This is a genomic window from Croceimicrobium hydrocarbonivorans, assembly GCF_014524565.1.
In the GTDB taxonomy this organism is placed as follows: Bacteria; Bacteroidota; Bacteroidia; order Flavobacteriales; family Schleiferiaceae; genus Croceimicrobium; species Croceimicrobium hydrocarbonivorans.
Genome location: NZ_CP060139.1, coordinates 1339890 through 1455232, shown reverse-complemented (window position 1 = coordinate 1455232; position 115343 = coordinate 1339890). Strand labels below are relative to the sequence as shown.

Genomic DNA, 115343 nt, shown 5'->3' with positions numbered 1-115343 from the left:
CAATTTTTTCGGGGCTGTAGAGGGCCCATTTTTGAAACCAATCGAGGCTCATATCGCCGATCTTTTTTGGGTAAAATGTAAAATTAAGCCACTAAGGCTGGCAATAATAATAGCATAGCTGGCGGCTACAGCCGGATTGCGCACTTCCTCCTGCATATAGGGTCCAAGGCGCAAGTAATAAGTTCCAAAGTGAGTAACAATGGCAAGGATGGCAGCGGTAGTTGCCGGTACCTTCCCGAAATTGCGGATAAACAAGCCAAAGGCAATGGGAACAAAGGCCGCGGCAAAAAAGGCGTAAACCCCGTTCTGAGCCAGTAAGGCTACACTTAAATTGGGATTCACGATCTGCTGCCAAGACCATATCGCACTCACTACCGCCAAGAAAATGATGATGATGCGATTGAGTTTTAGCTTCTGACTTTCACTGAGGGCCTTCTTAGTCTCGGGGAAGAAATAGCTCTGTACAATCTCACGATTAATGGTGGTGGAAAGAGCCTGGATTAAGCCTTCCAAAGTGGAGAGTCCTGCTGAGATTAAGCCCAGGATCACGATTAAACCTAACCACACCGGGAATTCCTGGACCACATAAACAGAAACCATTTGGTCGGGGGAAAGGATACTTCCATTTACTTGCAGATCCGGGAATTCGAGGCGGGCGTAAAGTCCGGTTAATACCACCATAAAGAAGATGATCTCTACCACTACGGCGGTAATTAGGTATTTGGATAAAGCGCGGTCGTCTTTAAGCAATAAGGACTTCGTAATAATATGGGGTTGAAAAATGATGGCAATGCCAATTAGGATTTGGCAAATTATGATTTCAAAATAATCCCGAAACAGGGGGCTTTCTGGATAAGGGACCTGCGCCAATTTAGGGTCAATGTTCTCTAGCTTCTTTAAAAAGCCCGAAAGCCCTTCGCTAAAATGCTCATGACCGGAACCCAGCAAAAGAAAAGCCACAACCAGCATAAGCAGTGCCTGGATGGTATTGGTGTAAACCATGGAATTGGCGCCGCCAAACATCATGTAGCCAAAAACCACCGCAATAAGGATAAGCATAGCGGTTTGAGCTTCGATGTTTAAACTGCTGCTGATTACCTGACTTAAGCCCACTACAATCAATACGATGAAGGTGAGCATCAATAAAGAAAGAAAGGCAAAGAGCTTACCCAGGAAAGGGCTTTGGTATTGATTTTCCAGCCAATGGGATAAACTCAATGACTGTTGCTTTACGCCCATCTGCCGAAAGGCTTTGCTTACTAAAACAAGGGTGCCCAGTGCGGCGATAGGTAGCACAATGGCATAGGCTATAAATGCGCTAACACCATAATAGCCAATGATACCCGGGTTAATAATAAAGGTAGCGGCGGAGGTCATGGAGGCGGCTAAAGCCAAGCCCACCGACCAAGGTGAGAAGCCTTTGCTGCCCAAGGCATAATCGCTGAGGCTCTTTGTTTTTCGGGCCCCACGAATAGCCAGAATGATGCTAAGCAGAGCCAAGGCACCTAAGGCCAAGCCCGCGTAAACACTCATATTTGCTCCCCCACTTTCCATATTAGTAGCGCATTAATGCACCGGCAAAGGCTAAGCCGCCACCGGATCCAATTAGGAGGATGGGGTCGCCACGCTTAATTAGGTTTTGCTCTACCGCCATATTTAGGGCCATAGGGATGGCTGCTGATCCGGTATAACCGAATTTATGCATAATGGTAATCGCCCGATCATGCGGTAATTCCAGAATATCGAGCATGCCCCGAATGGAATTGATATTGATCTGGGTCATGAAAAACATGCGCACCTCCGATACGGAAATGCCCGCTCTTTTACATAATTCCTGGGCAATGCTACTCCACATTTGAGGGTTTAGCTCGCTGGGGAAGCGCTTCACGAATTTCAAGTATTGATCATTGTTGGCTACGATCTCCGCACTTACGGGTTCCTTGGTGGCGCCACTGTAAATTCCCATCCAATCGTAATACTGACCTTGGGTGGTTTGCAAGGCGGCGAGCATATCAGAATTGCCAGGTTCCTTGGCACTGAGGATTACCGCTCCCGCGCCATCGGCAAAGAGAGTAACGGTTTTCTTGTCCTGCAAATTGAGGTATTTACTCATGCCGTAGCAGCCAATTACCATGGCATTGCGGTATTGCTCATCCGACTTTAGGTATTTGCTGGCCGTATCTAGGGCACTTACAAATCCCGCGCAGGCGGTGTTTACATCAAAGGTGGCGCAGTTCTCCAAACCTAAACGGTGCTGAATAACACTGGCGGTAGAAGGCGAAATGAATTCGGGTGTATCGGTGGCGATAATCAGAAGCTGAACCTCAGTATTACTTAAACCAGCGCGATCCATCGCTTGTTGTGCGGCAGCCAAACAGAGGGAGGCCACTCCTTGATCCGCATCCAACCATCGCCTTTCGTAGATCTCTACATTTTCACGTAGCCAGGTATCTACATCCTCACCTAATATTTCATTGAAATAGGAATTGGGCACCACGCGCTCAGGTACAGCCATTCCCGTTGATTTTATCTGAACTGCTCTCATAAATTCTATAGGGTTACGCCACCATCAACACTAATGCAGGTGCCTGTAATGAAGGCTGCATCGTCGGAAGCCAAGAAGGCGTAGGTTTTCGCGATATCTTCGGGTTGACCCAATCTTTTTAATGGGGCCTTGTCTTTCATCATGTCCAATACTTTCTCGGGCATGGTTTTAACCATATCGGTAGCGATAAATCCCGGAGCTACAGCATTGGCGGTAACTCCATATTTGCCTAGTTCTTTAGCAAAGGTTTTAGTCATGCCAATTACGCCGGCTTTAGTAGCAACATAATTGCTCTGTCCGAAGTTACCGTAAAGTCCTACAACCGAGGAGGTGCTAATAATACGACCTGATTCCTGGGCTTTAAAATGCGGTGCAAATGCACGGGTGCAATTAAAAACCCCGGTTAGGTTTACCTGGAGAACGGCCTGCCATTGCTCATCGGTCATTTTCAGCAAGGTTGCATCGCGGGTAATGCCGGCATTATTGATGAGGATATCTACTTTGCCAAAATCCTGAATTACTTTTTCGGCGGCTTCGTTTACGGAAGCACTTTCAGCAGTGTTTACGGAATAAAAACGCAGTTGACTTTCTCCTTCACTTTTAAGGAGATATTGAACCTGATCTGAGTTAAGGTCCCAGATGGCCACTTTAGCGCCTTGGTTTAAAAATTCCTTTACGGCAGCTAAGCCAATACCACTGCCGCCTCCGGTGATTACGGCTACTTTATCTTGTAAACGCATTTTAATTTTTCTACTAAGTAAGGGAGAAGGCGGGCCTTGGCTAATTAAATGCCCCGGTTTAAGGGGGTTGACTTTAGTAGTGTCAGAGTGACATCATTATTTAAAGTGATTGAAAAAGAGATTTTTAGTGTAGATTTACTTCGATCGGACTTTGATGTTTGCTAGCTTTTTAATTTCGAGCCAGGTTCGGCAGACGATGGGCATTTCTTACTTTCGCTGCCTATGATTGATACCCATACCCATATCTATTTAAAACAGTTTAGCGAAGACCGCGAAGCCCTTTTGCAGCGTGCATTTGAGGCGGGTGTTCAAGAATTGTTTTTGCCCAATATTGATAAGGAAAGTGTTGCTGCTTTAAAGAGCCTGGCGGCAGATCATGATCATATCTACCCCATGATGGGTTTGCATCCCAGTCATGTAAAGGCAGATTATGAAGAAGAACTGGCCGTAGTTTGGGAAGAACTGGCTTCCGATACCCACTATTATGCGGTGGGCGAAATTGGTATCGATCTCTATTGGGATAAAACCTTTTTAAAAGAGCAGCAAATTGCTTTTGATCAGCAGATCAGCAAGGCTAAAGAAATGGCTTTGCCAATTGTGATTCATTGCAGAGATGCCTTTGATGAAACCTTCGAGGTTTTGGAATCGCACCGAGGGGATGATTTGTTTGGCATATTCCATTGCTTTACCGGAAATTTAGAACAGGCGCATCAGGCTTTAAGCCTAAACCTGAAACTAGGTATTGGGGGAGTAGTAACCTTTAAAAATGGCGGCCTGGATAAGGTGGTTGCCGAACTACAAACGGAGGACCTGGTGCTGGAAACCGATGCTCCTTTTTTAGCGCCCATGCCTTATCGCGGTAAGCGTAATGAGCCCGCCTATCTAAGTTATATCGCCCAAAAAATTGCCGATTTACATCAGCGTCCGCTAGAAGAAGTTGATGCCATAACCACGGCCAATGCCCGTAAGATTTTTCAGTTATGAGCACTAATCGTCGGCGCATATTAATACTCTATACCGGTGGTACCATCGGGATGATTCTGAAAAGTGATGGGGCCTACCATCCCTTTAGCTTTGAGAATTTGCAATCCTTTATTCCAGAATTACGCGATTTCCCTGCTCAATTAGAGGCGGATAGTTTTGATGAGGTTTTAGATTCCTCGAATATGACTCCGGCGCATTGGTTGCGCATTGCCCGCAGGATTGAGGCGGATTATTTGAATTACGATGCCTTCTTGATTTTGCATGGTTCCGATACCATGGCTTATACTTCGGCAGCATTGAGTTTTATGCTGCAAAATTTAGCCAAGCCGGTCATTTTAACCGGTAGTCAATTGCCGGTAGGGATTCCGCGTTCGGATGCTCGGGAGAATATTCTAAGCAGTTTGGAAATTGCCATTGCCACCAATGAAGAAGGCGGTCCAATGGTGCCGGAAGTAGCGGTGTATTTCGAATACAATTTATACCGGGGTAATCGCTTGCAAAAGGTGAGCTCTCAAGATTTTGAGGCCTTCCGTTCGCCTAATTATCCTTTGTTGGCAGAGGCCGGAGTGCAGATAAAGTACAATCGCAATTCGATTATGCCGGCTAGTATTGGTCGTTTCCAAATTTTGGAGGAGTTGGATCCACGCGTGGCAATTTTACATTGCTTTCCGGGCATGCAGGCTGAACTGGCGGTACCCTTAATTCAGAATCCAAATAATAAGGCCATCATATTACGCACCTTTGGCAGTGGTAATGCACCGGGGCATCCCTGGCTATTAGAGGCTTTGGCCGATGTGATCCAAAAAGCAGTTCCGGTGATTAATGTAAGCCAGTGCTCTGCCGGTGAGGTGGAGATGTCGAAATACGAGGCCGGTCGAAAATTTCAAGAAATAGGCCTGATCAGTGCCGGGGATATGGTGCTCGAAGCGGCCTTAACCAAAGCAATGGTGCTTTTAGCAAAGGGGCTGCAAGGCAAAGACTTTGAACAGGCCTATCTCGAAAATATCTGTGGAGAGCTTAGTGTTTAAGCTTCCTCGAATTCGAAAATACCCTCAATAGGCGTTTCGAAGAGTAGGGATAAACGGAAGGCCGTGGGTAAACTCGGATCGAATTTTCCCTTTTCAATAGCATTAATGGTTTGTCGGCTCACTCCAATTTCTTTTGCCAGATCCTCTTGGGTAAGGCCTTTGGCGCTTCGTAAATCGCGAATGCGGTTTTTCATTGGAAGCGTTTTTTGTTGATGGCCAAAGTCACTAAATAGGTGATACCCATAAACATAACCAGATAGGAGATTTCGGCATCAAAAGGCATGAGCTTGATGATATGAAGGGAAGAATAGGCTAATCCAATAACCAAGGTGAGGCCTAAGGTTATTCCCATAGATTCCAATTGTTGTTGGCGCTCTAGCTCATCCATGGTTTTAATCAGGTTTCGGTTTGCGCCAATCATCATCAGGCCCAGAATGATGTTTAGACCTATACTTAGCAGTTTTAGACTAGTAACTTCTGGCCAGGCCAGGCTGCCGCCAAATACTACTATGGCTTGACTGATAACCCAGGCAGCGGTCCACATACCCAATTTGCGCATGGCATTGTGACGTTGGGCTTGTCGTTTTTCGTGAAGTGCGTTCATTTTTATGTTTTAGTTTATGTAAAGTTCGCTTGACAAAAGTAAAGTTTTATTTACAAAAGTCAAGTGTAGTTGACATTTTTATTTTCTCATCCGCCGAAAGGCGATTATCTTAAAGGCCTAAAAGATCCCTATGAAAACAAAATCTGAAATCGTTGATAATTGGCTACCGCGCTATACGGGAGTGCCTTTAGAAGAATTTGGCTCCTATATTTTACTCACTAATTTCCAGCATTATTTGCAGCTTTTCGCGGATAGCACCGGAGCTGAAATTCGCGGCTTGGATAAGAGCATGCCTTCGGCTACCAGTGGGGAAATCACCCTGATTAATTTCGGAATGGGTTCGCCCAATGCCGCTACCGTTATGGATCTCCTATCGGCGATAAGCCCCAAAGCAGTGCTCTTTTTAGGGAAATGTGGTGGACTGAAAAAGCGCAATAAGATTGGGGATATGATTTTACCCATAGGTGCGATTCGGGGCGAAGGAACCTCCAATGATTATTTCCCGCCCGAGGTCCCGGCCATGCCCTCTTTTGCTCTGCAAAAAGCTATTAGTACTACGATTCGCGATCATGATATTAGCTACTGGACCGGCACGGTGTATACCACCAACCGTCGGGTTTGGGAATTTGATAAAAATTTTAAAAAGTACCTGCGCAAGATTAGAGCCTATGCCATTGATATGGAAACGGCCACTCTTTTTTCGGTGGGCTTTTTCAATAAGATTCCTACCGGGGCCTTGCTGCTGGTAACCGATCAGCCTATGGTTCCGGATGGAGTGAAAACCATGGAGAAGGATGCGGCAAATTCCAAGACCTACGATCAGAATCATGTGAAAATTGGCATTGAGTCGCTGCGACAATTGATTAATAATGGAGAAACCATTCGCCATTTGAAGTTTTAATAAAATATCCGCGGCCTTTCCTAACTTGCTCAGCCAATAGCCAAACATGTCTAAAACTTCCATTGCCGTACTTCCTTTTCGGAATTTAAGTAGGGATGCTGAAAATGAATACCTCAGTGAGGGTTTAAGTGAGGAAATTATCCATGCTTTAACCCGGGTGGAAGGATTGAAGGTGACTTCCCGCCGCTCCAGTTTTTATTTTAAAGATAAGGACCTGCCTCTTTCAGAGATTGCCCGCGAATTAAAAGTGGCGGTGATTTTAGAGGGCAGTATTCGTTTGGCGGGCGATACCTTGAGAGTGTCAGCTCAGCTGATCAAAGCAGATGAAGACTATCAATTTTGGTCGGAAAGCTGGGATCGCAAATTGGCCAATATATTTGAGGTTCAAGATGAGATAAGCCTGCTTATTGCGGATCGATTAAGGGAGCAATTTGGTCACCTGGAATTTGGTGATCAATTGGTTTTTCCGGCTACTACCAATTTATCGGCCTATGAGCATGATCTCAAAGCGCGCTTTCATTTTAATAAGTGGAATGCTCAAGATGCGCGCTTGGCTATTGAAAATTGGGAGGAAGCTTTAAAGCTGGATGCACAGCAGCCCAATACCCATATAGGTTTGGCTGATGCCTATGGTTTTTTGGCCACCACTCAGGCGATGGATTATCAAGAAGCTTGGGGCAAGGCGGTAGCGCATACTCAGGAGGCGCTCAAGCTTGATCCTAATGCCGCCGGAGCCCATTATCAATTGGCCAATATTTCTTTTTTCACTGAAGCAGATTATCAGGCGAGCTTTCAGCATGCCTTAAAAACGGTAGAATGCGATCCGAGCTATCCTGAGGGACTGCAGTTTTTAGCCTTTATGTACCTGCTGTATGGGGAATCCGAATTGGCCGATCGCTATTTAAAGCGAGCCTTGGATCGGGATCCCCTGAATCAGGAAACCCTGTTTTACCAGTCCTATTATTTTTATCGCATCGCGGATTATGCTCGTTCCGAATCGATACTAAACAGTCTCTTAGAGCGCAACCCTCAAAACTTACCGGCTCTTGTTACACGGGCCTATGTTTGGTTTAAACTGAAGAAGTATTCGGCCATCCAAAAGTTTCTGGAGCAGGAAAAGGAGCATATAACCCCGGGCGATTATTTGGGATTAAAGGCGCTTTGGCTCTTTGAAACTCAATCGGCAGAAGCTCCTGCGGTGCAAGCACAATTAGAAGCGGAAGCCCAAGAACCCCTGGCTTTTCAGCAACATAGTTACCTCTACCTTTTATACGTAGCTCAGGGGCAGGCTGATCAAGCTTTTGAATGGCTGGATAAATCCCTGGAGATTAAAAGTGCCATTTTGCTTTTGTCCTTTAGTGATCCTTTGGCCGAAGCTTTGCGGAGCGACAGCCGCTTTGGTCTATTCCATTCCAAAATCTATGGCAAGCTGCCCCGCGAAAAGCAGAAGAGCAGTAAGCAGGCTTTAATGGATGAAAGTACCGAGCAGCAGTTTCGGGATGAGCTTTTAAAGCTGATGGTGGAAGAGGAGCCCTATTTAAATCCTCAGCTAACCCTGCGGAGCTTAAGTAGTCAATTGCAATTGCATCCCAACCAATTGTCATGGCTCCTAAATGAAAGCTTTGGGAAGAACTTTAATGAGTTCGTAAATACCTATCGGATAAACACCTTTAAGCAATTGGCTTTAGATCCTTCCAATTCCCATATTTCCTTATTGGGATTAGCCTATGAGAGTGGATTTAATTCTAAAACCGTATTCAATACCAGCTTTAAAAAGGAAACGGGCTTAACGCCTAAAGCCTTTGTAAATCAGCATCAAGCTTAGTTCTGTATTTCTTTTTGTACCGATTTATAATTCCGAACCTGCCGCATGGAATGGCGAACGCCTGCCCTGAGCTTTCGCTGAATCTTTGCCTCGTCAAAATGGATAATCAATTCAAAACCATTGAAGATGATGACGAAGCAAAACATAAAAATGAAAGCCATCGTGGCCCAGGGCTACGGAAGTCCTAAAGTATTCCGTTTAGAAGAAATCGATCGCCCAGAAGTGGAAGCGGGTAAAGTGTTAATCAAGGTAGAAGTATCGGCTGCTACTCGTGCTGATGCTCAGATGCGCAGCGGTAAGCCTTATGTGGCGCGCTTGTTTACCGGTATTTCCAAACCTAAAAATCCTATTCCCGGAACCGGATATGCTGGAGTGGTGGAAGCCGTAGGTGAAGGCGTAAAGGACTTTAAAGCCGGGGATCGTGTTTTTGGTGAAACCACCCTGGGTTTTAGCGCCAATGCTGAGTACTTACTTACCTCGGCGGATGATGTACTTATGCATCTGCCAGAAATTATTTCCTTTAGCGATGCTGCCCCATTGGGAGATGGCGCGGTAACCTCAGTGAATTTCTTGCGTGAAGTTGGAATGGTTAAGCCCGGACAGAAGGTCTTAATTAATGGGGCCTCCGGTGCCTTGGGAACTTCGGCAGTGCAATTGGCGAAATACTATGGCGCCGAGGTGACCGGAGTATGCAGTACCCGCAATGTAGGTTTGGTAAAATCTCTGGGAGCAGATCATGTTATCGACTATAGCAAAGAGGATTTCACTACTCGCACCGAAGCCTATGATCTGATCTACGATACCATTGGCAAGTCTTCTTTTCCGGAGGCTAAAGGGGCCTTAAAGAAAGGCGGTAAATACTTGTCTCCGGTAATGAGCTTGCCCTTACTATGGCAGATGCTGCTGAGTCGTAAGGCCGATAAAAAAGCCCTCTTCGCTGCCACCGGATTGTTGAAACCAGCAGAATTGCGTGCACTCTTATCCCATCTTTTGGAAGTGATCGCGGAAGGCAAGCATAAAACGGTAATCGACCGACAGTTTCCTCTCGAAAAATTAGCGGAGGCGCATACCTATATCGATGCCGGTCATAAGAAAGGCAATATCATCATAACTCATTCCTAAAAACAATCAACTATGCAAAACTTAAAACGAATGGCCCATTGGACGGGGCTTGGATACTTATTGATTTTTATTACTGCCTTTTTTGCCACCGGCTTTGTAGTAGAGGCGATGGTAATACCTGGTGATCCGGCCGGTACCTGGGCTAATTTTAAGGCCGCCCCGGGGATGCTGAGTCTGGCCATCTTAAGCTTCGTGCTGATGGTTTTGATGGATGCCATTTTAGCGGTTCCCTTTTACCTCTTATTACGCTCTGTAAACCAAAGCTTGGCTATGATTTCCTCGGCCTTGCGCTTAGTAAATGCCGCGGTATTTGCGGTGGCTCTGATGGATTTGGTTTCTTTCCTGCGATTGCTGGGCAAGCCCTACAGTGGCGATGAGCTTTTCATTCTGCGACAGGTAGATCATTTAACCCAAAGCTTTGATGATACCTGGTTATTAGGCCTGATCTTCTTTGGGGTGCACTTAATGATTATGGGCTATTTGATCTTAAAATCGGCTCGCTTCCCTTCCTGGATTGGCTTAATGATTCAATTGGCCGGTTTGGTTTATGTGATTGATTCCGTGGCCAGCTTTAGCCTTACGAATTACAATGATTACAGCGGCTTCTTCGAAATAATGGTGGTGATCCCCAGTGTTATTGGTGAACTCTCCTTATGCCTTTGGTTGCTCATTCGCGGCATCCGCATTCAGAAATAAGAACCTTAAAAACATTCAAAATGCAAGTATTTAGCTTAAATCAGTCTCCGCGTAGGGCGGCAAAAATCACAGGAATCGCAATTGTATTAATGGCCCTAGCTGCCGGCTTTTCCTTTGGATATCTCCATCCTCAAATTTGGACGCAAGGTGATGCTCAAGCTACAGCTGCGAACCTGAAAAGCAAATTAGGTCTCTTTCAGATGGAAACCGCACTTTGGCTATTAATACTCTTTTTGGATGTAGTAGTAAGCTGGTCTATTTGGCAGTTTTTCCGCCCGAACCAAAAGCGCCTTGCCAATTGGACTTTTGCCCTGCGTTTAGCTTATTCAGTGGTTTTGGCAGGAGCCATAAGTCAATTAGTACAAGTGGGAATTTTTAATGAGGGCCTTTCGGCGGAAGCCATATACCATAAAATTCAATCCTTCGAAGCCATTTGGTCGGCCGGTTTAATTCTCTTCGGAGCCCACTTATTTGCACTAGGAGCCTTGGTCTACAGGCAATACGGAGTGCCGAAAGTATGGGGCTTTTTGCTTTATATCGCCGGTATCAGCTATAGCTTAATCCACTTCTTAAAGGCCTTTCCCTTAATCTCTCAGCATAGTTTGGATGCCCTGGAATTAGGTTTAAGTCTACCCATGACTGTGGCCGAATTAGGCTTTGGAATTTGGATGTGGTCGCGCGGGGCTAAATAGAGATTAACGGTTTGTGTATGGTGCGTTTGGCATTTTAAGCTTTCATTTTTAGCACTTTCGCCCGCATTACGTATAGCCAATGTTGTATGCCCGTGCTTTTTCATTTTCTTTTCTGTCAGCGTTGGGGCAGACATACTCTTTGGCAAGTTTTGGCTTGCGGGTCGGCTTTGAGCGACTTACCAATGTGTATGGATGCGTGCGGCTGATATCATTTATCTGTTTTTATAGTTTTCCCAAATTTCAGCCATTGGAGTTGCTGCTATTCCAGCTTTGATTTGCCCAATTGCTTTCTGTGAATATCTGTCATGATGTACATTACCAACTGAAATTCTTTTAAAACTTTCTGGGTCTGCTTTTTAATTCAAATGATGAATGACTGCACTTGTTTTTGGTCCTGTTAGTCCGACTTTTTTTGCTAGTTGGTCACGTCCAAGATTATAGTAGTCAAGCTCGTTAACTCTTTTGAGTGCGACAACATGCGCACCTGGTGTTCCTTCCGGCACAATTTGAACAGGGACACCTTCTTTTCTCGAAATCCTCAAATCCAATGATGGACCATATCCACTTGCTGTGAAGTTCAGTGTAGATACCCCAGGAAACAACTGACCAAAATTCCCTCCCTTCTCAAGTGTTTTCAGGATTTTCTTTAATTCCCCATCAGATGGTTGGGTGTCATTTCCTTGAACAGCATTTTCCATTATTGCCAATGCTCTAAGCTTTTCGATGGCCTCAATATTTTTCCTTTTGTTTGGGCCAAGAAGCTTCTTTATTTCCACAATCTCATTGGAAAAGAATGCCTGAATATCAGTCGGTGGAGTCGTGCTTAAAGGCAAAACACGAACAGGTAATCCTTCCTTTAAGTCAATATCAAATACTCGTTTTACAATATCACGGAATAGTGTCAAGCCTGATTGAGCCTGAAAGTATAGGTGCTGCTCTGAAATTTCTAGCGTGTAATGCTGCGCAGCATCCCTTAAACCGTTAAGTGATTGCAACGTCAATACTTCATCTTCGGTCAGAAATTTAATTTCACCATCACTAAAGGCTTTACGAACACAAGATTCAAATCCAATTGTTTGTGTGGCTCTTCTATCTTTGATTTTACCGCCCTTATGAAGAATGGAGGCTTTTAACAGCATTTCAAAAGAATGATCCATCATAATCAAGACACCATGAACACGAGCAGTATCATTCGGTCTATTAAACAGTTCAATGCTCAGTACCAAAGAATCTACAGCCTTGTTATAAAGATGCTTGACCTCTTTTTTCATTCCTCAACCTTTCCATTAATTGTTTCCATCACTTCTTTGAAACTCTCTAAACCTGCTTCTATATTCTCAATGATTTCATTGGCTAAAATGTCTGGATCAGGCAGATTGTCAAGGTCTGCTAGGCTTTTGTCTTTGAGCCAGAAAATATCAAGGTTGGTTTTATCGCGAGCGATTATTTCTTCGTAGGTGAATTTTCGCCAACGTCCTTCAGGATTTTCTTCAGACCATGTTTCTGTTCGGTCGTTTCGGTTGCTTGGATTGTAGCGGTCAATGAAGTCTTGAAGGTCTTCCAACTGCATGGGCTTTTTCTTCAGGGTATGGTGGACATTAGTTCGGTAGTCGTAGATCCATACCTCTTTTGTCCATGCTTCCTTTGCACCTGGGCGGTTATCAAAAAACAAGACATTGGCTTTTACACCCGGTTTGTAGAATATTCCCGTGGGTAATCTGAGTATTGTGTGCAACTCGGTTGATTGTAGCATTTGTTTCCGAACGGTTTCTCCAGCACCACCTTCAAACAACACGTTATCTGGCAAAACCACGGCAGCTTCTCCATTTTCCTTTAATAAGGTTCGGATGTGCTGCATAAAATTGAGCTGCTTGTTGGAAGTGGTTGCCCAAAAGTCTTGACGATTGTAAACCAAATCTTCTTTTTCCTGCTCACCTTCTTCGTTGGTGAAGGTCATGCTCGACTTCTTTCCAAATGGAGGATTTGCCAACACATAATCAAATCGTTTTCCTTCGTCTGCTACTAGTGCGTCTGCCGAAGAAATAAAGGTCTCTCCATCTATTTCGCCAATATTGTGCAAGAACATGTTCATCAAACACATTCTGCGTGTATTGGCTACAATCTCATTACCGTAAAAGGTTTTGTTTTTCAAAAACTCCTTTTGCTCACGATTTAACTCGTGACTGCTAACAATGTGGTCATAAGCAGCTAGGAAGAAACCGCCTGTTCCGCAAGCCGGGTCTGTGATGGTCTTCATGGGTTCTGGTTGTATGCAAGCCACCATTGCTCTAATCAATGCTCTTGGGGTGAAGTACTGTCCAGCTCCAGATTTGGTGTCTTCTGCATTCTTCTCCAAAAGGCCTTCATAGATTTTGCCTTTGAGGTCAGCACCCATCATGCTCCATTTCTCCTTATCGACCATGTCTATGATCTTGTAGAGTTTGGCAGGGTCTTGAATTTCATTTCTTGACTTAACAAAGATTTGCCCGAGCGTACCTTTGGCTTTTGCAAGTTCCCGCAGAATTTTGGTGTAATGGGTTTCTAGTTCTGCACCTCTTTTTCCCTTTAGACTTTCCCAGTCACATCCTTCTGGAACTGCAATTTCCCTATTATATGGGGGCTTGGCAAACTCATCTACCATTTTTAGGAAAAGTAGATAGGTGAGTTGCGTTAAATAGTCACCATAGCTAACGCCATCGTCCCGTAGTACGCTGGCAAAACTCCAAACTTTTGATACTATACCTGATTCGTTACTCATAATATTTTTCTTTTTCCGCAGGTTATGCCGCAAGTTAATCCGCAGATTAAGTTGAAATTTTAATCCGCAAGTTATCCCGCAGGTTAATCCGCAGGTTTTTTGTCAATTCTTTTCAATAGCTCCTTATTCGGTTCATAACCGCCACCTTTCTTGCTGCCTTTATAGTCAATGAACTTTTCTAATCTTTTCATATCAGATGTGACCGTACGTTCTGAGATTTTCAAACGCTCTTGTAAATCGATATTCTTGATGCCAGGCTCATTTAGCACTATGCTCACAATGTCTACCAATCGAGTTCGCACGGGGCGAGAAACACCCTCAATTGCTTCACCAATAACACCCTCAATAGCTCCGTCAGAAGCACCGTCAGAAGCACCGTCACTAGCTCCGCCAAGTTTTACATTAAGAGGAAAAGCAAGTTTTACGCTAGTATCTGTAGTAGTCCATTTAGGTGCTTTAAGACCAGCAGCTTTACAAGCATCCATAATCTTTATTGTACCTCTACCAATTTTCTCTATGTAGCCTCTCAGAAATACTATGTGGGCTATGTCAGGATTTACCGGAAGCGATAAGTGACTCTTTTTAAGCTCGGCTGCTTTCAATGGTGACTTGCCGGAATTGAAGACTTCAATTCTATCGCTGTAAATAATCACAGACATAGAAGCTGATGGCAAGCTGTAATCCCGATGCACCAAGGCGTTCATCACACCTTCCCGTAATGCCGACATGGGCACTACATATTCATCCTGCCGCTCCCATTCCTTTTCACTGAATTTTCTGGTAGTGCGTAAATGTTTCTCAAAGAAATCCTGAACTGCTAAGATGTTCTTGAACAAATTGCCATCCAGTAACTTATCATCCACAAACTCATCAGCTGTTTTTCCTTTTTCAAGAAATGCAACCCGAACACGTGTTTGGGGTATAAATCGAGCAGGGTTTTTTGCAAAGAGCACTACAGCAGCATGGGTGAAATGACCATTCTGGAAAAGTCCGAAATGGGTCAGGAAGTCAATCGGATTTCTTTTGCTTTCGTCCAGCTTGCTTTCGTTAATGGATCGATCAATGGTTTTTTGGATTTCGTGAATATCCAGATCCTCCAGTTCAACGCCCAATGCCAATTGACGTTCCCAATGCAATTCTGTTTTCTGGCGATTGTGAATCAAGTCTGAAATCTGCTGCGATGTGGCTTTGACTGTGCTTTGTCCCTTGCGGAAATAAATACTACCGTCAAAAATGTAGGGCTGTTTGGAGCCTGCCCATACTTTAACCAATAGAATTTGTTTGTTGCCCACACTCTCAACTGAAACCATGATCGGTGCTTCTGGAATGATAGTAGTGTTCAAGTAATCGGTCAATTCCTTTTCCCACTTTTCAGCATCAGCAATGCCGACTACTTTTTTGTCATCAGCAATGCCAATTAGCACCTGACCACCTTCATGGTTGAGAAAGGCACAAATGCTTTTGCCAATGGCATCTTTGCGAACAACCTGTTTAAACTCAAGCTGCTCGCCTTCTCCTTGTTTCAGGAGGCTTTTTATGAGTTGTTCGCTATTCATTATTGTTTAGTTTATTCAATTCGTCAATGCGTCTGCCCATATCGCTGAACTGGGTTTTGAGAAAGTCATAAGTCTCAGGTGTTTTAAAAAAAGGATGAGCCCAATGCGATCTTCTTTTGTCCGAGTCCAAGTGATTCTGAATAGCTTCATTGTACATGTCAATCACCTTGATACTATCCATCACGGATGTGCGCTGAATTTCAAAATCATTTCGATTTCCTGCGGCATCAAACATGAATTGCTTCATTAATTGTCGAGTGTACTCGATATAGTGGTGTGATATAAACCATCTTGGCTTATCAAGCTCTATGGCTTTTGAAAATTCCTTGTGGGTGATTCCTGAGCCATATCTGGGGAAAATGATACCCAGAAACAAATCACAATCTTCTACTGCTTGCAAGCAAGCTTCTTCATTCGAAACTCCGATTGGCACGTAGACAGTACCATTTTTTGACATAACTACATCATAGCCATAGCCTTTCAAAATGGCATGTATCTGGTCCAAATCACTTTCTGAACCATAAACCGTAGAGGACACCATTATTTTGAGCGGTGCATCAGGCATGGCTTACTTTTTTGGATTCTACTTTGTCTCCGTTCTTAATCCGCTCCAACAACTTCTCTGCTGGCTCCCAATCCGGCTCTTTTCTGCACGCTTCCAGTTCTTCTTCGCTTAGTAGCTTGCCTTCAAAGGCTTGTTTGAGAATACTCTGCCGCAGGGCTTCACTTTTTTCCAGCCCTTCTTCTATGTTGGCCAAAATGTTATCACAAACAGAAAGGCGGGATTCGATTTCTTGGACGATTTGGATTTGTTCATCAAGGTCAGGAGCTGGAATTTTGTACTTCTTTAGAACAGGAACATTAATATTATTTACTGTTGTGCCATCTTTAGCGCACTTCTCCCTAATATCACGGTCATTTGCTATGAGGAACCAGTACACGAATTCTGAAGTAAATGCATCAATTGGTTTGATTGTCTGTAGATCTTGATTCACCGTAAGATCTTGTCCTGCGATAGCAACAGGAAGCATTCTGCGAATTATACCACTTCTGACAACAATAAGTATTGCCCCTTTTTCAATCCATTTAGCTGAAGAATTTTCAATGCTCTCCTCTGTGATTCTATCTATTGTTGAGATGATCACTTCTGTTTTCATGTCTTTGGGAGAGACCCACAGCACAGTGCCATTCTCCCAATATTCAGGTTTACTCTTTGATGGTGTTCCTCCTCCTTTCCAATCACCAATATCTTTTAGCGGCATTATGTCCCAGACATGATTGATATCATACCTCTTTCTCCACTCCTTCGTCAACTCCCCCTCAAACGCTTTTTTCAGCACGGCCTGTCGGTAGATTTCCAGTTTGTCTTTGGCGGCTTTGAGGTTGGCTATGCCATTATCTAGCTCGCTAAAAAGCTGCTCTATTTTGGCGACTATGGCGCGTTGTTCTGGGAGGGGAGGCAGCTTTACGGAGTAAGAATAAATTTTAGAACCTGAAATTACGGGCTGAGCAGTAGAGTTTGATAATTTGTTTAAGTTCTCGAATTGAAGTTTTAGCTTCATGAATTTCAAGTAAAAACATGGAAGCTTGAATTCAACTACTAAAGCATTATCAGTCACCCATGACTTAGGTTTTGTTATGTGTGTAACTCCACATCGAACACCTACTCTACCGATAATTAGTTTTTCATCCTCATAGAGGTATTCTGAATGAAAGCCAGTGATGCCGTTACCTCCATACACGGGGTAGCCTTTACCACTCATTTTTTTGAACGTTAATCCAAGGCCACTTGATACCTTTAGAATCTTACCTAATTCTATTTCAATCCAATCTTCTCTCATCAGGCAGCCAGAACTTCATTTAGTTCGTTAATAATTTCGTCCATCTTGTCGCCAAAAAGCTGGTACATCTTTCCTCTCCCGCCTTGGGCATCAAATGGAGTGTAGTCCAAATCGTCCACTTCCACATGAAAGCTGTTGGCAATATGATCTTTGAGCATTCTGAGCCACCCCATTTGTTCTTCAGTAAATTTGAGTGCACCGGCTTGCTTGCCAAATACCCAATCCTGAAAATTCTTATCCACCGTTGTGTTGTAGGGTGTGAGTTGTTGGTCAATTCCCGTTACTCTACGGATTAAGGAAACCAAAGCCACTAAGTCGTTTTTCGGGCTGCCTGCCCGTCCGGCAGGCGGGTTGCCTTTTACTTTTTCCAGTTGTGCGTAAGCTTCCCAGACATAGTGTGGAGCAAGAAGTGGTTTTTCCAATTTCAATTTATCAAGCAGGTCTTTGATCATCTTAAAAGTGAGTTCACGCCTGCGGTAAGGTTGGTCGTAGAAAATGCTCAAAGCGGTGATTTCATCTTTATTGGCTTCAATGTATTCCTTGAAGTTTTTAACCACTTCTTCAGCTTTGTCCTTAGTAAAGCTATCCCATTCCGAACGCAGAATTTTGTCGGTGTTCACCGTGTCAATGATCTGGTCATGTATCCTGTGGACATTTACAATGTAATCATTGAGCTCTCCTGTAAAGGTCTTGGCCGCACAAAGCGCCAGTTCATTTTGAGCTTGCTTGCGGCATTCTTCCTCCTTAGCAGGAGTTCGGTCTTGCACCGGAATCTGACTGACCAAAGCTTGTGTTTTGCTTTGAATCAAATCAGGGTCAAAGGCATTGAGTAGGTCTTTGGTAGTTTGGTTCAGTGTTTTGCCTTCTGTTAGTTCTTCGTACTTGGCTTTTTCATCTTCAGTCAATTGTTTTTCCAATCGAATCAGGCGATTTGCCAATGAAGTAAACAAGTCTTCGTCTTGTACACCCATCGTTACTGCACCAAGCAAGTCTTTTAAAGGCGTAGTGGGTTTGCGTTCCAAAGGACGACTATCCGTTTTCTTGGATTTGGTGGCGCCCACGGCATCCACAATCACAAAATGAGTTTTGGTGTGTTTGGCCGTTCGAGTCACCCGTTTCAAATCATCAAAATTGATGGTTCGGGTTCCACGGCCTTTCATCTGTTCAAAGTAGTTGATGCTTTTCACGTCTCGCATAAAAAGCAGCACCTCTAATGGCTTTACATCTGTTCCCGTAGCTATCATGTCTACGGTAACTGCAATGCGTGGATTCCATGAGTTGCGGAAACGGTTCAAAACCGATTTAGGATCTTCCTCAATCTTATAGGTCACCTTTTTGCAAAAGTCATTTCCTTCGCCAAACTCTTCACGGATAATCTGAATGATGTCGTCTGCATGACTATCCGTTTTGGCAAAGGCCAGAGTTTTAGGTACTTCAAATTCTCCGTTTTCATCAAAACGGTCTGGGAAAATACTCGGCAATGCCTCTTTGTACGCTTTTATGATATGGCGAATCTGGCTTGGATTGACTACATCTTTGTCCAGTTTGTTGGAGGTGTATTCATAATCTTCGTCAAGTCGTTCCCAGCGTTTCTTTCGGGTCAGCTTTTCCCGTTTGTCCACATACTCCTTCGCTTTGATTTTTGCCCCCGCCTGTGTTATTTCCGTTTCTATGGTAAACACATCATAGGGCACATTTACACCATCAGCCACCGATTCTTCATAAGTGTATTCACTCACCACATTTTCATTGAAGAAACCGAATGTGCGCTTGTCAGGGGTAGCGGTTAAGCCAATGAGAAAAGCATCATAATAATCCAATACCTGTTTCCACAAATTGTAAATGGAGCGGTGGCATTCGTCAATGATGACGAAATCAAATTGTTCAATCGGGTTTTTGGCATTGTACTCCACTGGCATGGGTTCTTTCTTTTGCCATTGCCAACTTTTCTCGTTCGGATTTTCTTCTTCGGCAGATTCTTCCAATTCTTCCCCTTTCAAAATAGAGTAGAGGCGTTGAATGGTAGAAATACAAACCTGACTGTCCGAAGCGATGTAACTTGAGTTGAGCCGCTGTACGTTGTAGAGTTCCGTGAACTTCCGGTTATCGTCTGTTGGCTGGTATTTCAAAAATTCCTGCTCAGCTTGTTCGCCCAGGTTTTTGGTATCCACCACAAACAGAATGCGCTTGGCATCTGCATGCTTTAGCAAACGATACACAAAGGTGCAGGCGGTAAAGGTTTTCCCAGCTCCGGTCGCCATTTGAATCAAAGCCTTGGGTCGATTGTCTTTGAATGATGTTTCGAGATTTCGGATTGCCTTAATCTGTGCAGGTCTCAGCCCTGTCTCATCCAATTCAGGAATATCTTTCAGTCTAGCTCGGAGCGTTTTTACTTGTCCAAACCATTCCAACAGAGTTTCAGGTCGGTGGAAATGAAAAATCGGTCTCGATCTTGGTTTGGGGTCTCGGTAGTCAGTGAATCGCGTTAATACTCCCGTACTTTCATAGACAAATGGAAGTGGGTCGTTATTCAGGTATTTAAGTTTGCTTTCAGCATAATCTTTTGATTGATCTTCAGCAACTGTCAGTTTCTCACCTTGTTCCTCTCTTTTCGCTTCAATTACACCAACTGGCTTTCTGTCGACAAAAAGGACATAATCGGCAGGTCCAACGTCTGTTTGGTATTCACGTACAGCAACTCCTTTCGAAGCATACAAGTCCACTTTCTTTTTTGACTGGACAATCCAACCAGCCTCAACCAACATTTTGTCGATGTTGTCACGAGCTTTCTGCTCCGGATTTTGATTAATATTTTCAGTCATTCACTTTTATTTCAGTCGAGCGTAGGCTCTTTTTTCGCATGGCATACAACGTTTTGCATATGGCTTGTGGCGGTTTAGCTACGCTGATTTTCAATTTGATGCGCTTTCCTGTCCACCAGAAAACCAAATTGGTTAAAAGCTTTAACCTTGCTGGCAGCCGAAGCTATATGCTTTGTAGTGGTGTCGTTTTTTATTTTATTCTTTTTCCATTTCTGTCAATATAAAACCATTCCTCAGATTCAATTCTGGTATGGTAATCATATTTGTCTCTTATTTCTCTTGCGTCAAATGTTACTTTCGCTTTTCCCTTTTCGAACCACCAAACAAAATCATAGTCACAAGGGATAAGGATTTGACCGTATTTGTTAGCAAACCCCATTTTTTCATTTCTTTCTACTCGAACTAATCCTTCGTGAAAATAGTCAGGGCCATTATCGAAGAATACTAGATCATACAGGATATTTTGGTTTCTGTCGATTGCAATCCGTCTTCCACTTGAGGTGTCAGTTGGATATTCGAACACATTGGCATAGTGGGTCAAAGTATCAGTTCCTAAATAGCCATACTTGCCAAACGGAATGATTGTGTCTCCTTTTTTATTTAAGTAAGCTACTCGGGAGCCGTATTGCAGGTGTTCTTCGTCTGTAACTGCAATTAAAAACTCTTTTGCCGTGGAGTCTGAAGATGACTTGTTAAAGTAGGTATAGTTAGTCACTTCTTTTTCGGATTTCTGTTCGCAAGAGGAAGTACTTATGAAACTAAAAACTAATATGATTAATTGACTGAATTTCATTTTGTAAAATGCATCACAACTCTTATTTATCCCAAAACATATACTTGAGCACCCGCACTGCCGTGGCAATAAAATTAGAGCGGTCGTGAGCTTTGGCTTCAAATTCTGATAGGGATTTGGCCTCGAGCTTGCGACCCTTTTGCATCACCCAAATGGGTTTTTCCAGGCTGCTGATTTGCTCCAATGGATTTTGGCTGCTTAAAATGAAATTGGCTTTCATGCCGATGGCAATACTCCCGCAATCTTTAAATTGTGGATGCACCTTACTGGGGTTCCAGGTGGCGGTTCGTAAGGCTTCATAATTGGTCATCCCGCATTGGCGGTAGAATTCCAATTCATGGTGAATGGAATAACCGGCTGCCGTGCCTACAATGCCCGCATCGGTGCCGCAAATAATAAAAGCACCGGCTTCATGCAGTTTTTTGACAATCTTCAAATGGAATTGATGCTGTTTCCAAATGCGATCCCCGGCGCTGCTATCTGCCTCCAAATGGGCGATATGACGCTCATAGTCGCCGGCCGCAAATTCGATAAAGGGATTGATATAATGATTTTGCTCTCGTTTTAGGAAATCTTCTTGGAGCCGATATATTTCAGAGAGGTTGAAAAATACGGTGAGGGTAGGGCAATGCGCTTGTTGGGATTGGGCATAATCAGCGATCACCAGATCCAATTTTTCGCGATCGTATTGATAGTCCAAAGCTTGCTGAAAGATATCTTCAGTATGCTCAACACTGCTAATGCCTGGCTGCATATGATACTCATAATCTACCTTAAAACTGGGATGGGCGATTAAGGGGATTTTCAATTTCTCGCATTCGGCGATCGCTGCATCGAAGCAGTCTTTTTCGAGCAGATTATAGGTTTTTATGAAGTCGTAGCCCTGATTTTGATAATCTTGAATCAAGGCCCGCGTTTCCTCCGGGCTACTAACTGGCTTCTTAAGTGGATCGCCGTCTTCCGGGCCAGAAAGCTGGGGAGATGAAGTGTAGAAGTCGGGGCCTAGAATTTCAGCTGCTTCAATTTCATCCTTTACCTGCAAATGAAAGGGCATTCCCAAGAGACTGCGAACACTGGTTACGCCATTAGCCAGGTAAAGACCCAGCTCATGCCGATCCCAAAGATGCATGTGCATGTCTATTAAGCCCGGGCTAAGATAGGCGCCTCCGCCATCGATCACCTTTAGATTTTTGGCCTCCAAATTGGAACCGATAGCGGTGATAATGCCATCCTCAATGATGAGGTCTTGATCTAGCAAAACAGTATCCTGGTTCATGGGGATAATGTTTACATGGCGAATACACCAGGATTGATTTTCCCATTCGGGATGATCCTTAATTTTCAGATAGGACGTGCTTTTATTCTCCAGGAATAGCGCGAAAAGTGCAATAAAAAGAATGAGCAGGGGCAGGCCCAGCACTATTGCTAAGAGGCCTTTGAGCCATTTCATGGGCGCGAATTTGGTTTTAAAATTAGGGAACTGGCTCGAATAGCTCTGACTCGAATTGCAAATTCGAGCCAGTGCATAGAATCGAAGTAAAGGGGGTATTGTTAGATTTGCGGCATCAACCAACTTTACCACCTAATTATGAAGAAGTTTATCCTTCTTTTTTCTATCGTTCTTCTATCTTCTTGTAATTCAAATCCTGAGCCAACCAAGGCGGAGCCGAAAGGAGCAGAGAATGTAGCTTATAAATGGGGACAAGTGGCCCTTACTGCCACTGCGAATGATACCGAAAAGTTTAAGCCCCGCCCTACCATTACCTCTCGTTATTTGGGTTTGATTTTCACTTCCATCTTCGATGCCTGGTCACGCTATGATGCAGAGGCCATTCCGGTATACCTCGAAGGAGTGGAGCGTCGTCCGGAGGCGGAGCAAATCACCAAAAACAAGGAGATTGCCATTAGTTATGCGGCCTACCGCGCTATGTGTGAATATTACTATTCTGACTCGGCTCTTTTCGCCGACTTTATGGTAGAATTAGGTTTAGATCCAACTAATAATTCCCTGGATCCCAATACTCCGGAAGGGATTGGCAACCTGGCGGCAAAGGCAGTGATTGCCGCTCGCCATAATGATGGTTCCAACCAATACGCTGAGGAAGAAGGTTCCAATGGTAAGCCTTATTTCGATTATACCAATTACGCTCCAGTTAACCCTGTGGATACTAATTATGATCCTAATCGCTGGCAGCCCAAATACTTTTCAGATGGCGCCGGAGGGCAGTTTGCTCCAGGTTGTTTAACGCCTTTTTGGGATCGAGTACAGCCTATCAGCATGAGTTCGGGTGATCAGTTTCGTCCTGGTCCTCCTCCCATGATTGGTTCCGAGCAATTGGCCAAAGAGGTGGCTGAGGTGGTAGAAGTTCAAGCGAATTTAACCGATCCCCAAAAGGCCCTGGTCGAATTTATGCGCGATGGTCCCCAATCTGTGCAACAAGCCGGTCACTGGTTAAAGTTCGCTCAGGATGTTTCGATTCGCGATAATCACAATTTGGATGAGGATGTAAAAATGTACTTCCTTAATCAGGTAGTGGCCATGGATGCTTTTATCGCTTCCTGGGATTCTAAGATGCATTATGATTATGCCCGACCTTTTGCCCTGGTTCATAAATACTACGGTGGTAAAACCATTACGGCCTGGGGTGGCGAAGGAAAAGGAATGATGGAAATGGATGGTAATATGTGGCGTCCTTATTCTCCAGCTACTTTTTTATGTCCTCCTTTCCCAAGCTATACTTCCGGGCATAGCACGATTAGCGGGGCTTGCGCCGAAGCATTAAAATATTGGACCGGTAGCGATGAATTCGGTACGGAGGTAGAATGGGTAGCAGGATCCTTAACCGAATTAGATCGATTGGGCGATACCGTAACCTTAAAATTCCCCACCTTCACCAATGCGGCAGAGCAGGCTGGGATCTCCAGAGTTTATGGCGGTTACCATATTCAATCCGACAATATTGAAGGGCTTAATTTAGGTCGTAATGTGGCCCGTAATGCCTGGCAGTTTTATAAGAAGCATGTGCCCAGCGCGCATTCACCTTTCGAAAGCAAGTCTTAAACCTGCTTAGGGTAATTCCAATTGTTTTAAAGCAGCCTCTACATTTTGTACGGGCTGCTTACAAGTCCCAAATTGACAAACGTATATCCACTCCGAATCCGGATGGATGCGGTTCTCAAATAAACTTAAGGGACTTTCTTTTGCCCAGGCGATTAGAGCTTGTGGTAGATAATTTGCTTCCAGTTCTAGAGCCATTTCCTGGGCTTTGGGGCCGGTTACAGCAACTTCATAAAAGCTAAAGCTTTCTTTGAGCGCCAAGTTGAGCCAATGAGCATGAAGGTCGGGGTAATTTTCAATCCGACTTTGCATTTGTCGCAGCATAGACCAGGCTTGCTTTCGGTAATCTTGATTTTCCAAAAGCAGGGCCAGGCGCAAAAAGTTATGGGCTATCACAGCATTTGCTGAGGGTAAAACCTGATCCGCCGTCTCAACCCCATTTGCCACCAAAGTTGAGCTGTTTTTGGACTGCGTATAAAAGAGCGGGCTATCCTTCACCTTAAATTGTTGATTTATCTCCTGCATCCAGGATTCTGCTTGCTTTAAATAATCGGGATTCGCACTTAAAAGGAATAGGTCAATAAAAGCGGAACTGGCAAAGGCATAATCTTGCAGAAAGGCTTGGCTTCCGGCCTTTTGTAATCTTTGGGAATGCAATAAAGGCTCTTGACTTTCAAACCAGCTCGCTAAGGCTTTGGCTTTATCCAAATATTCTGCTGATCCACTAGCTCTGTACAGTTCCAAATAGGCTCCCAGCATGAGGGCATTCCAGGAGCTAAGTTTTTTATCGTCAATGCTGGGTTTGGTTCGGCTGTTCCGTTTTTCAGCTAAGATGCTTTTCCATTCTGTAACTTTTAACCCTAAGGCTTTGCTGCTAATCTCAAATTTCTCTTGAATCTGCAAAAAGGCCGAGGGCTTAGTTTGTAGTATATAGAGATCCTTCTCCCATTTGGCTATATCCTCCAAACCGTAGTATTCTGAAAACAAAGGCCAGTCCTCTTTTGCGATATGCTCTTGCAATTCAGCTAAGGTCCAGCTGTAATATTTTCCTTCTTCACCAGCAACATCCGCATCGGTAGAAGAGCTAAAGGCCTTATCCTTGCCCTGCCATTCTTTTTCGGCAAACTGCATCACTAATTTGGCCTTCTCCAAGTACTCAGGATTTTTAAAGGCTCTACTGGCTTGGGCATAGAGGCTAATCAGTTGGGCATTGTCGTAAAGCATTTTTTCGAAATGCGGAATGCGCCAGGCAGAGTCCGTGCTATAGCGGGCAAAGCCATCACCAATTTGATCATAAAGTCCACCGGCCGCCATCGCTTTGAGGCTAAGTTGAACAAAGTTTAAGCTGCTGCTGTCTTTTGCTAATATGCCGTAATCGAGGATTGTTTTCAAATTGTTGGGAAGCGGGAATTTAGGGCTGCCCTTAAAGCCACCATTGCGCCAATCCCAATCTTCTTTCCAGAGAGAAAAAACACTGTCCAATTTTTCCGGGCTAAAAGCACTTTCTCCTTTTTCTTCAAAAATCAATTGGCTTTGCTGAACGCCCTCGGTGATTTTAGTAGCGGCGGTGATGAGCTCATCCGGTTTCTCGAGATAATGCTCCTGAATTTTACTCAGTAAATTCAACCAACCTTCTTTATCCAAATAGGTGGTGCTGTAAAAAGGTTTGCCGTCGGGCAGGCAAATCACATTTAGGGGCCAACCGCCTTTGCCGGTAGTAAGCTCTGAAGCGCGCTGGTAGATTTCATCAATATCCGGACGTTCCTCCCGATCTACTTTTATGGAGATAAAATGGGCGTTCATGTACTCTGCCACTTCCTCATCTTCAAAACACTCTTCCTCCATTACATGGCACCAATGACAGGCAGCATAGCCAATGCTTAGAATGATGAGCTTGTTTTCAGCTTGGGCTTTTTCAAAGGCATCCTCTTCCCAGGGAAACCAGTCTACCGGATTTTGAGCATGCTGCAATAAATAAGGATTATTGGAGCGAGCAAGACGATTGCCGCTCTCCTGACAAGCGCTCAATACAAGCAGGATTACTAAAAATGGGAAAAGACTCCGCATGAAAAAATTGCATTTGCCACCAAAGATGCTAATTGGAGTTTGATGCTCCATTATAGCCCTGCATTTTATTTTAAATCTGGAATTTTTTTGAATTAAACTCAGGTAGAACGCAAGCTTCAGGCTTAAGTAGAAAAATTTAGAGTCTAAGTCAACAAGAATTAATTCGACTTAAAATCAGGAGCATTGAACACCAAAATAGGCGTTTATGGACTCTAGCTCTAAGATAGGGGTAATTTCTAATCTTTATTTTCCTTAGTTTAGCTACGCCTTAAAATGTCTTAATTAAATCCTTTAGAGGCTGAAAATAAGACATTTTAAAACCAACCAACTAAACAAACCAGGGACTATGAGAGTAAAGCTACCCCTACTTTCTTTCGTATGGCAATCTGCTATTGCTGTATTATCCATTACTCTATTTCTTAATCCACAAAGCCTTTTAGCGCAGTGTACCACCCCCGGACCTGGTGAGGTGGCCATGGAAATTATTTTCGATACGGGCAGCTTTGGAAATGAGGTAGGCTGGAACTTACGCGATAGTGTTTCTAATAGCAGCTATGCTGCTATTGGCTTCAGTACCTATGTAAGTGGCAATAATTACGGCCCAACGGCATTTCCACAACATCAGCTGTGTTTGCCTACCAATCAAACCTTAAAATTAGAGGCCTTCGATTCCTTTGGCGATGGTTGGAATGGTGGTGATTTTTACATGCGTTATGCCAAAACCCAGGATACCGTATTTTCTTATACCATGACGGTTTCTGGTGCTTCTACCAATGTATATTTCTCAGTTCCACCTTTAGCTTTAGGGTTTGCACTTTGTCAGGGCGATACTTCACCTGCCATTGTGATTAGCGATACTATTGCCGCCGATACCGGCCAGTATGTATATACCTGGGAAGAGTCTTATGATAATGTTACTTGGGGACCAGCGCCAAATTGGGGTGGCGATAATTATGTGTACCAACCTCAGGGTTCTCGTACCGATACGGTTTATTACCGTCGTATAGCCATCGATGCGGTGGCCATGGATACCCTTCGAGAAATTTATACCATTACGGTGCCCGATTCCTTATTAATTGATTCGGTTCAAGTAGACTCTTCGTATTGTGCAGGGGTTGATGATGGGGCCATTCAAGTATTCGTGAGCGGAGGGGCCCCCGGCTACTCCTACGCTTGGAGCGATGGTGGCAGCGGAGCAAACCGCACCGGTCTGGCTCCGGGAACTTACTCGGTTACCGTTACCGATCAAACAGGTTGTGCGGATTCAATTACGGTTGAAGTGTATGGAATTAGTCCATTAACCGCCAGCATAACGGTCGACCAGGATTTGGAATGTTATGGGGATACCCTCGGTACTCTTTCGGTCAATGCCAATAGTCTGGCACCTCCTTATACCTATTTATGGAGTAATGGAGATACAACCATGACTGCAGACAGCCTTGCTCCCGGTACTCATTGGGTGCGGGTTACCGATACCAATAATTGTTTGGCTACCGATACCTTCACTTTGGTTCAGCCCGATAGTTTATACATCGACTCGGTTAAAATCAATAATAATGTTTCTTGCTTCGGTGGAGCCGATGGTAGCGTAACTGTTTACCATAGTGGTGGCACCGGATCTGTAACTTATACTTTCACTTCTCAAAACAACTCTGCGGTTTTGAATGATCCAGATGCTCTTGTAGCAGATGATTATGTGCTTACCCTTACCGATGCTAATGGATGTGCATCTAAGAATTCGGTAAATGTGACCATTGTAAGCGACCGCGATCAGCTATCCGGAGGAACAATCGGCAATTAATTACCGAGAACTTCTGGTTATGCGGATTTGGGATACATATCATTTTTCGGCTTTAAGCCTGATGGCCTCGCTCATCCTGTTTACAGCATGTGATTCTGCAAAGGAAGATCATGCGCAGGAAAGTGTGCAGTCCAAGGCTCCGCTTTTTGCGGCTAAATCAGCGGCCGAAACAGGTATTCAATTCTATAACCACCTGGAAGAAAACATTTTCTCGCACGAAAATGTACTCACCTTCGAAAACTATTACAATGGCAGTGGAGTAGCCGCAGGAGATCTTAATAATGATGGGCTCCCGGATATCTACTTTGCCTCCAATACCGGTCCTAATATTCTCTATAAGAATCTAGGCAACTGGAAATTCGAGAAAATTGAGAACCCTTTAACTGAAGCTAGCGACCGCTGGACCAACGGTGTGAGCATGGCGGATGTTAATCAAGATGGTTTACTGGATATCTATATCGCTTGCGGTGGTCCCAGTATAAATCCTGAGGATCGACGAAACAAGCTTTTCATTAATCAAGGTGATTTCCAGTTTAAGGAAGCGGCCGCCGATTATGGAGTAGATGATTCCAATTGGTCTACCCATTCTTCCTTTATTGATTACGATCAGGATGGTGACTTAGACCTTTTCGTGATGAACCATACTACCTATTGGGGGGTACGGATTCCCGAAGTGGTAGAAATGATGAAGGACACGGCGAATATGTTGCCTGCCACTAATCATCTCTATCGCAATGATGGCGAAGCTGGCTTTACGGATGTTACGATTTCGGCCGGAATATTGGCTTATGGCTATGGTCTCGGTTTATCCACCACCGATATTAATGGCGATGGCTGGGTAGATATCTATGTAGCCAATGATTATTCGGTTCCAGACTTTATGTACATCAACCAGGGCGATGGTACTTTCGTAGATGAGCAAAAGCAACGTACCCGCCAGATTACCTATTTCGGGATGGGGGTAGATATTGCTGATTTGAATAATGATTTGAGTCCGGAAATAATGGTGGTGGACATGGCAATTGCCGATCACTACCGCAGTAAGACTCTAATGGCCAGTATGAATACTCAGTTATTCTACTACCTCACCGAATATCTGAAATTGCCTTATCAGTACATGTTCAATAGCCTGCAGGTGAATGATGGCACCGGGCATTTTGTGAATGTGGCTCAGCAAACGGGATTGTCTAAAAGCGATTGGAGTTGGACGGCCCTGCTGCAGGATTTCGATGGAGATTCCTATAAAGACATTTTTATCAGTAATGGTATTCGTCGCTATCCTCGGGATAATGATTTCCGCATGGCCATGAAGGAGGCCAAGGATGCCAATGGTGGATCGGTTCCTAAGGAGCTCAAAGAAGAGCTATTTGCGAAGATGCCTAGCATTCCACTTTCTAATGAGTACTATGCCAATCGCCAGGGTAAAATGCAATTCGATAAGCAAGAAGGTGTATTCGGAAATGATTCAGCCTTTACTTATGGTGTGGCTTATGCCGATTTCGATCAAGATGGCGATCTCGATTTGGTGATGAACAACCTGGAGGATACCGCTTTTGTATTCGAGAATAAGACGAAGAATAATTACCTCAAATTGGAATTAAAGAGCGGTGCTAAGTCAAGCCTGGCCTTCAATTCCAAGGTTTATATCAAAACCGCTGCCGGTTGGCAATATCAAGAACTATCACCTATTAGAGGTTATTTCTCATCGGTAGAACCCATTCTTTATTTCGGTTTAGCCGATCAAGCGAAGGTGGAAGAGCTTTGGGTGCAATGGCCAAATCGTTCCTGGTCGAAAATGCAAGACATTTCTGCCAATCAAACTTTAGCCATCAAAGCTTCCGAACAGCAATTAGTGGCACAGGGTCCCGCAGTTTTAAAGCGCGAGCCAGGCAAATTGATTCAGGAATTGACGGATAAGGCCAGTCCTATTGCTCATCGCCACTATGATGAGCCCTACAATGAGTTTACCAATGAGATTTTACTTCCGCATGCGCAAGGTCGTTTGGGTCCTTCCGCGGCAGTAGGTGATGCCAATGGCGATGGCTTGGATGATCTGTACTTAGGTGGAGGCAAACATCAGGCAGGAGCCTTGTACTTCCAAAATACAGATGGCAGCTTCGGCTTAGCCCCAGTACAACCCTGGACAGAAGATTTTCGCTCGGAAGATATGGGCGCCCTTTTCTTCGATTACGATGGAGATGGCGATCAAGACCTTTATGTATGCTCTGGCGGTGGCTCCGAAATGCTTCAATATGATGCAACGGTGCTGGCCGATCGACTCTATGAAAATACCGGCAAAGGTGAGTTCATTCGCAAGGAAGGCATTTTGCCAACTTGGAATAGCAGTACCAAGGTGGTGCAGGCCATAGACTTTGATCAGGATGGAGATTTAGACCTTTTTGTAGGCGGACGAACTACACCCGGAGCTTATCCTACCGTACCCGTATCTAAACTTTTGGTGAATGAGGACGGCGTTTTTAAGGACAAGACCGTAGCCTATTTTGGAACCTTTAAATTGGGTATGCTGAGTGCAGCTCAATGGGCCGATTTTAATGGTGATGATAAGCCAGATCTGCTGGTAGCTGGTGAATGGACACCCTTAACCTTGTACATTCAGGAGGATTCAAAATTCCGGGATGCGACAGCAGAATACCACTTGGATGGCACCGAAGGATGGTGGCATAGCTTGCTGGTAGAAGATATTAATGCTGATGGTAAGCCGGATATTATTGCGGGTAATCTGGGGCAGAATAATAAGTTCCATCCCAGTGCCGAGCATCCGCTCTACCTCTTTGCCAATAATTTCGATGGCGAGCGCAATTTGGACATTGTATTAGCTAAGGACTATAAGGATAAATTGGTGCCCGTTCGGGGTCGCGAATGTTCATCGCAGCAAATGCCTTTCCTCAAGGAAAAGTTCCCGCAGTATGCAGATTTCGCCTCAGCATCTTTGGAGGAAATTTATGGTAAGGAAATGCTTTCTGAGGCCATGCAGTTTAAGGCGGTTGATTTTTCTTCCAAGCTTATTCTGAGTTCTTCAGATGGTTATCAAATTCAAGAATTACCGTCGGAGGCTCAGCGGTCACCCATTAACAGCATGCTCTTGTTCGACTTAAACGGCGATGGCTTAAAAGATTTGATTGGGGTGGGGAATCACTTTATTACCGAACCTGAAACGCCACGCTATGATGCGGGATCGGGCTTCGTATATCTGGCTCAAGCCGATGGAAGTTGGAAATATACCTCCACCTCATTCTATTGTCCTAAAGACGCAAAAGACTTAAAACTTATCAATCGTAAAGGCGGACATCCCCTCTTGGTGGTGACCAATAATGCCGATACCACACAATTTTTTGAAATCCTAAACAGGCCACTATCCACAGACTCTTAAACTTGGTGATATGAAGAATAACTATTTGGAAAAATCCTTGAGAGGTAGAATTGCCACCTCTTTGCTGGCCGCATTGGCCCTCTTATTCAGTTTTGATGGGCAAGCACAATGCACCACCCCCGGACCAGGTGAAGTGTCGATAGAGATAGTTATGCAATCCGTAAGTTTTGCAGGCGAGATGTATTGGAACTTAAGTGATAGTACTACCGGTAATTTGATTGCCAGTACTACCGCCGGTACTTATCCGACCAATAATACATCTTATGATGGATCGTATCTGCCACAGCATCAATTGTGTGTTACGGCCAACGAAACTTTGAAGCTGGATGCTTTGGATAGTTTCGGGGATGGCTGGAACGGCGGTACCTTTATTGTTCGATACAATAGCATTAAGGATACCGTATTCCAGTATTCATTAAGTGGTGGTGGGTTTAATCCTAATTCGGGAGCAACTGTATACTTCCAGGTGCCTCCTCCTCCGGTAATTGTGTACACCTGTAAGGGCTCTACTGCACCGGCATTTAACAATAATGACTCTATTTCCGGTGGCTCAGGCAGCTTCGATATCATTTGGCAAGAGTCTGCTGATCAGGTAAGCTGGACTGCTGCTCCTGGAAAGAATGACAGCATCAGCTATCAGTCACCCGATACTCACTTCAGCACCAAGTATTTTAGAAGAAGAGTAATTGACTTGACTTGTGGCGATACGGCCTATAGTAATGTGCTGACCTTAATGGTACCGGATTCCTTATTAATTGATTCAGGTACGGTAACAAATGTTAGCTGCTACGGTCAGGCGGACGGTGAGATTGAAGCGCATATCAGCGGCGGTCGTCCTCCTTATATCTATGCCTGGAGTAATGGCGATAGCACTGCCACTACCGATTCTTTAAGTCCGGGAACTTATACTTTAACGGTAACCGATCAAACCGGATGTACCTATGTGGATTCCTTTACAGTTAGCCAACCTGATCCACTGGCGCTTAGTATCACTTTGCAAAAGTCGGTTGACTGTCCTGGTTTTAATGACGGTGAGTTAGTAGCAAATCCATTAGGTGGAATTCCTCCTTATACCTTCTTATGGTCTAATGGCGATACCACCGCTTTGGCGGATACTATTTCGGCTGGTACTTATACCGTGATTATGACCGATAGCAATGGATGTCAAGGTTTCGATACTATTGTGGTAAATGATATTGATACGGTACGTCCATCGGTTGTAGCTCAAAATGTAACAACCTACCTTTCCAATAATGGCACGACCTTAATCAACGCCATGATGGTAGAAAACGGATCCTCCGATTTATGCGGAATCCGTCGCTATTCCTTGAGCGATTCCATTTTTGCCTGTACTCATTTGGGTACTAACACACGCTACTTAATTGTTGAAGACTTAAACGGAAATATCGACAGCGCGGCCTTTACGGTTGATGTTTTAGATACCATTACACCGGTGGCGCGCACTAAGAATGCTACCATTTACTTAAATGCCAGTGGTTATGCTGTGCTAACACCTGCCATGGTAAATTCCGGTAGCTCAGACAACTGTACCATCAGCTTAAGCTTAAGTCAAGATACCTTTAGCTGTGCGGACAAAGGCTTACAGTTACGCGATTTAACGGCCACCGACCTTAGTGGAAATGCACATTCAGCTTCTTTCCTGGTTGATGTGAAAGATACCATCAGCCCTACGCTGGTAACGCGTACTATTACTGTTCAATTAGGGGCAACCGGACAAGCTTCTATTGCGGCCTCTCAATTAGATGGCGGTAGCAGCGATAACTGTTCTAACCAATTATTCTACTCCGCTTCAAAAACTATTTTCGATTGCACGGATCTTGGTTCCAATTCCGTGAGCATTACCATTACCGATCAGAATGCCAATTCTACTTCGGGTACGGCTACGGTAATTGTGGAGGATAATATTAATCCATCGGCCCAAGCCCAAAACTTAACCCTAAGCTTGGATGCCAACGGACAAGGTTCTATCACTCCTGCCCAGGCTAATAATGGAAGTACTGACAACTGTAGCATCGACTCGATGTGGGTTTCTCAGGATCAATTTAGCTGCGCTGATTTAGGAGCAAATAGCCTAAGCTTTACCGTTCGCGATACCGAAGGCAATGTGAATTCTACCAATTTCATTGTAACTGTTCAGGATAATATCGCTCCAACGGTAATGACCCAGGGACAAACGGTTTATCTGGATACCAATGGTCAGGCCAGCATTAGTACTGCCATGATTAACAATGGATCGGTAGACAATTGTGGAATTAGCACTTACAGCCTTAACAGAACCAGCTTTAGCTGTAATGATTTAGGTCCTAATACTGTAATGCTCACTGCTACCGACGCATCCGGCAACAGCCAAAGTGCACAAGCCACTGTTACGGTAGTAGATACCAATAAGCCAGAGGCCTTGGTTCGGAATATCACTGTGAGTTTAGATGCCAGTGGTAATGCTACTATTAGCACCAGCATGATTAATAATGGCTCTAGCGATAATTGCCAAATCAGCAATATGAGCTTAAGCCAAACCAGCTTTACCTGTGCGGATATCGGTGCCAATAACGTGGTTCTTACGGTTACGGATAACAGCGGAAATCAAAGCTCGGCCACTGCCGTGGTGATGGTTGAAGATAATATGGCCCCAACCGTATTAACGCAGGGACATACCTTGTATTTGGATGCCAATGGTATGGCCTCTATCACTGCTCAGGATATTGATAATAATAGCTTCGATAACTGTGGTGTAGCGAGCATTAGTGCCGATATCACGGTATTTGATTGTGCGGATTTAGGTCAGAACCTAGTGATCCTAACCGTTACTGACAATGAGGGTAATTCTGCCAGCGGAAGCACCTTCGTAACCGTATTCGATACCATTACCCCAACCATTGATAACCTTCCTGCGAATATCACGGCTTATGCCAATGCAGGTCAGTGTGGTACCAATGTTCAGTGGCCAACAATTACCGCTAGCGACAATTGTAATACTACCAGTGTATTGAGCAATCAATTAAATGGAAGTTATTTCCCCTTAGGAATTACAACTGTTGTGGTTACCGCCAGCGATCCTAGTGGAAACTCGGTAAGTCAATCCTTTACTATTAATGTTCAGGATACGGTGTCGCCAGTGATTTCCAATATCCCAAGCAGTTTCCAAATTATTCCAAATGCCGGATCTTGTGATGCAGTGGTAAACTGGATTAATCCTACTGCTACCGATAACTGTGGGGTACCAAGCATTGTGAGCAGCCATAGCTCTGGCGCTACCTTCCCATTAGGAAATACCACGGTAACTTATACCGCTACGGATGCCAATGGTAATAGCAGTACGGCCTCTTTCGTAGTAACGGTAAGCGATGTAGTGGCTCCTAGCATTTCTAATGTTCCTAATGATACCATTGTAAGCAATACGCCAACTGCCTGTGAGGGAGTGGTAACTTATCCCGCCGCTAGCGTTAGCGATAACTGTAGCGGGGCTAGCCTTAGCTACTCTCATCCTTCTGGTAGTGTATTCCCATTAGGTACTACTACTGTAACTATTACTGCTACCGATGGTGCTGGTAATATAAGTACTGCCACCTTCGATGTGACAATTGAGGATAATGTGAAGCCTCGCCCAACCTTCGTGCCTCAATCGGATACCGTAGGTATTTGTAGTGCTTCCTATGTTTATCCTCCTGTAACTGGGGCTGATAATTGCGGAACCATTAGCATTACTCAAACGGCGGGTCTGCCAAGCGGAAGTATCTTCCCAATAGGAACTACCCAAAACGTATTCCGTATTCGTGATGCGGCAGGTAATGACTCTATCGTAAGCTTTACCGTAACCATTGTACCACAAGGTCAGCCTTTGATTACCAACCTTCTGGAGATTTGTGCTAATGAAGACCCAGTAGAGATTTCCTTAGGTCAGGCCACTATGGTTTGGACCGGTCCTGGTATTATGGGCGGGAATTACTTCAGTCCTCGTATTGCCGGCCCTGGTCGTCATCAGTTGAACTATACCTTCACCGATGATTACAATTGCTCGGTGACTGGAGTTATTACGGTAACTGTATTGCCTGTTCCGCTTACTCCGGTAATTATTCAGGTTGGAACTACAACTCTAGGTGTTCAGGGTGCTTATACTACCTATCAGTGGTATCGCAATGGTCAGATTATTCCTGGCGCAGTAAACTCAACCCTGCCTTATACCGTAGGTGGTAACTATCAAGTGATGGTAGGAAACGCCTCAGGATGTTTGAACTACGGTGCCGGATTTGTAATTGGAACCAATGGTGGTGGAATCGGAATTGAGGAATTGGATCTTACCGCTCTGGAAGTGTATCCTAACCCAACTGATGGTTTGATCAATATTCAAATCAATGCCAGTCAGCGTACTGAATTGCAAGTTGAGCTGATGAGTCTGGAGGGTAAATTGATTTACCAGAAGAAGTCGCAAACCAGCGATGGTGGATTGTTAAGTCTGGACTTCGGCCACCTGCCAGCAGCGACTTATATTTTACGAATCTCCAACGATGAGGGTGTAGCTAATCACCGAATCATCATCAAATAATCGCATGACAATGAAAAAGTTAGTTGCCCTACTTTTAGTTACTGCCTCCTCGTTTAGCGCTCAAGCTCAAAGCGGTGGTACTGATTTAAATGCCAATCTAAAGCCTTGGACTTTCGGATTACGCGGAATGCATGTTTACGATTTGCCTTCCTATCGTTTTGATGGTCCTTTAGCTCAGGATATGTATGGCTTAAATGGTCCGAAAACCAATTTCGATATGGGTTTTGAGCTGTATTTGGAGTATATGTTCAATCCTCTGATTGGCGTTCAATTAAGTCACCGTCGTGCCAGTATTTCCGGCGCCAGCGATGTGGAGTACTATTCGGGCAAGTTTAACCTTACCGGTTTGGATGGAATTTTCATTTGGAATAACCTCAATCCAGGAATGGTAAACCGTCGATGGAATGTGTATACCAAAATCGGATTGGGCTATGGCTCTTACGATTCTGAGCAATTCCTTTTGGCGGATGATGCGCCTGATCAAGCGAATAATGATAATTTCTGGGGAGGCCGCGTAGGCATGGGCTTGCAGTATGAGATCAATAATGCCTGGCGCGTAGATTTGGAGGTACTGTACAATGTGGCTTATGATGATGGATTTGATGGCTTTAATGAAGCAGCAGGTAGCGATACCTATTTAACTACTGCTTTGGGCGTAGCTTATACTTTTGGATCGAAGGAAAAGAAACCTACTTATACCGTAGATTATTTCGGGATCGACTATCTGAATGTGAAAGGACAAAGTCAGGATAGCACCCCGATGGTGAACCAAAGTAAGATTGAAGATCTCAGCAATAGCCTTAATGAGCAGGAAGATGAGCTGGAAGCTAAGGAAAGTAAAATCAGCAGCTTAAAAGATGAGTTGGATGCCTTAAAAGAAGAGGCGGCTAAATCCAAATCTACCCTAGCCAATGTAGAGGAGGTTTATTTCGCTTTTGATAGCGATCGCCTCAGCGCTGAAGCTAAAAAGAGCTTAGCCCGAATTGCGCAACGCAAACCCGCCAAGGTGGTCTTAACTGCTTACGCGGATAAGGTGGGCTCGGATGACTACAACAATAACCTCAAGCAACGTCGTGCAACCGCTGTAAAAGACTTTTTAATGCAGTTTGGTATGACGGATGCTCAGATTAGCATTCAGATGGGAGAAACCATGCCATTTGATGAGAATGATCAGTTCTTAAACCGTAAGGTGAGCTTACAATTTTAATCTTGACAAATACAATTAGAAAAGGCGGTTCCGAAAGGGCCGCCTTTTTTTGTTTTGGCTCGAATAGCTCTGACTCGAATTGCAAATTCGAGCCAGTTGCAACTGGATCAAATTTGCAGAACTGGATCAAATTTGCAGTTTGATCCTTATACCCCATCAATCAGCAGCTGCCCTTCAACAATTCTACTTTCCACGGCAAAAACCTTTTTGATTAATTCTGGAACTAGAACCTCTTGAGTAGGTCCGCAAGCCAGCACCTTATTTTCATGCAATACTAAAACTTCATCTGCCAGTTGATAGGCCATGCTTAGGTCATGCAGTACTCCAATGCTAATCCATTGGTTTTTTTGGGTCTCTTCACGAATAGCCTGGAGGTATTTCCATTGATGATGGATGTCTAAAAAGGTGGTGGGTTCATCAATGAGCAGCAGGGGATTGCGAGCTCGATTTTCATTCTGCATTTGTACCCAAACCCGAGCGAAGTGAACCCGCTGTTGTTCGCCTCCGCTAAGGCTTTGAATATTGCGGGCCGCCAGTTCTTCCAGTTCAAATTGTTTAAGTGCAGCAGCTACAATTTCTTGGTCCTTTAGGCCGGGCTTTCTGCGGGCATGGGGATAACGACCTAGCGCTACTACGTCATCCACGCGCAAGGGGAAGTGCAAGGCATGCTGCTGACTTAATACGCCGCGGTAACAGGCGGCATCCTTAATTTGCTGTAAAGCATGTTGGTCCCAAAGGATTTCCCCCGATTGGGGAGGATAGTCTCCCGCCAGGAGATTGAGAAGGGTGCTTTTTCCGGCACCATTGGCTCCCAGGATTAAGCTTAGGGATCCAGCTTTGGCTTGCCAGGAAATGTTTGCAAAGATGGTTTTGGAGCCATGTGCGAAGCTGAGATTTTTGATTTCAATCATAGCTGAATACTTCGAATGGATTTACGGAGTAATAGTAGGAATAGCGGTGCTCCGATGAAGGAAGTTAGAATCCCCAAAGGGATTTCCGCAGGCATCAATAGGGTGCGGGCCATTAAATCTGTTAAAAGGACCATAGAAGGGCCTAGTAAGAGGCTGCCTCGCAAAAGATAGCGATGCTCCCCGCCGCCCAATAAACGCAGGATATGGGGTACAATGAGGCCCACAAATGGAATAATTCCGGCAATGCTCGTTACCATCGCTACCAGGGCAATTTGGGCACTGATGATCATCCAGCGAAAGCGTCGCACCTTAATTCCTAAATGTGCTGCTTCAGAAATTCCTAAGCTAAGAGCATTGAGGGCGCGATCGGTTCGCAGGCTTAAGATCAGGGTTGGGATAATGATTGCGGCAATAAAGCTTACATTGGTCCAGGTGGCTCCGCTGAGGGTGCCTAAATTCCAAAAGTTAATGGAGCGAGCTTGAGGATCACGGGCCAAATAACTCATAAAGCCAACGCCGCTCATAAATAGGGCATTAATGGCCACACCGGCTAAGAGAATTTGAATTTCGGCCCCACGTCCTTGTCGATCGAAAGCCAGTAAAATGGCCGTCGCCAATAAACTGCCGAGAATACTGATCACCGCAAGGCTTGCACTACCAAAGAGCGCTGGCAAGCTATTGCCCATCACAAAGTAAAGGGCGGCTCCAAAAGCGGCTCCTGAGCTCGTGCCAATAAGGCCGGGCTCTACAATAGGATTGCGAAAAAGGGCCTGCAATAGAACACCACCCACACTAAGTGCTGATCCACAGAGAATGCCCAGAAAGATGCGGGGTAAGCGCAAGTTTATGAAGATATTCTCATGCAAGCTGCTTTCCGAGCCGGGGTTGAGGGCATTGAATATTTCGCTCCAAGTAATGGCAACTGCCCCGTAGCGCAAGCTGAGCAGGGCTGACAGGGGCAGTAATAGGGTTAAAATGATTAAAATGAGCCTAGGCTTCATCGCGAATGAATTTGCGAATCAACTGGATGTTTTCCGGACTGCGCGGACCGAAGTATACCAGGTCATGTTCTTCAATTCGGTAGATGCGGCCTTCCTGAGCGGCTTTGGTATGGCGAACTCCGGGAAGATTTAGAATTTCCTCTAGTCCTCCCAAACGATCGTATCCGAAATTGGTCATTAGGATTATATCGGGATTCATTTCGGCAAATACTTCCGGGGAAAGCGGACGCATTCCACCTTTACCGTCAAAGGGAACGGTGCCACCTGCCAGCTCAATCATTTTCGCTCCGGTACTTTTGGAGGTCATCACCAAATACACATTGCTGGCTCGTCCAAAATGGATTACCAAAACCTTGGGTTTAGTTAAGCTGCTGTCTTGCTCCCTTTTAATTTGTTCCATGGCGCGGTGCATGCTTATAATCAGGGAATCGGCTTTGGAGCCAACCTTAAAATAGGAGCCCATTTCCCGAATTAAATCCAGGGTTCCCGCCCAATCTCTACTTTTCGTTTCAAAGGCTTTAATAGGCACCCCGCTGTTTTCCAATTGTTTTTGAACATGCTCTGGACCGATATTATTATCGTGCAGAATTAGGCTGGGTTCTACAGCTAAAACCGCTTCAGCGCTTAATGCGCGATGATAGCCAACTGTAGTTAGTTGAGCGGTTTCTGGAGGGTAGGTAGATGAGAGATCTACTGCCACTAAGTTGGAGTCGAGGTCTAGGGCATAGAGCAGTTCGGTATATTGCTTAGAGAGGCAAACCATGCGGTTTTGAGGGGCTTTGCTTTCGTTCTCAGCATTTTGAAAACGACCACAGCCCTGTGCACCCAGCAAAAGTACTAGGGCACTGATATATAGATTTTTCATGATGGAAATAAATAGGTTTAGACCTCCGCGGAGGTCTTTCGAAATTCAAATCAGATTCTGAAATAGCGCTCCTGAATAAGGAGGCTTTGAAATAGAGATCTAGGCTTCAGGCGGTGGGTCAAGCAGGTTTAGAAAAGCTTCTCCTAAGAAGGGTAGATAATAAAAGCTTTGAGCTTGAAATGACTGCTGCTGAATCGATAATTTAAAAACTATAGGCTGCTCAGAAAGGAAAATCTTAAAGAACCATTGCAGACAGCTTTTTAAAGGGCCAGGTTGCTGGTTGTTTCCGAAACCGGAAGCCCGAACCAAGTCATTTAAGCCATCAAAAAGACCTTTTTCTTTAAGATCGGCGAAGCAGTAAAATAGTAAGTCAGAATCTGAGCCCTCACTACGAATGATATCGAACATCTCCCCTCGATATCGAAATTCTTTTCCGGCTTTGGTCCACTGCGCTTGCTCCTTAATGCTGTTCCATCGAAAGGCGATTAATTCCTCTTCTGGTATACCGGCTTTAATACGGCTTTTTACCTCTTGGCGTATCTGCTGCTGCAAATAGCGAAAGGAGGGATAGATCCCAAAGCATTGCATAAGCAGAAGCCCTAAAAAGAGATAGCCGAAAAAGGACTGAAATAGCCGCATGCGGCAAAGGTAAGTTTCGGGAGGGAATAGGCTATCAGGAGAAAATATTTGGAGTTTTGCTGGGCTTCTTTTATCGGAATGTGAGACTAAGACTTAGGTGCTATTGAAGTGCTGTATTAGTTTCTATAATTTTGAATTATGAATAAGATTCTAATAATTATAGTGATTATTATTTCCTTTAATGGAATCAGTTGGTGTCAGGTAAGTGAGGATGTAGCGGAGGAAATATATGGTGCAATTGAAGTTAGGGCTACTATTGAATATTTTGAAGTGAATCCCCAAAATTATTTTTGGGTAAACAGTTTTAGACACTATGTACAACCATTTTTGAATAGGGAATATAGTGCCATCAGATTTAGTGCAAGGCCATTTGATTCTATTAAAGTGACTTGTCAAACTGGAGAAGATGAGTACATAAGGTTTTACAAGTACTGGATTTATCCTAAGAAAGACACAGTCACCGGAGGTAGGTGGATTATTCCGGGCTCACTAAGGCTTAAAGGTTTTGAGAAAGGGGTAATTGGACTTAAATGCGATGGACAAGTGGACTTGGTTTCAGGCTATTTTTTCGCTCCGGACTTGTACTATTTTAAATTTGACTATTGGGAGAAAAACCATGGCGGAGAGCTAGATGAATTGGTTCGAATTTATTTTTATCATTTACAGCCTTCAGGTATTGAGGTAAGTCGTGATAAAATAGAGTTTGACTCAGATCTCAATGGGGATCATTACACTTATGAAGTTTTGGATAATACGGTGATTAATTGAGGTAGAGGTTTTTTTAAGAAGGAAAGGGCATCAAGGAAAGCCAATGTGAGTTAGGGTATTAGCTGAATAAGGGTTAAAAGGTGCCAGTGTGTAGATAAGGCTGTTTGCAGAAAAGATAGAGAAACAATCATAAAGACTATTAATTATAATGCTAGCCATTCAGAGGAAAGACAAGTAAAATAATGATGAGACGAATCTTTTTTAGCCTTAGTGTATTGTTTGTTTTTTTAGTTCAATGTTCTGAAGGTCCTTCTGTTGAAATTTCCATATGCGATAAAATATTAGCAGATATTCAGGGAAAATGGAAGCTTGAGGATTCCTTTGTTGAAATAGAAATTAGCGGCGATTCAGTGGTGAACTCCTATGAAAACCCAAAGGATAGCTTGTACTTTCAGGATAGTTATAAAATATTAATTTCTAAAGAAATAGAGAAATATGGTAGACTTTATAAAGCAGATTCAAATGAGTTCTTTTTTAGTGAAATAACGGAATATGATACCACAAGCTATTATTTCTTTTATGAATGGAACTCTGATGAATTTTCCCTATTGTCTACTGCTAATGGTCAAAGCCTTGTTTTTACAAGAATTGAGGTGCTTCCATGAGGTATTAGGTCTATAATTGACAATGGAAGATTCGGTGATGCCTACTATAAATTAGAAGAAAAATTTAATGTTAAAATGAAGCGAGGAGAGCTTCTGGTTTTGATGAGCGCAGTGCAGCCAGCCCTGAATGGTTTTCTATAACTTCAATTAGTGCCAATTTAGTTTTGCTGGGCTATAATTGTCCTTTCATTTGATGGATCTACTTCAGCTACTTCAGTTCAATAGGATCAAGTTCTTATTCAATCCGAGGAGCAGAAAGATATTTCAATTCCAAGTGGGGCAGCCCTAACAGAAATTAATAATGAAAAAGAGAAGCTTTGTTAGATTAACTATAATGGTTATTCTTTTGGCCCTTACTTTATTAGGGACAGTGAGTGAGCTAAGACTACATTTATTTACTGGAGGTAGTACGCTTTCTACTAGCACTATCATAGGTCCTGATCTACTCACTTCTTTTGGTCTTTTGATAGCTGCCTTTATTGGACTTTGGTTTTTCAAAAAGAAAAGCTGGCTTAGCTGGCTTTTAGTCAGCTCTATAATTGCGCTTTGGTTTCTTTCTGGAAGAACGTTAGGAATAGGACATATTACTGGAAAGCTTACCTCTGGATGGTTTTTTATTCCTACCCACTCTTTTTACCTCTGTTCAGAAAGCACCTCTGAGGATTGTTTGGAAAATGTTAAGGTTAACAGTAACATCTTCTTTTCTGAAATCATAACTGAGGAAGGTGAAAAAACAGTTTTTACAGGGCCATTCTTAAAACGTGAGCTAGCGGATTGGCCCTCTGAGTCAAGTGTTTCGTATTGAATTAATTAAAGTCATTATTTTTATCAAACCTAAGGCCTGTGATTCAAATGGAATCATGGACCTTTAGAAGGTATGAACCAATTTTAGGAAGGCCTTTTAGTATCGAAAAATTAGCAGCCGATTATCCTCATAACTCTCCTTATTCTTGTGGTGAAAACAGGGTTATTGATGCAAATAATGGTATTCATGGGATGTATGGCAGGTTATGGGATATAATTGGAAAGTAAATTATAGTTCGCCCGCTCATTTTGAAGCAACTATGGATTATTTCTTTTATCAACCATTTAGGATGTTTCAAGCCTGCGTCAATAATAGAAGTGGATTAATAGCTGCATTTATAGGCTGTGACCTCTTCGAGTCGGATCCTCTCTACAATGAATCAGCTCAGATAGATGTTAACTAGTCAAGATTGAGACAAGCGTATGAAGAGAATTGCTGGCATTTTTTTAGTGTTTATGGTGTTTTTAAGTTGTGGTCATGTTAAAAACCCCCAAAATAAAAGTAGCACGGAGGTTCTTAGTAAAAACCAAAGCACTTTCAATTTTGATATAGAGTATCCGTTTATTGAGGATGACTCCGGGTTTAACATGGCTGTTACCTTCTTGGTAGACTCATTAAAAGGACAACTGAAAGGGCTTGCTAATCCTGATTCAGCACAGTTAAGTTTGACTTATAAAGTCATGAATGCATCTGACAAACTCATATCTATAGTTTTTACAACTTATTTATATCACGGTGAGGCTTATCCCTTGCCTCGTAGTGTGGTCTTTAACTATGATTTAAACAGAAAAAGAAAGGTGAAATTTTCGGTTGATGATGACTTAAATAAAAAGATATTGTCGGAAATAGCAAACGCGGTTAGCTTTTATGGTTGTCATACATTTACTGAGATAAAAGGTTTTAGAAAGTTAAGTGACTATATAGCTTTTTCAGCTGACTCCTTGTTTATTCCTTTAACTCCATTTGTACAGGATCGACTTTGTTCGGATAAAATTGTCAGAATAGCACGTACCAGTGATATTTAGGAATCTAGCAGGTTTTAGAAAGGTTTAGCCTTCATTCAAGATTGAAAAAAGCATAATCCACTTCAGGTATTAAAACTGTATATTCAAACTTGTTTATTTATGAAGGTTGCTACTTGGGATGGAAGTGCTAAGGTGTAAAGGTTTTGCAGGTAACATTGTGAGGTCGATAGTGTTTGTTTGCTTAATAATCCAGGTCTGGTTTTAAGAAAAACACAGTCGATTTGCGAGTGATTAAATGAAGGTTAAAGTACATTATTGTTTAGTGCTTATTATGACCTTGTTGCTTTCATGTGTCAATCAAGGTAAGCAAGGGAAAGGCGATATTGCTGGTGGTGAAAAATGTAAAGAGCCTTGCGATAGTTTAGGATTAATAGGTGCACCTCAATTCCAGGGCCTAATTTCAAACTTGAGTTTTTCAGAATGGCTATCAGTAGGATCTGAGTACTACTACCCTGTAAACTTATTTGAGAGAACGGATTCTTCAGACAACATCTATTTTTTGAAGCAAGAAGGTTCTTATTTATATTTAATAGAAGCCAATATTATATATCAGGAAAAATTTAATAAAATAAGACTCTTGCCTGTGGATTTTAGTGGAGGAACAAATTCTGAAAGCCTCAGTCATAATTTATATCCCCCTCCATCGGTTTTAAACACTTCTATTGAGGTAAGTTCTTCTTTGATTTCAACCGAGAAGGGGAGTTCCGCTACTAAGCTTGCTGAAGTCGAAATAAAGCTCACTTCGAAAGCCTTGAGGGAGCATAGATATTTAAATGCAAAAACTGATTATTCAAATAGTGATCGAAGGCTGAGAATATTTAGAATCCAAATTTCGGCAGAGCGTGGTATTCTTTAAATTACTCAAAGTCCTGAAGATGTGGATTATATCTGGTCTCCGTAGTGATGCCTGTTCTTTCAATGTTAAAAGCTAGCCTCTGTTGTGTTCTATTCGCTGAAAATCCAGCATATCCTTTTAGCTACTTGCTATCATCTAAACATCAATTATTTGTTATTCCGCGAGCCTTGGCTTTTAATGCTCTTTTATTTATTGGGAAGTAAAAACGAAAATTTTAAACGGCTGTTGAAAGGTGGCGATTTCCCCATCTTTTATAAGGACTAAAGCTGATAAGAACAGGTGGGTTTCCGAATGGCGATGAGAAGGATGTGTTCTTTTCCCATCTCAAAAAAAGGACAGTAGGTTAGAATACTTCATTTAAGTTTAAAGGGCTGCATAGGGGCGAGTCGATCTAGATGATCACTGTCATGGCAGTAGCCAGGTTGGAAATTTAATGTCTAATTTGTCAGATTAAATAGATAGGGGCTAATGAAGAAATACTTGATTTTTACGCTTTTCACTCTAATATGCTCTGAGTCAAATGGCCAAAACTTTCCAAATTGGGTTAAAGATGAAGTGATCAATAATTTTTTATGTTACATAGGAACGACCATAAGTCAACCTGTGCAATATGAGAAAATTAGAGTCCCAAAAATGGTCTTGCCACCTGGTTACATTCATACTTGCCAAATTCAAAGCTTGGATGATTCTTTACAGGTTTTGCGAGATGATGGTATTGAGTTATATGGGGTTAGTGATTTAGGTTTTGCTATAAAATACACTAAGAGTGATTCAACTGAGAAAGTATATCCGGAGTGGTTGTTTAAAGGTTTAGGTGAGTCAAAACCATTACCAACTGCCCTCATAGGCTTTGATCATCGTAGAAATACGGTTATTTACATTTCTGGGCCTTTCATTAAGCATGACGTTTCATATTTAATTCTAATTGGGGAATTAGACCCAAATAAGATAAAAAAGTGGATTACTCTAAAGTGGTATTTTGAGGGGGTCCAGGACTTAAGGGTTACCGAAAATGAGGAGGGAAAGATGTATGGTTACAGTTTTACCGATAACAGCGGTGTGTCGATGACTGGCTTGGTCTATCAGGACTCAACTTCGAATAAGATTGTATGGTATCGAAACGGGGAGTATTCGGTATTTTGATAGAGTAAGGATTGGTTATCTTCCCTGAAAACGAAACAGTTTAAAAAGGATAATTTTAAGTAGTTGACTATGAAAAAGGTCATGAAGAGGAGTGCCTATCAGGTGAAAAGTGCTAATAAAAGACAAAAAGAATAGGAAGAGGCTCGCTCTTAACATTAGCTTTGCTTCATGGGACAGTCGCTCATCTTAAGAACGATTTGGATGGGAAACACCATAACAGCTAGCAAGAGGAACATGCAATTTTCTACAATTACTAAGAAAACACATGGTTAGCTAATAAATATCCATAGTTAAAGGATCCTATTGAAAGTGGATCGCCTGCTGTTGAAGATACTCCAGAGAACTGGACTGCGGGAAAAATATTCGATTTAAAAGGTTTTAAGATATAAATTGGGCAGGCGTGGAGTTTACCAATGATACCGAAGGAGTATCTGAACTATATAGCAGAAACAAGGAACTTAAAGCTAAACAGGGGGAATGAGAAAGTATATTATTTTATCGTATATAATCATTTTAATTTCTAGTTGCATTAATAATAATGCAGGATTAAAAAATAAATGTAGTTTCTATACCCCTTTTAAAGATTCCAATGTGTTATACCTGGGGATGTCGAAAAATGAGGTTAAAGATGAATTTTCCGACCTTAGTTTTGTTGACCGAAGCGATCTAGATGTATACCTTTCTGATAAGGTATATATCGCATTTACGGAAATAAACATCAATAATATAAATACAAAAGTCTATCATCAATTCAATTTTGAAAAGGATTCTCTTTATTACTATGCCTTCTTTTTTCCTATTAAAGGTCCACAATTTGATACCTTGATAAATCGCTACCCCTTAAATTTGAACGAAGCAGATGATTCAAATTTTTATATTCAAAGTGCTTTAGAGCATAATGATCATAAATGCAACTATAAATATAGTATTCATAAAAGCCTATATGATTACAGGAGATATTATATTGAAAATGATCATGTTGGGAATTTAGATACAATATTTGAAGTAGAAGTTTCAGCATTACGCCATAGTAAGTAATGAGGGTAGTGTCCCGCCAGGTAGTGATAAAAAGGCGGAAGCTTTGGCCTGGTTTGGGACTCTTCTTTATTGTTGCAAAAAAAAAAGGCAAACGAAAACAGAAGGTTAAGCCTTGAGTTTTGAGGAAGATTTCCATTTCAATTAAAGATTCCTCAATATGTGTAAGTCCCCCTAAAAATCCAACAGTTTAAAAGTGTGTAAATTTAAACTGTTGACTATGAAAAAATCAAGATTTAGTGAAAGCCAGATCAGCCAGGCTTTAAAGGAGCATGAGGCTGGTAAGAAAGTACAGGATATCTGCAAGGAGTTAGGTATAAGCGCCAATACTTTTTATATCTGGCGCAAGAAGTACGGAGGCATGGATTCAGCAATGCTACGCAAGTACAAGGAGTTAGAGCGAGAAAACACGAAGCTAAAGCAGATGTATGCGGATTTGAGCTTAGACCACAGGATCCTTAAGGATGTGGTGGAAAAAAAGCTCTAGGGCTCTGTCAGAAGAGGTTTTTAGCAAAGCAGATTAAAGCGGATTACGCTGTCAGTACTGCCAGGGCCTGTAAAATCATTAGCCTTGAGCGCTCTGGATATTACTATATATCCAAGCGAGACGATAAGGAGGTAGAGGAAAAGCTACGCTGGTACGCGGAGCATTATCCTGCGCGTGGCTGCCCATTTTATACCAAGCGTATTCGTAAAGAGGGTTATGCCTGGAACAAGAAACGTATCCGCAGGGTGTACATCAAACTGGGGAACAAGCGCAAGAGGAAATGGAAGCGACGTATTCCTAACCCTGACAAAGAGGTGTTGCTGCAGCCTTTAGCTCCTAACCTATGTTGGAGTGCCGACTTCATGCAGGACCGCTTAGAGAATGGTGTGAAAATGCGTGTGCTCAACATTATTGACGACTACAACCGCGAAGCTTTGGCTTGCAAGGTATCCAGCAGTTTCCCTTCCGAACATGTAGTAGAGCAATTTGAGCAGCTAATAGAGTGGCACGGTAAGCCATTTACCATAAGAACTGATAACGGAACAGAGTTTATGGCAGAAGCCTTTCAAAAGTTTTGCAAACGACATCAGATAAAACACTTAAGAATACAGAAAGGAAAACCTATGCAGAATGGCTTTTGTGAACGCTTTAACCGCACCCTGAGAGAAGACGTGCTCAACGCTTATCTCTTTGAAACGAAGACGCAGATGCAAGAGTTAATCAATCATTGGATGGAAGACTACAATCAAAACCATCCGCATTCTTCTCTTGGAGACATGTCTCCAAGAGAATTTAAACAAAGGCTTATTGCCTAAAATCGATAATTTAGACCTGTTGGAATAATGGGGGACTTACAAGAGAGCTTGGCTATTACAGCATTCCAATATTATTTCTGATTTAAAAGGGGATCTATTGGTAACTAAGCTTTTGATAGGGCTTCATCTGGTGTTTATTTGCTTTAGTTTGATCTTTAATTGGTGAGCTTGATGATATGTCGGGTAAAGTGTTCAGGAACCAGTATCCGTTTTTAAGCAGCTTTCGGGTTCCTGGCGAGAATAAGTTGGCTTTATGATTAATCAGCTGAAATCCTTAGATATTCATACCCTTCCGCAATTACTAAAATTCGTAACGGAACACAGAGACTTGAGTTTTTGGAAAACAGGAAATAGACTGGGCTCAATGAAGGCTAGTAATGGTTTTGGGACTGTTTACTATGATTCAGGCAATGCGCTTTTTTCTGTGATTGGAATAAACTCTACCAATGAGATTATCGATCGCTTTTTTCTTTCAGGAAACTTCGATTTGACCTATACTGATCTTGTCGATTTATTCGGGAAGCCGCGGGAGGCCTATTCAAGTTATGACGATGAATACCAGAATTTTTTTAATGAAGAAAATGATTCCCCTTGGGTGGTTTCCTGTCGAACGGAAAAATCAATAATCTCTCAAGCCGGCATATTGATCCATAATCTCCAGTTCTCCTGGAAACAAAAGGAGGAATGATGTGGGTCTTTTAAACTAGAAGCCAGTGCTCTGTGTAGAGGCTGAAGATTCTGCCCTTAGGGGATTTTATCTTTTCACCTAGCCACTTTATTAAACTCCAACATGCGCACCTTCCCTTTTATCTCAAGTTTGTTGATGCTAGCGGTATAATAGTAGAGACTGTCTTGGAAGTCAATTTTATCGACTTGAATGCTCAAATCGGGATTTTGCTGGTTTTGGTATTTCGGATCAGTGCTAGAAACAAAATGAAGAACATAATTGCAATTCGATGGCCATTCGATTTCCAGATGCATGCTATCTCCCCTTTGGTTAATGTTTAATTCATGAGAATGATTGCGGTAGATGAAAGAGCTGTCTGCTGTTAAAGATTGGAAGACACCCGTTTTAAGGCACTCACAATCTGGACTAGGACTCCTGCATGAAGCGGCCATTACGAGAGCGAATAGGATGGCAAAAGAGAGAACTAAGGCTTTGCTTTTTTTCATGTCGGTGTCTGTAATCAGGATGGGAAAATTATTTTTACCAAGATCCTAAATCTACTGCGAATAAATAGCCTGTTTTCCTATTTATGCCTCCTTCTCTTTTTAGTGCCAATGGTATCAATCGCTGTGGCGGATTTTTCTGAAAACAGAGGAACGGAGAAAGGACTAGCGCTTTTCTACCTGTTTTTATTTTCAAGTTATAATCTATTGCCAGCAATAGGGTATTTGTTAGCACCAAGAAATCTTAAAAAGCGATGTTGGTTTTCAGTTCTATTTTTAGTGCTTAATGCTATTTGTCTTTTTCATTTATTAGAAAACCTCGAAATGCTTTTTAGTAAATAGCTTTATCTAAGTAAGATTCCTATGCTTAAATAACTTCAAATACCGCTCTGTCATATATTTACGGAAAAGCTATTTATCTTCCTGACCAATGCTGCGCAAATTTCTATTCATCGCCCGGATTTCATTTTTGGGGCTTCTTTTAATTGGGGCTCTTGCCGCCTGTAAACCATCAAGGGAGCAAGCAGGTTCTGAGCCAGATCTTTACAGCGATCTGGTATTCGATTTACATCATTTGGTATCCTTCACTTCTGGAGATCTTCGCTCCGATTTTCAAAGGGAGTATAAAAGGATTAAGAATCCTGATGCCTATGATAGTTTGATGCAGGAGATGGTTCAAGTAGTGGAGGAAATGATGTTGATTTCAGGGGAATACGGCGGAGGCTTGGATCCCCATACATTAAGGCTTAAAGGAGATACTAGCACCAGTATGGCACAGGCTGCTATTACAGAGAATATAGGTTTAATTCATCGAATGAAGAGTCTAAGGGACTCGCTTCAAAAAAGCGATTGGAGTTTTGAACAAGGCTCGGACTTACGAAGGGAGGCCCTGAAGATGAGTACCTCTGCATTGCTTTTTTATGAAAGTGTGCAAGCGGGAGAAATTCCATTGGGTCGTTTTCATTATCGAATGTTGGTTTATGCCGGACAGAGCTATTCTTGGGGGATAAAGTTTATTCGGGCAAGATCTCCGCTGCGGCAAGTGGAGATCGATTAAGCTTCGATAGCTGGATATGCAAAAGAGCTCATTAAAGGGAATCCATGCCAAAAATGCCATGAAATATGCTGCGTAAAACACTTTTAATCACCGGATTTCTACTTTTTTCTTCGGCAGCTGCATATGGGCAAACTGAGCTCAGGGTTTGCAAATATCGTTACACCCTAAATCAACCCTTATTAAAGAATAAAGGTGCCAGAATCTACTCCGGTACAGTAGATCAGTTTTCATTGATACGAGGGGAATGGCAATTTCGAATTTATTGCGATTTAGGACAGGATTGCTACATTTTTGATCCCTATTGTTATTCCTTAACTCAAGATGGGATTTCACTTCAGTTTATTGGCGATAGAGGAGATACAATACGCTATAGTCAATTTAGTTTTAAGGATAGCCTCCGGTCTATTGATGAAATTGAACAGGACCTTGATCGGGAAATTGGGTATTCGTACTATCTAGGTGATACCATTATAATTATAGAGGATAGGGAATTTGATTGCTTTCACTTTGCTTTAAAAGCGGAGTTTGGGCAAAGAGAAGGGCCATTATATAGGCATGTGGACCTCTATCTAAGGAAGTCGGATTTACTTGAGATTCTGAGAGAGGAGGTGGTGCATGATCAGCATGGCCAACTAAGCTTGAGCTCAAGATTGCTATACCGGAGGGAGCTGGATTTTGAAGCAGCTAAAAGAGAATGGTGCCTGGAAGATGTACTCGAGAATTGGCCAAATTAATAACTTGGAAGATTTGCAGAACAGGTAACTAGTTTTTAAGAAGCTTATTTAGGACACTCATTAAAAAGATGAACGCTAAACAGCCTGAAAATGGGGCATCCTTATGCGGGATATTTGGAAAAATATTGGACAAAACCTCCTAATTGTACTTGCTTATTTTGCGGTTTACTTAGGGATTGGTTGGAGGGAATCCGGAGGAGATATGTTTATAATGCTATTTACCACGGGAACGGCGCTATTCCATGCCTGCGTATTATTGATACTCGCCATATACTTTGATCGAAAGCACAGCTACTTTGGGCTATTGGGAATCTTGCTGGGCTTAGGCATCAGTCTAATGCTGATTAAAAATGTTCTTCCATAGCTCATGTTTTAAGAGCTGAAAATAGGTCTTAGGGAGCCTTAGTTGAAATAGGGAGGGAGGTTGATGCCGAGGTTTTTTGCTAAGCTTAAACTCCTTTGTCTGATAGACTCATTTACTGGCAAGCTTTTACAATAGATAAAAGTCAGTTTTGAAAGGAGATACAAGTCTCAAATCTCCCAGCGAAGCGGTCTCAGTTCTCACATCTATTCCAAAGCCTTCAGCTTGTCGGGCTTCTTTCACTCCTTGTATTGCTGGAAATCAGTCCATTACGATAAAAGAAGTTTTGAAAGGAGATACAAGTCTCAAATCTCCCAGCGAAGCGGTCTCAGTTCTCACATCTATTCCAAAGCCTTCAGCTTGTCGGGCTTCTTTCACTCCTTGTATTGCTGAAAATCAGTCCATTACGATAAAAGAAGTTTTGAAAGGAGATACAAGTCTCAAATCTCCCAGCGAAGCGGTCTCAGTTCTCACATCTATTCCAAAGCCTTCAGCTTGTCGGGCTTTTATCACGCCTTGCATTACAAGCAAGCAGTCCTATACGATAAATCAAGTTTTGAAAGGAGATACAAGTCTCAAATCTCCCAGCGAAGCGGTCTCAATTCTCACATCTCTCCAAAACCTTGGGCTTGTCGGGCTTTTCTCACTCCTTGTATTGCTGGCAATCAGTCCATTACGATAAAAGAAGTTTTGAAAGGAGATACAAGTCTCAAATCTCCCAGCGAAGCGGTCTCAATTCTCACATCTCTCCAAAGCCTTCGGCTTATCGGGCTTTTTTCATTCCTTGTATTACGAGCAAGCAGTCCTTTGTGATAAATGAAGTTTTGAAAGGAGATACAAGTCTCAAAACTCCCAGCCCCGCGGTCTCAATTCTCACATCTAAAAAAAGAGATTAACTCCTTTCAGTCCTTGATCCCTTATTGGATTCCATAACCAAGAATCCCAAGCCTTCGCTGCGCTCATGCCTCTGGTCTTTTTCTTGCCCATTTCCCTCAAGCTCGCTTCGCAGCTTGGTTCATGGGTAAAAAAAATCCCGAAACAGCTGTCGCTGATCGGGATTCTTGCGGAGAGAGAGGGATTCGAACCCTCGATACCTTGCGGTATACACGCTTTCCAGGCGTGCCATTTCAGCCACTCATGCACCTCTCCTTCTTGGGCCTGCGAAATTAGAAAATATCTATGATAAATTAACCCAGATTTTATATTAAGCCCAAAATCTGTATTAGTTTTGACGCTTCGAAAGCAAATGCCAATATTAAAGGACTTTGGCCGTTAAGCTTTCGAGCCATTTTTTTATTTTCACCGAAAATTTAATCAACGAACTACTGTAATGAAAAGAGCACTCTCTATTTTGGCTGTATTAGCCATTATGTTTGGAACCACCAATTTGATGGCCCAAGAGGAAGGCAATGCAGCAGCTGCGGCTGAGGAAACTTCCACCGACACTATTCAACAGGATATGGACACCACAGCAATGGCAGCTGCAGAAGAAGCTCCTGCTCAAGAAGAAGCCGCTCCTGCGACTACCGAAGAAGAAACTGCGGTTGAAGAGGATATGTCTTTCCACCAAGTATTGAAAGAAAAATTCATCGAAGGTGGTCCTGAATTCATGGGTATCGTATTAATTACCCTGATCTTAGGTTTGGCCATCTGTATCGAGCGTATCCTTTACCTCAATATGGCTACTCCAAACGCCAAGAAATTATTAGCTGAAATCGAAAATGCCCTGCAAAGCGGTGGTGTTGAGGCAGCTAAAGAAGTTTGTCGTAACACTCGCGGTCCTGTGGCCAGCATCTTCTACCAAGGCTTAGAGCGCAGTGGCGAAGGTATCGAGATGGTTGAAAAATCTATCGTTTCCTACGGTTCTGTACAAATGGGTCTTTTAGAGCGTAACGTATCTTGGATCTCTCTTTTCATTGCCTTGGCTCCTATGCTTGGGTTTATGGGTACTGTAATCGGTATGATCGACGCCTTCGACGCGATTGAAGCAGCGGGAGATATTTCTCCATCACTGGTAGCAGGGGGTATTAAAGTAGCCCTTTTGACCACTGTATTCGGTTTGATCGTAGCGATTATCTTACAGATTTTCTACAACTATATCATTGCGAAAATTGACTCTATCGTGAACACCATGGAAGATGCTTCTATCTCTTTGGTTGACATGTTAGTTCGTTTCGAAAACAAATAATTAGACGATTAAGATGGTAGATACTGGACTTTATCTCACTTATGTCCTGATTGGGGTTTGCGTTATTGGCATTTTAGGATTTTCCGTGCTCAATATTGCAAAGAACCCAGGTGGGGCTAAAAGTGCCCTTGTCGGTATCGTAGGTCTAATCGTAATCTTTGGTTTGACTTACGCACTGAGCGACGGCACGGATGCAACTACAACTTACGCTAAGTTGGATATTACCGAAGGCACTTCTTCCCGTATCGGTATGGGATTAGGAACCTTCTATGTGTTAACTGCTGCAGCAATCGTAGCGATTCTGTATTCAGAAGTATCTCGTTTATTCAGTAAATAATTCACTATGGCAAAGCGTGCATTACCCGAAATTAATGCCGGCTCGATGGCAGACATTGCCTTCTTGCTGTTGATCTTCTTCCTCGTGACCACTACCATGGACGTGGATTCAGGGATCAATCGTAAGCTTCCGCCATGGGATGAAGAACAATTGCAAGATCCTCCCCCCATTAAAAAGAAGAATATCTTCACCGTTCTGGTAAACTCCCGCAACCAATTATTGGTGGAGGATGAGTACATGGAACTCGAAGACCTTCGTGAGGCAGCTAAACGCTTCCTTAATAATAATGGCGACGGAAAATGTGATTACTGTACCGGAGCCCTGAGAAGTCCAACTTCCTCAGATAATCCTGGTAAAGCAATTATTTCTCTGCAAAACGACCGTGGTACTTCGTACAAGATGTATATCTCTGTACAGAACGAACTGGCGGCTGCCTATAATGAGCTTCGGGAAGAATTAGCTCAACGTAGATACGGTAAATCATTTGATGATCTTGATGAGGCTGCTCAGAAAGAAATCAGCGATGCCTATCCACAAAAGATCTCCGAAGCAGAACCGGTAAGTTTAGGTTAATATGTCAAAGTTTAAGAAAAAATCAGGAGGCGGTACTCCCGCGATTTCTACGGCTTCTCTTCCGGATATCGTATTTATGCTGCTGTTCTTCTTTATGGTAACTACCGTTATGCGGGAAGTAACCTTAAAGGTGAAGAACGAAAAGCCATTTGCGACCGAGATTAAGAAGTTGGAGCGTAAATCTTTGGTTACCTACCTTTATGTAGGTAAACCTAAAGCTGCTTATGCTCCCCAATTGGGAACAGAGCCTGTCCTGCAATTAGACGATGCGATCGCTCGTGTTGGTGAAATACAACCTTTTGTTATTGCCGCCCGCGAGGAGATTAACGAAGCTGAAAGACCCTTGATGACGGTTTCCATTAAAGCGGATGAAGACGTGAAAATGGGATTCATTACCGATATCAAACAGGAATTGCGAAGAGCAAATTCCTTGAAAATAAACTACTCTACCCGTAAGGGAGAGGTTTTCGAAGACAGACGTAAATAGTCTGAGAATACAGTATTTGTTGGAACATCCGCTTCTCAATTGAGGGGCGGATGTTTTTTTATGCCCTATTGCCAATACCAGAGTTCGACGGAAGCCCGTTTTCTTAAAAACAATTAATTATGTCGAAACGTGCTTCTGCTGAGATCAATGCCGGTTCAATGGCCGATATTGCCTTTCTCCTTCTCATTTTCTTTTTGGTAACCACCACCATGGATGTGGACGCTGGTATCACTCGAAAGCTACCGCCCATTCAGGATGAACCCTTGCCGAATTCCAGTATCATTCACCAAAGGAACATCTTTACGGTTTTAGTAAATGCTCAAGATAAACTGATGGTCGAAGGGGAGCTGATGGCCCTAGAAGACCTGCGTAAGGCTACTCGGGACTTCTTGAATAATAATGGCGATGGGACTTGTGAGTATTGTTTGAATGCCAAACAAAGTCTTAGCTCCTCAGATAATCCCCAAAAGGCGGTGGTGTCTTTACAAAATGATCGCGGGACCAGCTATAAGCTTTATATCGCGGTGCAAAATGAATTGGCTGCGGCCTACAATGAATTGCGGGAAGAAATGGCGCAGAATCGTTTTGCTAAGCCCTTAAAAGAGCTTTCGGTTGCCGCCCAAGAAGAGATTAAATTGGCTTGGCCGCAAAAGATCTCTGAGGCAGAACCGGTGAATCTTTAAATTGTCCCAACAAAAAAGCCCGACCATTTGGCCGGGCTTTTCATTATGCTAGTTTCCTGATTAAAGCTCTAAGGCTTTTTTAGGATCATTGTTCATCAATAATTCGGCTGGGTTTTCCAAAGCTTCTTTCACCGCTACTAGGAAGCCTACCGACTCACGTCCGTCGATAATACGGTGATCATAACTTAGAGCTACGTACATCACCGGGCGAATCACTACCTGACCATTTTCTGCTACCGGACGCTCAACGATGTTGTGCATGCCTAAAATAGCGCTCTGAGGAGGGTTAATGATTGGGGTAGACAACATAGAGCCAAATACGCCACCATTGGTAATGGTAAAGGTACCACCGGTCATCTCATCAACGGTAATCTTACCATCGCGAACCTTAGTAGCTAAGCGCTTGATGTCTTTTTCAACACCCGCAAAGCTCATTAATTCGGCATTGCGCAGTACAGGAACCATCAAACCTTTGGGTCCGCTTACCGCGATGCTGATATCGGCATAATCGAAGCTCACTAAATTGTCGCCATCGATCATACTGTTTACCTGTGGGAATTCTTTCAAAGCACGAGTTACCGCTAAGGTGAAGAAGCTCATAAAGCCAAGACCTACTCCATGCTTTTCTTTGAAGTCTTCTTTATACTGTTTACGCAGATCGAAAATTGGCTGCATATTCACCTCATTAAAGGTGGTAAGCATCGCTGTTTCGTTCTTAACGCTAACCAGACGCTGAGCCAATTTACGACGCAGACTGCTCATACGAGAAGTGCTGCTAGGACGAGCGGCATTGCTTGGAGTTCCCATGCTGGCCTCTGCTTTAATAGCATCGTCCTTGGTAATGCGGCCATCACGACCGGTACCGGTAATCTGACTGGGATCTAATCCTTTTTCGTCAATAATCTTTTTCGCTGCAGGAGAAGCAGAACCAGTAGCATAGCTTTGCTTGCTTTCTTCTTTAGCCTCAGCCTTGGGAGCAGGGGCCTCTTCTTTTTTCTCTTCAGCTTTGCTTTCTGCTTTAGGAGCACTGCTACCACCTTCTGGAGCGGCGGCATCGGTGTCAATTGTTGCAATCACCTGACCTACTTCTACCGCTTCACCTTCCTCAGCAATTAGCTTGATTACGCCGCTTTCTTCGGCGGGTAAAGCCAGGGTAGCTTTGTCAGAATCGATCTCGGCGATCTCCTGATCTTTTTCAACATAATCGCCATCGGCCACCAACCAACTGGCAATCTCTACTTCGGAAACCGATTCTCCGGGTGAAGGAACTTTAACTTCTACACTCATGGTAATTATTGAAATCTAGGTGTTGAATATTTCTTGGATTAGATTATTGTGCTTGAGGGCCGCCAATTTCGATGATCCTGCAGCGGTACTGGCACTGGCCGGAGTGGCGAATACCTTGTTCACCTTAACAGGGAAATTGATTTGCACATACCAGGAGGCACCCATATTCATGGGTTCTTCCTGGGCCCAATATATTTCATCGGCATTCGGATAGCTGGCAATCAAATCATTGATTTGCTCCGAAGCTAATGGATACAATTGTTCTAAACGAATAAAAGCACGGTCTTCAACCAGCTTCTCATCGCGAACCTTATCAATATCATAATAAAGCTTACCACTCAAGAAGAACAATTTCTTAACCTTCGAGCGGTCTTCAATCCGTGGATCATCTAATAATTCACGGAAACGTCCGGTGGCCAGATCTTCTAATGGAGACTGCACCTTGGGGTGACGCAATAAGCTCTTTGGCGTCATTACTACCAATGGCTTACGGAAATCCCGCAGCATCTGACGACGAATCATGTGGTAGAAGTTAGCCGGAGTGGTAATATTTACCACTTGCATATTGTACTGAGCACATTGCTGTAACCAACGCTCTAAACGTGCGCTACTGTGCTCTGCACCTTGACCTTCATAGCCGTGGGGCAGATACAATACCAATCCGTTTTGCACCTTCCACTTGTCTTCAGCAGCCGATAAAAATTGATCTACAATAATCTGGGCACCATTAAAGAAGTCCCCAAACTGTGCTTCCCAAACTACCAAAGTCTCTGGTGAGCTCATGGCATACCCATAGTCAAAGCCCATTACTCCATATTCGGAGAGCAAGGAATTGTAAATGGCAAATCGGCCTTCACGACCAGGGATATTATTCAGTAGGATATGCTCTTCTTCGGAGTCCTCCACCTTAATCACCGCATGACGATGGGAGAAAGTACCACGTTCGGTATCCTCACCACTAATCCGCACATTATAGCCATCCACGATTAAGGAACCATAAGCCAATAATTCGGCCATACCCCAATCCAGACTATTGCGCTCATCCACCATTTTCCAGCGGTCTTCCATCAATTTCTTGATCTTCACGAAGAACTTTTTACCTTCTGGTAAGGTGGTAATAGTACGAGCGATTGACTTCAGTTTGTCGATGTCGAAGGAGCTATCCAAAGATTGGCTGAAATCCTTCGGCTCAGCGGTACGGAAACCGTCCCACTCATCGGCCATAAACTGAGTAATGGTGTTTTTCTCAATTTTCTTCGATTCGTCGAAGCGCATTTCCAGCACTTCCTTGAAATCGTTTTCGAGGCTCTTTAAAAAGGCCTTGTCAATTACCCCATTGTCTTCCAATTTTTTGGAATAGATCTCCATTGGATTGGGGTGCTTGCTGATCTCTTTGTACAATAAAGGCTGGGTAAAGCGAGGCTCATCCCCTTCATTATGACCGTATTTACGGTAGCATAAGAGATCAATAAAAATATCGCGATTGTAACGTTGGCGGTATTCCATCGCAAATAAGGTGGCGTGGATAACAGCCTCTACATCATCACCATTAACGTGCAGTACCGGTGCCTGAACAGTTTTGGCAATGTCGGTACAATAAATACTGGAACGAGCGTCCAGATAGTTGGTGGTAAAGCCCACCTGGTTATTAATTACAATATGTACGGTACCTCCCGTATGGTAACCATCCAGGGTTTCCATTTGGAGTACTTCGTATACAATACCTTGAGCGGCCACGGCGGCATCACCATGAATCAAGATGGGCATTACCTTATCCTTCTCCTTGCCATGCGCCGTATTAATCTTGGCACGGGCAATACCGGTAACTACGGCATCTACCGCCTCCAAATGCGATGGGTTAGGGGAGAGGTTTAGTTTAATGATCTTACCACTGTCCAATTCCTTGGTGGTAGTGTAGCCTAAGTGATATTTAACATCACCGTCAAATTCTTCATCTTCGAACTCTTTGCCTTCAAATTCCGAGAAGATGTCACGCTGAGTTTTGCCGAAGATATTAGAGAGTACATTCAATCGACCGCGGTGGGCCATACCCATCACAAACTCTTCAACTCCCAAATTGGCAGCGCGGCGAATACCGAACTCCAGAGCAGGAATTAAGCTCTCAGCTCCTTCAATAGAGAAACGCTTCTGGCCTACGAACTTGCGGTTAATGAAGTTCTCAAAAGCCACTGCCTCATTCAATTTGCGAACGATCAGCTTTTTCTCATCCGCAGTATAATCAGGGTGATTATTGTTTACATGCAATTGACTCTGAATCCAGCGAATGCGCTCTGGATCACCAAGGTACATATACTCAATACCAATACTGCGGCAGTATACCTCTTCTAAGCGCTGAATAATCTCCGCTAAGGTTTTACTTTCCTTAAAGCCGATTTCTTTGGCCGCCTGAAAGGGTAAATTCAGATCACTTTGCTGTAATCCGAAATTCTCGATATTTAATTTGGGCTCATATTCCCGTCTACTACGAACGGGGTTGGTGGCAGTAAACAAGTGGCCTCGGGTACGGTATCCGTCGATCAGGGCTAAAACCTGAAACTCCTTGCGAATCTCGGCTACAATCTCATCGTGATTGTAAGCGATACCCGCCGCAGCTTCGTCTCCGTATTCTTCCCGGGCAAAATCGTAACCTTGGAAAAAAGCCCGCCAACTGGGTTCAATGTTATCCGGACTTTTTAGGTAACGTTGATATAGATCGTCAATAAAGGTACTGTGTACTCCTCCAAGAAAGGAAAATCTGTCCATGATTTACGCGTCGCGAAATTGGCTACAAAATTAGGATAAAAATAATGCGTTAAGTCTTCAATGTGCTTTATTATCACTATTTGCTATCCTTAATCTATTGCGCTTATTTTTGTTTACATGAAAAAGTCACTTTTCCTGCTTATACTTTTTAGTTTGGTGGCCTTTAACTCAAGGGCCCAAAGCGATAGATTTAAGAAGAATCCCAAATCTGGCCAGGAACAGAAGAAGGAAGAGGCTAAGCCTCAAAACCCATCTCAAGCTAAAAAGGGAGAGACTCCCCTTAAAGATCGCATCATCTATGGTGGGGGTGCCGGTTTAAGTTTTGGCAATAACACCAATATTTTTCTCGCTCCACAGGTAGGTTATAAGGTTAATGATAATTGGGTAGTAGGTGCCGGCTATATGTATAATTATGCCAAGTGGAATCAAATTTATACCAGCCAGGGCTTCGTAAATGTCGACTTTGAGAACCAGGTTCACGGTCCCAATATCTTCACCAACTATTCGGTGCGAAGCTTTTTTGTGGGTACACAATTCGAATTATTGAATCATGATGTGTACCGCTATAACTTGAATACCCTCGATTTTGATATAGACAATCAGTGGACGCCCGTACTCTTTTTACAAGGTGGCTTTAAGCAGGATGTAGGTCGCAAAGGGCAAATGCTAATTGGCTTACGCCTGAATGTGCTCGATGGTGGAAATTCACCTTATTCGACTTCTTGGGCCCCAATTTTCCAAATCTTCTTTTAAATCCGGCCGCTGTACTGGGCTCTGAAGATCACCTTTTGGGCTTCTCTTTCCAGAATTTTTTCGGCTATTTCCTGGGGCCTTTCGGCGGATAGGATTTCAAGGTCAATGCGATACAGCAGCTGAGCCAGATCTATTTTATAGAGATTCGCCTCTAACCACTTATTAAGCCATTCCAGCAGATTTTGGTTTGGTACCTCCATTAGCTCTATACCTAAGTCCTTGGCCAATTGGGCACGGAGGTCCTCCAATAAATTGAGATGAGCCGGAACTTGCTTAAGCTGGGGCCAGAATTTCATCGATCGCGATGACTGAGCCATTGGGCAAATTGCGCCAATTCGTTTTTCAGTTCTTCGTCCGGTGCATGGGCGGCTTCTAATGCCTCCAAAGCATCCTTTAAAAGGGTATCACGCTTGGTTTCGGCCTTGGCTTTGGCACCACAGGCTATCATCCATTCGCGATAAGCACTTACCTTTTCATTCCCCTCCAATTGAGCATTGCGTAAATCGCTCCAGCCTTCTGGATCCAATTCGCGGGCATAGATCATCAAGAGGGTTTTTTTATCCTGAAGAATATCACCGCCGGCCGTTTTGCCCACTTTATCCGGATCGCCATAAGCATCTAATAGATCATCTTGCACCTGAAAAGACAGTCCGGCATTGATGCCAAATTCGTAAAGTGAATGGGCCGCTTTCATCTCAGCACCCGCTACCAATGCTCCAATTTTTAGAGCTGCTCCTAATAGCACCGCAGTTTTTTGACGAATCATCAGTAGGTATTCAGCTTCCGCTACTGCCTCCCGATTCTCGAAATTCATATCTCTTTGCTGGCCTTCGCAAATCTCAAGCGCAGTTTGCGAGAAGCAATCTAAAACCGCTGGTAAGATAGAGGCTTCAACCTGGGCAATGTATTGATAGGCCTTTACCAGCATGGCATCCCCCGAAAGGATGGCAATGTCGCGGTTCCATTTTTTGTGCACTGTAGCCTGCCCACGTCGAAGGTCGGCCTCATCCATGATATCATCATGCACCAAGGAGAAATTGTGGAATACCTCAATTCCTAAAGCAGGCATCAAGGCTTTGCTGGCCTCAGTGCCAAAAAGTTCGCAGGCCGCCAAGCTTAATGCCGGACGTAAGCGTTTACCCCCTAAGGCCAAAATATAGCCCATGGGGGCATAAAGTTCCTTTGGACTTTGATCAAAATTCTGCTGGGCCAGTGTATTTTCCACTAGCTTAACATAGTCCGGAATTCTTTGCATGCTTAATCTACTTTAATAAGATCCATCAAGTAGCGTCCATAGCCACTTTTAAGTAGAGGTTGCGCTATTTCTTCGAGTTGCGCATTATTGATAAAGCCTTGGCGCCAGGCAATTTCTTCGATACAGCCTACTTTCAATCCTTGGCGCTCTTCAATAACTTGCACAAACTGGCCCGCTTGCATTAAGCTAGGGAAGGTGCCGGTATCTAGCCAGGCCGTACCACGATCTAAAATACCTACTTGCAATTTTCCTGCTTGAAGGTATTCTTTATTTACATCGGTAATCTCGTATTCGCCCCGAGCGGATGGCTTGAGGTTCTTTGCGATCTCAACCACATCATTATCATAAAAATATAAACCGGGAACCGCATAGCGCGATTTGGGTTTGGCGGGCTTTTCCTCAATGGAAACGGCCTTCAGGTTCTCGTCAAAGTCGACCACTCCATAACGTTCCGGATCGGATACCTGATAGGCGAATACTACACCGCCATCGGGGTTTTTACTGCTTTGGAGTAAGTCTTCCATTTTGGAACCATAGAAAATATTGTCTCCTAAAACCAGGGCTACACTATCATCACCTATAAAATCTTCGCCTAGCACAAAGGCTTGGGCCAGACCATTAGGTTCATGTTGCACGGTATAATGAAATTCACAACCAATGCGACTACCATCGCCCAATAGCTTTTCGAAAAGCGGCAAATCATGGGGGGTAGAGATGATCAAGATTTTCCGAATGCCAGCCTGCAATAAAGTGCTCAGCGGATAGTAAATCATGGGCTTATCGTAAACGGGCATCAACTGTTTACTAATTGCCAGGGTAAGTGGGTGTAAACGTGTTCCGGAGCCTCCGGCCAATATGATTCCTTTCATGCTGAGTTATTTTTTAACTTTATTCTATCGGCAGCTCTTCTTTTGGACCTTGGGCTTCATGCCTGGGGAAATCGGGTTCATCGTCCTCCTCGTCATCATCTTCGTCTTCCTCATATATGGTTATATAAGGCTCGGTGAAGGACTTATTAATGATCATTTTCTCAAAGCTAAGTAATAAGCTTGGTAAGAGCAGCAAATTGCCAATCATTGCGATAATAAGCGTGATGCTCACTAGTATTCCCAAAGCTACAATACCACCAAAGCTGGAAGCCGTAAATACGCTAAAACCAAAGAATAGCACCACAGAGGTGTAGAACATACTTACTCCGGTTTCGCGAATGGCCAGCAATACAGATTGACCAATATTATAGCGGGTAATTTTTAGCTCCTGCCGGTATTTTGCTAAGAAGTGGATCGTATCATCAATACTAATTCCGAAGGCTACGCTGAAAACCAAAATGGTGCTGGGTTTTAAGGGTATGCCGAAGAATCCCATAATTCCTGCCGTCATTAATAAAGGGAAGAGGTTGGGGACCATCGATACCAATACCATGGCAAAGGAGCGGAAGATAAATGCCATCACCAGGGCAATGACGCTAATTGCTAAGCCCAGGCTTACGATGAGGTTTTTGATAAGATAAGTGGTTCCTTTTTGGAATACCATCCAGGCACCAGTTACGGTAACATCATAACGATCGGCAGGGAAAATTTCGGCGATATTAGCCCTAAGAGCTTCTTGTAAATAAGCCGATTCCTCTTTACCCATATCTTCTACTTGCATACTAATGCGAGCATAGCGTCCGGTGCTGTCTACCATCGACTGCATCAGGCTATTGCCATCCTTGCTGTCGTTGGGAATATAGGAGAGTACAAAGCTGCGATCTTGAGCTCCGGGCAATTCGTAAAAGTCGGGTTCGCCCCGATAATAGGCTTGCTTCACGAATTTTAATCCATTCACAATCGAGAGGGCCTTGCTTACCCCAGGGACCTCTTGCATAGCTTCTTGCAAGCGATCGATTCTTTTGAGGGTGCTGTTTTTATAGGCTCCACCAGCATTGCGGGTGTCGATCACCAATTCCAAAGGAACAACCCCACCAAAACGTTCTTCCAGAAAGCGTAAATCCTGGAATACGGGATCACTCTTTTTGAATTCTTCGCTCAAATTGCCCGTGGTGTAAATCTTGGAGATGCCAATTCCGGCAATAACCAGCAATAGAACCAAGCCACTATAAACATAAGGGCGGTGGTACATGGAGGAGCGGATCAACCAATCGATAAAGCTTTTGATCCAGCGTTTTTCCAGATGCTTATAATGTCTTTGTTTGGGTGGGCGGGCAAAGCTGTAGTAAACTGGAATTACGATGATAGAGATCACAAAAACCATCATCACATTGAGGGAGGCGACCACCCCGAATTCCTTTAAAATAGTGCTGTCGGTAAGAATTAAGGAAGCAAAACCCAGAGCGGTGGTGGCATTGGTCATTAAGGTGGCCGCACCAATTTTCCGAATTACCCTTTGCAGGGCCTTAATCCGATTGCCATGGTTTTTAAACTCCGAATGGTATTTATTGATTAGGAAAATACAATTGGGTACGCCGATTACAATCACCAATGAGGGGATCAAGGAGCTGAGCATGGATATCTCGTAGTCCAAAACGGAAATTAACCCGAAGGACCAAAGCACCCCTAAAAACACTACCCCAAGTGAGATGAACATTGCTCTGGCACTGCGGAGGAAGGCAAAAAGGATTAAAGCGGTAACCAACATAGCTAGTCCCACGAGAAGGAAGATCTCCTTACTCACCTTTTTGGTATTAGCCATCCTAATATGCGGAAGACCACTAATCTTAATATCGCGACCCATATGGGCCTCCGCCACCTCAACGCTTTCCTTAATGCTTTCGACGATAGTTACAATTTGCCTAACATAGAGTTGTTCGGGATCGATCTGAACCAGCATTAATGGCACCTGGCCGTCTTCGCTGCGCAATAATCCTTCATAAAAAGGAAGGTTCCCAAAGAGGTTGCGCATACTATCTAGCTTCCCACTGCGGAAGCCCGGGTTCATCGATTGGTAATACAGTTTTTGAATACTATCGTTGCGCAGGAGATTATAAGCGTTTACGGGTGATAGTACTCCTGCCACCCCGGGAATGGCATTTAGCTCATCTTGCAGGCGTTGCCATTGCGGGTAGAGCTCGGGGTCAAAAACATCGAAGCTATCGATGGCCAGCACTACCGTATTGCCTACCTGATTAAATCGCTCACGGAATACATCGTATTCTACTTGTGCACTATCGGTCTTGGGGAGTAAGCGAGAAAACTTAAAACTTACCTGTACGTACTGTCCCTCCCATGCCATGAAAAAACTGAGCAAGAGCAAGCTGCTTAGAACCGTTATCCGGTTCCTGAGGATAAGTCGGGCAATGAATGTAAACATCCGTGGCTAAGCCAAAAAGAATTTGGGCAAAACTACTAAAACTGGGCGGCTCTGAGCACGGAAATGACGGCTTAAAAACTGAACTTGGAACTTAGCTTAAAGGCAAAGTTGTGTAATGGCTCTGCTAATTGATTAGGTCCGTAGCGGTAATAAACGCCAATTCCCAGTCCTAGTAGGTTACTCACATAAAGGCGGTTAAATTCCAAACCACTTTCAAAATAGCCATGTTTTAAATCCTTCACCCCAATATTTTTATGCAATTCTGGTTTGGCTAAAGTTCCAAAAGCTACCCGGTGCACCATCTCCAAATGGGGTTCAAAGCCGGGTCGTTTGTAAAAGGTGCTACGGAAATCCTGACGCCACATTAAACTGATCATGCGATCATTCAAGAATTCATTAAAGCGCATGGTTTCGAAAGCCTGGCGATCGGGAACCGAATAAAAGGTAGCCTCCCAATAATCGGAGCTATTGCGGAAGTTGGCCGCTGGACTAAAGAGCTTGCTTGCCGGAACATCACCCCAAACAGCGGCAGCACGCAAGCGAATGCTGGTTTCGCCATAACCCCGACTTAAGCGCTTGTACTCCGCTTGGAAAAGTGCGCGGGTATAATTGTAGTCTCCTTCCCAGTAATCGTTCATACCTTCACTCACCAGTAATGAAAATACTGGATACCGTTGGCGCAGCTTAATTTTCCCGATGGGGGTTTCTGCATATTCTTCGGCCGGAGCATAACGCAAGCCGACAGCCACTTCGCTAAATTCAAACCATTCCGGACTATCGCTGTAATCCAAAAATTGGTAGTTGCCCACGGTATTAAGCCTTTCGTGCAAGGTGCTGAAATCCAGTTGCACATTAGGGAGTGGGTCGATGCGCATACCCAGGCGGATTTGCTGATTGTAATCCCACTGCTCAATGCTGATGCGACGGTAATTATTTTGGAAAATGGATTGAGCTTCTATGCCAGGCATGCCAAATCCGGAAGTTTCAAAAATGTCGGATTTATAGCGGGCATAAACTTGCCAGCGCAGATTTTTATGGAGCTCATAATTGATATGTCCCCCGTATTTATGGGCCTTGTCCTTAAATCCATAAGCGTAAAATGCTCCCAATTTTAGGCGATCGTGAAAGCGTTCATTGGTTTCAAAAGCGGCACCCAGGCGAAACCCTTCGTAAACATTGTAATTGAGAACACTTCCGATATCCAGGTTTACATAGTAGATAGGTATATAACCTCTGCTTAGGGTGAGGAAGATATTCAAGCTGCGTTCAAAGTTCTCGGCCTCCGAAATACTGTCTACAAAGCTGTAGGTATTGGCTTCTAAACTATCTAATTCATCCCCGCGAAAGGCCTGCAATAAGGAATCTACCTCGGCTTGATCCTTTTCTTCTATGGTTAATTCGGCATGCGAGATATCCGAAAATTTAAACTTCGGATCCAAATCGATTCGCATCAGGCGGCGTCGCATAATTGCTCTGGGCACGGCTTTATTAAAGCTGATCATTCGCAGTTTGATATCCGCTTCAAAGGAAACGGGAAACCAGGTATGCGGTCCAAAACGGCGGTATTCTTGAGTGATCTCAATGGGCAAACTTTCTTCGGAAGCGGGAGTGGCACGAACATTCACAATCGCCCAATCGCGGGAGTCGATATTAATTACGCCTTGCAGGGCTTTAAAGCCGGTATTGGGTCGGGGACGAAAGCTAAGGGTGAAAATGGTATCGCCAGTTTCGGTGAAGAGGCTGTCTTCCAGAACAAAATAATAGCGTTTGGTGCTGCCCTTACTAATAGGGTTGAGGTATTCACCGCCGCTAATGCCGATATAGTCACTGTAAAAGGAGAAAGATTGCAATTGGGTAACCAACATGGCGAACATGGGGTTTTTAAAACCTGAAGTGCGGTTGGCAATCACCTCTTCATTATCCCTTGGGCGTTTGAATTTCCGCTGGGTGAGGGTCTCCATAAAGAAGAGATGCTTATCCGAAAAGTATTGATGCAGCTCGAAGCCAGAGCTATCAATCTTTACAATGCTATCCGGCTGATCCGCTTTCAAGCTGTCGATGCGATCCGAAAGCATTACCGTATCAATATCGGGATCGATAGAATCGAGGTTCAGGGTAACAATAAACTTGCTGTAGGAATAATAGCTGAATTGATCTAGTTCTTCCGGATCATTGGCCTCTTTGTTTCGAACCGCATTTTCGATCATGCGGTGGGCAGGATTTTCACCGGGTAAAACGGTCACTTCTCCTAAGGTAGTTGTGGTTTCAATCAGGACTACCACCTTGGCTTTCGCTTCTAAATTCGGACCGGTTAAGCTTTGGGCTTCAAAGCCGATATAGCTAAAATCTAGGTTTTTGATAGGAGTGCTACTCTCCAATTGATAGAATCCATCCAGATCGGTGGTTCCACCGCGGCCGCCTTTATTAATGGTAATATTTACGAAGGGTAGGCCTTTGCCCTCTTCGTCTACCACGCGACCTTCAATGCTATGTTGGGAGATAAGGGAAAAAGGGAGAATAAATAAAATACAGAGTTGTATCAGTGTCTTCATAGTGTGCATCTAAAGATACAGACACCGCATTTAGCATGCGAAGTTGCCTGATACCTATGATTGTTGTGTGAAAACTTTAAAGCCAGAACTTAATCAAAGTTTTGAAGGGTATATAAAATGGACTAAGCATCACAGCTGGAAATTCATAAACGTCCTAATTCCATTTTTAAGTTTTGACGTGCTTGTTTTTCATGAGAATCGCGAAACTCGGCGGTCTTAAAAATCCATTCCATGGCCAAGAAATGTTCCAGAACTTTTTTCCGGCCTTTGCGATATAGGTAATTAGGGTAAATAGAATATTCCTTGCGGATTTTTTGGCAATAGGACTCATAAACGGCAGGCTCATCGCCTAAGATGGCCAGATCAAAATCCAGCAGGAAATCACAGTCTTTGTCGCCAATATTTTCATGGCTTTTCGTTGCAAGAATTTGGGCCTGGCAATTTTGAATTTTCGAATTAGCTAAGCTTAATTTCTGCAATCGTTGGGTTGCCACTTCAGCACTTCTCTCTTCATTATCACTTTTAGTGGCCTGATACACGAAATCGTGGTAAAAGATGGAAAAAAGCAACGTATCCAAATCCTGAATAGATTGTTGAAACTTAAGCGCTAATTTCAACATATACTGCAAGTGCTCGAGATTGTGATAATGTCGCTTTGGGCTGGAATGAGCTTTCTCAATTTCAAGCCACAAATCTTCGATCAGCTGCTCTTCACTGGAGTACCTTGCAACTAATTGATGCCAGGTGTTTTTAAGCTCATTCATAGTTTCAGGATCAGGATTTGAGAACTAAGGTAACGGTCCTGAGTAAGTGTGCCTCATCCTGGAGCACAAAAAAAAACGCCCCGATATTCTCGAGGCGTTCTATAATTTTTAGCAGCACTACTTATAAAGTACCGCGGTTCGCTTGTTCGCGTTCAATAGATTCGAATAAGGCTTTAAAGTTTCCTTTTCCGAAGCTCTTGGCGCCTTTACGCTGAATGATCTCAAAGAACAAGGTAGGACGATCGGCTACCGGCTTAGTGAAAAGCTGTAGCAAATAACCTTCATCGTCGCGGTCTACCAAAATTCCGCGTTTGCGCAATTCGGAAACCTCTTCTTCGATGTCACCTACACGCTCGAGCAAATCATCATAATAAGTTTCGGGTACATATAGGAATTCTACACCTTGATCTTTTAAATGATCTACAGTGGTAATGATATCATTGGTAGCTACGGCGATATGCTGTACACCCGCACCATTGTAGAAGTCGATGTATTCCTCAATCTGAGATTTCTTCTTGCCTTCGGCAGGTTCGTTAATTGGGAATTTAATGCGGCCATTTCCATTGGTCATTACCTTACTCATTAAGGCAGTGTACTCGGTAGAAATGTCTTTATCATCAAATGATACCAATTGAGCGAAGCCCATAACACGCGCGTAGAAGTCAACCCATTTGTTCATCTCGCCCCAGCCTACATTACCTACCATATGGTCGATGTATTCTAAGCCGGCTCCCTTAGGATTGTAATGACTTTCCCAGCTTTTATAGCCTGGCATGAAAGGTCCATTGTACTCCGAACGGTCTACAAAAACGTGAACGGTGTCGCCATAAGTTTTAATGCCACTTAAGGTCACTTTTCCGTTTTCGTCTTCGATGGTGTAAGGTTCAAATGCTACCTCGGCGCCACGCTTGGTGGTTTCTTCAAAGCTTTTAGTGGCATCGTCAACCCAAAGGGCCACGTTTTTAACCCCGTCACCATGACGGTTCAAGTGATCGTTAATAGGGCCGCCTTCTCCTAGGGGAGTAGTAAGCACCAAACGAATTTTGTTTTGCTGTAAAACATAAGAAACACGGTCTTTTACACCAGTCTCCAATCCGGCATAAGCCACAGATTGAAAGCCAAAGGCTGTTTTGTAAAAGTGCGCCGCTTGCTTGGCATTACCAACATAGAGTTCTACGTGGTCGGTACCATTAAGAGGTAAGAAATCCTCAGCATCTGGGAATTCCTTTTTTAATTTAAGAGAAGTTGTATCGTAAAGTGTGTCCATAATAGAATCGCTTTTTTGCAAAGTTAGACGATTATTCGTCGAGCCAAGAACGATGATAGTTTTCGATCTCGATATCTAAGGCTGCCTGAGTCACTTTCAGAGGGCGGAAAGTATCTACCATAACGGCCCATTCCTGAGTCTCCTTCTGACCTATGCTGCGCTCGTAAGCTCCAGGATGGGGTCCGTGAGGAATACCGGCTGGGTGCAAGCTGATAAATCCTTTGTCCACATGATTGCGGCTCATAAAGTCACCATCTACATAGTATAATACCTCATCACTGTCGATATTACTATGATTGTAAGGAGCGGGAATCGCCTCAGGATGGTAATCGTACAAACGCGGAACAAAAGAGCAAACTACATATTGGGCACTCTCAAAAGTTTGGTGAACGGGTGGTGGTTGGTGTACCCTTCCGGTGATGGGTTCGAAGTCCTTAATATTAAAGGCATAGGGGTAGTTGAAACCATCCCAGCCTACTACGTCAAAAGGATGACTGGCATAGGTGATTTCATGCAAGATGCCTTCCTTCTTCACTTTGATCACAAAGTCACCCATTTCATCATGCACTTCCAGCTTTTCTGGTCCACGCATATCGCGTTCGCAGAAGGGGCTGTGCTCTAATAACTGACCGAAGTAGTTACGGTAGCGCTTAGGGATGTAAATAGGTTGGTAGGAATCGAGGATGAAAAGACGGTTGTCGGCATCATCAAATTCAATTTGATAGATCATGCCACGAGGAATCACCAAATAGTCACCATAGCCGAAAGGAATATTTCCCATCATGGTGCGCAGGGTGCCGGTACCGCGATGAATAAAAATCATCTCATCCGCATCGGCATTTTTGTAGAAGTATTCGGTTAAGCTCTTGGTAGGAGCCGCCAATGAAATGTGCACATCATTATTAAAGAGCACAGGAATACGGCTTTCCAGATAATCTTCTTTGGCCGGAACCTGGAAGCCTTGCAGCATGCGGCTGGTAATATTATGGTCCAGGGCGGCTTTGGGCTTGAGGTCGGCACCTACCTTCACATCCTTAACCATAGTCGGTCGATGCAAGTGGTAGAGTAGGGACGACATTCCACTAAAGCCTTCGGTACCAAAGAGCTGCTCGTAATGCAGATCTCCATTTTCCTTTCGGAAGGTGGTATGGCGCTTATGCGGAATCTTTCCTAATTTTTGATAAAATGGCATAGCAATCTTTTTTAAGAGGTTTCAAATATTCATTTTGTCTAAGAGGCGAAAAAGAACATTTGTCAGCTTTTGGTTTCTGGATGCAAATCGCCCCAGCGTCGATGACTGTGGAAACGCTTTTGGCTTTTTTTGCCTTTGCGGAGCTCTTTCTGCTCTTCTGCACTTAAATGCTGCACTTCCATACATTCTTCAGAGCAACATTTATCGTATTTCTCCGCGCATGTTGGGCATTGAATAAAGAGCAAATTACAAGCTACATTGGCACAGTTTACATGCACATCACAAGGCTCTCCACATTGATGACAATGTGAAATTACCTCATGGGAAATGCTTTCACCCAGGCGCTCATCAAATACAAAGTTCTTACCATGAAATTTGTTCGGTAATTCTTTGGTTTTAATTTGACGGGCATAATCTATAATACCACCATGTAACTGATTTACATCGGTAAAACCATGGTGTTTGAGGAAGGCAGAAGTTTTTTCGCAGCGAATACCACCGGTACAATAAAGGAGGATTTTATCACTTTCCTTGCCTTTGAGTTTTTCCAATACTTCGGGTAATTCTTCTCTAAAGGTTTCCGCTTGGGGAAGGATGGAGTTCTCGAAATGCCCGATTTCACTTTCATAGTGATTGCGCATATCTACAACAATAGCGCCTTCTTCCAATGCTTGGTTCCAGGATTCAGCATCGAGGTGAGTACCCACATTGGTTACATCGTAGTGATCATCGGCTAAGCCATCAGCCACAATGCGATCACGCACCTTAATTACCAATTTGAGGAAGGATTTACCATCATCTTCCACCGCAATTTTAAAGGGGATGTCTTTGAACTCTTCCTTGGCATGCAGCTCCTTTACGAATTGCTCCCAATTTTGTTCGGGTACATTCATTTGAGCATTGATACCTTCACGAGCCACATAAATACGGCCCAGGCAGTTTAGCTCAGTCCACTCTTGATATAAACGATCGCGCATGGCTTGCGGATCATCGAGTATAACGTATCGATAAAAAGATACGGTAATGCGTTTAAAGTCTTCGGCCATCAGGCGCGCTTCCAGCTCTTCCCGACTGTAGCGGTTTACCAGATTCTTTTTTCCGGCATTGGGATCCATAGACAGAAATTTTTGCAAAAGTACGAAAGCGAAAAAGGGGGAATATGACAAATGTTAGCTTTAAAGCTTCCACTCATCAATAGACAAGCCTTTTAGGGCACTAATAGCAAGTATTGACTTGTACTTTTCAGCTGCTGGTCGGATATTGAAGAGTCAAACCAATCCAACCTTTTATGAAAAAGCTGGGCTACCTATTGCTTCCGCTGATTCTTTTCAGTTGTCAGAATCCTGCTTCCAGTCCCAAAGATGAAAAGCTTGCTCAAGAGCTTATGCAAGTGGCAGATAGTATTTCGCAATTAATGGCTAGTTACCATTATAATCCGGGTGAATTGCAAGGCGATGCCTATTTAGAGGTAGAGCAAAAGGTAAAGGAGCTGGCTCAAAATGCGCAAAGCAAAGCTGAGTTTAGAGAGGGTTTTAATGGCCTTTGGCAGGATGGCCCCTTCTCGCATGTAAGCTTGGTAGACATGGAAAGACCGGCTACTGCCATGGCTGATTTTGTGGATAGCCTTAGAGTGGGGGATCATGCAGTTTCCTTGGAATGGATGGGGAAAACGGCCTTACTAGCGCTTACAACCATGACGGGCATCGATACCAAGGAGCGAGTTTTTGCGGCTTTTCAGGAAATAGCTAAGCAATCGGCAGATACCCTGATACTAGATCTCCGCAATAATACCGGTGGAACCTTTGCCGGGGTGCCCCTGATCGGGCATATTATAGAAGCACCCCTGGATGCTGGTTTTTTTGTTTCACGCAAATGGTGGAAAAAGCACAGTGAGACTCCGGGTTTTAGTGATGTGCAAGATTTGAGATCCTGGAGGGGTTGGTCGTTAAAGGCCTTTTGGCATGATGTACAAGAAGCGGAACTAAGCAGAGTGCAATTCGAAGTAATGGAACCTCATTTTGCCGGTCCGGTTTATGTGCTGATAAGTTCTAAAACCGCTAGTGCCGCAGAATTCACGGCCGATGCTTTGGCAAATGTGGAGAGCGTAACTTTAATCGGAGAGCGAACTGCGGGTCAAATGCTTTCGCAGAAGATGTTTGATTTGCCTCAAGGATTGCAATTGTCGCTGCCCATCGCCGAATATTATTCTACGCGCATGGGTCGTATTGAGGGCAAAGGAGTCGCTCCGGAAATTGAGATTGATCAGAGCCAGGCTTTGAATTTAGCAAGGGCTTTGTGCAGGGGAGCTAATTTGGATACGACTATGGCCATGCTTCAGGCGGAGCTGGATACCAAGAAAGCTCAACCTCTGGCCGGAGAAGAAATCTACCTTTTAGGTTCGATGAATGATTGGGGCAAGGATTGGCAAAACAGTCCTCAATTTAAGTATATCGGAAAGGGGCAGTTTGAAGCGACACTCAGCCTTGAGAAAGGAAGCTATGAATTTAAGATTGCCCCCATGAATTGGGAATTTGATTTTGGGGCCGCAACAGATCAAGGTTTTATGGAATTAGGTGCAGAGCAAAGCCTGGTGAAGAAAGGGGGGAGCCCAAATCTAAAATTAAACCTTGATGCCAAGACTGAAGTGCATTTCATTTTAGACTTATCGGATGAAAATGATCCGGTGCTTAGAGTAAGTTAGGTCATTGGTCAGGACTTTCTTTTGATGGACATTCTGAAAATCGATGGCCGCTTATGGGGGTATTGATTCGGACTTGAATTAATTTGCAAGGAATTATTCGAACCTAAATTCCGAATCGTGAAGACATCATTTGCCTCCGTCCTTTTAGTGTTTCTTATTTCTGCTTGTTCCAGCAAGCAGGCGGAAACTTCGGCAAGTCAAGAAGTTGAAATGACCTTTACCAAGGATGGTCAGCAGATAACCAAAACCGTTGAGATTGATACGGCTACTTTCAATCTGTTGGAAGCCCTAATGGAAGGGAGGAAACCTGAGGATTTGATTAAAGAAGAGAATGATTCCATCTTTTCAGAAGATGGCAGATTGTATTATGTGGTTTTAGGCAATGATGCTTATGGTGCGGTGATTAAAAAATTCATTTACAATGAAAAAGGTCAACTCGTTCGCCTCGTGGGCTATAATAAAGAGGGCAGTATTGCGCCTTTTTTTGAGTATGTGGCCATACATGAACAAGATTATGATACGGAAGGTCGCTTGATTGAAGAGCGCTTTTTTGATGCCAATGGGGCCTTTGTGGGGCCAGGTTCAGTTCCCCCAATTCTGCAGTTAAAGTACGATGAACGCGGTAATAAAAAGGAGATCATTTATCTGGATGCCAATCGCAAGATGTACGAAGGATTAACCCGCATTTTATTTGAGTACAATGAGGAGAACAAGCTGATTCGAAAACTCTCATATAATGCTAAGGGAGAGATTGTGGGTGAAGAGACTTATCAATAATCAATGACTATCCAGCAATTAATCTTCTAGTCCAAATAAACCAAAATCATGATTAAACATCTCGCCCTTTTCATTTTGCTTTTCATCATTTTAGCTGCACGTAAGCGTAAGAAATCGCAATCGGAAGAATAGATTGGGCTGTGTTAATGGTTTAGCTTTCAGTGATTTACTTTTAAATTTTACCGCTGAATCTAAATCTAGTGCCATGAAGATTAATCAGCCAAAGAGCGCAAGTTTCGGATTGCTGTTTCAAAAAGCATGAAGCACTTTTGCCTCAATTGCAGCCTAAAATGAAGCAGGAAGAAAGCCTCAATTATCAGCGCATCGCTAGGGTGATTGAATACATTCAAAATCATTACCAGGAGCAGCCAAGCCTGGAAGAACTAGCTGCCCAGGTGCATTTAAGTCCTTTTCATTTTCAACGATTATTTCGCGATTGGGCAGGCACTAGTCCTAAGAAGTTCCTGCAATACACCAGTTTAAATCATGCCAAGAAATTGCTGGCGGAGCAAGAAGCTTCCTTAGCAGAAACTGCCTTTCAAACGGGCCTATCCGGCACCAGCCGACTGCATGATCTCTTTATCAATATCCAGGGCATGAGTCCGGCGGAGTATAAAAGGGGAGGCGAAAATCTGAACATTCATTATAGTTTGGCCGAAAGTCCTTTTGGTCAGCTGATTGTGGCTTCCACCCCTAAAGGACTTTGCTATCTGGCTTTCGCGGAATCCGATGTTCAAGCATTAGAGGGCTTGAAAAATGAATTTCCGAGGGCTACTTTTTTAGTGGGTTCCGATCTAAATCAAGAGAGGGCTTTGCGCTTTTTTAGAAGGGATTGGACCGAATTGCCACAAATAAAACTGCATTTAAAAGGAACCGAATTTCAATTGCAGGTTTGGGAGGCACTTTTGAAAATTCCATCAGCGCAAGTGGCTACTTATGGAACCTTGGCCAGCCAAATTGGCAAGCCCAAAGCCTCGCGAGCGGTAGGTACGGCCATCGGCTCCAATCCCATTGCTTATCTGATTCCCTGTCATCGGGTGATTCGCGCTTCAGGAGAATTAGGGGGTTACCGTTGGGATCCTTTGCGTAAGCGAGCCATCTTGGGCTGGGAAGCGGCTGAGCAAGATGCTCAAAGATCCAATAATTGAAAATTGCTCTTTGCTTATCCTAAAAGCGAATTATAAGCGTTGATTAGCTAGTTCCAAAAAAACGCGCTGCATGAAAATCCCTTTGTTCCTGACTGTTTTATCGCTTTTCTGTTTTTCTTTAGTTCAAGGGCAAGCACTGCGAGTAGGGGATACGGTACCCAATTATGTGTTTCAAGAAGTTATTAATGGAGATCAAAAGCCCATTTCATTAAGCTCGCAGAACAACAAGCCATTGCTGATCGATTTTTGGGCGACCTGGTGTGCGCCCTGTATCCCTGCATTGCATAAAATGGAGGAATGGCAAATTGAGTTTGAAGGACAAATTGACTTCATCAGCGTATCTGCCGACAGCCAAGAAAATCTATCGCGCTTTTTGCAAAATTCACCGCTCTCCATTCCGGTGGTCTGGGATACCAGCCATCGCGAAATCTTCCCCTACCGCTATGTGCCGCATACGGTTTTGATCGATTCCCAGGGGCTTATTCTTTATATGGGTAGTCCAAAAAAATTGAATAGTGCTATCCTGCAAAAATTGATTGATGGCGAGGATTTGCAGCTACCGGAAGAAGAAAAAGCAGCTAAGTCTGACTATCATTTATTGGAGACTTATCAGGAGGAAGCTTTTCAATATCGCTTGAGCTCCGAGCAAAAAGGCTGGTCCTTTAAAAACGAAATCCAACGCGATGAAGATGGTAAGCCTAGGGCGCTTGATTTTCGAAATGTGTCATTATATCGCCTTTTGGCGGATGTCTATCAATTGTCCTCCGTAGCTCGGATTTACAGTGAGGAAGAGGTAGCGGCCCATCGTAAATACTGTTTTAGCCTGGAGCAGGATTCGCAGTACCCGGTGGAAATTATGGAGCATGCTCAAGCTATTTTAAATTCTCATTTAGAATATGAAGCAAGCTGGCAAGCTGTAGTCCTGGATTCAGTTTGTGTTTTGGAAGTATTGGACAGCACCAAACTGCCTTCGATTTCAAAAGAGGAAGAGCGCTATTTTGAATACCGCGGTCCATATTATTTGGGAAAAAAGGTCAGCACTTATGATTTGATCAAATACCTTGAGAATGAAGTGCAATTGCCAGTTAAGGATAAAGCTATGCTGGGCTATGCTTTCGATATGGAGCTGAATTGGACCTATGGGGATGGCAAAAGCCTTAATCGCGAATTAGCAAAATACGGTCTGCTGATCAAATGGTCGGAACAGCCGGAAGCGGTCGATTTACTGCTGCTTAAATCTAAAAGTGGCAATTAAAGACTCTAAAATCGGGCTTTTGGTATCGGATTCCCCGGTGCTAGCTTTTTCTGTTTTATACTTGTAAACTCGTATTAATCATCTCGTATCCTAACTGATTTTTCATGTATCGTTTTCTTTTAAGCTTCCTTTTGCTTCCCCTCTTTAGCTTCGCACAAATCAATAAAGAGTATCAGGGTTTGCTTTGGAAGATATCCGGCAATGGCCTCGAAGAAGCTTCCTATCTCTATGGCACCATGCACGTGAGTAATCGGGTAGCCTTTCACCTCAGTGAAACTTTTTTTGAAGCGCTGGACAATGCAGATTATGTGGCACTGGAAACCAATCCGGAGACCTGGGTTGCCGATTTAACCAGCTCTGAACTTTACCGCGATCTCTTTAAAATGTCCTATCAGTACAATCAGTACATGATGCCGCTCTATAATTCCTTTAATCCTAAGGAACCCCAACAACAAGACTGGGAGTATTATTTGGCGCGCGATCAGGATTTGCTGAATAATCTATTGTATCGTCTCGATCAACAGGATCAGGACTTCGCCGAAAGTACCTATCTGGACCTATTCATTTTTCAAGCCGGTCGAAAAGCGGGCAAAACCATTTATGCTCTGGAAGACTATGAAGAGTCCTATAAGAGTGTGCTAAAGGCTAGTCGTCAAGATGAAGATGCGGTGTACATTACCGATAGACAAGCCCGCGATCTTTTGGGTGACTTTACAGATTGGCAAACCTTGATGGAAGATGCCTACCGACGTGGTGACCTCGATTTGATTGATACCCTTAATTCTGTGCTTTATCCCGGTAAATATTACCGTAAGAATATGCTCGACGATCGCAATAAGGTTATGGTAGCGGGCATGGATTCTTTAATGCAGGCCGGAGTGCTTTTCACTGGCGTCGGTGCTTCTCACTTGCCAGGTAAAATGGGGCTAATTAATCTCTTACGCGAGAAGGGTTATACGGTGGAAGCCGAAAATCGGGCGGTTACCACCACCAGCATCAGCCGTAAGGATGAAATTGATGCAATAATTCTTAGTGCAGAGCCACAGGACTTTATTTCGGATGATTTTTTTATCCAAGCACAGGTCCCGGGTAAAATGATCAAATTCTTAAGTCAGCCTTACCAAGAGTATGTTTTTGCCGATATGGTGAACGGGGGTTTTTACAGCATTCGTCGGATACCTACCTATGGACCGGTTTATGGAAAGGACCGTGCATTTTATCAAGGGCGAATTGATAGCATGCTTTTCGAGAATATTCCCGGTAAAATATTATCCAAGGATACCATTCAAGTTTCAGGATTTCCAGCTTTCGATATTAAGAATGAAACTCGCACCGGCGACCATCAGCATTATCAAATTGTATTTACAGATTTAGAGGTCATCATCTTTAAAGTGGGTGGACATAAGGACTTTGCCCAATCGGCCTTGCCGAAAGCTTTTTTTAAGAGCCTAGAATTAAACTCTTTTGATGATACAGAAAAGTACCGCCCCCAGTTTGAGGGTTTTGAGCTCCGGATGCCCGGTTCTTTGCGAACGGAGCAATATGAAGCAGCCTTTGCGAATCCTTATTATACCTTTTGGGTCCAATCCTTTGATGAAGGTGAATACTATGCTGCGGCCTTGCGCCAGTACTATGATTTCGATTATTTCGAAGAAGACGATTTTGAACTCAAATACCTGATAGAGAAAATCGCGGACGACAAGAAGTTGGAAGTAGATACGATCTATTTGGATGCAGGGGAGAGCACAACTTTCAGTCGCTTTGTTCTAAAGAATAAAAAGGAAGAAAAGATCTTCGGGCAAGTACATATACAAGGTCCAAAGTATGTAATGATGATGACCACGGCCCAGGATCAGGCTGAGCAAGAAAGCTTCTTTAATTCTTTTGCATTTACACCCTGGCAGTATGAAGATGAATTTCAAGAATATCAGGATTCAGTACTGCATCTGCGATTGGAGAGTCCGGTAAAACCGAATGATTATGAGTCTTTTTTAGCGGGATTAAGTCAGTCCAGAGGCTATCAATCCGATGAAGATCATTCCTATCGAGGCGAAGTAAAGGAGAAAGTGCTGACTTACAGTCCTAGCGGAGAGCAAATTAAAGTTCGCCTGGAAACAGAGCATATTTATGCATCCTATCTCAAGCTGGAAGATTATTGGTTAGAGAAGATTAATGACTTTAGTGATGAGCAAGGTTTACAGCTGATCAGCGATTCAACCCTTTATACCAGGCAAGACAGTAATTACCTGAGTGAAGCCAAAGTCCTGGTTTTTAGTGATACCAATACCCATCGTCAAATTAAGACCAAGTGGATTCTAGAAAATGGTGCCCTCTATTCTTTATGGACGCTGAGCGATAGTTTGGGCTATAATTCTGCTTTTGCGGAAAGAGCCCTGGCAAGCTTCCAACCCGCAGGAGATACCATTTTTGGTAAGCCCATTACTCTGCCTAAGGCGGATCTCTTTTTTGAAGCTTTAGACAGTCGCGACAGTGTTCGCCTATTCGAGGCATCGAATTCGGTATATAAGGTGGATTTTGTGGAAGAGGATGCTGATCGGATTAAAGATTATGTCTTGAATTATGAGCAGGAAGGTTTTGATCGGACGGCACGATTAAAGCTTTTGAACCGACTCTCTTGGCTGGATAATGAAAAGCATATTCCCTTTTTAGAGGATTTGTATTATGATAAATTAGACTCTTCAGCCTATCAGTTTAAGATCCTTGAAACCCTGGTAGATTTTAATGGTAAGGAAGGTAATAAGAGCTTTAAAAAGCTGATTATGGATGAGCCTCCCTTTACAGCTACATCCTATATCTATAGCCAACTATTTGAAGAGTTCAGAGATACTATTGAATTGGCACCGATCATTTATCCGGATATTCTACCTCTAACTGACTTCGAGGATTATCGCTCGGAGATTTACGAATTATTAGCTGAGCTGCTGGACAGCGGCTTAGTGAAGGGCGGTGATTATAAGTCTAAATACAAGTCATTGCTACTTTTTGCCAAGGTAGAACTGAAAAAGCAACATGCCTCCGACGAGTCCACCAATACCTATAGCCGCAAGAAAACAGTAAACTCAGAATTAGTAACCTATACCAAACTGCTGCGCCCATTTGCGCGCAAGAAAGAAGTACAGGAGCAGTATCGGAAAACCCTTAGTGTTCGCAATGAAGCGGTTTTGGCGGATTTAGTAGTGGTGATGGATCCTTATTGGGAGGTACCAGACTCCACCTGGAATTCGCTGGCTAAGAAACCAAAGGCCTTTTATAAGGTCTATCCATATTTACAGAAAAACGATAAGCTAAAGGTCTTGGATGAGAAATACCGCAGCCGCGAATATTATGCCCAGAGTATATTGGAATACAATCGCTATTCGAGCTATGACACGGTTTCCTTTATAGGCAGTGAAAAGGTGGAGATTAAAGCCTATCCCGCCGAGGTCTTTTTCTTTAGAGCTCGAAATGAAGATGATAAACTTTGGAAGTTAATGTACCTGGTGGTTGAGGATAAAGAAAAGCTGAGTGCTGAATATGCTATGGTCCGCGAAGGTGAGACTTACAATGAGAATATTGCGGATATGGATGAGGTGATCAAAGATGCCTTAAAAGAGATTAAGCTCTATGGTCGAGAGCGAGTAGTAGATTAAGTGGAAGTGCTCGAGAAATACTATCATGTTCTTGGTTTGGAGGAGGGGGCCAACTTTGCAGAGGTGAAGGAGGCCTATCGAAAGCAAGCCAAAATGCTTCATCCGGATCTCAATAAAAGTGCAAGCGCTCAGGAGGACTTTGTATTTCTTAATGAAGCTTATGAGTTTTTCCTGAATCAGAATGCAAGAAAAAGGGCAAAGGCGCAGAAGGATGGATGGTCAAGCCATTTTAAGCAGGAGGCCGACAGTGAAGAATGGCAGGCAGAAATAGAAAGGGCAAGAGAGCGTGCGGCTCAATTTGCGAAAATGCCCTACGAGGATTTTGTGGAAAGCAGCTTTTACAAGACTACCGGATCCTTAATGGTGATTGCCGACTTTTTAAATATCAGTACAGCTTTTTTTCTGGTATTTGGTGGCCCCTCGATTGGCTATTTATTGAAGGGTACCTATGGCTTGGTGGGAGGCTTGGTTTTGGTGTTTATTACCACTCCATTTTGGGCTAAGATATTAATCCATAAACAAGCTCGGATAGATTTTCTTGAGCTCGGGAAGGCTATACTTCAAGTGCTGGGAAGCAAGGTTTTATGGGTCTCCTTAGCTTATTTACTCAACTTCTTTTTAATTGTACGGATAGGCTTTAGAACCTTAATTCCGCTCTGGTGGCTTTTTGCCTTATTGGCAGGATTAATTGCCGGAATTTACGGTCTGGAAAGGCTGTTAAAAAAATACAATTTAAGAGCTTGGTTTTGGGGGCCGGCGATTTTGAACACCTTTTTACTGCTAAACTTTAGTTTGAGTTCTCATCCAGTGGTAGAGAACTATGCTTTTATGCGAGGAGAGCAGAACCTTAAAAATGGTAGGCAAAAAACCACTTTTATTTATCTCGAGGGAGATCAATATGCTCAGTATTGGGGCCCGCGCTTGTTTTTTGATTACAAGGCGATGGAAGGAGCTGATTTAATAAGTTATACCATAGAGGAAGGTCTCTTTGGCTTAAGAGTAGTAAAACAATCCGAGTTTAAAAAGGCGGATTGACCCGATAGTCTTCAGGTCAATCCGCAGGAAGGGAAATGATTAAGCCAATGCTTCTTTAATGGCGACAGAATAAGGAGTGGTAGGACGACCAATCAGTTTGGAGAGCATTTTGCCATCATCAAAGAGATCGCCTTTGGAGGCACATACATCCCAGCTGGCTAAGCCTTCCGCAAAAGCATCAGGAATACCAAATCCTTTTAGGGCCTGAGCAAAGTCTTTCTCAGCGAGGTTTTGGTAGGGAATGTCCTTGCCACTTTGCTTGGAGATTTCCTGCGCAAATTCGCTAAGGGTGTATGCATGGTCGCCGGCTAATTCATAGGTTTTACCTTCATGACCTTCTTCGGTAAGTACTACTGCCGCGGCCTCAGCGTAGTCAATGCGACTGGCAGAAGCAATTTTTCCGTCTGCAGCGCTACCAATAAAGGCACCACCTTGTAAGGCTCCAGGAATAGAAGCGGTGTAGTTTTCGGTATACCAGCCATTGCGAAGAATGGTATAGCTAAGGTCGGAAGACTTTAAGCGTAATTCGGTAGTGAGATGTTCTCCGGCCAAACTGATTTGGGAGCTGTCGGCGCGTAAAATGCTGGTGTAAACAATGCGCTTAACCTGAGCTTTTTCGGCCGCGGAAATTACATTTTCATGCTGACGGGCACGGCTACCAATTTCGTTCCCGGAAATTAGCAGTAAGGTTTCGATACCTTCCAGTGCCGAAGCTAATTCTTCCGGTTTTTCATAATCAAAGACACGGGCTTCGATCCCTTCAATATTAGCTGGATTACGAATCAGGGCTACCAGATTACCGGCATCAGTTCTTTTCTTTAATTGTTCAATAACATGGTTTCCTAATTGGCCGCTAGCGCCAGTGATTCCTATTTTCATGGATTTATGATTTATATGTAATAAAATTTGTTACAATTTTGATTAAAAAAAGACCTAGTGAAATTCTGCTCTAAAGCTGGCTACACTATGCGCTTCTAATTCCTTTAAAAGTACCTGATCAATATCTTGATAGAGAACAGTCAGTTTCTGATTTATTTGTTTGCCGATGGGGCATTCGGGGCTGGGTTGGGCATGGCGTTTACCTAAAACCTCAGAGTTTTTGACGGCTAAATAAATTTCGGCCAGACTAATTTTCTGCGGATCCTTAGCCAGAGTACTGCCCCCGTTTTTTCCCTTACGACTTTGTACTAAGCCTGCCTCATGCAGCACAATAAGCTCTTTGCGCACTACCACCGGATTCACATTAAGGCTACCGGCAATCCACTCCGAATTTAACCACTCACCCGGACTATCCGCCAGGAGGGTTAAAATGTGAAGGGCGCTTGCAAATCGAGTATTGTTCATAGCGGTGACAAAGGTAAACTAATTTTTAAATGTAACAAAAGAAGTTACATTTAAATGTTTCGCTAGATAGTTTGAAAGGGGGAAGTATATTCCTTTTCCTTCCCCCCTTTTCAGTTTCAAGCATAAACTTCATCTATTCACGCCAGTGTTCTTCTTTATTCAACTCAAGAGAACAAAGGATTTGGCCTTTTGGCTTTTCGGCTAATTCACCATTCAAACTCTGAACCATCCAGGCATTGGCAAATTCGACCGGAATGGGGTAGGGAGCTTGGAAGCCCATGGCACCCGCATCCGGTATAAAACCATGTTTAGGATAGTAGTCCATGTGTCCGAGCACGAATAGTAATTCCGAACCCATGGATTTCAGTTTTTGAATACCCGCTTGGATAAGCAGAGCGCCTATGCCTTGCTTTTGGTACTCAGGAATTATTGCCAGTGGGGCCAGGATATGATGCAAAGGCTGATTGCTTGCTCGATTATTTAGATAAGCTCGTGTAAAAAGAACATGGCCTATCGCCTTAGTCCCATCAAAAGCTAATAAGGAAAGTAAAGGCTTTGCCGAGGGGTCCTTTAAAAGGTCGGCACATAATTGAGCTTCTTTGGGATATCCAAAAGCAAGCTCCTCAACCCGCATTATATCTTCGAAGTCTTCAATTTGACTTTCGCGTAGGTATATATTATTTGTTGACATGATTAAATGAATTAAGCTGCTCTCATTCTCTTGAATGAAAGCAAGGGACCAATTGGATCAGTCGCTTTAGTATTAATAATGAAAAAATGAAGTCTGCATCAGGGCTGAAATAGCCTGAAGACCATGAATGTATTTTCGACAGCTTACTGGAAGTTTGCAATAAATGCTTCTGCCTAGAAGCTGTCTAAACTACCGAGGTTCGGCAAGTGCTAAGAGATGTCTTAATCATGCCCTGCAAATTTAAGGGCAAATAGAATAAGCTTGGCTTTTAGAACTGGTTTTTAGCTTCTAAATTGCCAGGATTAGAATTTATTCAGATTAAGATAGTATGAAGGTCACCTGCCAGGTGGATTGCGGCAATTCTCCTAAACGCGAGTTTTTAAAGGAACTAAGTCAGCTTTTCGCAGCTTATGAAATTGATCTAGCCATGAGCTATATGGACGAAGATATCCATTGGACTTTAGTGGGAGACCAGGCCATTAACGGTAAAGAAAATTTCGCGGCGGCACTTCGGGAGCATAGCGACAATAAGGTGAAGGAGCTGATTCTTCACAGTATCATTACGCATGGAAAGGAAGCTGCAGTTTATGGCGAAATGCTAATGGAGAATGCTAAGCATTTTGTCTTTGCTGACATCTACACTTTTAAGAGTGCGAAAGGAAATAAGGTGAAGTCTATCGTTTCCTTTGTGCAATTGAAGAGTTCCTAAATTAAAGCCATCCAAGCCTTATGGAGTTGATTACCGTTCGGACATTTGAAAAGTCCATTGAAGCGCATATGCTTAAGAGCCGGCTGGAAAGTGAGGGGATTCCAGTTTATCTCTTTGATGAACATACAGTCGGTCTAAATCCGCTTTTTAACCTTTCGGTGGATGGGATTAAATTAAAGGTCCATCCACAAGATGTGGAGCTGGCTCAGGAGATTATTGAGGACTTTATTCATGCACCTCATGAAACCTCAGCGGGAGAGCCCTTGCTCTGCAGTGAATGTGGTTCGGCAGATTTCTATGAATCCTATCAATCCATGAAGGGAAGAAAGGGTTTTTTATCCATAATCGTATCCTTCTTACTAGGGGTTTATCCCATTTATTACCGCACCGTCATTAAGTGTAAGTCTTGTGGCAATGAGATGGAAATTCAGCATCAGGAGTCAGAAAATCGATCCAGCTAAAAATTTTCAAAAAATAAGTTTAAGGGCCTTGGAAGTCTATTCAAGATATTAGTCTGCGCTGTACATTTAAGTAAGCAATCAATTTGCTTCCCGGCTGGACGATTTTTCAAATTGTGGTTCGGAAGATATTGATTGTGAGACTAATTGCTCTTCATTTTAATGATACATCCTCATACTGAGCTGAAATTTATCAGCGCCGAGGTAGGCTACGGAGTGGTAGCTACGCAATTTATTCCGGCCGGAACCATAACCTGGGTTTTAGATAAGCTAGATCGTGAATTCAGTCCTGCCGAATTTCAGGCCCTGGAGCCTATTTATCAAAACATTTTAGACACTTATACCTTTCGCAATAATCAGGGGAATCTGGTTTTGTGTTGGGATAATGGTCGCTTCGTTAATCACAGTTTTAATTCTAACTGCCTTACCACAGCTTATGATTTTGAAATTGCCATTCGCGATATCCAGCCTGGCGAGCAGCTAACAGACGATTATGGCTATTTAAATATTCCCTATCCTTTTCGGGGCTATGATGAAGGTACTCGTCGTAAAACGGTTTATCCCGATGATTTACTCAAGTACTATAAGGTATGGGATAATAAGATCAAGAAGGTCTTTCCTCGGATTCTGAAATTGGATCAGGCTTTAAAGCCGGTGATGAATCCAAAAACCTGGGATTTGGTAGAAAAGGTGGTTAATGGCGAAGTGGAAATGGACTCTATTCTTAGTAATTACTTCCAAGATAATCGTGAGAAGGCCTAAGTAAATTTGGGCTTAGGAAGCTGATTCCGCATTGGGCACAAGTCAACTAAAGCCTGAAATGGCCTAAGTTTGCGCTTCACCAACAAACAGCCTTCATGAAGCTCTTTTTAAAAGTTCTCATTGGACTAGCGATCCTTTTCACTCTCATCTTTATTGGTTTTGGATATTTCTTTTACAAAGCGGTAGATGGAGCGATTGAGGAAGGGCAGAGGGTAGCTGCATTGCCAGAATTACACGCCGTGATCACTTCAGGGAATCAATATCAAAGTCCGCTTGGAGAGGATAGTGTGGCCTTTTTCCTCTTAGATTATTCATTGAGCTCCGGATCAGGATTAGGTTCAACCAGCAGAAGTAAGACTACCAATTATAAATACCATCCTACAAGCCAGGCACTAAAGCTAAGTATCGATAATGTGGAATATACTTTAGCCATTGATCCTTATTCGGTTTTCTTAAGGGAGAGTAGTAAAGAATCTGAAGAATGGAAATTGGCGCTTACCTTGGCATTTAATGGCGCTCCTGCTTTTAAACCAAACTTAATTGGTCTGGAAGACCGCATTGATTGTGCTGTTAGGGATGCCTATAAAGATAACTGGGATGTAGATGTAGATGTGGAATGTAAGTATTTGAATTCCCACTACACTTCAGCGGATTTCATCCAATTTAATTGGCGTCAAGGAGATAGCATCAGTTTTAAAGGAGAGATTGTGAATGGCCAAATCCAACTCTTGAACTAAAAGAAAAAAGAGGCGACCTCTGCAAGTCGCCTCTATATTCAGTTCCCTAATGTTTTCTGTTTTAACCTATAAAATGAAGTTCTTAAGGAGTAATCTGAATTTTTTGGGTCAGCGTTCCCGCCGATCCTATGGTGCGAATAAAAAATAGTCCACCGGGAATCTGCGCCAGTTCAATTACGCTATTCCCGGATCTGTTTAGTTTACCCTGTTTAATCAGAGCACCATCCAGACTAAGTAGTTCATATTTGTCAAAACTACCCGCCGGATATTCTAGATTAATATGATTTTGGGCCGGATTGGGATAAATGTGGAGCATATCCGCATTAAGTTCTTCCAGGCCAACATTGGTGATCACAATACAAGCCGATGTGTCTACGCAGCCATTTAAAGAAACTTCAACCGCATAGGAACCATTCAGCACAAAAGTGAATTGGCGACGAGTGGCTCCTACAATTTTACTGTAATTGTCGGTACACTTTAACCACTGATAAGTTGCGGCTGTGTCTGTTTCATTAGCTTCCAGAGTGTTACTGGCAATTCGGCTGGCAGAAGAATCCAGGTTATTAACTACTAGAGTAAGATCCATGATGGTGTCGCAACCGGATGTGCTGGGACTGATGGTATCTATATAATGACCGCTCTGAGTATAATTGATCCCATTGGGCCCCAAGTAGGGGCCGCAAGAGTTGATATTCAAAACGATATTGTTAATCCCCTGAAGAGGAGACGTTACAAAGTTTGAGCTGTTTCCGGATAAAGTGAAGTTGGATAAGGTGCCATTTATATTGCCTTTGCTATCGGTTAAGCTGCTAATTCCACTATTGGAACCACCGGCTGTTCCTTGATTAAATTCATAGGACAGCTTTAAGGAAGGGTCTGTTAGATCCATTCCGCAAGCATTGTACAGGGTGTTTACTTCTGTACTGCTTAAGGCACGATTCCAAAGACCCACATCGTCCAACTGACCATCAAACATAAAATTGTTTCCCGAAAAAGGCAGAAAACCCAAATTGAAGGTCTCGCTTGAGCTGCTAAAGCTACCGGTTGCAGGAATTGAGGATACGAATGTGCCATCCTGATAAAGACTCAAGGTAGAGCCATCATAGGTAAGTACGAAATGGTTCCAGCTGTTTAAATTCAAAGCGCTGTTGGCGGTAATGGTGTAAACGGTACCGCCACTGTTGCGGAAGCGTGCCTCCACATCTGTACCTCCTAATTGAAGGATATAGAAATCAGCATTGGTTTCATTTCTAAATCCGGCGTAGCCATCAAAATCGGGCCAGCCTGTGCTTACCGTAGTCGGGTTTACCCACATAGACAAAGTCATGCCGGTTCCACCACTAATTTGACCGGAAGCACTGGCTACTGTGACCTGGTCATCAATGCCGTCAAAATCGAGAGCATTTTGTGACTGGCCTGCCCAACTTAAGAGCAGAAGAAAGCTCAGTCCTTTAAATTTCAAATTAAATAAAGGGTTCTTCATTTCTAGGCTTTTGAGGATGAATAAAATTCTTCGCTCTTTTTCATAAACAATGGATACTAACAATAGTATCAAAGTTTTCTCGGAAATCTTAAGTTTGGGGGGTAAACAATAGGTTAACAAGGTTGTTAAAATATTGCTAGAGAGGCTGTTTAGGCGAGAGTGTCGAGGAACTCACTCAGGTTTATTTCTGAATTAAGGTCCATTTTTTTACGCAATCGATGGCGCATTACCTTAACGGAAGCAGGTGAAATATTCTTAACCGTGGCAATTTCTTTGCTAGATAATTTCAAACGCAAGAGGGCGCACATCTGCTGTTCGCTTGGACTTAAATCGGGATATCGCTCCTTGAGCTTAGCCATAAACTCATGGTTTATCTTGGCGATATTCTCTTGAAATACTTTCAAATTGCTATCCACCTGCAATTGAAATTTGATGTAGTTTTTGAGGTCTTTAATATCCTGCGGGCTTGATTCCCCTGCCTGACTTATAAGATCAAGCTTATCCAATAGTTCATTGGTGAATTCTTGTTTTCGAGTAATGGCAATGGCAAAATCTACCAAATCCTGGTTTTTATGATTCAGCACTTCCTTTAATTGCCGACTCTCCAAGGATTTGTTCTCCAGCTTTAGTTTGGTAAGGTTGCCTTCAACCTCTAATAGTTGGCGCTTTTTGGTTTGTTGCCTTCGATAACCGTAAAAGGCAATGATTATCGCAATAAGCAATAGGATTGCGGTACTGCTAATCAGGATAACTTTTAAGGAGTTTACTTCTCTTTCGCTCTCAATCAACAAGGCTAAAAGGTTTCGCTCTCTTTCAATGCGCTTTTGTTGCAGATTTACAAGGTCGTGCACATGACTGTTAACCCGTGATTTGCCGGCCGAAATTTGTTGATTGAGTAGTTGCTGCTGCCATAGAGATTCGATGGCTTGTTCTGATCTTCCCAGCTTTTCATAGGCTTTACTCAAAGTGCCGTAGTATTCGATGAGCGAAATAGGGGATTGCTTGAGATTTCTTTGAGCCAAGGCCAAATGTTCGAGGGCACTTTGATTTTGGTTTAAGGCAATTTCAGCCTTAGCCAATTGTATGAGGTAAAAACCATAATGGAGGCTATCGGTATTTCCATGATCATTAAGGATTCGCAAAGTGTGGGTGCTGGCTTCTAGTTCCTGTACAGCGCTTTGAAAATGCCCTTGAATTAAGTAGCAATGTCCAATATTGCCTTTTACCACGGCAAAAAGCAAGCTGTCTGGCCCCAATGGCTTCGGCATACTTTTGAAGATCTCAATTGCTCGATTGTAATGCTCCAGGGCATCTGCAAATAAGGCCCTTTGCTGATAATTGTATCCGATGTTATTGTTGCAATGCATCCGAATTGAGGCATCACCAAGGTCCTCAGCTATCTGATTAGCCTTTTTGTAATAAAAGGTGGCTGAATCAAACTGTTGACTTTGGCCATATAAGAAAGCCAGATTCTCGTTGGAATAATAACAGTCTTTTTGGTTGTCGGTCCTGCTAATGAGCGCACAATGAATCTTCTTGTAATCTACGGCCATTTCATAGGCACCTAATTGACTAAAGGAGCTGGAAAGAATGTCCATCATTTTGAGGCTGTCCGCTAAATCAAATAGCTGACTACTCTGGGGATCCAGGTCTAAAATGGTTTCAATGGCCAAATGGGGAGAATTCAATCGCGAATACAAATGCGCCATTCCCAGTTTAGCCTGGATCATTGCACTTTCATCGCCTAATTTGCGAGCCAAGTCTAGGCCTTCATGGAAATAATGGCTGGCTTGACTGGAATCATTGCAATTGTCGCCCAGCTCAAATAAATCATAAATCCTTTTTAGGTCAGGCTCTGTATTAGGCTCAGCATCAATGTTCTTCTGGGCCCAAAGGAGTGGTCCCAAATTTAAAAGTAGCATGGTAAAACAGAGTCGAATCATTCCCTCAAAGCTTGCAGTATGTGCTTCTTCAGAGCTAAAGGTAGAATTTTATCCTGCGACACAGTATCTGGCGATTAATGAAGAAGAGGGCAAGCAAAATTTCGATTCTTGGGGATTGCTCTCTTTTATTATGACAAGAAAGGCAAAGCCTGTATTTTCGCGCTTTCATCCCATCGAAAACTCATGGATTACAATTTTTCCGAAATCGAAAAGAAATGGCAAGCCTTCTGGGCCAATCAGAAAAGTTTTGCCGCCGAAGAAAACAGCGATAAACCCAAGTACTATGTGCTGGATATGTTCCCTTATCCTTCCGGGGCTGGTTTACATGTGGGGCATCCACTGGGCTATATCGCTTCGGACATTGTAAGTCGCTATAAGCGTCACCGAGGTTTTAATGTTTTGCATCCGATGGGCTACGACTCCTTTGGTTTGCCAGCAGAGCAATACGCCATTCAAACCGGTCAACATCCCGCGGTAACCACCGAGCAAAATATTAAGCGCTACCGCCAACAATTAGACCGCATTGGCTTTGCCTTTGATTGGTCGCGCGAGGTACGCACTTCCGATCCATCTTTTTACCGCTGGACTCAGTGGATCTTCTTACAGATGTTCGATGCCTGGTATGATTACGACAATGAGCAAGCTAGATCCATCGAGGAGCTAATTTGGTATTTCCATAAGAATGGTACTGATGGATTGAATGCCGCTTGCGGTGAAGATTTGCATTTTACTCCCGATGAATGGGAAGGTTATGATGATGCTACTCGCGAGCAGATCTTGCAAAACTATCGCTTGGCTTACCGCAGTGAAAGCACCGTAAACTGGTGTCCGGCCCTGGGAACCGTTTTAGCCAATGATGAGGTGAAGGATGGCTTAAGCGAACGAGGTGGTCATCCTGTAGTACAAAAGAAAATGATGCAGTGGAGCATGCGAATCACTGCTTATGCCGATCGGCTTTTAGCCGGATTGGATCATATTGATTGGTCAGAGTCCTTAAAAGAATCCCAGCGGAATTGGATTGGGAAATCACAAGGTGCTTCGGTTTTCTTCGAATTGAAGGATCATGAGGCCAATATTGAAGTATTTACCACTCGCCCGGATACGATTTTTGGGGTGAGCTTTATGGTATTGGCTCCCGAGCATTATTTGGTGGATGAGATTACCACTCCTGAGCAAGCGGAGGCAGTAAAAGCCTATCAAGAGCAAGCGGCTCGCAAAAGTGAGCGTGATCGTATGACCGAAGTGAAAAGCATTAGTGGCGTATTTACCGGTGCTTATGTGAAACATCCTTTCAGCGGAGAGGAAGTACCGGTATGGATTGCGGACTATGTACTTGCAGGTTACGGCACCGGAGCCGTTATGGCGGTGCCCGGGCACGACAGTCGCGACTGGGCCTTTGCCAAGCACTTTGATTTGCCTATTAAGGAAGTGGTTAGTGGTGGCAATGTGGAGGAAGCTTCTTATGATGCCAAAGAAGGGAAATTGGTGAATAGCGATTTCTTGAATGGTTTGGAAGTGAAGGCAGCCATTGCCAAAGCCATCGAAGCTATTGAGAAAAAAGAAATCGGTCAGGCCCAAATTAACTTCCGCTTGCGCGATGCGGTATTCGGTCGCCAGCGATATTGGGGAGAGCCCATTCCGATTTACTATGTAGATAATATGCCACGTCGGGTGAAGGAGGAACATCTTCCCCTGGAATTACCGGCTGTAGATAAATTTTTACCTACCGAAGACGGTGAGCCACCATTGGCGCGTGCTTCGATGTGGAACTACCATCCTGATAAAGGAGTGGTGCCCGCCGGTGAAGGCTATCCCTTGGAAACTACTACCATGCCGGGTTGGGCAGGCAGTAGCTGGTACGACCTCCGTTATATGGATGCTCGCAATACTGAGGCTTTCGCCGATAGGGAGAAATTGGATTACTGGCAGAATGTGGATCTCTATATCGGTGGTTCCGAACACGCCACCGGGCACTTATTATACACCCGTTTCTGGCATAAATTTCTGGTGGATAAAGGTTATTTGAACCAAGAAGAGCCTTTCAAGAAATTGATTAACCAGGGGATGATTTTGGGCTATTCAGCTTTTGCTCACCGTATTGAAGGGACAAACACTTTCGTCTCCGCAGAGCAGGCTAAAGATCATAAAACCTCAAAGGTGCATGTGGATGTTAGCTTGGTAAACACTTCGGACGAATTGGATGTAAATGCATTTAAATCCTGGCGAGATGATTTAAAGGATGCAGAGTTTGTTTTTGAAGGAAGCTTTAAGGTGAGTCGTGAAGTGGAGAAAATGTCCAAGTCCAAGTTCAATGTGGTGAACCCGGATGACATTATCGAGCAATATGGTGCCGACACCCTGCGCCTTTACGAAATGTTCTTGGGACCATTGGAGCAAAGCAAGCCCTGGAATACCGCCGGCATTAGCGGAGTTCATAATTTCCTAAAAAAGCTTTGGCGTTTGTACCATCAAGGTGGAAATTGGAATGTAACCGAGGAAGCTCCCAATGAAAAGGAGTGGAAAGCCTTGCACACCTTGATTAAGAAATTGAATGAAGATATCGCCAATTTCAGCTTCAATACCTCGGTAAGTGCCTTTATGATTGCGGTGAATGAATTGACCGATTTGAAGTGCAGTAAAAAGGCCATTTTAGAGCAATTGCCCATATTGATTTCACCTTATGCACCGCATATTGCTGAAGAACTTTGGAGTCGATTGGGTAATGTTGGGTCAATCAATGAGGAGCCATATCCGCAGCATGAGGAAAAGTATCTGGTAGAAAGCTCCGTGAATTATCCAGTGTCCTTTAATGGCAAGGTGCGGTTTACCATTAGCCTTCCGGCGGATATGTCGAAAGATGAGGTTGAGAAAACCGTAATGGCGGAAGATAAAACCCAACAGTATTTAGATGGTAAGGCTCCCCGCAAGGTGATTGTGGTGCCCGGTCGTATTGTGAATATTGTACTCTAGATACTTGCTTCAAGTCCCCATTTCAAAATTGGGGACTGATAGCTTTCTTATGTAATCGGATGGATGCTCTTCCTTTGATTTCTATCCCTCGGACTGGTCGCTATCTGCGGGCAACTTGTACCTTTACGGGGCATGAAGCCCGGCCAACCCAGTATAGTTCCACGCAAAAAGAATAAGAAGGAGCAAAAGCGTTTCCTGATCCAGGATGCTTTTTCCTATTTATTTAAGTCGGCCGGCCTTATTGTTTGGGTGATTGTATTTGGCTTGGCATTACTTGAAATCAAGCAGTATTATCATATTGATTTGATTCCCGGTTATGATAGTGCGGTGGATGATGTGTATGGCGCCATCCGCGGATTTTTATCTGAACTCTTCGGATTTTAATACCATCAGCCTCTGGCATTACGTTTGTAATAGACTCCTTAAAGAACAACCATGAAAGCCCTTTTCTTAAGCCTCCTTACTCTGGTGCCCCTGGCTTCCATGCCCAGCCTTTCGGCGGATGAGAAGCCTCAAGCAGCACAGAGAGTAGAACAATTACGAAACCTCAATCAAAGAGCTTTTAAGCCAGGTGAGGTGCTCGAGTATCGCATTCGCTACGGTTTAATCGAAGCGGGCAAAGCCAAATTAGAAGTAAAAGAAATTGTGGAGCGCTCCGGCAGACCTTCCTACCATGTGGTGGGAACCGGCCGTACTACTGGCATGACCGAATGGTTCTTTAAAACTCGAGATCGCTACGAAAGCTTTATCGATACCGAAGCCATGGTGCCCTGGGAGTTTATTCGCGATGTAAATGAGGGGGGCTATGAAATTGAACGCCACCTGATATTTGATCAATACCAGCAAACCGTGCGCGACCTTAAAGCCATGCACAAAGGGGAATTTAGCTATGAGGAGTATGCTCAGGATATGATTAGTGCCTTTTACTATGCACGCTCTTGGGATGCTACTAAATTGAAGAAGGGTGATGAGATCAGCTTCACCATGTTTTTGGATCATGAGCAGTTCCCATTTAAATTGGTGGTATTAGGTCGCGAGAATGTAGAAACCGATTGGGGCGATATTTCTTGTTTAGCCCTACGTCCTAAATTGCAAGAAGGTCGGGTCTTTAGTGAAGAGGAGGGCATGACCATCTACGTAAGTGATGACGAGAATAAAGTGCCAATACTGATTGAATCTTCTTTATTCATCGGCTCCATCCGGGTGGAGTTAACCGGCTATAAAGGTCTTCGTCATAAACTTAGCTTTAAATAGGTCTTTTATTATAGTTTTACAGAGCTAAATAAGAGACCATGCCTCAAGATGTAAAGATTACTCCCGAAATTCAGGAACGCCTGAATCTATTAGCCGATAAATACCAGGCTAGTGGTCAGGAATTACTGGATTTCCTAGATGGTTTACTTTACCAGGATTACAATACTTACTGGGATTATATCCACCTGGATACCCTGTTATCCTTACAAACTCCCATCACTGATATTCCCGATGAGGAGATTTTTATCATGTACCATCAGATTACAGAACTCTATTTCAAGTTGTCCTTGCATGAGTTCCGTCAATTGGCAGATGAGAATTCGGTGACTGCCGAGTCCATGACTCAAAAATTGAGTCGGGTAAATCGCTATTTCGAAGCCTTAACTCGCTCCTTTGGAATTATGGAACAAGGAATGGATCGTCATCAGTTCTTAAAATTCCGCATGTCTTTGATTCCGGCATCTGGCTTTCAATCGGTGCAGTATCGTTTGGTGGAAATCTGTGCTACGGATATGATTAACCTGGTGGATAAAGATCATCGGGATGAGATGAAGGAGCACGACCCCAGTATCGAGCAGATGTACGAGTATATCTATTGGAAAAAGGGAGCGACTATTGCCGAGTCTGGTCATAAAACCCTTACCCTAAAGCAATTTGAGAAGAAGTATTCCGGAATGATTATTCGTCATGCCAAGGAATTCTATCATACTAATCTTTGGCAAAAATACCTGGAACTTCCGGAAGAAGAGCAGGCCAATGAAGCCTTACAAGACCAAATGCGTTTACTCGATTTAAATGTGAACGTGTACTGGCCATTACAACACTATAAAACTTCTGTGGTATATCTGGCGCGCCGTCCGGCCGATGTGCGTGCTACTGGTGGAACCAATTGGCAGAAGTATTTACCCCCTCGTTTCCAAAAACGAATCTTCTATCCACAATTATGGACAGAGCAAGAAAAAGAGGAATGGGGTAAGTCCTGGGTAAACGAAGTGTTGGAAGAAGTAAAGAAAAAGCAGGGACTGGGGCAATAATCAGAGTTGGAGCTCGTTAGACCCCCGTGGGTTTGTATATTTGCGGCCCTGCAACCACCACCTATTACAACCTTTTATGCAGTTAAGATTAAAATTGGTCCTTGTAGGATTGATTCTGGCGACCCCTTTAGTTATTTTAAATAACCTTGGAGTCTTTGATAATTTTGTGAATGAAGAGCCTGCTCCGGAAACTAATCAGGAGCAAGAAGAGGCTTTGTCTCCGGTGAAGGAAGTGCAGATGAAATACGGCTTGCCGGTAGATTCTTTTGAGCTTATCGACAACGTTATTTCCAATGGTGAGAGCTTTAGCAATATCCTGCTGAACTTCGGGATTGATTATTCCATGATCAACCGAATCGCCACCAATTACAAAGATATCTTCGATGTGCGCAATCTGCGCAGTGGTAAGGACTACACCATTTTTGCTGAGAATTTAGATAGTAATCAGGTGGCTCGCTATATGGTGTACAAACCATCGGCCATTGATTATGTGGTTTTCGATTTGCGCGATACCGGAAATGTATATCTGGGTGCCGAGGATGTAGAAGTTCGCGAGAAATCCATCAGCGGTGTAATCGAATCTTCACTTTATGAAAGTTTATTAGATCAAGGTGGTTCTCCAGCATTAGCGGTAGAACTTTCTAAGGTTTATGCCTGGACCATTGACTTCTTCCGAATTCAGCCGGGTGATTATTTCAAATTGATTTACGAGGAGAATTATATTCAAGATTCGATTAAGGTGGGAACCGGACGCATTTTAGCTGCCGACTTCCATCATAGTGGTCGTTCTTTCTATTCTTTCTTCTACGATAATGATACCACCTATCGCGATTACTTCGATGAAGAAGGTCGTAGTCTGCGCAAAGCTTTCTTGAAGGCACCGCTTGACTTCTTCCGTATTTCTTCTCGTTTTAACCCTCGTCGTTTTCACCCTGTATTGAAGCGCGTGAAGCCGCATTTAGGTACAGACTATGCCGCGCCACATGGTACGCCCATTATGTCTACTGCCGATGGTGAGGTAATTGCCGCAGCCTACACTCGTGGAAATGGTAATTATGTTAAGGTGCGTCACAATAGCACTTATACCACTCAGTACTTACACATGAGCAAGTTTGCCAAGGGCATTCGCAAAGGCTCTAGAGTACGTCAGGGCGATGTAATTGGTTATGTAGGTAGCACTGGCTTGGCCACAGGACCCCATGTTTGCTACCGTTTTTGGGTAAATGGCAAGCAGGTGGATCCACTTAGTCAGGATTTACCGGAAGCAGAGCCTATTACGGATGAGTATATGCCCAGCTTCCAAGACTTTATGATGCCTTTGAAAAAGCGCATCGATGCCCTGAAATTACCTTTGGAAGAGCCTAAAGAACCTAAAGTTCGATTGGCTCAATTGCAATCCTAAGCTTGCTTATTTACGATTGTTGAACTGGCCTGGTCTACGCTCATAACTACCAGGTCGGCAATATTTACATGGTAAGGTCTGCTGATGACGAAGGCAATGATATCAGCAATATCTTCTGCCTGTAATGGACGGAATCCCTGGTAAACCTTGGAAGCTCTTTCTTGATCTCCTTTAAAGCGAACCTCACTGAATTCTGTTTCTACCATGCCAGGGTGTATCGCTCCTACCCGAATGTTATGCTTGTTTAAATCAATGCGCATGCCTTGATTAATGGCATCAACAGCATGTTTGGAAGCGCAATACACATTGCCATTGGGATATACTTCTTTAGCGGCAGTGGAACCAATATTAATGATATGCCCTTCCTTCCTTTCAATGAATTGAGGGATGATCTGCTTACTTACATAAAGCAGTCCTTTTACATTAATATCGAGCATTGCATCCCAATCTTCAATACTTCCCGTTTGGATGGGGTCCAGGCCATGGGCATTGCCAGCATTATTAATGAGGATGTCAATTTTCTGAAATTCGGAGGGCAAAGAAGCAATGGCATTAGACACAGCTTCTGCATTGCGAACATCAAAACTCAAGCAATGGATATCGGTGTAAACGCTTAATTGTTTTTCAAGCTCTGCTAAGCGCTCTTCTCGGCGACCGCATAGGATTAAGCGATAATTTTCGCGAGCAAGCCTCTCCGCACATGCTTTGCCAATCCCACTGGTGGCACCTGTTATAAATGCTGTTTTCTTTTCCATTATCAATCTTCTAATTCGCTATCCGCTTTAATATCTAATACTCTCAATTGTAAGGAGGCTTGTCCTCTAAAAACATTCAATTCCAAATGAAAGAGCAAGGCCACTGGTTGCTGGCTTTTAAGGATCTTTAATTTAGGTCCTAAGTTAAAACCGATCCCCTCTAAACACAAACCGCTATCAGGGTCTACCACCGATATTTTAAGGTGCTGGCCTTCATCTCCAACCGTACGGGAACCACGATCTATCAAATTACGACAGCGTAAAAGTGGTGCTAGGTTATCGGGGCCAAAGGGGGCAAAACGCTGAATGAGGCGGTAAAATTTGGCGTCAATATCACTGGCCTCTATGTCCAGGTCATAAATTAGGCGGGCTTGCTTTTGCTCATCGGTGATGCGCGCCTTAACGCTTTCCTCAAAGGCAATTTTAAAATCGTTTAACTGTTCCGGTTTTAAGGTCATACCTGCCGCTGCGGCATGTCCACCGAATTGAATTAGGGAGTCCTCACAAGCTTCTAAGGCATCATATAAATCAAAGCCCTCTACAGAGCGTGCAGATCCCGCTAATTTGTCGCCAGACTGGGTAAGGACCACCGTTGGCCGGTAGTAGTTTTCAATAAGTCTTGAGGCTACAATGCCTATTACTCCTTTATGCCAATCATCCTGAAATACAACCGTGCTAAGGGCCTCAGGCGCTATTTCCCTTTCAATTTGATGCAGAGCCTCTTTGGTGATTTGCCGATCTAAATTTTTTCGGTCCTGATTTCGAATTTCAATTTCATCCGCAATTTCGGGTAATAGGCTGAGGTCCGTTCCCCTCAAAAGGTCTACTGCTTGCTGTGCATGGGCCAATCTACCTGCTGCATTAATGCGGGGCGCTAAGGTAAAAACCACATCACCAATACTTAGGCGACGATCCAACTGACCAGCCGTGCGCAATAAAGCTTGAATACCATCCGATGGATCGGAGTTTATCTTTTCCAAGCCATAGTAAGCCAATACTCGATTTTCACCAGTCATAGGAACAATATCTGCCCCTATGCTTAGAGCCAGTAAATCCAATAATTTCCAGCATTCGGATTTATCGATTTGCCATTTCTGGGAAAGGGCCTGTGCGAGTTTAAATCCTACTCCACAACCACTGAGCCCCTTATTGGGATAATTACAATCCTTTCTTTTCGGATCTAATACTGCAGCGGCGGCCGGAAGCTTTGGGCCGGGGGTATGATGATCGCAAATAATAAAATCAATACCCAAACTGTGGGCGTATTCCACTTTATCCAGCGCCTTAATGCCGCAGTCCAAAGCGATAATTAGGCTGGCATTTTCAGCATGAGCCTTGTCAATGCCGGCGGTAGAAACTCCATATCCTTCGCGATATCGATCCGGAATATAGGTGATGAAATTGCTATAATGCCCATGCATGAAATTGGCAAGCATGGCCACGGAGGTCGTTCCATCTACATCATAATCGCCATAGATCATGATTTTTTCCCCGGCCTTCACCGCCTGGTCAACTCTTTCAACTGCCCGATCCATATCCTTCATTAAGAAGGGATCATGCAATTCATCTAAGCTGGGTTTAAAAAACTGTATGGCTTGATCCAGGCTTTCAATTCCTCTTTGGAGGAGAAGGGTTAGGATTTTAGGATCGAGATCTAATTCCGCTTGCAAGCCTTCTAATTTGATAGGATCAACCGCGGCCTTCGCCTTCCAGATTATTTCCGGGACATTACGCATGCTGGCAATTTACAAAGCTCCAGGAGCTCCTTAAAGCGATAAATGTTTTCGAAGCGCTTAAGCTGCTTTCTTTTCCAAGTGAACCTTGATTTCTACTTCTTTACCTGCTGTGAAAGTAGAGATATCAGAGCCTAGTTCATAGTCAAAGCGATTGAGCATAAACTCACATTCCAGGATATCATCTTTATAGGTCAGGGCTACCGTGATGTATTTGGAAATCCCTCGAATGTTTAGGTAGCCGCTTACTTGCCAGTGATGGTCGCCCAGGTATTTGAATTTATCGCCATTAAAGCAGATTTGAGGATGCTTATCGAGCCAGAAGAAATCTTCACTTTTTAAATGCTCATCTCTCTTAGCGATACCTGTTTCAATGCTGTTTACTTCCAGGCAAACCTTTAATATGGACTTATGCACCGCATCCATATTTAAATAGAGCTTACCATCTAATCCACTGAAGCTCCCTTCTACGGTATTGAAGCCTAAATTGGAAATTTCGAAGTTTACTTTGGATTTTTCTAGGTCTACATTTTGGGCCTTAAGGCTAATTTGCCCAAGGACTAAGAGGAATAGAAAGAGCTTTTTCATTCGTGGTGATTCTTGATTTGGGTATCAATGGAATATTTATGCAATAACTGAAAGAGTTCATGTACCAATTCATCTTCCAGATCGAGGCTTAGGCCTTGAGCTTTGCGATTTTCCAATACCTTAAACCAACGTTTCATCTGAAAAATGGTTGCCTGGTTTTCGTATTTCACCGGACCAATAGCTTTGGCCAGTTCCTGTCGGCGTGATATCAATTTTAAGATCTCCGCGTCTACTTTATCTATTTGATAGCGTAGCTCTTCTAATTTGGCGATATAGCGTTCATCGTCAATGGCCTCGTCGCGATGCTCCAAGGCACGATAAACCAAATCCAGATCATAAGGACGTAACTGTTGCAGCGGATCACTTAGGGCTTTATGTGGCTCAATATGAGATTCGATCATAAAGCCATCCATCCCTAAATCGAGGGCGGATTGACAAACTTCACCAATTAATTCACTGCGACCTGCAATATGACTGGGATCGCAAATTACCGGTAGGTCTGGAGCCAGGCGACGCAATTCGAAGAACACTTCCCATTTGGGTTCATTGCGGAAGGGTTGACTTTGATAGGCGTAGAAGCCACGGTGAATGGCGCCTAGCTTTTGGATACCTGCATTATTAAGGCGTTCCAAAGCACCCAGCCAGAGTTTCACTTCCGGGTGAATGGGGTTTTTTACCAATACTGGAATGTCTGTTCCCTTTAAGGCATCCGCAATATCCTGAACATAAAATGGATTTACTGTGGTGCGAGCCCCAATCCAAAGCATGTCAATACCTGCTTCCAGTGCTTCTTCCACATGGCGGGCATTGGCCACTTCAGTGATTACCGGAATTTGATGTTTGGTACCGGCGGCCTTTAACCATTTTAGGGCAGGGCTGCCGATTCCTTCGAAAGATCCCGGTTTGGTGCGGGGCTTCCAAACACCGCCTCGAAAGGCACTTACCAATCCGGTTCGTGCCAATGAGTCTGCGGTTCGCATCATTTGTTCCTCACTTTCTACGCTGCAAGGACCAGCGATGAGTAAGGGTTTGGATTTTGGCTTTAGCCAATCATACAGGGCGTTTATCTCCATGCATTGGGTTTAGACCTATCTCCTATAAGGTCTGAGATTTATTTTGGTTCATGCAGTACCAAAAGAGGCAAGCGGCTGTGGTAGGCTAATTTATTAGTCATGCTGCGGTGAAATAGTCCCTCAAAGAAACCATAGCGCTTAGCAATAGCGGTAATTAAATTGGCCTTTTCCTTTTCAGCTTCCGCACTGATGGATTTTTCAATATCTCCACTTTTTAAGATGGTAAATTCATGATTTACACCTTCTAAATTGGAGCTATAGAATTTGCGACTGCCATCCGCTGGAGCTTTCTCCGTTTGTACATAAACCAGATCAATGCTCGAATTATTCAGTTGAGCAAATTCTCGTAGTCTCTGCAAAGGCTGCTCTTTCACCTTAGGATCAAGGTCGGTGGCAAAAATGATTTTATTTATATCGGTATAAGTCGCTACCGGTGGAATTACCAATACCGGCTTTTGGGTATTTTGAATTACCGAGGCGGCATTAGATCCGATCAATACTTCTTCCAAACCACTGGCTCCTTTGGTTCCCATTACCACCATGTCGATACTGTCCAAACGAGAAGTTTCCGTAATTAAGCGAATAGGGTTTCCTAAACGAACTAAGCTTTCAAAAGGAGTGGAGTAGCGGCTTTTAAGCTCTTTCTCATAGTCCTTCATATTGCTTTCTGCATTCTCTTTCATCACTTCCAAAAGCGAAGTGCTCATAGAACGATCTGAGTAGGGAAGATCGTAGGCGTGTAATATGGTTACTTTACCCTGGCTTTTCTCGGCCAGTTTAAAAGCGTACTCAGTTGCGATGTCCGCATTTTCTGAGAAGTCGGTGGGAAGTAAGATGTTCATTTTAAGAGGTTTAGATTCGATTAGCGTGTTTGTGCATCCACACTTGCTAAGGTAATCATATTTACAATTTCCCGCACCGAAGCCCCCATTTGTAATATGTGCGCCGGACGATTTACTCCCAATAAAACCGGGCCCAAAGCTTCTGCTGCTTCAAAGGACTGCAACATCTTGTAAGCAATATTTCCGGCGGCCAAATTGGGGAATACAAAGGCATTCACTTTTTGGTCTACCAGGGTGCTGAATGGGAAGTTCTCTTTGAGTAATTCCCGATCCAAAGCAAAATTGGCCTGAAGTTCTCCATCCACAATCAAATCTGGATTTTCACGATGTAAAATTTCGGTAGCCTTACTCATGGTTTGCGAAAGCTTATCACTTTGGTTGCTGCCAAAATTGGAGTAGCCCAATAGGGCAATACGAGGGACTAAATTGATCCGACGGATATTATCAGCCAGAAGGCGAGTAATCTGAACCACTTCTTCTACCGTTGGCTCTTTTATTACGGTAGTATCCGCAAAGAACATGGGGCCGCGCTTGGTAAGCATAATATACATTCCCGCAATGCGACTCACGCCAGGGCGAGTTCCCATAATTTTGAAGATGGGTTTAATCACCTCGGAATAACGACGGGTAGTACCTGATATAAAAGCATCGGCATCGCCAATTTCGGTCATGGCCACCCCAAAATAATTCCGATCGCGCATATACTTGCGGGCCTCGTATAAGGTCATGCCTTTACGCTGGCGTTTCTTGAAGAGCAATTGGGCATAGGCCTCAGCGCGCTCATTAGGTTCATGCGGATCAATAACAGGCAAATGCGAAATATCTTCCAGGCCATTTTCTTCGATCAGGCGACTGATTTTCTCGCGTCGACCTAATAGTATTGGTTGAGCCAATCCTTCGTCTACCGCAATTTGGGCGGCCTTTAAAGTTTTTAGTTCATCGCCTTCTGCCAGAACCACTCGCTGTGGATTCTTAGTCGCTTTTTCCTGTGCTAGGCGGATGAATTTATCATCACGACCCAAGCGACTCAGTAAATGTTCTTTATAAGCATCCCAATTGCGAATGGGTTCTTTCGCTACTCCACTCTTCATAGCAGCTTTGGCAACGGCCATGGCCACTTTAACAATAAGGCGTGGGTCGAAGGGCTTCGGAATAATATAATCACGGCCGAATTGCAAATTGCTCTCATTGTAGGCAAGGTTCACAATTTCGGGTACCGGTTCCTTGGCCAATTCCGCAATGGCTTTAGCGGCGGCAATCTTCATCTCCTCATTAATCTTGGTGGAGCGCACGTCCAGGGCACCACGGAAAATGAAGGGGAAACCTAAAACATTATTTACCTGATTAGGATGGTCGGACCGACCGGTAGCAATAATAATATCCTTACGAGCCTGCTTGGCTTCATGATAGTTTATCTCAGGAGTAGGATTGGCTAGGGCAAATACAATGGGATCCTGAGCCATGGAGCGTACCATCTTTGGAGTGAGGATTCCTCCCACCGAAAGGCCTACAAAAACATCAGCATGTTGCAGAGCATCGCTTAAGGTATTGTGCTCTGTCTTGCGGGCGAAGAATCGTTTTTCTTCGTTCAGATCTTCTCGGCGGGTATTGATAATCCCCTTGCTATCGGCCATTAAGAGGTTTTCCTCTTGCACACCTAAACTCATAAAGAGTTTGGCAGTAGCAGTGGCACTGGCCCCGGCGCCATTAAATACTACTTTAATTTTATCCAGGCTTTTGCCTACACATTCGGTGGCATTTAAAAGTGCCGCACTGGCAATAATGGCCGTTCCATGCTGGTCGTCGTGCATCACCGGAATATCCAACTCTGCTTTTAAGCGCTCTTCGATGTAAAAGCTTTCTGGAGCTTTAATATCTTCAAGATTGATGCCGCCAAAAGTGGGGGAGATGGCTTTTACATGCTCCACAAATTTGGCTGGATCTTTCTCATTAATCTCAATGTCGAACACATCGATGTCGGCAAAGATTTTAAAGAGTACTCCCTTACCTTCCATTACTGGTTTGCTGGCCTCTGGGCCGATATCGCCCAAGCCGAGTACCGCAGTACCATTGGAAATTACGGCTACCAGGTTTCCCTTGGCCGTGTATTTATAAGCATTTTCTTTATCGCGGGCAATCTCCAAACAGGGGTCTGCCACTCCAGGGCTATAGGCGATGGACAGATCACGTTGAGAGTTACTGGGTTTAGTGGGAATAACTTCAATTTTTCCCGGCCGACCTTGAGCATGGTACTCGAGGCTAACCTTCTTACTAATTTTCGTGGCCATCTTATTGTTTTTAAAACAAGAAATTATTGTTCGGGTAGCGACGGGCGTGAATTTCGGCCAGGGTTTCGTACAAACGATTCCGCAGGTCTTCGATATTTTCTTTTTCCGTGGCTGAGATGAAAATCGCCTGACGATCGGTACGCGCAAACCAGGTCGACTTCCATTCTTCTAAGGTCAAATGTCGGTTGTTTTCCGGTTCCTGAAGGTCATCCGGGTCACGGTGCTCAGGAACATAAGCATCAATTTTATTGAAGATCATAATGGTGGGTTTTTCCCGCCCGTCAATCTCTGCGATGGTGCGATCCACAGTGCTGATATGATCTTCAAAATTGGGATGCGAAATATCTACCACATGTAGGAGTACATCTGCTTCTCGCACTTCGTCGAGGGTAGATTTAAAGGATTCCACCAATTGGGTAGGCAATTTGCGGATGAAACCTACCGTATCCGACATTAAGAAGGGCAGGTTGTGTATTACCACTTTTCGCACTGTAGTATCCAGGGTGGCAAAGAGTTTATTCTCAGCAAAAACCTCTGATTTACTCAAGAGGTTCATCAGGGTTGATTTCCCTACGTTCGTGTAACCCACCAAGGCAACACGTACCATACTGGCCCGGTTGGAGCGCTGTATGGCCATTTGCTTGTCGATTTTTTGCAGTTGCTTTTTTAGCAAACTGATTTTATCGCGCACAATCCGACGGTCGGTTTCGATCTCTCGCTCACCAGGACCTTTCATCCCAATACCCCCTTTTTGTTTACTCAAGTGAGTCCACATATTGGTTAAGCGAGGTAATAGGTATTGATACTGAGCTAGCTCAACTTGGGTGCGAGCATAAGAGGTTTGGGCCCGGGCCGCGAAGATGTCGAGAATCAGGTTAGTACGATCCAGTACTTTAATTTCGAAAATGCGCTCCACATTCTTCAATTGAGAAGGGGAGAGCTCATCATCAAAAATGGCCAGATCTATATCTTCCGCTTTGATATAAGCGGCGATTTCTTCAATTTTTCCACTTCCCAAAAAGGTCTTGGGATTTGGCGAATCGAGTTTTTGAGTGAAGCGCTTCATTGAGTCTGCTCCGGCCGTATCCGCCAAAAAGGCTAATTCGTCCAGGTACTCAGCGACTTTTTCTTCACTTTGAAAGGTGGTAATTACCCCAATCAATACCGCACGCTCACGGAGGTCGGTACGTTTCTTTTTGGTTTCAATCATAAATTAAGAAAGCCAGGCATCCCAAGGGATACGCGACAAGATGAGCAGCAAGCCCAGGCTGTAGAATATAGCCAGGCCACGGAATTTTTTAGTGTTATCGCTGCTTCGCTTTGCACGGGAATATCCGATGGTGATTAAGGTAATACTAATCAACATCACCGCAATATGTTCAACCGCGTACAGTCGCATTACCGAATCCTTCATAAAGCCGGAAACGGATGTGTAGTTAAAGCCCTTAGGGCCGGTAAAGTATAATAATAGTCCGAAAACAAGTTGAAGATGACTCAGGATCAGGGTGATTAAAGCTAATCGCTTATCGCTTTTACCGAAGCTGGCACCATTTCCGGAACGCATCCAGAATACAATACAACTGATCAATAAAAGGGGGAGAAGTAAATAAGGTAATCCAGAGTGCAGGTGCTGTAATCCAGTAATCATCTTTGCAATTTTACTGCAAAGTTAATCAAAGAGGGGCAGGCTCCGCCTTCTAGAGTTTACTATTGTTTTCGAGCACTTGTTGAAGTGATTTCTCCACGTATTCCTGCTTATCCTTGCTAAGGAAATAGAGGTCAAAATGACGTAATTTCTTATCACCAGAGCTCGAGTTTACCGTTAAGGTAAGTCGATACTTGAGTAATCCCTTTTCAATTTTATAATCAGCTAAAATGATTTTGGCAAATTCATAATGACGGTGGCGTGGACTTTCTAAAAAACCAAAGACCAAGCTGCGGGTATCTATATGGATAATTTCATATTCATCTTCATAAGAGAAAAATGAAAACCGCAATACTGCCAATAATAGAATGGCAACCGCCGAGAATAATGCCAATTCATGATGCTCGAAGATGCTGGACAAACTGCCAGCTAACATAGATAATCCAAAATCAAGGAAAATAAAGCCCACGAGCAATCGCACGAGCCATTTCATGATATTGAAGAAACTCTTATTACTAACCTTCATAATTGTATAAACGCTCCTTTAGAGGTGGATAGGAGCAGAAGATTATTTGTCCAAAAGAATTACCAGATACTTGGAGTTTTTCCAGAACTCTGTTGGATTCGTAATCTTTAGCGCTTTTTTGAATTCGTTGTCCTCCTCATATACGTATGATTCGGTCGAGTGGTTTGTGATTATTTCCACTTTTTTATACTCACCGTTAAAACTGAGCTCGGTAGAATTGCGGATATCGATCTTAGTAAAATAAGAGGTGTTAAAGTCTTTGGCCAGAGTTTCAGTTCTTCCGATTCCAATAAATCCTCCTTCTTTATCTACTACACCGGCCTCTTTTAATTCTTCATAAGTGCCCATGGTGTAATAAGCCGTATTCAATTCGGAGTCTTGTTGTTCGATTACCTTTTTCTGAGCCATTCCGGTTTCAGTGAGTAATCCAACTTTAGAACTTAGTTGCGATACTTTGAAATTGGCTTGCTCCAGTTGGCCATATAACTCGGCCACTTGCTCATTTTTCAGTTCAATCTGACGATTCAAGTTTTCGACCATTTTCAGGTACTTCCGATTTTCGCCACGACTGGAAGCCAATTTGCGACGTAAGTCATCAATAGCTCCTTTATTCTTTTCGATTAAGGAGTTGATAGCTTCAATATCAGAAATTAGCTTGTCGCGGGTAGAGCCTTCATTTTCTAGGCCGCCTTCCGAAACTTCGCGAATCGATTCTTCGCGCTCTCTGATACTGCTTAAATTGTCTTGAACTTGTTGGAAAGTTGTCATGAAATCGCTGATCGTAGAATCTTGATCAACACTTTCCGTACGTAAGGAGTCTAATTCAGCCTTTAAACGGGCATTTTCTTCCTTAATTTCTTGATTGCAAGATGACAGTAATGTGACTGCAAGCAAGATAAAGCTCCACTTTTTCATCTTTTTTTTATCCTTTTATCCCTCTGCGGTTTCTAATGTAGGTAATTAATCCTTTAGTACTAGCATCTTTGTCAATTTCACCTCCCTCTGAAAGCAGCGGTAGGATGGTGTTTGCTAAGGCTTTTCCGAGTTCAACTCCCCATTGATCAAAGGAGTAAATATTCCAAACAAGACCTTGTATGAATATTTTGTGCTCATAAGCGGCAATCAGGGCACCCAAGCTCTCAGGATCTGATTTCTGACCCAGGATAGAAGTAGTGGGGCGGTTGCCTTCGAATACCCGATAGGGAGCAATCTTGGCAATTTCCTCTTCACTGCTTCCCTTAGCTTTCATTTCCGCTTCTACCTCTTCTTTTGTTTTGCCAATCATTAAAGCTTCGGTTTGCGCCAAGAAATTGGATAACAACTTTAAATGATGATCTCCCATAGTATAATGACTCTCGGCGAAGCCAATAAAATCAGCCGGAATAAAGCGGGTACCTTGATGCATTAATTGGAAGAAGGCATGCTGACCATTGGTACCAGGTTCTCCCCAAATAATGGGGCCTGTGGCATAGCTTACTTTTTGGCCATTGCGATCGATGTATTTGCCATTACTTTCCATATTTCCTTGTTGGAAATAGGCGGCAAAGCGATGCATGTTTTGATCGTAAGGGATAATGGCCTCACTTTCTGCCCCCATAAAGTTGACATACCAAATGCCTAAGGCGGCCATTTGCATGGGGATATTATTCTTAAAGTCGGCTTCCGCCAGATGGCGATCCATACTATGAGCCCCGCGCAAGAATTTTTCGAAGTTCTTATAACCTAATCCGCAGGCCAGGCTAAGGCCAATGGCACTCCAAACGGAATAGCGGCCTCCAACCCAATCCCAAAACACGAACATATTGGTAGGGTCAATGCCAAAGTCAATTACCTTCTCCCGATTGGTAGAAACGGCCACAAAATGCTTGGCGATATCATTTTCGGAGGCATTGCTGCGCAAGAACCATTCTCGTGCCGATCGAGCATTGGTCATGGTCTCTTGGGTAGTAAAGGTTTTACTAGCAATAATGAACAAAGTCTGCTCCGGATCAAGATCTTTTAAGGTCTCATTAATATGCGCGCCATCGACATTGGAAACATAATGGCAACGTAAATGATTGTGATAAGGCTTTAAGGCTTCATAAACCATCAAAGGACCAAGGTCGCTTCCGCCGATGCCGATATTCACAATATGCTTAATGGTTTTGCCACTGTAACCTTTCCAGTTGCCGGAAATGATCAGGTCCGAAAAGTCCTGCATTTGCTCCAGCACTTTTTCGATATCCTCATTTACGGATTGACCATCTACTAAAATCTCTTCATCACTGAAATTTCGAAGGGCCGTATGCAGTACTGCTCTACCTTCCGTTTCATTAATTTTTTCACCGCTTAACATGGCTTGAATTCCTTCTTTCACGCCACATTCGCTGAAAAGTTCCTCCAACAGCTCTAAGCTTTCAGCATCAATAAGGTTCTTGGAGAAATCAAAGAGCAAATCTTTATGCTCTCTTTTCATTTTTTCGAAGCGATTCGGATCCTCCGCAAAGAGATCTTTGAGGTGTTTTTCCCTCATTTCCCGTGCTTTGCTTTCCAATTGAGTCCAAGCTTTGGTTTGGCTGGGATCGATACGTTTCAACATCTTGTTAAATCTTAAGATTTCAGTTAGCGAAGTTAATCTTCCTTCTTATTTTAGCCATGAAAATATTCGTATGCCCGAAAGCACTTACCCTCTGCAAAAAGTTCGATTCCCAAAAGCAGATTCCCTCTCATTCAGCAAGACTTTAAGAAGCAGAGTAAATCAATATTTTAAGGAGAAATCCTTAAACCCCAAAGCCAATACGGCGATGTTCATGAAGACCGTAGCGATGTTAGCTATGTATTTTCTTCCCTATTTGGCTCTTTTCATCTTTAATCCCGGACCTTGGGCCGTTTTAGGTCTCTTTGCCATTATGGGAATGGGCATGTCTGGAGTTGGAATGTCGGTAATGCACGATGCCGCCCATGGCGCTTACCATCGCAGTCCTAAGGTGAACGATTTTATTGCTTCCAGTATTTATCTGATTTCCGGTAACCTTACCACCTGGAGATTACAGCACAATGTATTACACCATACCTATACCAATATCGATGGTTTGGATGATGATTTGGATACGCATGGTTTATTGCGTTTGCATCCTGATCAGCCTTTACATAAGCGTCATCGCTACCAGGTTTGGTATGCCCCTCTATTGTACAGCTTATTGACCCTCAATTGGGTGGTGATGAAGGATTTTTCACAATTGATCCGCTACCAGAAGACTGGTGTAGCCAAATTGAGTGATGATGCTCTTCGTCAAGAGTGGATTAAATTGATTTATACGAAGGTTCTTTATTTCGGCTTGTTCTTAGTATTGCCCATCGTATTCCTGGCTGTGCCCTGGTACATTGCCGTATTAGGATTTGTGATTATGCACCTCATTGCCGGTTTTGTACTGAGCTTTGTATTCCAGCTTGCGCATGTGGTAGATCATGTTCAGGTAGCCCATATTCCTGAGGATGACAAAGCAATGGATGATGAGTTCTTAGCACACCAATTAAAAACAACCTCTGATTTTGCTCGTGGCAATAAACTGGTAGGTTGGTTTGTTGGTGGACTTAATTTCCAGGTAGAACACCACTTATTCCCGCATATCTGTCATATTCACTATCCAGCTTTAAGCGAGATCGTGAAGAAAACTGCGCAGGAATTCAATTTGCCCTATTACGAGCACAGAACCTTAGGTCAAGCTATTCGCGCTCACCTTCGCAGCTTAAAGCTGTATGGCAACGCGAGCTTGAGCGCCTAATTCGTTTCGACTAAAATTCAGTTTTTTATTTCCTAGCCATTAACGGCTTGCACCGCCTTAATTTGGCCGGGTAAGAAGTTTTGAAGCATGGCTTCAATACCTTGCTTTAGGGTAGCGGTACTACTAGGGCAGCCACTGCAAGCACCTTGTAATAATACGCTAACTACGCCATCCTTATGGTTTAAGAATTTGATATTACCTCCGTCATTGGCAACAGCGGGTTTTACATATTCTTCCAATAAGGAAACGATTTTGGTATCGATGGCATCCCAATCTTCCTTAGCTTTCTCTTCAGGATGAATGTATCCGCTTTGAGCTTCGCTTGTTTCCTCAGAAGCTTCCTCTTCCTTAGCTTTTAAAGCGGCTTCATTTAATACGATTCCACCTTCCGCTAGAAAGTCGCGGATAAGCTCACGTAGCTCCAGGGTAACTTCATCCCATTCAACGATGTCGTATTTGCTAATAGCAACGTAATTGGAGCTGATAAATACCTCCTTCACAAAGGGGAAGTGAAAAAGCTTGGTGGCCAAAGGCGAAGGCTGGGCTTCTTCGATATTGCGAAACTCTACCGAATCTACCGATACCAATGGCTTGTTTGCCACAAACTTAAGCACGGTGGGATTTGGGGTCATTTCTGCATATACGCTAACGGGAACTTTGGCCGTATCCATGGGAATAATTTTTTGCAAAGATAGCAGGTGCCCAATTTCCGAGGGCCGTTCATTTGTCTTTAATTTGAGCACATAAAGAGAATCAATATGGCTTTGATTAAAGCAGTGAAAGGCAAGGTGCCACAATTAGGCGAAGATTGCTTTGTGGCAGATAATGCCACCTTAGTAGGAGATATTCAATGTGGTAAGCAATGCAGCTTTTGGTTTAATAGCGTGGCGCGTGGCGATGTACACTATATAAAAATGGGGGATAAGGTAAATGTGCAGGATAATGCCACCTTACATTGTACCTATCAGAAGCACCCCTTAGTAATCGGTAATAATGTTTCCATTGGTCATAATGCCATAGTACATGGTTGTACTATTCATGATAATGTTTTGATTGGAATGGGTGCCATTGTAATGGATGCCTGCGTAGTGGAAAGCAATAGCATTGTGGCAGCTGGCGCGGTAGTTTTAGAGGGAACGCATATTCCCAGTGGCAGTATTTTCGCCGGGGTGCCCGCTAAGAAAGTGAAGGATATTACCCCTGAACTAATATCCGGAGAGATCAATCGTATCGCCAATAATTACATTATGTATAGCTCTTGGATTGAGGACCCGGAAGCTTAGTCGAGTCGCTTTAGGGCTTCTTCGATATAGGCGTCATAGCCCTGTTGTAATTGCAGAGGATCGAGGTTAAAAGCGCTATCCGGCGGAAGCCCCATTTCGATATTAAAGCCATCGGGGGTAAAGCTGCGGGTGGCCGAGAAACGATAACGCCAGCCATTGGGTAATTCAAAATCTATGGGTATGCCTCCGCCACCTCCAGTGGTATCTCCCATATGGTAGATATGCGGTATGGATTTGCTAATAGCCGTAAAGGTGTTGGTAGCAGAATAACAACGTCGATTGCTAAGCAGCACTACTGGTTTGCTAAAGTGATAATTGCCGCTGGGGCTTAATCCGATGGATACGGCATTCCCAAAATCATTGGCACCGGGACCGGTTTTTTCATCGCTGATTAAGACTGTGGTGCTTTCGGTAAGGAAACGCGAAGCCAGGCGATAGGTATTATTGAGGCTGCCACCGCCATTGTTACGCAAGTCGAGAATTAGGCCTTTGGCATTCGCGAAGTACTTAAATAATAAGTCCATTTGCGTTTCAGTAAAGCCAGAGCTAAAACTGCTGTAATGGATATAGCCAATACTGTCTCGCAGATAGCGATAGCGGAAGCCATTCATAATGCGATAATCCGAGCCTAAATACTGACGTTCCAATACTTGCTCATCAAAATTATCGGGAGAGTTCAGGTACCAGGACCAATTGCGATTTAAATCGAAGGGTGCTACTAAATTGACATGGCCATCTCGCAATTGATAGAGCAAGGTATCCAGCACCTCAAAGAGTTCTTCATCGCTCATATTCGAATGTACACGGGCTCTTTGAATGGCGCTGATTTGCTCCCAGTTGATGTTCTTGATTTGGAAGAAACTGTATTTGTTGCCAACCGTTTCAACCAGGCTTTCAAAATTAGCTTGGGGAGAGGCTCCCGGATCTTCGGGCATTAAACTGCGCTCGCAGGAAAGGTTAAGCAAGAGCAGCAGGGCAATAGGTAGGAACCACTTTCTCATAGCTTATAAAAGACTTGCAGGCTTAGTAAATGCCCTCCATTATAGGAAGGGTTAAAGCGCTTGGTTTGGAAGTACTCCCATTGGTACATCAATCGAATTTGATTGCCATTGCTGCGATGCCAGATCAGGCTGTGGCGAAAATCAGTCTGCCAAGTGTCGCCCCAAAAATGATGTCCACGATCGGCAATCTCTCCACCACTATATTGTCGAATATAATTCGGTCTGAGAATATAGGTGCCCAAAGGAATGTTCCATTCACTCTGCCAGGACCAATGCCAATCCCGACCCCATATTTTGGTGGTTCGACTATAGGTATAAGCCAGGCTGGGGCCATAGCCGAAGAAACCACTAAAGCTTTGAGCGCTATTATTATACTGATTGTGAGTGCGGAGGATAAAGATATTTTGACTGTAGACTCCGGCTAGAAATTGGTGTTTCCCTTTCTCATGCACTCGGTAGCGCAGACTGTAATGGCCTCGAAAACCTAGGCTGGTGGTTCGGCTAAGTTGATCAGGATAATTTGCGGGCTTTTGGCGTCCCTCCAAGCCACTGATGTCGAGATTATTCATCCAATGGCCTTTATAGGTATGCCAGCCCAAGGCTAGATTTCCGGATAAGCCGCGATAAGTATTGGGGGAGATATAATCGTCTTTAAACTGGTCGAGGCTGCCTCCGAGGGCAAACCATAAATAATCACCCTGTAGTCTTTCCTGTGCCTGCGCACTGAAGCAAAGGAGGAAGAGCAAAGGGGCGAAATATTTCATTCCAGGCGGAGGCTGATGGTTTTAGCCGTTTTAAATTCAAAGAGTTGATCCGCTAAATCGGGCGGGCCAAAGGTGCCACGAACATTATTGCTGAAAGCATAAATTTCAGTTGGCAGACCGGCAAAATTGCGGTCGATCTTATCATTATCGTTGGCATCGTGGAAACAAGCAATAGCATAGGTGCCAGGGGCTAGTTCCAATTGAATAAGTTCGGGAATCTCATCTACCTTTTGACTGTATTTGAGGATGATCTCACCTTGGGCATTCTTAACCCGCAGCATTATTTTTCCTTCAATACGTTCTAGGCCTTCAATCTTAATGCTCAACTTTTGCTTTTGAGCTAGGCTTAAAAAGGGAATTAAAATCAGAAAAAGAAGTACGCGCATGTTTAGCGAATAAGGACCACTGAACCCTGTTTGTTGTACTTAACGGGATCCGCTTTGCTATTGTTGTAATTTACCATTTCAGCACTAAGCTTAAAGAGGTAAACACCTTGTTGCAAATCTTCATTTTCGAATCTTCCGTCCCAGGCTTTTTCGGCATCAATGGTATTGCTTTGGTAGACCATCCGTCCCCAACGGTCAAAAACCTGCAGGGAGAATTTTACCAGTTCGCAGTTTTCACTGATGCGCAGTTCAAAGCGATCGTTGATATTATCGCCATTAGGAGTAAAAGCATTGGGAATGTACAGGGGGCACAAAGCAGAATTGGAAGCGCTGGAACCAGTTCCGTGAGGAGATTGGGCCCAGGCTGATCCGAGGCCGAAGCCCAAGAAAAGTACTGCTATGTAGAGATATTTCCGCATACTAATTTCCCAAATGTAGTTTTTTCCACTCAATCTGCCCAAGGTGCTTAGTTCAGTCTGCGACTTATTGAGTGAAGGTGCACTTGATTGATTAATCGAAATCCAAAGTAAGCTTATAACGCATAATCCGGCCATTGCCAGCATCAGCTACATATACGATTTGATTAAAGTAAGCAACTGCCACCGGATCATTAAACTGCATCAGTCCACCACCGGTACCACCGAAGCTGGTTTTTACAAAGCGATCTACCCCGGCCGCTGCGGGAGGACGAACCCCTTCAAAACCCGTAAAAGAGAATTGATACAGAGAGTCGGTTTCCCGATCTACCACAAAGAGGTATTGAGTTCCATCGCCAGCATAAGTGATGTCGGTAGGTTGACGGAACTTGTTGGGTGAATTGATAAAGCCATCGGCCTGACTGGTGTCTCCAGATGCTAAAATGCGAGGACGGTATTCCGCACCAAATTCAGTTTCGGCAAATTCGATGTATTGCACCTTTAAGGCATTGTCTTCTTCCAAAGAGGTGTAAAGGAAATCGCTACTGGTTTGCGCTCCAAACTGAGGGGGCTGAGTAAGGGTTGTGATGCCCGAAGGATGCTCAAAAAAGTCGTTGAAAAAGCCCGAAGCAGTTTGCACTGAAATGGGGGAAATCAATACATCATCATTACCAAAATAAAGTACAGCGTCATTGGGGCCTAAGGGGCCACTGCTTATTTCAGGATTATTGGGATCCGGATCCGGATTGCGCACATATTGGCGACTCACATAATACTGGTTATTTCGATTGGGATCTTGGCTATTGCCGATGATGCCAATATTGTTGAAGCGTACAAAATCATTGGTACGACGCACCGGATTACTTTGTGTATAGTAAAAAGGATGTACGATCTTGTTTACGATCTGGGCATTGCTAATAGCATAGCCACCGGTACCTACCATTCTTAGTCGATAGATGGTAGAGAAAGTCAATAAAGTATCGCCATTACCTGAATTGTAAAGGGAGTCTGAAGTACCAATAACCAATAGGTCAAAGCGACGATCTTGAATCACACTGCGAGCTCCGGGAACCGATTTACGTCCGAGGATACGACCAGACTCATCCATGGCTACTACCTCTTCGCTGCCTTCATCTACCACGTAGATCAAACCGTCGAAACCGGCGCATACATCGCTGGGGCGATCAAAATCGCTAAGTATAGGAAGGATGGGAACATAGGCAATCTCACGCACGCTATTGTCTGGCGGTACATCGATAAAATCGAGATCGGTTTTTTTACCCAGGTAATCTTCGCAAGAAACCAGGGCCAGCGCTGAAATCAAAATGCTGAATAAGACAGACTTTTTCATGAGCGGTCAGCGATTTTTAAAATTTGAAAACGTAGTCCAATGCTGTGTTGTATGCCAATAAAGTTGGTAGGATTGGCAGCATAATCGATATAGAAAGGATGCTGTCCTAAACGACTGCGTACTCCAATTCCGAAGGTGGGAATATGACGGTGACGCACGCTAATACGATAGCCAGCGCGGGCGTAAAAAATCTCTTTCCAATGGTATTCAATTCCGGCTGAATAGTTCTCGGCATTGTCATTAGGATGATTCAATTGTAAGGCGGTCAATAAGCTGTGATCCCCTTTCTTCCAAGGTACCATGCTAATTCCTAATTTGAAAATGGTAGGAACCACATTGGCTTCCAGACCAATTCCGGTACTGCGGTTAAATGTGGTGGGGATATCGCCATCACTACCTAAAGAGGAATTACCGCCAAAGTTCTGTACCATGGCTGCAAACTTTAAGTCGCGGAAATCCGTGCGGTATAAGAAAGCAAGGTCTACCGTGGCATTGCTGTTGTGGAAACCGGCCACTCCTTCGTAAATGTATTTTACACTTACCGCAGCACTAAATAAGGCGGAAAGCTGACGAGCATAGGTGGCACCTACCGCGATATTGGCCACCGACACCTGACGACCGGTACCCATGGGTTGAAATTCGGTGCGTTCTTCCATATCGCCAGAGTTCAATGCATTAATGCTAAAGCTCAAGGTACTGGTACGATCCTTCATCGGGAAGTTCGCGGCAGCAAAAGATTGGTTTACCCCTCCACCTAAAAAGAGGTGACTCAAGGCATAGGTGGTCGATTTCAATTCGGTTAGAGCCGCGGGATTGTTCATCACCGAGTAAGCATCACCTTCCAAGGCCAGGCTGGTGCCAGCTAAACCTAAAGAGCGGGTGCTCATATCGTT

102 protein-coding genes and 1 tRNA gene (2 of these 103 cut by a window edge) are annotated in these 115343 nt (G+C 43.6%); 48 read left to right on the top strand and 55 right to left on the bottom strand.

Annotated features, from left to right (window positions below; genetic code table 11):
* The 4 genes in view from H4K34_RS06725 to H4K34_RS06710 are tightly spaced (at most 35 nt apart) and all read right to left on the bottom strand, a layout consistent with a single transcriptional unit that may run on beyond the window.
* Positions 1 to 52: the start of a class I adenylate-forming enzyme family protein gene (locus H4K34_RS06725; RefSeq protein WP_210760056.1), read on the bottom strand. The gene continues 1421 nt to the left of window position 1, outside the view; only the first 52 of its 1473 coding nucleotides appear in the window; its start codon is at positions 50 to 52; its stop codon lies beyond the left edge, outside the window.
* Positions 49 to 1533 (bottom strand): sodium:solute symporter family transporter, encoded by a 1485-nt coding sequence (locus H4K34_RS06720; RefSeq protein WP_210760055.1) that lies wholly within the window; start codon positions 1531 to 1533, stop codon positions 49 to 51. Before H4K34_RS06720 ends, H4K34_RS06725 begins: the two co-directional genes overlap by 4 nt.
* A 22-nt stretch (positions 1534 to 1555) precedes the next feature.
* Positions 1556 to 2515 (bottom strand): 3-oxoacyl-ACP synthase III family protein, encoded by a 960-nt coding sequence (locus H4K34_RS06715; protein WP_210760054.1) that lies wholly within the window; start codon positions 2513 to 2515, stop codon positions 1556 to 1558.
* Positions 2516 to 2550: 35 nt separating this feature from the next.
* Entirely contained in the window at positions 2551 to 3285 is a 735-nt protein-coding gene (locus tag H4K34_RS06710) for a beta-ketoacyl-ACP reductase (RefSeq protein ID WP_210760053.1), read from the bottom strand.
* Positions 3286 to 3507: 222 nt separating this feature from the next.
* Between H4K34_RS06710 and H4K34_RS06705 the strand changes: the two genes are divergently transcribed.
* Both H4K34_RS06705 and H4K34_RS06700 read left to right on the top strand, forming a co-directional pair.
* The gene (locus tag H4K34_RS06705; protein WP_322107637.1) at positions 3508 to 4269 is read left to right on the top strand and encodes a TatD family hydrolase; all 762 of its coding nucleotides are present in this window, start codon (positions 3508 to 3510) and stop codon (positions 4267 to 4269) included.
* Positions 4266 to 5297 carry an asparaginase gene (locus H4K34_RS06700; RefSeq protein ID WP_210760052.1) on the top strand — a complete coding sequence of 344 codons (1032 nt, stop codon included), beginning with the start codon at positions 4266 to 4268 and terminating at the stop codon, positions 5295 to 5297. The genes H4K34_RS06705 and H4K34_RS06700 overlap by 4 nt, the downstream gene beginning before the upstream one ends.
* Here the strand turns inward: H4K34_RS06700 and H4K34_RS06695 are convergent.
* Both H4K34_RS06695 and H4K34_RS06690 read right to left on the bottom strand, forming a co-directional pair.
* Entirely contained in the window at positions 5294 to 5491 is a 198-nt protein-coding gene (locus H4K34_RS06695) for a helix-turn-helix transcriptional regulator (protein WP_210760051.1), read from the bottom strand. The genes H4K34_RS06700 and H4K34_RS06695 overlap by 4 nt on opposite strands.
* On the bottom strand, positions 5488 to 5901 hold the full coding sequence (locus H4K34_RS06690) for a hypothetical protein (RefSeq protein ID WP_210760050.1): 414 nt from the start codon (positions 5899 to 5901) through the stop codon (positions 5488 to 5490). Before H4K34_RS06690 ends, H4K34_RS06695 begins: the two co-directional genes overlap by 4 nt.
* A 130-nt stretch (positions 5902 to 6031) precedes the next feature.
* Between H4K34_RS06690 and H4K34_RS06685 the strand changes: the two genes are divergently transcribed.
* The 5 genes from H4K34_RS06685 (at position 6032) to H4K34_RS06665 (ending at position 11137) form a co-directional block, all read left to right on the top strand.
* Complete coding sequence (locus H4K34_RS06685) at positions 6032 to 6802, top strand: AMP nucleosidase (protein WP_210760049.1); 771 nt, start codon at positions 6032 to 6034, stop codon at positions 6800 to 6802.
* A gap of 46 nt (positions 6803 to 6848) precedes the next feature.
* Positions 6849 to 8627, top strand: coding sequence for a helix-turn-helix domain-containing protein (locus H4K34_RS06680; protein WP_210760048.1), 1779 nt, complete (start codon positions 6849 to 6851; stop codon positions 8625 to 8627).
* Between the two features lie 150 nt (positions 8628 to 8777).
* Positions 8778 to 9749, top strand: coding sequence for an NAD(P)-dependent alcohol dehydrogenase (locus H4K34_RS06675; RefSeq protein ID WP_210760047.1), 972 nt, complete (start codon positions 8778 to 8780; stop codon positions 9747 to 9749).
* Positions 9750 to 9761: 12 nt separating this feature from the next.
* Positions 9762 to 10445: a DUF4386 domain-containing protein gene (locus H4K34_RS06670; protein WP_210760046.1), complete on the top strand. Its 684-nt coding sequence runs from the start codon at positions 9762 to 9764 to the stop codon at positions 10443 to 10445.
* A 20-nt stretch (positions 10446 to 10465) separates the two neighbouring features.
* On the top strand, positions 10466 to 11137 hold the full coding sequence (locus H4K34_RS06665) for a DUF4386 domain-containing protein (protein WP_210760045.1): 672 nt from the start codon (positions 10466 to 10468) through the stop codon (positions 11135 to 11137).
* 356 nt (positions 11138 to 11493) lie between these two features.
* On the opposite strand, the gene H4K34_RS06660 is transcribed toward H4K34_RS06665, so the two are convergent.
* The 8 genes from H4K34_RS06660 to H4K34_RS06625 form a co-directional block, all read right to left on the bottom strand.
* On the bottom strand, positions 11494 to 12408 hold the full coding sequence (locus H4K34_RS06660; protein ID WP_210760044.1) for a DUF3644 domain-containing protein: 915 nt from the start codon (positions 12406 to 12408) through the stop codon (positions 11494 to 11496).
* Positions 12405 to 13895 (bottom strand): class I SAM-dependent DNA methyltransferase, encoded by a 1491-nt coding sequence (locus tag H4K34_RS06655; protein WP_210760043.1) that lies wholly within the window; start codon positions 13893 to 13895, stop codon positions 12405 to 12407. Before H4K34_RS06655 ends, H4K34_RS06660 begins: the two co-directional genes overlap by 4 nt.
* Before the next feature lie 83 nt (positions 13896 to 13978).
* A complete protein-coding gene (locus H4K34_RS06650) occupies positions 13979 to 15451 on the bottom strand; it encodes an RNA-binding domain-containing protein (RefSeq protein WP_210760042.1) in 1473 nt (490 codons plus the stop codon).
* Positions 15444 to 16016, bottom strand: a complete 573-nt coding sequence (locus H4K34_RS06645) for a DUF4062 domain-containing protein (RefSeq protein ID WP_210760041.1) — start codon at positions 16014 to 16016, stop codon at positions 15444 to 15446. The genes H4K34_RS06650 and H4K34_RS06645 overlap by 8 nt, the downstream gene beginning before the upstream one ends.
* Positions 16009 to 17292, bottom strand: a complete 1284-nt coding sequence (locus H4K34_RS06640) for a restriction endonuclease subunit S (protein ID WP_210760040.1) — start codon at positions 17290 to 17292, stop codon at positions 16009 to 16011. The genes H4K34_RS06645 and H4K34_RS06640 overlap by 8 nt, the downstream gene beginning before the upstream one ends.
* Entirely contained in the window at positions 17292 to 20114 is a 2823-nt protein-coding gene (locus H4K34_RS06635; protein WP_210760039.1) for a type I restriction endonuclease subunit R, read from the bottom strand. Before H4K34_RS06635 ends, H4K34_RS06640 begins: the two co-directional genes overlap by 1 nt.
* 190 nt (positions 20115 to 20304) lie before the next feature.
* A complete protein-coding gene (locus tag H4K34_RS06630) occupies positions 20305 to 20907 on the bottom strand; it encodes a WG repeat-containing protein (protein WP_210760038.1) in 603 nt (200 codons plus the stop codon).
* A gap of 22 nt (positions 20908 to 20929) precedes the next feature.
* Positions 20930 to 22357: an amidohydrolase family protein gene (locus H4K34_RS06625; RefSeq protein ID WP_210760037.1), complete on the bottom strand. Its 1428-nt coding sequence runs from the start codon at positions 22355 to 22357 to the stop codon at positions 20930 to 20932.
* Positions 22358 to 22495: 138 nt separating this feature from the next.
* Here H4K34_RS06625 and H4K34_RS06620 point away from each other — a divergent pair, with 138 nt between their 5' ends.
* Positions 22496 to 23968, top strand: coding sequence for a DUF6851 domain-containing protein (locus tag H4K34_RS06620; RefSeq protein WP_210760036.1), 1473 nt, complete (start codon positions 22496 to 22498; stop codon positions 23966 to 23968).
* A 6-nt stretch (positions 23969 to 23974) separates the two neighbouring features.
* Here the strand turns inward: H4K34_RS06620 and H4K34_RS06615 are convergent, their stop codons facing one another.
* Positions 23975 to 26032, bottom strand: coding sequence for a thioredoxin domain-containing protein (locus tag H4K34_RS06615; RefSeq protein ID WP_210760035.1), 2058 nt, complete (start codon positions 26030 to 26032; stop codon positions 23975 to 23977).
* 346 nt (positions 26033 to 26378) lie between these two features.
* Between H4K34_RS06615 and H4K34_RS06610 the strand changes: the two genes are divergently transcribed.
* The 4 genes from H4K34_RS06610 to H4K34_RS06595 all read left to right on the top strand — a co-directional run bounded on the left by H4K34_RS06610 (position 26379) and on the right by H4K34_RS06595 (position 36995).
* Positions 26379 to 27833 carry a SprB repeat-containing protein gene (locus H4K34_RS06610; protein ID WP_210760034.1) on the top strand — a complete coding sequence of 485 codons (1455 nt, stop codon included), beginning with the start codon at positions 26379 to 26381 and terminating at the stop codon, positions 27831 to 27833.
* A 61-nt stretch (positions 27834 to 27894) separates the two neighbouring features.
* Positions 27895 to 31224 (top strand): VCBS repeat-containing protein, encoded by a 3330-nt coding sequence (locus H4K34_RS18225; RefSeq protein ID WP_210760033.1) that lies wholly within the window; start codon positions 27895 to 27897, stop codon positions 31222 to 31224.
* A 10-nt stretch (positions 31225 to 31234) separates the two neighbouring features.
* The gene (locus H4K34_RS06600; RefSeq protein ID WP_210760032.1) at positions 31235 to 35788 is read left to right on the top strand and encodes an HYR domain-containing protein; all 4554 of its coding nucleotides are present in this window, start codon (positions 31235 to 31237) and stop codon (positions 35786 to 35788) included.
* A gap of 10 nt (positions 35789 to 35798) precedes the next feature.
* The gene (locus H4K34_RS06595) at positions 35799 to 36995 is read left to right on the top strand and encodes an OmpA family protein (RefSeq protein WP_210760031.1); all 1197 of its coding nucleotides are present in this window, start codon (positions 35799 to 35801) and stop codon (positions 36993 to 36995) included.
* Positions 36996 to 37141: 146 nt separating this feature from the next.
* Here the strand turns inward: H4K34_RS06595 and H4K34_RS06590 are convergent, their stop codons facing one another.
* From H4K34_RS06590 to H4K34_RS06575, 4 genes are all read right to left on the bottom strand, one after another.
* Positions 37142 to 37906, bottom strand: a complete 765-nt coding sequence (locus tag H4K34_RS06590; RefSeq protein ID WP_210760030.1) for an ABC transporter ATP-binding protein — start codon at positions 37904 to 37906, stop codon at positions 37142 to 37144.
* A complete protein-coding gene (locus H4K34_RS06585; protein ID WP_210760029.1) occupies positions 37903 to 38907 on the bottom strand; it encodes a FecCD family ABC transporter permease in 1005 nt (334 codons plus the stop codon). The genes H4K34_RS06590 and H4K34_RS06585 overlap by 4 nt, the downstream gene beginning before the upstream one ends.
* On the bottom strand, positions 38897 to 39772 hold the full coding sequence (locus H4K34_RS06580) for a heme/hemin ABC transporter substrate-binding protein (RefSeq protein ID WP_210760028.1): 876 nt from the start codon (positions 39770 to 39772) through the stop codon (positions 38897 to 38899). The genes H4K34_RS06585 and H4K34_RS06580 overlap by 11 nt, the downstream gene beginning before the upstream one ends.
* Positions 39773 to 39871: 99 nt before the next feature.
* Positions 39872 to 40411, bottom strand: a complete 540-nt coding sequence (locus H4K34_RS06575) for a hypothetical protein (protein WP_210760027.1) — start codon at positions 40409 to 40411, stop codon at positions 39872 to 39874.
* Positions 40412 to 40549: 138 nt separating this feature from the next.
* Here H4K34_RS06575 and H4K34_RS06570 point away from each other — a divergent pair, with 138 nt between their 5' ends.
* From H4K34_RS06570 to H4K34_RS06520, 11 genes are all read left to right on the top strand, one after another.
* On the top strand, positions 40550 to 41179 hold the full coding sequence (locus H4K34_RS06570; RefSeq protein ID WP_210760026.1) for a hypothetical protein: 630 nt from the start codon (positions 40550 to 40552) through the stop codon (positions 41177 to 41179).
* A gap of 182 nt (positions 41180 to 41361) precedes the next feature.
* Positions 41362 to 41784, top strand: coding sequence for a hypothetical protein (locus H4K34_RS06565; protein ID WP_210760025.1), 423 nt, complete (start codon positions 41362 to 41364; stop codon positions 41782 to 41784).
* A gap of 301 nt (positions 41785 to 42085) precedes the next feature.
* Positions 42086 to 42589, top strand: coding sequence for a hypothetical protein (locus tag H4K34_RS06560; RefSeq protein WP_210760024.1), 504 nt, complete (start codon positions 42086 to 42088; stop codon positions 42587 to 42589).
* Positions 42590 to 42636: 47 nt separating this feature from the next.
* Positions 42637 to 42816 (top strand): hypothetical protein, encoded by a 180-nt coding sequence (locus tag H4K34_RS06555; protein WP_210760023.1) that lies wholly within the window; start codon positions 42637 to 42639, stop codon positions 42814 to 42816.
* A gap of 195 nt (positions 42817 to 43011) precedes the next feature.
* Entirely contained in the window at positions 43012 to 43614 is a 603-nt protein-coding gene (locus H4K34_RS06550; RefSeq protein WP_210760022.1) for a polysaccharide deacetylase family protein, read from the top strand.
* A gap of 235 nt (positions 43615 to 43849) precedes the next feature.
* Entirely contained in the window at positions 43850 to 44470 is a 621-nt protein-coding gene (locus H4K34_RS06545; protein ID WP_210760021.1) for a hypothetical protein, read from the top strand.
* Positions 44471 to 44938: 468 nt separating this feature from the next.
* Entirely contained in the window at positions 44939 to 45613 is a 675-nt protein-coding gene (locus H4K34_RS06540; protein ID WP_210760020.1) for a hypothetical protein, read from the top strand.
* A 477-nt stretch (positions 45614 to 46090) separates the two neighbouring features.
* On the top strand, positions 46091 to 46651 hold the full coding sequence (locus H4K34_RS06535; protein ID WP_210760019.1) for a hypothetical protein: 561 nt from the start codon (positions 46091 to 46093) through the stop codon (positions 46649 to 46651).
* Positions 46652 to 46868: 217 nt separating this feature from the next.
* Complete coding sequence (locus H4K34_RS06530) at positions 46869 to 47135, top strand: transposase (protein ID WP_210757338.1); 267 nt, start codon at positions 46869 to 46871, stop codon at positions 47133 to 47135.
* Between the two features lie 32 nt (positions 47136 to 47167).
* The gene (locus H4K34_RS06525; protein WP_210760547.1) at positions 47168 to 47950 is read left to right on the top strand and encodes an IS3 family transposase; all 783 of its coding nucleotides are present in this window, start codon (positions 47168 to 47170) and stop codon (positions 47948 to 47950) included.
* 253 nt (positions 47951 to 48203) lie between these two features.
* Positions 48204 to 48638, top strand: a complete 435-nt coding sequence (locus H4K34_RS06520; protein ID WP_210760018.1) for a hypothetical protein — start codon at positions 48204 to 48206, stop codon at positions 48636 to 48638.
* A 74-nt stretch (positions 48639 to 48712) separates the two neighbouring features.
* Here the strand turns inward: H4K34_RS06520 and H4K34_RS06515 are convergent, their stop codons facing one another.
* A complete protein-coding gene (locus H4K34_RS06515; RefSeq protein ID WP_210760017.1) occupies positions 48713 to 49123 on the bottom strand; it encodes a hypothetical protein in 411 nt (136 codons plus the stop codon).
* A gap of 427 nt (positions 49124 to 49550) precedes the next feature.
* Here H4K34_RS06515 and H4K34_RS06510 point away from each other — a divergent pair, with 427 nt between their 5' ends.
* Positions 49551 to 50177: a hypothetical protein gene (locus H4K34_RS06510; RefSeq protein WP_210760016.1), complete on the top strand. Its 627-nt coding sequence runs from the start codon at positions 49551 to 49553 to the stop codon at positions 50175 to 50177.
* Between the two features lie 65 nt (positions 50178 to 50242).
* Positions 50243 to 50911 (top strand): hypothetical protein, encoded by a 669-nt coding sequence (locus H4K34_RS06505; RefSeq protein WP_210760015.1) that lies wholly within the window; start codon positions 50243 to 50245, stop codon positions 50909 to 50911.
* 1425 nt (positions 50912 to 52336) lie between these two features.
* On the opposite strand, the gene H4K34_RS06500 is transcribed toward H4K34_RS06505, so the two are convergent.
* Positions 52337 to 52421: transfer RNA gene (locus H4K34_RS06500), tRNA-Ser, on the bottom strand.
* A gap of 181 nt (positions 52422 to 52602) precedes the next feature.
* Between H4K34_RS06500 and H4K34_RS06495 the strand changes: the two genes are divergently transcribed.
* The 5 genes from H4K34_RS06495 to H4K34_RS06475 all read left to right on the top strand — a co-directional run bounded on the left by H4K34_RS06495 (position 52603) and on the right by H4K34_RS06475 (position 55540).
* Entirely contained in the window at positions 52603 to 53460 is an 858-nt protein-coding gene (locus H4K34_RS06495; RefSeq protein ID WP_210760014.1) for a MotA/TolQ/ExbB proton channel family protein, read from the top strand.
* 13 nt (positions 53461 to 53473) lie between these two features.
* On the top strand, positions 53474 to 53797 hold the full coding sequence (locus H4K34_RS06490) for a hypothetical protein (protein ID WP_210760013.1): 324 nt from the start codon (positions 53474 to 53476) through the stop codon (positions 53795 to 53797).
* 6 nt (positions 53798 to 53803) lie between these two features.
* Positions 53804 to 54370 (top strand): ExbD/TolR family protein, encoded by a 567-nt coding sequence (locus tag H4K34_RS06485; protein WP_210760012.1) that lies wholly within the window; start codon positions 53804 to 53806, stop codon positions 54368 to 54370.
* A 1-nt stretch (position 54371) separates the two neighbouring features.
* A complete protein-coding gene (locus H4K34_RS06480; protein WP_210760011.1) occupies positions 54372 to 54857 on the top strand; it encodes an ExbD/TolR family protein in 486 nt (161 codons plus the stop codon).
* A 119-nt stretch (positions 54858 to 54976) separates the two neighbouring features.
* Positions 54977 to 55540, top strand: coding sequence for an ExbD/TolR family protein (locus tag H4K34_RS06475; protein ID WP_210760010.1), 564 nt, complete (start codon positions 54977 to 54979; stop codon positions 55538 to 55540).
* A 60-nt stretch (positions 55541 to 55600) separates the two neighbouring features.
* Here the strand turns inward: H4K34_RS06475 and odhB are convergent, their stop codons facing one another.
* Positions 55601 to 56827, bottom strand: coding sequence for a 2-oxoglutarate dehydrogenase complex dihydrolipoyllysine-residue succinyltransferase (gene odhB, locus H4K34_RS06470; RefSeq protein WP_210760009.1), 1227 nt, complete (start codon positions 56825 to 56827; stop codon positions 55601 to 55603).
* A gap of 15 nt (positions 56828 to 56842) precedes the next feature.
* A complete protein-coding gene (locus H4K34_RS06465; protein WP_210760008.1) occupies positions 56843 to 59590 on the bottom strand; it encodes a 2-oxoglutarate dehydrogenase E1 component in 2748 nt (915 codons plus the stop codon).
* A gap of 117 nt (positions 59591 to 59707) precedes the next feature.
* Between H4K34_RS06465 and H4K34_RS06460 the strand changes: the two genes are divergently transcribed.
* Entirely contained in the window at positions 59708 to 60343 is a 636-nt protein-coding gene (locus H4K34_RS06460) for a hypothetical protein (protein ID WP_210760007.1), read from the top strand.
* Here H4K34_RS06460 and H4K34_RS06455 read toward each other — a convergent pair.
* The 9 genes from H4K34_RS06455 to trhO form a co-directional block, all read right to left on the bottom strand.
* Positions 60340 to 60639 (bottom strand): hypothetical protein, encoded by a 300-nt coding sequence (locus H4K34_RS06455; RefSeq protein WP_210760006.1) that lies wholly within the window; start codon positions 60637 to 60639, stop codon positions 60340 to 60342. The two genes, H4K34_RS06460 and H4K34_RS06455, sit on opposite strands and share 4 nt — an antisense overlap.
* Positions 60636 to 61598, bottom strand: a complete 963-nt coding sequence (locus H4K34_RS06450) for a polyprenyl synthetase family protein (protein ID WP_210760005.1) — start codon at positions 61596 to 61598, stop codon at positions 60636 to 60638. The genes H4K34_RS06455 and H4K34_RS06450 overlap by 4 nt, the downstream gene beginning before the upstream one ends.
* Positions 61599 to 61600: 2 nt before the next feature.
* The gene (gene rfbA, locus H4K34_RS06445; protein ID WP_210760004.1) at positions 61601 to 62467 is read right to left on the bottom strand and encodes a glucose-1-phosphate thymidylyltransferase RfbA; all 867 of its coding nucleotides are present in this window, start codon (positions 62465 to 62467) and stop codon (positions 61601 to 61603) included.
* A 19-nt stretch (positions 62468 to 62486) separates the two neighbouring features.
* Positions 62487 to 64844: an efflux RND transporter permease subunit gene (locus H4K34_RS06440; protein WP_210760003.1), complete on the bottom strand. Its 2358-nt coding sequence runs from the start codon at positions 64842 to 64844 to the stop codon at positions 62487 to 62489.
* 134 nt (positions 64845 to 64978) lie between these two features.
* A complete protein-coding gene (locus H4K34_RS06435; protein WP_210760002.1) occupies positions 64979 to 67459 on the bottom strand; it encodes a DUF5686 family protein in 2481 nt (826 codons plus the stop codon).
* 143 nt (positions 67460 to 67602) lie between these two features.
* Positions 67603 to 68223 (bottom strand): HD domain-containing protein, encoded by a 621-nt coding sequence (locus tag H4K34_RS06430; RefSeq protein WP_210760001.1) that lies wholly within the window; start codon positions 68221 to 68223, stop codon positions 67603 to 67605.
* A gap of 121 nt (positions 68224 to 68344) precedes the next feature.
* Positions 68345 to 69490 carry a 4-hydroxyphenylpyruvate dioxygenase gene (hppD, locus tag H4K34_RS06425; protein ID WP_210760000.1) on the bottom strand — a complete coding sequence of 382 codons (1146 nt, stop codon included), beginning with the start codon at positions 69488 to 69490 and terminating at the stop codon, positions 68345 to 68347.
* A gap of 31 nt (positions 69491 to 69521) precedes the next feature.
* Positions 69522 to 70682 carry a homogentisate 1,2-dioxygenase gene (locus H4K34_RS06420; protein WP_210759999.1) on the bottom strand — a complete coding sequence of 387 codons (1161 nt, stop codon included), beginning with the start codon at positions 70680 to 70682 and terminating at the stop codon, positions 69522 to 69524.
* Positions 70683 to 70744: 62 nt separating this feature from the next.
* Positions 70745 to 71797, bottom strand: a complete 1053-nt coding sequence (gene trhO / locus H4K34_RS06415; RefSeq protein WP_210759998.1) for an oxygen-dependent tRNA uridine(34) hydroxylase TrhO — start codon at positions 71795 to 71797, stop codon at positions 70745 to 70747.
* 173 nt (positions 71798 to 71970) lie between these two features.
* Between trhO and H4K34_RS06410 the strand changes: the two genes are divergently transcribed.
* The 6 genes from H4K34_RS06410 to H4K34_RS06385 all read left to right on the top strand — a co-directional run bounded on the left by H4K34_RS06410 (position 71971) and on the right by H4K34_RS06385 (position 81248).
* A complete protein-coding gene (locus H4K34_RS06410) occupies positions 71971 to 73383 on the top strand; it encodes a S41 family peptidase (protein WP_210759997.1) in 1413 nt (470 codons plus the stop codon).
* A 117-nt stretch (positions 73384 to 73500) separates the two neighbouring features.
* Entirely contained in the window at positions 73501 to 74160 is a 660-nt protein-coding gene (locus H4K34_RS06405; RefSeq protein ID WP_210759996.1) for a hypothetical protein, read from the top strand.
* 290 nt (positions 74161 to 74450) lie between these two features.
* A complete protein-coding gene (locus tag H4K34_RS06400; RefSeq protein WP_210759995.1) occupies positions 74451 to 75308 on the top strand; it encodes a methylated-DNA--[protein]-cysteine S-methyltransferase in 858 nt (285 codons plus the stop codon).
* Positions 75309 to 75378: 70 nt separating this feature from the next.
* Positions 75379 to 76563, top strand: a complete 1185-nt coding sequence (locus H4K34_RS06395; RefSeq protein ID WP_210759994.1) for a TlpA family protein disulfide reductase — start codon at positions 75379 to 75381, stop codon at positions 76561 to 76563.
* A 104-nt stretch (positions 76564 to 76667) separates the two neighbouring features.
* Positions 76668 to 80213, top strand: a complete 3546-nt coding sequence (locus H4K34_RS06390; protein WP_210759993.1) for a TraB/GumN family protein — start codon at positions 76668 to 76670, stop codon at positions 80211 to 80213.
* 6 nt (positions 80214 to 80219) lie between these two features.
* On the top strand, positions 80220 to 81248 hold the full coding sequence (locus H4K34_RS06385; RefSeq protein WP_210759992.1) for a J domain-containing protein: 1029 nt from the start codon (positions 80220 to 80222) through the stop codon (positions 81246 to 81248).
* Between the two features lie 39 nt (positions 81249 to 81287).
* Here H4K34_RS06385 and H4K34_RS06380 read toward each other — a convergent pair whose 3' ends face one another.
* The 3 genes from H4K34_RS06380 to H4K34_RS06370 form a co-directional block, all read right to left on the bottom strand.
* Positions 81288 to 82127: an SDR family oxidoreductase gene (locus H4K34_RS06380; RefSeq protein ID WP_210759991.1), complete on the bottom strand. Its 840-nt coding sequence runs from the start codon at positions 82125 to 82127 to the stop codon at positions 81288 to 81290.
* Positions 82128 to 82181: 54 nt separating this feature from the next.
* Positions 82182 to 82592 (bottom strand): Rrf2 family transcriptional regulator, encoded by a 411-nt coding sequence (locus H4K34_RS06375; protein WP_210759990.1) that lies wholly within the window; start codon positions 82590 to 82592, stop codon positions 82182 to 82184.
* Positions 82593 to 82725: 133 nt separating this feature from the next.
* On the bottom strand, positions 82726 to 83283 hold the full coding sequence (locus tag H4K34_RS06370; protein ID WP_210759989.1) for a GNAT family N-acetyltransferase: 558 nt from the start codon (positions 83281 to 83283) through the stop codon (positions 82726 to 82728).
* A gap of 328 nt (positions 83284 to 83611) precedes the next feature.
* On the opposite strand from H4K34_RS06370, the gene H4K34_RS06365 reads away from it, so the two are divergent.
* From H4K34_RS06365 to H4K34_RS06350, 4 genes are all read left to right on the top strand, one after another.
* Complete coding sequence (locus H4K34_RS06365; RefSeq protein WP_210759988.1) at positions 83612 to 83992, top strand: PB1 domain-containing protein; 381 nt, start codon at positions 83612 to 83614, stop codon at positions 83990 to 83992.
* Positions 83993 to 84012: 20 nt separating this feature from the next.
* A complete protein-coding gene (locus H4K34_RS06360; RefSeq protein WP_210759987.1) occupies positions 84013 to 84453 on the top strand; it encodes a putative signal transducing protein in 441 nt (146 codons plus the stop codon).
* 159 nt (positions 84454 to 84612) lie between these two features.
* A complete protein-coding gene (locus tag H4K34_RS06355) occupies positions 84613 to 85212 on the top strand; it encodes an SET domain-containing protein (RefSeq protein ID WP_210759986.1) in 600 nt (199 codons plus the stop codon).
* Between the two features lie 95 nt (positions 85213 to 85307).
* The gene (locus H4K34_RS06350) at positions 85308 to 85949 is read left to right on the top strand and encodes a hypothetical protein (protein WP_210759985.1); all 642 of its coding nucleotides are present in this window, start codon (positions 85308 to 85310) and stop codon (positions 85947 to 85949) included.
* Positions 85950 to 86031: 82 nt separating this feature from the next.
* Here H4K34_RS06350 and H4K34_RS06345 read toward each other — a convergent pair whose 3' ends face one another.
* Together H4K34_RS06345 and H4K34_RS06340 are read right to left on the bottom strand one after the other, a co-directional pair.
* Positions 86032 to 87432, bottom strand: coding sequence for a LamG-like jellyroll fold domain-containing protein (locus H4K34_RS06345; RefSeq protein WP_210759984.1), 1401 nt, complete (start codon positions 87430 to 87432; stop codon positions 86032 to 86034).
* 149 nt (positions 87433 to 87581) lie between these two features.
* Positions 87582 to 89375, bottom strand: a complete 1794-nt coding sequence (locus H4K34_RS06340; RefSeq protein ID WP_210759983.1) for a tetratricopeptide repeat protein — start codon at positions 89373 to 89375, stop codon at positions 87582 to 87584.
* Positions 89376 to 89558: 183 nt separating this feature from the next.
* On the opposite strand from H4K34_RS06340, the gene leuS reads away from it, so the two are divergent.
* The 5 genes from leuS (at position 89559) to H4K34_RS06315 (ending at position 96035) form a co-directional block, all read left to right on the top strand.
* Complete coding sequence (gene leuS, locus H4K34_RS06335) at positions 89559 to 92345, top strand: leucine--tRNA ligase (RefSeq protein WP_210759982.1); 2787 nt, start codon at positions 89559 to 89561, stop codon at positions 92343 to 92345.
* 132 nt (positions 92346 to 92477) lie between these two features.
* The gene (locus tag H4K34_RS06330; RefSeq protein WP_210759981.1) at positions 92478 to 92729 is read left to right on the top strand and encodes a hypothetical protein; all 252 of its coding nucleotides are present in this window, start codon (positions 92478 to 92480) and stop codon (positions 92727 to 92729) included.
* A 51-nt stretch (positions 92730 to 92780) separates the two neighbouring features.
* The gene (locus tag H4K34_RS06325; RefSeq protein ID WP_210759980.1) at positions 92781 to 93599 is read left to right on the top strand and encodes a DUF3108 domain-containing protein; all 819 of its coding nucleotides are present in this window, start codon (positions 92781 to 92783) and stop codon (positions 93597 to 93599) included.
* A gap of 38 nt (positions 93600 to 93637) precedes the next feature.
* Entirely contained in the window at positions 93638 to 94633 is a 996-nt protein-coding gene (locus tag H4K34_RS06320) for a tryptophan 2,3-dioxygenase family protein (protein WP_210759979.1), read from the top strand.
* 76 nt (positions 94634 to 94709) lie between these two features.
* The gene (locus H4K34_RS06315; RefSeq protein ID WP_246452207.1) at positions 94710 to 96035 is read left to right on the top strand and encodes a peptidoglycan DD-metalloendopeptidase family protein; all 1326 of its coding nucleotides are present in this window, start codon (positions 94710 to 94712) and stop codon (positions 96033 to 96035) included.
* Here the strand turns inward: H4K34_RS06315 and H4K34_RS06310 are convergent.
* The 11 genes from H4K34_RS06310 to pgi form a co-directional block, all read right to left on the bottom strand.
* The gene (locus H4K34_RS06310) at positions 96032 to 96790 is read right to left on the bottom strand and encodes an SDR family NAD(P)-dependent oxidoreductase (RefSeq protein WP_210759978.1); all 759 of its coding nucleotides are present in this window, start codon (positions 96788 to 96790) and stop codon (positions 96032 to 96034) included. The genes H4K34_RS06315 and H4K34_RS06310 overlap by 4 nt on opposite strands.
* Before the next feature lie 2 nt (positions 96791 to 96792).
* Positions 96793 to 98526 (bottom strand): single-stranded-DNA-specific exonuclease RecJ, encoded by a 1734-nt coding sequence (gene recJ / locus H4K34_RS06305; protein WP_210759977.1) that lies wholly within the window; start codon positions 98524 to 98526, stop codon positions 96793 to 96795.
* Positions 98527 to 98583: 57 nt separating this feature from the next.
* Positions 98584 to 99111, bottom strand: coding sequence for a YceI family protein (locus H4K34_RS06300; protein ID WP_210759976.1), 528 nt, complete (start codon positions 99109 to 99111; stop codon positions 98584 to 98586).
* Positions 99108 to 100184, bottom strand: coding sequence for a chorismate mutase (locus H4K34_RS06295; protein ID WP_210759975.1), 1077 nt, complete (start codon positions 100182 to 100184; stop codon positions 99108 to 99110). The genes H4K34_RS06300 and H4K34_RS06295 overlap by 4 nt, the downstream gene beginning before the upstream one ends.
* A 38-nt stretch (positions 100185 to 100222) precedes the next feature.
* Positions 100223 to 101026 (bottom strand): universal stress protein, encoded by an 804-nt coding sequence (locus H4K34_RS06290; protein WP_210759974.1) that lies wholly within the window; start codon positions 101024 to 101026, stop codon positions 100223 to 100225.
* A gap of 20 nt (positions 101027 to 101046) precedes the next feature.
* Positions 101047 to 103314 carry an NADP-dependent malic enzyme gene (locus tag H4K34_RS06285; RefSeq protein ID WP_210759973.1) on the bottom strand — a complete coding sequence of 756 codons (2268 nt, stop codon included), beginning with the start codon at positions 103312 to 103314 and terminating at the stop codon, positions 101047 to 101049.
* Between the two features lie 10 nt (positions 103315 to 103324).
* Entirely contained in the window at positions 103325 to 104524 is a 1200-nt protein-coding gene (gene hflX, locus H4K34_RS06280) for a GTPase HflX (RefSeq protein ID WP_210759972.1), read from the bottom strand.
* 3 nt (positions 104525 to 104527) lie between these two features.
* Positions 104528 to 104962, bottom strand: a complete 435-nt coding sequence (locus H4K34_RS06275; RefSeq protein WP_210759971.1) for a hypothetical protein — start codon at positions 104960 to 104962, stop codon at positions 104528 to 104530.
* A gap of 49 nt (positions 104963 to 105011) precedes the next feature.
* Complete coding sequence (locus tag H4K34_RS06270; protein ID WP_210759970.1) at positions 105012 to 105452, bottom strand: hypothetical protein; 441 nt, start codon at positions 105450 to 105452, stop codon at positions 105012 to 105014.
* Positions 105453 to 105527: 75 nt separating this feature from the next.
* Positions 105528 to 106400, bottom strand: a complete 873-nt coding sequence (locus H4K34_RS06265) for a Cbp1 family collagen-binding glycoprotein adhesin (RefSeq protein WP_210759969.1) — start codon at positions 106398 to 106400, stop codon at positions 105528 to 105530.
* A gap of 7 nt (positions 106401 to 106407) precedes the next feature.
* Complete coding sequence (pgi, locus tag H4K34_RS06260; protein WP_210759968.1) at positions 106408 to 108063, bottom strand: glucose-6-phosphate isomerase; 1656 nt, start codon at positions 108061 to 108063, stop codon at positions 106408 to 106410.
* A 70-nt stretch (positions 108064 to 108133) separates the two neighbouring features.
* Between pgi and H4K34_RS06255 the strand changes: the two genes are divergently transcribed.
* Complete coding sequence (locus H4K34_RS06255) at positions 108134 to 109249, top strand: fatty acid desaturase family protein (RefSeq protein ID WP_210759967.1); 1116 nt, start codon at positions 108134 to 108136, stop codon at positions 109247 to 109249.
* 32 nt (positions 109250 to 109281) lie between these two features.
* On the opposite strand, the gene H4K34_RS06250 is transcribed toward H4K34_RS06255, so the two are convergent.
* On the bottom strand, positions 109282 to 109920 hold the full coding sequence (locus H4K34_RS06250; protein WP_210759966.1) for a NifU family protein: 639 nt from the start codon (positions 109918 to 109920) through the stop codon (positions 109282 to 109284).
* 87 nt (positions 109921 to 110007) lie between these two features.
* Between H4K34_RS06250 and H4K34_RS06245 the strand changes: the two genes are divergently transcribed.
* The gene (locus tag H4K34_RS06245; protein ID WP_210759965.1) at positions 110008 to 110532 is read left to right on the top strand and encodes a gamma carbonic anhydrase family protein; all 525 of its coding nucleotides are present in this window, start codon (positions 110008 to 110010) and stop codon (positions 110530 to 110532) included.
* On the opposite strand, the gene H4K34_RS06240 is transcribed toward H4K34_RS06245, so the two are convergent.
* The 6 genes in view from H4K34_RS06240 to H4K34_RS06215 are tightly spaced (at most 58 nt apart) and all read right to left on the bottom strand, a layout consistent with a single transcriptional unit that may run on beyond the window.
* On the bottom strand, positions 110529 to 111533 hold the full coding sequence (locus tag H4K34_RS06240) for a S41 family peptidase (protein ID WP_210759964.1): 1005 nt from the start codon (positions 111531 to 111533) through the stop codon (positions 110529 to 110531). The two genes, H4K34_RS06245 and H4K34_RS06240, sit on opposite strands and share 4 nt — an antisense overlap.
* Positions 111530 to 112297, bottom strand: a complete 768-nt coding sequence (locus H4K34_RS06235; RefSeq protein ID WP_210759963.1) for a hypothetical protein — start codon at positions 112295 to 112297, stop codon at positions 111530 to 111532. The genes H4K34_RS06240 and H4K34_RS06235 overlap by 4 nt, the downstream gene beginning before the upstream one ends.
* Positions 112294 to 112683 (bottom strand): DUF2141 domain-containing protein, encoded by a 390-nt coding sequence (locus tag H4K34_RS06230; RefSeq protein WP_210759962.1) that lies wholly within the window; start codon positions 112681 to 112683, stop codon positions 112294 to 112296. The genes H4K34_RS06235 and H4K34_RS06230 overlap by 4 nt, the downstream gene beginning before the upstream one ends.
* A gap of 2 nt (positions 112684 to 112685) precedes the next feature.
* Complete coding sequence (locus H4K34_RS06225) at positions 112686 to 113135, bottom strand: gliding motility-associated C-terminal domain-containing protein (RefSeq protein ID WP_210759961.1); 450 nt, start codon at positions 113133 to 113135, stop codon at positions 112686 to 112688.
* A 58-nt stretch (positions 113136 to 113193) separates the two neighbouring features.
* Positions 113194 to 114450, bottom strand: a complete 1257-nt coding sequence (locus tag H4K34_RS06220; RefSeq protein ID WP_210759960.1) for an NHL repeat-containing protein — start codon at positions 114448 to 114450, stop codon at positions 113194 to 113196.
* Positions 114447 to 115343: the 3' portion of a PorV/PorQ family protein gene (locus H4K34_RS06215; RefSeq protein WP_210759959.1), read on the bottom strand. Its footprint extends 117 nt past the window's final position; 897 of the gene's 1014 nt are visible here — the last part of the coding sequence; the start codon falls outside the window, past its right edge — the gene reads right to left on this strand; it ends in the stop codon at positions 114447 to 114449. Before H4K34_RS06215 ends, H4K34_RS06220 begins: the two co-directional genes overlap by 4 nt.

What these genes read in the sequence shown, in the direction of transcription:
- H4K34_RS06665 (WP_210760045.1), top strand. Translation starts at nt 10,466, where the DNA reads ATGCAAGTATTTAGCTTAAATCAGTCTCCGCGTAGGGCGGCAAAAATC.
- H4K34_RS06690 (WP_210760050.1), bottom strand. Translation starts at nt 5,901, where the DNA reads ATGAACGCACTTCACGAAAAACGACAAGCCCAACGTCACAATGCCATG.
- recJ (WP_210759977.1), bottom strand. Translation starts at nt 98,526, where the DNA reads ATGCGTAATGTCCCGGAAATAATCTGGAAGGCGAAGGCCGCGGTTGAT.
- H4K34_RS06370 (WP_210759989.1), bottom strand. Translation starts at nt 83,283, where the DNA reads ATGTCAACAAATAATATATACCTACGCGAAAGTCAAATTGAAGACTTC.
- H4K34_RS06515 (WP_210760017.1), bottom strand. Translation starts at nt 49,123, where the DNA reads ATGAAAAAAAGCAAAGCCTTAGTTCTCTCTTTTGCCATCCTATTCGCT.
- H4K34_RS06655 (WP_210760043.1), bottom strand. Translation starts at nt 13,895, where the DNA reads ATGAGTAACGAATCAGGTATAGTATCAAAAGTTTGGAGTTTTGCCAGC.
- H4K34_RS06400 (WP_210759995.1), top strand. Translation starts at nt 74,451, where the DNA reads ATGAAGCAGGAAGAAAGCCTCAATTATCAGCGCATCGCTAGGGTGATT.
- H4K34_RS06320 (WP_210759979.1), top strand. Translation starts at nt 93,638, where the DNA reads ATGCCTCAAGATGTAAAGATTACTCCCGAAATTCAGGAACGCCTGAAT.
- H4K34_RS06455 (WP_210760006.1), bottom strand. Translation starts at nt 60,639, where the DNA reads ATGAAATTCTGGCCCCAGCTTAAGCAAGTTCCGGCTCATCTCAATTTA.
- H4K34_RS06345 (WP_210759984.1), bottom strand. Translation starts at nt 87,432, where the DNA reads ATGAAGAACCCTTTATTTAATTTGAAATTTAAAGGACTGAGCTTTCTT.
- H4K34_RS06710 (WP_210760053.1), bottom strand. Translation starts at nt 3,285, where the DNA reads ATGCGTTTACAAGATAAAGTAGCCGTAATCACCGGAGGCGGCAGTGGT.
- H4K34_RS06540 (WP_210760020.1), top strand. Translation starts at nt 44,939, where the DNA reads ATGAAGAAATACTTGATTTTTACGCTTTTCACTCTAATATGCTCTGAG.
- H4K34_RS06695 (WP_210760051.1), bottom strand. Translation starts at nt 5,491, where the DNA reads ATGAAAAACCGCATTCGCGATTTACGAAGCGCCAAAGGCCTTACCCAA.
- H4K34_RS06680 (WP_210760048.1), top strand. Translation starts at nt 6,849, where the DNA reads ATGTCTAAAACTTCCATTGCCGTACTTCCTTTTCGGAATTTAAGTAGG.
- H4K34_RS06290 (WP_210759974.1), bottom strand. Translation starts at nt 101,026, where the DNA reads ATGAACATCTTACTTCCCACCGACTTCTCAGAAAATGCGGACATCGCA.
- H4K34_RS06520 (WP_210760018.1), top strand. Translation starts at nt 48,204, where the DNA reads ATGATTAATCAGCTGAAATCCTTAGATATTCATACCCTTCCGCAATTA.
- H4K34_RS06475 (WP_210760010.1), top strand. Translation starts at nt 54,977, where the DNA reads ATGTCGAAACGTGCTTCTGCTGAGATCAATGCCGGTTCAATGGCCGAT.
- H4K34_RS06265 (WP_210759969.1), bottom strand. Translation starts at nt 106,400, where the DNA reads ATGAAAAAGTGGAGCTTTATCTTGCTTGCAGTCACATTACTGTCATCT.
- H4K34_RS06300 (WP_210759976.1), bottom strand. Translation starts at nt 99,111, where the DNA reads ATGAAAAAGCTCTTTCTATTCCTCTTAGTCCTTGGGCAAATTAGCCTT.
- H4K34_RS06615 (WP_210760035.1), bottom strand. Translation starts at nt 26,032, where the DNA reads ATGCGGAGTCTTTTCCCATTTTTAGTAATCCTGCTTGTATTGAGCGCT.
- rfbA (WP_210760004.1), bottom strand. Translation starts at nt 62,467, where the DNA reads ATGAAAGGAATCATATTGGCCGGAGGCTCCGGAACACGTTTACACCCA.
- H4K34_RS06625 (WP_210760037.1), bottom strand. Translation starts at nt 22,357, where the DNA reads ATGAAATGGCTCAAAGGCCTCTTAGCAATAGTGCTGGGCCTGCCCCTG.
- H4K34_RS06330 (WP_210759981.1), top strand. Translation starts at nt 92,478, where the DNA reads ATGAAGCCCGGCCAACCCAGTATAGTTCCACGCAAAAAGAATAAGAAG.
- H4K34_RS06495 (WP_210760014.1), top strand. Translation starts at nt 52,603, where the DNA reads ATGAAAAGAGCACTCTCTATTTTGGCTGTATTAGCCATTATGTTTGGA.
- H4K34_RS06410 (WP_210759997.1), top strand. Translation starts at nt 71,971, where the DNA reads ATGAAAAAGCTGGGCTACCTATTGCTTCCGCTGATTCTTTTCAGTTGT.
- H4K34_RS06530 (WP_210757338.1), top strand. Translation starts at nt 46,869, where the DNA reads ATGAAAAAATCAAGATTTAGTGAAAGCCAGATCAGCCAGGCTTTAAAG.
- H4K34_RS06285 (WP_210759973.1), bottom strand. Translation starts at nt 103,314, where the DNA reads ATGGCCACGAAAATTAGTAAGAAGGTTAGCCTCGAGTACCATGCTCAA.
- H4K34_RS06640 (WP_210760040.1), bottom strand. Translation starts at nt 17,292, where the DNA reads ATGAGAGAAGATTGGATTGAAATAGAATTAGGTAAGATTCTAAAGGTA.
- H4K34_RS06560 (WP_210760024.1), top strand. Translation starts at nt 42,086, where the DNA reads ATGAAAAAGAGAAGCTTTGTTAGATTAACTATAATGGTTATTCTTTTG.
- H4K34_RS06365 (WP_210759988.1), top strand. Translation starts at nt 83,612, where the DNA reads ATGAAGGTCACCTGCCAGGTGGATTGCGGCAATTCTCCTAAACGCGAG.
- H4K34_RS06275 (WP_210759971.1), bottom strand. Translation starts at nt 104,962, where the DNA reads ATGATTACTGGATTACAGCACCTGCACTCTGGATTACCTTATTTACTT.
- H4K34_RS06270 (WP_210759970.1), bottom strand. Translation starts at nt 105,452, where the DNA reads ATGAAATGGCTCGTGCGATTGCTCGTGGGCTTTATTTTCCTTGATTTT.
- H4K34_RS06595 (WP_210760031.1), top strand. Translation starts at nt 35,799, where the DNA reads ATGAAAAAGTTAGTTGCCCTACTTTTAGTTACTGCCTCCTCGTTTAGC.
- H4K34_RS06325 (WP_210759980.1), top strand. Translation starts at nt 92,781, where the DNA reads ATGAAAGCCCTTTTCTTAAGCCTCCTTACTCTGGTGCCCCTGGCTTCC.
- H4K34_RS06430 (WP_210760001.1), bottom strand. Translation starts at nt 68,223, where the DNA reads ATGAATGAGCTTAAAAACACCTGGCATCAATTAGTTGCAAGGTACTCC.
- H4K34_RS06670 (WP_210760046.1), top strand. Translation starts at nt 9,762, where the DNA reads ATGCAAAACTTAAAACGAATGGCCCATTGGACGGGGCTTGGATACTTA.
- H4K34_RS06580 (WP_210760028.1), bottom strand. Translation starts at nt 39,772, where the DNA reads ATGAAAAATCTATATATCAGTGCCCTAGTACTTTTGCTGGGTGCACAG.
- H4K34_RS06600 (WP_210760032.1), top strand. Translation starts at nt 31,235, where the DNA reads ATGAAGAATAACTATTTGGAAAAATCCTTGAGAGGTAGAATTGCCACC.
- H4K34_RS06565 (WP_210760025.1), top strand. Translation starts at nt 41,362, where the DNA reads ATGATGAGACGAATCTTTTTTAGCCTTAGTGTATTGTTTGTTTTTTTA.
- H4K34_RS06255 (WP_210759967.1), top strand. Translation starts at nt 108,134, where the DNA reads ATGCCCGAAAGCACTTACCCTCTGCAAAAAGTTCGATTCCCAAAAGCA.
- H4K34_RS06705 (WP_322107637.1), top strand. Translation starts at nt 3,508, where the DNA reads ATGATTGATACCCATACCCATATCTATTTAAAACAGTTTAGCGAAGAC.
- H4K34_RS06240 (WP_210759964.1), bottom strand. Translation starts at nt 111,533, where the DNA reads ATGAGAAAGTGGTTCCTACCTATTGCCCTGCTGCTCTTGCTTAACCTT.
- H4K34_RS06720 (WP_210760055.1), bottom strand. Translation starts at nt 1,533, where the DNA reads ATGAGTGTTTACGCGGGCTTGGCCTTAGGTGCCTTGGCTCTGCTTAGC.
- H4K34_RS06715 (WP_210760054.1), bottom strand. Translation starts at nt 2,515, where the DNA reads ATGGCTGTACCTGAGCGCGTGGTGCCCAATTCCTATTTCAATGAAATA.
- H4K34_RS06420 (WP_210759999.1), bottom strand. Translation starts at nt 70,682, where the DNA reads ATGCCATTTTATCAAAAATTAGGAAAGATTCCGCATAAGCGCCATACC.
- H4K34_RS06375 (WP_210759990.1), bottom strand. Translation starts at nt 82,592, where the DNA reads ATGAACAATACTCGATTTGCAAGCGCCCTTCACATTTTAACCCTCCTG.
- H4K34_RS06660 (WP_210760044.1), bottom strand. Translation starts at nt 12,408, where the DNA reads ATGAAAAAAGAGGTCAAGCATCTTTATAACAAGGCTGTAGATTCTTTG.
- H4K34_RS06295 (WP_210759975.1), bottom strand. Translation starts at nt 100,184, where the DNA reads ATGGAGATAAACGCCCTGTATGATTGGCTAAAGCCAAAATCCAAACCC.
- H4K34_RS06220 (WP_210759960.1), bottom strand. Translation starts at nt 114,450, where the DNA reads ATGAAAAAGTCTGTCTTATTCAGCATTTTGATTTCAGCGCTGGCCCTG.
- pgi (WP_210759968.1), bottom strand. Translation starts at nt 108,063, where the DNA reads ATGTTGAAACGTATCGATCCCAGCCAAACCAAAGCTTGGACTCAATTG.
- H4K34_RS06570 (WP_210760026.1), top strand. Translation starts at nt 40,550, where the DNA reads ATGAATAAGATTCTAATAATTATAGTGATTATTATTTCCTTTAATGGA.
- H4K34_RS06465 (WP_210760008.1), bottom strand. Translation starts at nt 59,590, where the DNA reads ATGGACAGATTTTCCTTTCTTGGAGGAGTACACAGTACCTTTATTGAC.
- trhO (WP_210759998.1), bottom strand. Translation starts at nt 71,797, where the DNA reads ATGGATCCCAATGCCGGAAAAAAGAATCTGGTAAACCGCTACAGTCGG.
- H4K34_RS06685 (WP_210760049.1), top strand. Translation starts at nt 6,032, where the DNA reads ATGAAAACAAAATCTGAAATCGTTGATAATTGGCTACCGCGCTATACG.
- hflX (WP_210759972.1), bottom strand. Translation starts at nt 104,524, where the DNA reads ATGATTGAAACCAAAAAGAAACGTACCGACCTCCGTGAGCGTGCGGTA.
- H4K34_RS06380 (WP_210759991.1), bottom strand. Translation starts at nt 82,127, where the DNA reads ATGAAAATAGGAATCACTGGCGCTAGCGGCCAATTAGGAAACCATGTT.
- hppD (WP_210760000.1), bottom strand. Translation starts at nt 69,490, where the DNA reads ATGGACACACTTTACGATACAACTTCTCTTAAATTAAAAAAGGAATTC.
- H4K34_RS06235 (WP_210759963.1), bottom strand. Translation starts at nt 112,297, where the DNA reads ATGAAATATTTCGCCCCTTTGCTCTTCCTCCTTTGCTTCAGTGCGCAG.
- H4K34_RS06590 (WP_210760030.1), bottom strand. Translation starts at nt 37,906, where the DNA reads ATGATTGAAATCAAAAATCTCAGCTTCGCACATGGCTCCAAAACCATC.
- odhB (WP_210760009.1), bottom strand. Translation starts at nt 56,827, where the DNA reads ATGAGTGTAGAAGTTAAAGTTCCTTCACCCGGAGAATCGGTTTCCGAA.
- H4K34_RS06545 (WP_210760021.1), top strand. Translation starts at nt 43,850, where the DNA reads ATGAAGGTTAAAGTACATTATTGTTTAGTGCTTATTATGACCTTGTTG.
- H4K34_RS06505 (WP_210760015.1), top strand. Translation starts at nt 50,243, where the DNA reads ATGCTGCGTAAAACACTTTTAATCACCGGATTTCTACTTTTTTCTTCG.
- H4K34_RS06485 (WP_210760012.1), top strand. Translation starts at nt 53,804, where the DNA reads ATGGCAAAGCGTGCATTACCCGAAATTAATGCCGGCTCGATGGCAGAC.
- H4K34_RS06250 (WP_210759966.1), bottom strand. Translation starts at nt 109,920, where the DNA reads ATGGATACGGCCAAAGTTCCCGTTAGCGTATATGCAGAAATGACCCCA.
- leuS (WP_210759982.1), top strand. Translation starts at nt 89,559, where the DNA reads ATGGATTACAATTTTTCCGAAATCGAAAAGAAATGGCAAGCCTTCTGG.
- H4K34_RS06450 (WP_210760005.1), bottom strand. Translation starts at nt 61,598, where the DNA reads ATGCAAAGAATTCCGGACTATGTTAAGCTAGTGGAAAATACACTGGCC.
- H4K34_RS06350 (WP_210759985.1), top strand. Translation starts at nt 85,308, where the DNA reads ATGAAGCTCTTTTTAAAAGTTCTCATTGGACTAGCGATCCTTTTCACT.
- H4K34_RS06460 (WP_210760007.1), top strand. Translation starts at nt 59,708, where the DNA reads ATGAAAAAGTCACTTTTCCTGCTTATACTTTTTAGTTTGGTGGCCTTT.
- H4K34_RS06315 (WP_246452207.1), top strand. Translation starts at nt 94,710, where the DNA reads ATGCAGTTAAGATTAAAATTGGTCCTTGTAGGATTGATTCTGGCGACC.
- H4K34_RS06245 (WP_210759965.1), top strand. Translation starts at nt 110,008, where the DNA reads ATGGCTTTGATTAAAGCAGTGAAAGGCAAGGTGCCACAATTAGGCGAA.
- H4K34_RS06630 (WP_210760038.1), bottom strand. Translation starts at nt 20,907, where the DNA reads ATGAAATTCAGTCAATTAATCATATTAGTTTTTAGTTTCATAAGTACT.
- H4K34_RS06535 (WP_210760019.1), top strand. Translation starts at nt 46,091, where the DNA reads ATGAGAAAGTATATTATTTTATCGTATATAATCATTTTAATTTCTAGT.
- H4K34_RS06510 (WP_210760016.1), top strand. Translation starts at nt 49,551, where the DNA reads ATGCTGCGCAAATTTCTATTCATCGCCCGGATTTCATTTTTGGGGCTT.
- H4K34_RS06650 (WP_210760042.1), bottom strand. Translation starts at nt 15,451, where the DNA reads ATGAATAGCGAACAACTCATAAAAAGCCTCCTGAAACAAGGAGAAGGC.
- H4K34_RS06490 (WP_210760013.1), top strand. Translation starts at nt 53,474, where the DNA reads ATGGTAGATACTGGACTTTATCTCACTTATGTCCTGATTGGGGTTTGC.
- H4K34_RS06675 (WP_210760047.1), top strand. Translation starts at nt 8,778, where the DNA reads ATGAAAGCCATCGTGGCCCAGGGCTACGGAAGTCCTAAAGTATTCCGT.
- H4K34_RS06390 (WP_210759993.1), top strand. Translation starts at nt 76,668, where the DNA reads ATGTATCGTTTTCTTTTAAGCTTCCTTTTGCTTCCCCTCTTTAGCTTC.
- H4K34_RS06610 (WP_210760034.1), top strand. Translation starts at nt 26,379, where the DNA reads ATGAGAGTAAAGCTACCCCTACTTTCTTTCGTATGGCAATCTGCTATT.
- H4K34_RS06395 (WP_210759994.1), top strand. Translation starts at nt 75,379, where the DNA reads ATGAAAATCCCTTTGTTCCTGACTGTTTTATCGCTTTTCTGTTTTTCT.
- H4K34_RS06550 (WP_210760022.1), top strand. Translation starts at nt 43,012, where the DNA reads ATGAAGAGAATTGCTGGCATTTTTTTAGTGTTTATGGTGTTTTTAAGT.
- H4K34_RS06635 (WP_210760039.1), bottom strand. Translation starts at nt 20,114, where the DNA reads ATGACTGAAAATATTAATCAAAATCCGGAGCAGAAAGCTCGTGACAAC.
- H4K34_RS06700 (WP_210760052.1), top strand. Translation starts at nt 4,266, where the DNA reads ATGAGCACTAATCGTCGGCGCATATTAATACTCTATACCGGTGGTACC.
- H4K34_RS06620 (WP_210760036.1), top strand. Translation starts at nt 22,496, where the DNA reads ATGAAGAAGTTTATCCTTCTTTTTTCTATCGTTCTTCTATCTTCTTGT.
- H4K34_RS06435 (WP_210760002.1), bottom strand. Translation starts at nt 67,459, where the DNA reads ATGAAGACACTGATACAACTCTGTATTTTATTTATTCTCCCTTTTTCC.
- H4K34_RS06575 (WP_210760027.1), bottom strand. Translation starts at nt 40,411, where the DNA reads ATGCGGCTATTTCAGTCCTTTTTCGGCTATCTCTTTTTAGGGCTTCTG.
- H4K34_RS18225 (WP_210760033.1), top strand. Translation starts at nt 27,895, where the DNA reads ATGGCCTCGCTCATCCTGTTTACAGCATGTGATTCTGCAAAGGAAGAT.
- H4K34_RS06585 (WP_210760029.1), bottom strand. Translation starts at nt 38,907, where the DNA reads ATGAAGCCTAGGCTCATTTTAATCATTTTAACCCTATTACTGCCCCTG.
- H4K34_RS06310 (WP_210759978.1), bottom strand. Translation starts at nt 96,790, where the DNA reads ATGGAAAAGAAAACAGCATTTATAACAGGTGCCACCAGTGGGATTGGC.
- H4K34_RS06360 (WP_210759987.1), top strand. Translation starts at nt 84,013, where the DNA reads ATGGAGTTGATTACCGTTCGGACATTTGAAAAGTCCATTGAAGCGCAT.
- H4K34_RS06355 (WP_210759986.1), top strand. Translation starts at nt 84,613, where the DNA reads ATGATACATCCTCATACTGAGCTGAAATTTATCAGCGCCGAGGTAGGC.
- H4K34_RS06340 (WP_210759983.1), bottom strand. Translation starts at nt 89,375, where the DNA reads ATGATTCGACTCTGTTTTACCATGCTACTTTTAAATTTGGGACCACTC.
- H4K34_RS06480 (WP_210760011.1), top strand. Translation starts at nt 54,372, where the DNA reads ATGTCAAAGTTTAAGAAAAAATCAGGAGGCGGTACTCCCGCGATTTCT.
- H4K34_RS06230 (WP_210759962.1), bottom strand. Translation starts at nt 112,683, where the DNA reads ATGCGCGTACTTCTTTTTCTGATTTTAATTCCCTTTTTAAGCCTAGCT.
- H4K34_RS06645 (WP_210760041.1), bottom strand. Translation starts at nt 16,016, where the DNA reads ATGCCTGATGCACCGCTCAAAATAATGGTGTCCTCTACGGTTTATGGT.
- H4K34_RS06555 (WP_210760023.1), top strand. Translation starts at nt 42,637, where the DNA reads ATGGAATCATGGACCTTTAGAAGGTATGAACCAATTTTAGGAAGGCCT.